Source organism: Paenibacillus mellifer (assembly GCF_023195895.1).
Lineage (GTDB): Bacteria > Bacillota > Bacilli > Paenibacillales > Paenibacillaceae > Fontibacillus > Fontibacillus mellifer.
Genome location: NZ_JALPRK010000008.1, coordinates 1 through 115,343 on the forward strand (window position 1 = coordinate 1; position 115,343 = coordinate 115,343).

Genomic DNA, 115,343 nt, shown 5'->3' on the forward strand with positions numbered 1-115,343 from the left:
CGCGGCCGGCGTGCCCGCCGGCGCGGTCGCGCGCAGCGCCTGCTGCTCGTGCTCCGCACCGAGCAGCTTCAGCACGCGCCCCACCCACGGCTCCGCCGCGGGGGTGGGGCGCGTGCCCGCAGGCGAAGGCCCAACGGGCCCTTCGCCTTGCGGCGGTACCGCCGCCGGGGCCGTGCCTCCGGCGGCGGTGCTGGCGCCTCCCGTCAAGCTCGCAGCGACGGGAGACCCTCCTGCCGGGCCGCTAGCCCCCCGGCCCGACTCGGCCCCGCCGTCCATGCCCTCCTGGAGCATGGACGACTGCAGCTCCGCCAGCACGGCCTGCAGCTTCGCAACCAGCGCTCCGCCAGTTCCGCTGGCGGCTTGCCCTTGCTGGCCCGGCTGAACCGTCTGCGGCCCACCTCCGGTGTCCGCAAATGCTCCCTGCCGGGCCAGTTGGACCAATCCGGCCGCTTGGTTCGGCTGAGCCCCTCCGCCGGCGGGAGCAGCTCCGGCTTGAGCCGCAGCCCCTTCGGCCCCTGCGGGATTCCCCCCTGAGGCCAGCGGAGCCGCACCGCCCATAGGTATTGTCGACGTTGTCTGCCCCGAAGGCGCAGCGGTCGCTTCCTGCCCTGCTTGGCGGAAGAATCCAGCCATTTGCTCCTCCAGAGAGGATAACAAAACGTGCAGCGGTGGCCCGAAAACCGCTTGATGCAGCCCAGCAACCGATTCACCTGTAACCGGTAACCCTCGGCCGAAGGCAATTCCTGCCGCCTGGATCCATTCCGACAGCGGTACCCCGGCCGGCTTCTGCCCATTCACCTGCTGCAAGAGCGCTAAATTGTGTTTCGTTAACGGGATCCCGCTATTTTGCATGAGCTGCAATAAATCCCGATTCGAAGCCGTATTCTCGAGTCCGAGCGATTCAAGCGCCTTAGCCAGGGAAGCGGCGGACAACACGGCACCTGGAGCCGATTGAACCGGCTTCAAAACGGCCAGGCCATCCTTGGAATCCGGCTGCACTTGCAACAACGTCGTTTCTCCTCGACGGAGCGGCGTTTCCAATGCCGCGTGGAGTTTGACGCCTTGTACTTGAATGACGGCTTCTTGCCCATCTTCAGAAACGGACAATACCGTACCGCGGACCACCTGCCCCGTCTTGAGTTCCAGCGACTTTGGTTCTCCGGAACGAACGTCCCCCATCATGCTGCGCAGCAGCGGTCCGATATTCATAAGCTCCCCCCTTCACTTCGTTCACGATATGGAAAACCCGCCTCTAACGAGAGCGGGTAAGGAATGCCGGTTAAAACAACGTTTGTTCTTCTACGAACAAATTGCGCATAAAGCTCTTTCGATGCATCGGCGTTGGCCCCAGCGCTTGAATCTGTTCGCGGTGCAGTTTCGTCGCATACCCCTTATGTACGGCGATTCCGTATTCAGGATAACGCGCATCCCATTCGCCTTGGCATAAACGGTCTCGCGTTACCTTGGCGACGATCGACGCGGCAGCGATCGACTGGCTGGTGGCATCCCCCTTAATCACCGAGAGTTGGGGAATCGAAATATCCACTTTCTCCGCGTCGATTAACAGGAAATCCGGCCGTACCTGAAGCTTCTCGACCGCCTGTTTCATCGCCCGCCGGGTCGCCTGCTTAATATTAATCTGATCAATCGTCGCGGCGTCCACAAATCCGATCCCTACCGCAATCGCCCGTTCCATGATGATATCAAACAGCTTATCGCGTTTCTTGGCGCTAAGTTTCTTCGAATCATCGACATCCTCTAGGATGAGATCCTGCGGCAAAATCACCGCGGCGGCCACCACATCTCCAAACAGGCAACCCCTTCCGACCTCGTCGATCCCCGCGATGTGCGAATAACCCGATTGCCAGTAATCACGCTCATATTTCAATAAATCGTCCATAGTGCCTCCTTGTCCTTCGCGAACCTTCCCCCGGTGCTAGCTGTTCTATGATGATCTCATTTCCAGCCCTGGAAATGAGGGTTCCACGCCAGGAGTGCATCCTTCACTCTATCATCTTGATCTATGAAACTATTCTTCCCTTATATTATCGGCTTTCCTTCCTCGATTCTACAGCCTTTCTCCCAAAAAACAAGCCGCCGGCAAACCGCCGACGGCTTCATTTCTCTAATAAGGCGCTTCCAAGGAGTATCGTCCCAGCTTGCCGGCTCGCAGCTCGCGAAGTAGAATGCCCGAAGCTTTCTCCAAATCCACGCGTCCACCGCTGATGAGACAACCTCGCTTCCGCCCGACAGCCTCCATGACGGCGACGATTTCGTCCGCATCCTCGTAGTCACGTGGCGCCTGGTCCAGCTCAAATCGCTCTCCAAACGGCTCCCAATAATACCGGACCAAATATTTGACGGCAAAAAAAGCGATGTCTTCCACGTTTAGAATCTCTTCGCGGATTGCTCCCGTCACAGCCAGCCGGTAACCGACGTTTTGGTCCTCAAACTTCGGCCACAAGATTCCCGGCGTGTCCAGGAGCTCCATCTCCGTACCGACCTTTATCCATTGCTGACCTTTGGTTACTCCGGGACGATCGCCGGTTGCGGCGATTTTACGACCAGCTAACCCATTGATCAGCGTTGATTTGCCGACATTCGGAATGCCGACAATGAGAGCCCGAACCGCGCGAGGGTTAATCCCTTTAGCGATTTGCTTCTCAATCTTCTCTTTCATGAGTTCCTTAGCCAGCAGCGGGATTTCCTTCAAGCCTTGCCCGCTGGCCGCGTCCGCCTCAACAGCCAAGTACCCTTCCTGCTTAAAAAAGGCGATCCATTGCCGCGTGACCGAAGGATCGGCCAAATCGGATTTATTCAATACGATCAGGCGTGGTTTACCCTGCAAAATCTCATCAATCATCGGATTGCGACTGGACAAGGGCAACCGCGCATCAAGAAGCTCAATCACTACGTCAATCAGCTTAAGCTTCTCTTGAATCTGCCGGCGTGCCTTGGTCATATGGCCGGGAAACCATTGAATTGTCATCTTCCTTCACCTCATCTATCCCAAGAACGCGCCTTTACCTAGGCGTATGCCTATCCGCAAGCCATCGTCTAATGACGAATGAACTGGAGATCCGAGAGCGGCCAGAACACCAGGTCCGCCCGACCTACGATATCTCCGTAAGGCACATAGCCGATCCGTCTGCTGTCCGTACTGTTCGAACGGTTATCCCCCAATACGAAGACATACCCTTCCGGAACGGTTCCGTCCGGGACCAGCTCATTCGGAAAATTCGCTTCCGTATTGTATAGCTCATTATTATTATGCTTCTCAATTACAGCATCTTTAATGTAAGTTTCATCCACGACCTGTCCGTTGACCGTAATCGTATCCCCTTCGACTTGAACCGTATCTCCCGGAACACCGATAACGCGTTTAATGAAATCGCGTCCCTCGGATGGAACGTGAAAGACGACAACTTCCCCGTGTTTGGGATCGCGGATATCGTAAATGATTTTGTTCACGATGATACGTTCTCCGGTATGGAAGTTCGGCTGCATCGACGGGCCGTCTACGATAAACGGAGCAAAGAAAAGCCAACGAATCAGGAGAACCAGCACAACGGCGATCGCAATAGCCTTTAGCCATTCCAGTGCCTCGCTTTTTTCCTTCTTACCCGCAGGCGGCACCTGCACCGTATCCGGCCCATCTGGTTGTTGCTCCACCCGTTCAGAAGACGGCGAAACTTCCGGATAATCCTGTTGTGCTTGCTTCTCCATGGAACGTGACCTCTCCTTATCTCAAAATATGTACTTCAGAAAAAAGTAAAGGGGCTTGATTGGATACAAGCCCCCTGTTCGTTAACAGATCATTAACGACGTACTTCTTTAATTCTCGCTGCTTTACCGCGAAGTTCGCGAAGATAATACAACTTCGCACGACGCACTTTACCACGGCGAGCCACTTCGATTTTATCGAGTTTTGGGGAATGAAGCGGGAAAGTTCTTTCCACGCCTACACCGTTGGAAATTTTACGAACTGTAAAAGTTTCGCTGATTCCGCCGCCACGACGCTTGATCACAACACCTTCAAACAATTGGACACGTTCACGAGATCCCTCGATAACCTTAACGAACACTTTCAAAGTGTCCCCAGGACGAAAGCTCGGAATATCCTTGCGAAGCTGTTCTTGCGTAATCGCTTGTACGATATTCATCTAGGACTCCCTCCTTCCACTCAGGTGTTCATGCCTCTTCCGGAGAAACCCTTGTTCTCCTTCATCATCCGCAGCGGACCACCAAATTCACAACAAATTGAATTTTACCATAATACCATAGGCATAGCAAGGAAAATATACAAAGAAACAAGCTAACCGTCCATAACCTCAGCCTATTTTTATCCTATCCCGATCCTCACAAAAAAATGCCTCCAATCCCTTGGAGGCTTAGGTTCGATCCTCAAATTAAAGCGATCGCCAGAAGCGTAAATAAACTGAGCGTTAAGATCTCTTCATTAGCGCCATAAGGCCCGTAGCCGTAACCGTATGGCGGAATAAACGCCGAGGTTTGTGCCCGACCCTTTGCCGATCTTTTCAAATAAACGTTATCCCGGTCAACCTTGACGACCGTGCCTTCATAGACTCCGCCATCCCGGGTTAATATGCGAACCTTCTTGTTCATACAATGCAGGCAATTATAATAGGCCTCTACCATTCCCCTTGTTCCCCTTCCTTTGCAAGCTACTGCATAGTATGAGAACGATGGACGAACGGTATGGGCGACTAGCGGTTAAATGAGGCAACAAACTCGCTTTCTTTCGCGGTCATCTCGACCCAAGCCGGCCGAAATCCGCTCTTCAATGCATTCCGCACTGATTTCAGGTTAGACCAGGCTGCACAGTAGAAAGGAACCTTCCCACGCTCAAGGATCTCAACGGCCAGGCGGCTTGTCAAGGCTGCGGCAATTCCCCTTCGGCGATAAAGGGGTAAGACGTCGACGCCGATTTGCCACATCGATTCGCCATCCGCGGAGCATCCAGCCAATCCGATCAGCTTGTTCCCATCGTAAGCCCCGACCGCCAAGACATCAAGATGTTTACGTTTCTCGCATAAGGCATTGCTCCACTCAGCAGTATACAAATCGGTATAATCACCGGGTTCCAATACTCGCGTCGCGAAGTCACATTCCCTTGCCTTTAACACCTGAACATCCGGAAGGAAATACTCGGCCATAAAGCAAATTCGCCGATTTCTTCGCTGTAGTTCATCGTTGAGCACATGTAAATTGGGAGTCTCAAAGCAATGCTCTATAGGGTAGTAGTTAATGTAGGACTCTACGACCTCTCGGATCTCCGGATGAACGGAAGCAACAATGTTATTTCCGTAAGAAATCAAATTGCAGTAGAAGGGTAAGGTCAAATATTCCCTGGCCTTTGGATGCTCCGTGGATAACACAACCTTGTTTTCCTGTTGATAGAAGTCTTCTTTGCGGCAGTTCGCATCGATGGCGGATTGCTGCATGGCAATATCCAAGATCTCTTGATTCGTCATAGACAGAAACCCTCGATTCGTTCTTTGGTTCTTTGATTATACTTGCTCCGCACAAAAAAGAAACAGACAAAATTCACTCCGGAATTTGTCTGTTTCTTGGTTTACTCCGATCGGAGTAGCGGGATTCGAACCCACGGCCTCACCCACCCCAAGGGTGCGCGCTACCTGACTGCGCCATACCCCGATATATAAAGGTGTTTCCATTATAAGCCATAAGCGCGCACCCTAGCAAGAGTTAGACACGCGCCGAAGCCCCAATGATTTTAGCGATTACCCCTAGTCCTTTCGTCTCATCGGCACCCATCCAAAATAACCCATGAAACCTATGTCATGGGATAAACTTCTGGGTAATATTTTTTAAAGACGATAAGTGATTGGAGGAATTCTTATGAAAAAACTAATTCTCGCAGTTGCGGTTTGCTCCTTATTAGGATCCGCATCGGTAGCGGCTGCCGCACCTGTAGTCAAGTCAATCAAAGCAACCATCAAATATTTCAACTTCGTGGTCAATGGCCAAACCAAACTTACCGCGGATGCGTTGGTTTTTAATGGGGCCACCTATGTCCCCATCCGTGACGCCGCCAGCTTGTTCAATTACGAAACGAAATACGATGCCGCGACGAAGTCGATCTCGTTTAGTTCCAAGAGAGACTGGATCACGCTGTCCGAACTGATCGCTGCTAACACACGCCTCTCTGCTTCGCAATCTGAAGATACCCCTAATGTGTACGTCATCCGAGCGGGAAACGAGATCGCATTTAGTCTGAACGCATCAGCACTCAAAGATGGAGAGACCACTTCCGTGGTTACGAATCGTTCTCACTTGATCAGTGTAATAAAAGAGCTGGGATCAGTTGTCTTAAGCAAAAAAGACGTCATCGCAGCTGGATATCTCGTCGATTAATTGCAACAACAAAACCCTCGGTAAGAATACCGGGGGTTGTTGGCTTGATCTATTCCTTCTCCCGCTTGACTACAGCTTCCTCCTGCAACACCTTCAGCCAGCGCTTGTCCTTCTCGGTCAGCTCCAGACCCTCCAGCAAATCCGGACGCCGCTGCCAGGTCCGGCGGAGCGCCTCTTGCCGCCGCCATTCGTCAACATTGGCATGATGCCCGCTCAGCAGGATCTCCGGCACCTTCCAGCCGCGAAATTCAACCGGGCGCGTATAATGCGGATACTCCAGCAAACCGGTACTAAACGAATCCGTTACCGCGCTAGTTTCATTGCCCAATACACCGGGCAGGAGGCGCGTGACGCTGTCGATGACGACCATGGCCGGTAGTTCTCCGCCGGTCAGCACGTAATCCCCGATGGACAACTCATCGGTGACTAAATGCTCGCGAATTCGTTCGTCATAACCTTCATAATGTCCGCAAATAAAGACAAGATGGTCCTCCTGGGCCAATTCCTCCGCTTTCTTCTGCGTAAACGTCTCCCCTTGCGGACACATCAGAATGATTCGTGGCGCACGAACAGGCGCCTTTTCTCCTGATGGTTCGAGAGTCTCTTCGCCTGTTGGCTGTCCAAGCAAATCCTCTACCGCGCGGAAGATGGGTTCCGGCTTGAGCACCATCCCCCCGCCGCCGCCATAAGGGGTGTCGTCCACGCTGCCGTGTTTATTACCCGCGTAATCTCGGAAGTTGATGGCATTTAATGAAACGATGCCTTTTTCCCGGGCTTTTCCAAGAATGCTGCTGCCGAATACGCCGGCGAACATTTCCGGGAACAGGGTCAGCACATCCACCCGCATGCTACAACAGCCCTTCCATGACGTGCACTTTGATGATCTTCTCCTTCACGTTGACGTCCAATACGACGTCATCGATCACCGGGAGCAGCAGCTGTTTGCCGCTTGTCAGCTTAGTCACCCAAACATCGTTCGCACCTGGCCGCAAGATCTCCACAATTTGGCCCAGATCCTCACCCTCATCGCTAACAACCTGACAGCCGATGATTTCATGGAAATAATATTCGTTCTCCGGCAACTCTACGGATTCCGTCTTCGGTACCTTCAGCTCACGGCCCTTGAACGGTTCTACCTCATTAATATGAGAAAATTCAGCGAATTTCACGATATACATCTGTTTGTAGGGCCGGGCCGTTTGAACGGTGACCTCGAACCTCTCCCCGGTTTCCGGATGAATGATCAGAAGCCGATTTTTCGGAGCAAAACGCACCTCCGGAAAGTCCGTCTGCAGCAGCACTCGAAGCTCCCCGCGAATCCCGTGCGTATTCACGATTTTGCCTACCGACAATAATGAATCCGACATAATAACCTCCCAATAGATTTATCCGTCATTCTTGCAGCTGAACCATCCGTCCGAAGGATCCTTCTGCTTCAGCATGTACGAAAAAGGGCTAGGACAAACATCCTAACCCGCTTTCGTCTACCATTATGAAGTTACCGATCAAGACATGATATCCACGGTGACCCGCTTATCCATCTTGACCGCTGCCGATGCTACGACCGTGCGGAGCGCCTTGGCGATTCTCCCCTGCTTGCCGATGACCTTCCCTACATCGTCGGGATGTACGGAAAGTTCATAAACGATCAGGTGATCCTTCTCCACGACCTCCACGCGCACGTCGTCCGGATGATCAACAAGAGCCTTCGCGATAACGCCGACTAATTGTTCCATACACGACCCTCCGAATCAGCAATTATTTCTGCTGTCTAAGCTCATGGAATTTCTTCATAACGCCTGCTTTGCTCAGCAGATTGCGAACGGTATCAGATGCTTGCGCACCATCTTGGAGCCATTTCAATGCTTTTTCTTCATCGATGTTGACTACTGCCGGTTGTGCAACCGGATTATAGTAACCAATCTCCTCGATAAAACGGCCGTCACGCGGGGAACGAGAATTCGATACCACGATACGGTAGAAAGGAGCTTTATGAGCACCAATACGTTTCAAACGAATACGAACTGCCACGAAATTCACCTCCTTCAAAGAATGAACGTTATAAAATTATCGGAAAGGAAAACGCATCCCTTTGCCGGCTTTGCCTAACTGCTTCATCATCTTGTTGCCTTTGCCTTTCGGCCCCATCATATCAGAGAACTGCTTCATCACGCGGCGCATTTCATCAAACTGCTTGATCAAGCGATTGACATCGGCCAGCGTGGTCCCGCTGCCTGCAGCAATCCGCTTGCGCCGGCTATGATTGATCATATCGGGATGTTGCTTCTCTTCTTTGGTCATCGAATGCACAATAGCTTCCACTCGGCCCATTTGCTTCTCGTCAACCTTAACGTTCTGCATCTGCTTCATCTTGCCCATACCTGGAATCATATCCATGAGCTGATCCAGCGGCCCAAGCTTCTTGACCTGATCCATTTGCTCCAGGAAATCATCGAACGTAAACTCCGCATTGCGCATTTTCCGTTCCATTTCCTTCGCTTTTTCCGTGTCGATGTTGGCCTGGGCTTTCTCGATCAGCGACAGCATGTCGCCCATGCCGAGAATCCGGGAGGCCATCCGCTCTGGATGGAATGGCTCCAGCGCATCGATCTTCTCGCCTAGCGCGGCGAATTTGATTGGACAACCGGTAACGGCCTTAACCGACAACGCCGCACCGCCGCGGGTATCCCCATCGAGCTTGGTCAGTACGACCCCGGTCAACGTCAACTGCTGGTTGAAGCTCTCCGCCACGTTCACCGCATCCTGACCGGTCATGGCGTCCACGACCAGCAGCACTTCATCCGGCTTCGTCACCTCATGGATTTGCCGCAGCTCTTCCATCAGCTCTTCGTCAACGTGTAGCCGGCCTGCGGTATCGATCAACAGATAGTCGTTGCCGTTATCCTTGGCATGCTGCAGCGCCTGACGGGCGATTTCTACTGGGCTGTTGCCCTCCGGCAGCGTAAAGACCGGCACCTTGATCTGTTCGCCGAGTACCTGCAGCTGCTTGATCGCCGCGGGACGGTATATGTCACCCGCGACGAGCAGCGGTCGATGATTCTCCTTCAGCAGCAGCTTGGCCAGCTTGGCCGAGGTCGTCGTCTTACCGGCGCCCTGCAGGCCTGCCATCATGACGACGGTCGGCGGCCGATTACTTCGGGCCAGCTTGGCTTGGCTTCCGCCCATGAGCTCGGTCAGCTCTTTGTTGACGATATCGATGATGACCATGCCCGGCGTAAAGCTGTCCATGACCTCTTTGCCGACCGCCTTCTCCTTCACCTTGGCGATGAATTCCTTGACGACTTTAAAGTTGACGTCCGCTTCCAGCAAAGCAAGCCGAACCTCGCGCATCGCTTCGTTAACATCGTCCTCCGATACCTTGCCTTTGCCCCGCAGTTTGCTGAACACGTTCTGCAAGCGGCTTGTCAATCCTTCAAATGCCATATGACCGTCACCCCCATTCATTAAGGTAGTTCAGAATGCTGACTTTTTGTACATTAATTTAGATCTATATCGTCATCTTACAATTGCTCCGCCTCGCGAAGCAAATTTCTTGCCGTTTCTTTATGTAACGGGGACAAGGTACTGTCTTCAAGCAATAGCTCCAGCCGGGACAACACGCCGCTCCGCGCTTCGTGTTTCTTTAACAACCCCAGCTTCTCTTCATACGTTTCCAGCATGCCTTCAGCCCGTTTAATATGCTCATATACCGCCTGGCGGCTAATCTCGAACTCGGCGGCGATTTCACCTAACGAGAAATCATCGAGGAAATAATATTTCAAGAAGGTCTGCTGTTTCTCCGTGAGCAGCGCTTCATAGAAGTCAAACAAAAGGTTGATCCGGTTCGTCTTCTCAAGCCTATTCTCCTGACTCATCTGGGCACTCCCTCCGTCAAGGAAAAACACTTTACAGCGCATCAACTTTTCCTATGATACCGAATGCCGTAATGGATGTCAAGCATTTTTCCTTAACATCAATTTATGAGCCAAAAACCTCCTTTTATCAGCCAAAAGCCGCCTTCCGAATCATCGGAAAGCGGCTTGATTGTCGGTATCCATCTCTCAATGATGAGGCAGCAGATACAGCAAAATCGCAAAGAAGTGCGTCACGCTGCCGCCGAGCACGAACAAATGCCAGATGGCGTGATGGTAGGGGAACCCCCGCCATACGTAGAAAATTGTGCCCAGCGTATACGCCAGCCCGCCCGCCACCAACAGGACAATTCCTTGATGCGGCATGGCCACGGTCAACGGCCCCCAGGCGATGACGATCAACCAACCCATGATTAAGTAGAAGATCGTCGACATGAACAGGAACCTTTTGACGAAGAACGCTTTGAACACGACCCCCAGTAACGCAATCCCCCAAACAGTTCCGAACAGGCTCCAGCCGAGCGGCCCTCGAACGGCCACCAGCATAAACGGCGTGTACGTCCCCGCAATGTAAATGTAAATGGAGGAATGGTCGAAAAACTCGAACAAGTCTTTCAATTTGCCTTCCTTGAAGCTGTGTACGAGGGTAGAGCACAGGTACAGCAGCAGCATGCTCGCCCCGTATATGGTAAAACTGACGACATGCCAAGCCGTGCCCTTCATGCTGGAAAAAACGATCAGCAATACTAATCCCGCCAAGCTAAGCAAGGCGCCGATGCCATGAGTGATCGCATTGGCGATTTCCTCGCGACGGTCGTAAGTATGCGTATTGGCCATCCTGTCACCTCCTAAAAAATCTCTAAGTAGTATGTCTTACCGGGCATTCGCCTATGATCATCATACGACGAAACCCCGCTACATGTTACAACCGACTGCCGGGTTAAGCCTCTTCCGCCTCTTCCGCCTCCGCAATCAGGCCGGCGAACAAGCCATGCACGAACTGCTCGGAATCGAAGGGTTGGAGATCGTCCATCTTTTCGCCAAGTCCAACGAATTTTACCGGGAGGCTCAACTCCTGGCGGATCGCGATGACAATCCCACCTTTGGCGGTGCCGTCCAGCTTCGTAAGCACCAGGCCGGTCACGCCGCTCTTCTCGCCGAACAACTTCGCTTGGCTCAGCGCATTTTGTCCGGTGGTTGCGTCGAGCACCATCAGCACCTCATGCGGAGCGCCCGGAATTTCCCGCTGAATAACACGGTAAATCTTGTTCAGCTCCTCCATCAGGTTGGACTTATTCTGCAGCCGTCCTGCCGTATCGCACAGAAGAATGTCTGCCCCGCGTTGCTTGGCCGCTTGAACCGCATCGAACATGACCGCCGCCGGATCAGAACCAGCCTGCTGCTTGATGACGTCCACCTGAGCCCGCTTGCCCCATACCTCCAACTGCTCGATTGCGCCTGCGCGGAACGTGTCCCCGGCGGCCAGAATGACCTTCTTGCCCTGCTGTTTATAGTAATGAGCCAGCTTACCAATCGTTGTCGTTTTGCCGACGCCGTTGACACCAACGAACAAAATGACGCTGATCCCGTCCGGATTCAAATGCATTTCGCTGTCTTCATCCCCGCGCAGCAGCCCGGTCAGCTTCTCCGACAGCAGCGGCTGCAGTTCAGAAGCGTCCTCGATCCGGCGCTGCTTCACTTCCGTCCGCAGATCGTCGATGAGCTTCAATACGGTGTTTACGCCGACATCGGCTCCGATCAAAATTTCCTCCAGCTCTTCGAAAAATTCCTCATCGATCTTTTTGCGCCGAGTGACGAGCTCTGTAACTTTCTCAACAAAGCCCTTACGGCTTTTTTCTAGCCCATCCCGGAATTGTTTGGTTACGGACTCCGTTTTAGATGCAATGCTTTCTTTCAGTTTCTTAAAGAAACTCATAGGGATTATTTCCTCCTTCATCACTTCGAACTCATTATCGCATACCGCGAAGGTCCAAGCAATTTCCTTCAACCGCGGTACGAAAATAAAAACGTGGCAGGAGAGCCAAGCCGTCACCTTGACTCTCAAGCCACCGTAATTTGAATTTGACCTTTCGCCTTGCTTAAGCGATTTCGACCGTCTCTTCGTCCTCCAGCTTCACGGAGACGAGCTTGGACACGCCGCCTTCCTCCATGGTCACGCCGTACAGCACGTCGGCTTCCTCCATCGTCCCTTTGCGGTGGGTAACCACAATAAACTGGGTCTGTTCCGAGAATTCGCGCAAGTACTGAGCGAAGCGAGCCACGTTGGCCTCATCCAGCGCTGCTTCGACTTCGTCGAGCACGCAGAACGGTACGGGCTTCACCTGCAAAATAGCGAACAGCAGGGCCATCGCCGTCAAAGCTCGCTCCCCCCCGGAGAGCAGCTGTAAGTTCTGCAGCTTCTTGCCTGGCGGTTGGGCGACCACATCGATCCCCGTATCGAGCAGATTGTCCGGATCAACTAGAATCAGGTCCGCTCGTCCGCCGCCAAACAGCTTCGAGAAGACGATCACAAATTCGCGGCGGATGGCATCAAACGTCGTTTTGAAGCGTTTGGACATCTCTTCGTCCATCTCGCGGATGACCTGGTACAACGTGGTTTTCGCTTCGACGAGATCATCCTTCTGCTCGCTGAGGAACTGGTAACGCTCGGACACGCGGTTATATTCCTCAATCGCGCCGAGATTCACATCCCCGAGCAGAGTAATTTGCCGCTTCAGCTCCTTGACGTCCGCTTGGGTTTGCGGCACATCCTCCGGCACGGCATAACGCTGCTTGGCCAATTCATAGCTGAGCTCGTAATCCTCAGACAGCTTGCGCAGGATATTGTCCAGCTCCACGTCCAGACGGTTCGCCTGGATTTCCGTCTGGCGCAGTTGCTCCTCCACGGCCTTCAGCCCTAGCCGCTGCTCCTTCGTCTCGCCTTCGCCTTCCTCCAGCTTCTTCACGAACACGGCACGCGAAGCTCTCTCCAGTTCCAGCTGCTCGCTAGCGCGTTCCTTCTTCAGCTTGAAATCGTTGAGCTCCTCCCGTTGCTTGACGGTCTGCTCCTCATTTTGCTGCAAATCGACTTCGATCGATTGCAAAATCGTACGATTTTGCCCCAGTTCGCGCTCCTGAACCTTGAACTCGTTCTCCGCGCGGCGCAGCTGCTCGCGCAGCGACTGGCACTCCTGATCCAACTTGCCTTCCCGAACCTTCAGGTCGGTCAGTAAATCCTGGAGCTCCTCCTTCGCCGACTCGCTGGCTTTCCGCGCGAATTCGGCCGCCCGGATCGATTGCTGGACGGTTTGTTCTTCCTTCTCCAGCTCTACAAGTCGCTCTTCCGCGGCTTTCTTCGTCGCCTCAAGCTCCTCGAGCTCTTTGAGATAGTGGCCCTTCTCCTGACCATACAACTCAAATTGCTCGGAGACATGACGCCACTCGTGATCGACCTGCTTCAGGTCACCCGCGCAGGATTGCTCCTCGACCCGCTTGGCATCGCCGGCTTCGCGTAACCGCGTCAGCTCGCTTTCCGCCTTTGCCAATTGGCTGCGAACGTCGGTGATTCCTTTGCGCAGCTTATCCAGCATCTCTTCGCTCTCGCGAATGTCGCTGGCAAGCTGGTCGAGCTGGCGTTTGCGCCCCAGCAGATTGCTGTTCTTGCGATGCTGAGAGCCCCCGGTCATCGAACCGCCGGCATTCACAACGTCGCCTTCCAGCGTTACGATCCGGAAGCGATATTGCAGCCTTGCCGCCATCTTGTTCGCCCGTTCCAGATCACTGGCAAAAACAACGTTGCCCAGCAGGCTGCCAACGATATCCGCATACCGCGGTTCATAGCCGACCAGCTCTGCGCCGATTCCGACGAATCCGTCCGCCTCTTCCAACTGACGTTTGTCCGCCGCAGAAATCTGACGTGGACGAATGACGTCCAGCGGCAGGAAGGTTGCACGACCCAATTGCCGTTGCTTCAGGAAAGCGATCGCCTGGCGCGATACGGCTTCGTTCTCCATGACGATATGCTGCATAGCGGCGCCCAGCGCCGTTTCCACAGCCAGCTCAAGCTTCTCCGGAACCCGGATCAATTCGGCAACTGCGCCATGAACTCCGGACAACGTCGATTTTTTTGACGCCTTCAGGACTTCCTTAACGCCAAGGACAAACCCGTCGTAGTCGTCCTCCATCTCCTTCATCGTGTCGCGCCGGGAAACCAACGCCTCGCGCTTTTGTTCCCATTTGCGAATATTGCTTTGGCTCTCTTCAACGAGCTTCTGCAGCGAATTCACGCGTTCGCTTTCTTGAATGTACTGTCCCCGTACTTCGGCAATTTCCTTACCCAGCTTGTCCAGCACCTTCTCCAGCTCGGCCTTGCTGCCCTTAAGTCTTTCCAGTTCATCCGTCCATTTGACGCCTTCCTCTTCGGCGCGTTCCATGCGGCGTTTGACGCTTTCCTTCTGCTGTTCGGCATAATGGATTTCGTTGCGGGATTGCGCCATCCGGTTCATGATGTCGAGCAGTTGGCCTTTCAGACCTTCCTCCTGCACTTGGCTAATGCCGCCGGTCACGCCGATCAGCTTTGCCTCTTCGGCCGCTAGTTCGTTGCGCAGCTCGCTAAGCTGTTGCTCCACTGCGGCGAACTTGGCTGCCATCTGCTCCATTTCTTGCTGCCGCTGAGCAAACCGCTCTTCGCTAACCTCCAGCGACTGGCGAAGCTGCTCGCGATTTTGGGTCAAGTTCTTGGCGCGTTCCTTCAAAACCTCGCCATACCCTTCGCTTTTCTCATAGCTTTCGCTATATTCAAGCAACTGTCCTTGCAGCCCCTCAATTTGGTCCTCGACCTGACGGAGGGCCAGCCGATCGCTCTCCAGTTTGGCATCGTGCGCGGAGACGACGGTGGACAACGCCAACTGCTCCTCCTGGAGTTTCGCTAGCTTGGCGTTGGCTTCGCTCCACGAAGCGTGGATTTGCTCAATCTGATACACGTATAACGAAATCTCTTTATTTTTCAATTGCTCGCGCAATTCCTTGTATTTGATCGCTTTCTCCGACTGCTCCTTCAGCGGTTCGATCTGATCCTCCAGCTCGACCACCAGGTCGTTGATGCGCAGCAGGTTCTGTTCGGTCTCGTCCAGCTTGCGGCGGGCGTCGCGCTTACGACTTTTGTATTTCACGATCCCCGAAGCCTCTTCGAAAATGCCGCGGCGATCCTCCGAACGCGTACTCAGAATCTCCTCGATCCGACCCTGCCCGATGATAGAGTAAGCTTCCTTCCCGATCCCCGTATCCATGAACAGCTCGGTGATATCCTTGAGCCGGCAGCCTTGCTTGTTAATAAAATATTCGCTGTCCCCGCTGCGATGGACCCGCCGGGTCACCGTCACTTCGCTGAAATCCAGCGGCAACGCCTGATCCGTGTTGTCCAGGGTCAGCGACACCTCGCTGAAATTCACCGCTTTGCGCGCGTCACTGCCGGCAAAGATGATATCTTCCATCTTCCCGCCACGTAGTGATTTGGCGCTTTGCTCCCCGAGTACCCAGCGGATGCCGTCAGAGATGTTACTCTTGCCGCTGCCGTTGGGTCCAACTACAGCCGTAATGCCGCGGACAAATTCCATCTCCGTCTTATCGGCGAACGATTTGAAGCCCGCTAACTCTATCCTTTTCAAAAACATACGTTCACTATCACCTCTACCGACTATTGTAACATACCCAAAGCTCCCGAGAACAGGCATTCCGTCTCGTGCGAAAGCCCGGGATGACGCTGCCAGGGCTTGCTTGAAATCTAATTTTCTTTTTGCTAGTGTGATAGAAAATCCAATCTTTTATATCGGTAAAAGGAGCGTCCTTGATGAGCACGAAGAAACATTCTCTCCTGACCGGCTTGCTGTTGGCGGTTGGCCTTGGAGCCGCTTCCCTGCTCGCGCCAGGTCTGTCGATGGCCGCTGCCCAGCAGACACAGGCGGTGACCTCCGCGAATGTAACGATCGGAGGACAAGTGATCGCTTGGGCCACTTCGCCGCAGATCTATCGCGGCGTAACCTATGTACCGCTGCGCGAAGCAGCCGAGCGCCTGGGAGCGGAAGTGAAGTGGAACTCCGCCAAACGCGCTGCCGAACTGCGAGTACACGGCGATACGATCCTGCACCGCACCGGGACGGACCTGTTCAGCGTTAACGGCGATCCGCTCCGGACGGGCGGGAGCTCGTTTGATCGCGGCGGCGTCACGCTGGTGCCTCTGCGGGCTTTGGCCGAGGTATTGCAGGCAGATGTCGGGGCCGTTGCATCCGGCGGGACGGTCAATGTCAGCTTGATGTCGGACGGGGTGACGATTCGTTCTTCCGAAACGGAGTTGGCGGATCGATATCTGATCGCTCAACAGTACTCCGGCATCACTTTGATCGCCAAGGGTGACCAAATCCTGCTCCGCAAAGGCTATGGATATGACGGAGAGAATCGCCTTGTCCGCGCAGACCGCAAATCGCGCCTTGGTTCTCTGACCAAGTCGTTTACGGCGGCGGCCGTGATGAAGCTGGCGGAAGAAGGCAAACTGAGGTTGGACGAACCGCTGGAATCGTATTTTCCCGGGTTTCCTGGTGGAGAGCGGATCACCGTTCACCTGCTGTTGTCCCACCTGTCGGGCATCAACCCCAACTTTCCGCGCGAAGCGAACTATTCCTTGCTGGATACGATCGAGGCCATCCGATCCAAACCGCTGCTGGTTGAACCGGGCAGCAAGTTCATCTACAGCAACAGCGGATATGTCGTGCTGGCGGGAATCATCGAGAAAGCGTCAGGGATGAGTTACGGGGAATATCTGAAGCAGAGCTTTTGGGAACCGCTGGGTTTATCCGGCACCGGGGAAGCAAAGCCCTCCGTACCGGTTATCCAGGGTTACGTCAGCGCCGGAGATCAGCTATGGGCACCGGCCGGCCCTTATATCTCCCAATCCGGCACCGGAACTTTGTATTCTACCGTCAACGATATGCTGACATGGATCGCCTCATTCGAAACGGAACGGGTGTTACGCAGTTCATCCATCACCCAAATGTTCACCTCCTATTCGGAGAAAAACTACGGTTACGGCTGGATGATCCGGCAAGAGAATGGAGGGACACGTGTCTTTCACAATGGAAGCGGCACCGGCTACGCCACCGGGATGTCCCGGGAGCTTGGCGGAGGGTACACCCTCATCCTGCTGGGCAATCACTCCGGGATGGACACGCTGACGTTGATGACGGAGCTTCGCAAACGGCTGCCTTAGTCGAAGAACCCGAGGGTGCCTAATGATAGAATGGTTGCAATGATTTTGTGCTAACGCTTGTCAGGAAGCTTATGGGGTCCAAAAACACGGAATTCCGGGGCTAACGCTGACCTCCGAGCTTATGGACATCCCCCCCCTTTGGTGTTCAAAGATCAGCGTTAGTGCTCCGCAGGAATACACTCATTCAAAAAAAAGGTCGTCCCACAGGGTCTGCAAGACCTTGGGGACGACCTACTTTTTGTTGAACTATCATTCAATATTAATTATCTGGCTGAGCGTCCTTAAGCAGCTCCAAGGCCACGGCCGCCGCCTGCTGCTCAGCTTCCTTCTTGGATCTGCCTGTTCCCTGACCGAGCGAACGCCCTTCCATGCAGACCTCCGCAACGAATTCGCGTTCATGCGCCGGCCCCCGTTCTTCGACGATCCGGTATTCCAACGCCCCCATGCCGTGATGCTGCGTAAGCTCCTGCAACTCCGTCTTGAAGTCACTGGTCGCCAGCTTACCGTTCAGGGTCAATTTAGGGAATACGTGGCGATGAAGGAACGCAGTGACGGCTTCCAGTCCCTGATCCAGATATAAAGCGCCGATAAAGGATTCGAATACGTCCGCAAGCAACGCCGGACGAGTTCGTCCTCCCGTCAGCTCCTCGCCTTTGCCCAGCAGGACGTAGTGTCCGAATTCCAGGCTTTCGGCGAATTTCACGAGCGACGGTTCGCAAACAATAGCCGCGCGCAGCTTGGTTAACTCGCCCTCAGGACGATCTGGAAATAACCGATATAAATGCTCCGAAACGGTCAACTCGAGTACGGCGTCGCCCAAAAATTCCAGGCGTTCGTTATCCTCATATTGACTGAAGCGATGCTCGTTCACGTATGACGCGTGGGTGAAGGCTTGTTTCAGAAGCTGCCGATTTTGGAATGCCAGTTCAAGTTTTTGCTGTAACTGCTTCAGATCTCCATTCACCAGACTTAACCCCTTACGCTTCGTATTTCTTCATAATGATCGTGGCGTTATGTCCGCCGAATCCAAATGAATTGGACATCGTAACGCGCACATCCGCACGTCTGGCTTCGTTCGGAACGTAGTCCAGATCGCATTCCGGATCCGGATGCTCCAGGTTGATCGTTGGCGGAATGACGCCATGCTGCAGTGTAAGTCCGCAAATAACGCCTTCTACCCCGCCAGCAGCTCCAAGTAAATGACCGGTCATCGATTTCGTCGAGCTGACGGCCACTTTATAGGCATGATCGCCAAGCGCACGCTTGATGGCAATCGTCTCCGAGCGGTCCCCGACCGGTGTCGAGGTGCCATGGGCGTTGATGTAATCCACTTCCTCCGGCGCGATGCCGGCATCGCGAATCGCCATCTTCATGCAGCGCTCCGGACCGTTCGGGTCCGGTTCTGTCATGTGATGGGCGTCCCCGCTCAAGCCGTAGCCAATAATTTCGCCGTAGATTTTGGCGCCGCGTTTCAACGCATGCTCCAGCGATTCCAGGATCAGAACGCCAGCGCCTTCGCCCATGACGAAGCCGTCGCGTTCCAGATCAAACGGCCGGCTGGCTTTTTCCGGTTCGTCGTTGCGAGTCGACATCGCCCGCATGGAACAGAACCCCGCCATACCGGTCGGACGGATCGTTGCTTCCGCGCCGCCGCAAATCATCACATCGGCATCACCCCGCTGGATGAGCTTGTACGAATCGCCAATGGAATGAGTTCCGGTCGCGCACGCAGTCACCGCCGTCGTGTTCGGACCCTTTGCCCCGAACAGGATGGATACATGGCCTGAGGCCATATTGGCAATCATCATAGGAATAAAAAATGGGCTGACACGTTTCGGACCTTTCTCCAGCAAAATGTTATGCTGGTCTTCCCAAGTTCCGAGACCGCCGATCCCCGAACCGATCATCACGCCTACCCGCTCCGGGTCGGCCTGCTCGGCAATATTAAGTCCGCTGTCATTCATTGCGTTAACCGCGGCAGCGGTTGCAAACTGCACGAAACGGTCCATTTTCCGCGCTTCCTTGCGATCGACATAATCCTCAGGATTAAAATCTTTCACGGAAGCCGCAATTTGCGTCGGGTATTCGCTGACGTCGAAAGCTTCGACTCTCGAAACACCGGATTTCCCCTGAATCAGGTTATTCCACAGCGTATCGAGGTCATGGCCCAGCGCCGTCACGAGCCCCATTCCCGTTACTACTACTCTATGTTTCAAACACACTCACCTCGTATGGACTTCATGTGTACTTATCATTCCTGGTTTAAAGCACGAATGCTTGTAGAGGGTAAAGATGAGGAGAAGTCCCGCCTGCTTAGTAGGAGGTACGGGACTTTGGGATGACAATTAGGTATGAGATTGTATGTAGTTTACAACTTCACCTACAGTCGTAATCTTCTCTGCATCTTCGTCGGAAATTTCCAGATCGAATTCATCTTCCAATTCCATAACCAATTCAACTACGTCAAGCGAATCCGCACCCAAGTCGTCTTTAAAAGACGCTTCTAGTGTCACTTCGGCTTCATCAGCGCCGAGGCGATCGACTACAATGCGTTTTACGCGATCCAATACATCGGACATCCGGTTCACCTCCTCTTTGGTATTATAAGAGATTTGAAGTTAAAATGCCATAGAAGCGAAAGGCGCGATTTACATATACATTCCGCCGTCCACGTGCAGCGTCTGTCCGGTCATATAGGCCGCGCTGTCCGAAGCGAGGAACAGAACCACGCTTGCGATTTCCTCCGGCTGTCCCAAACGGGCCAACGGGATATCCCCGAGCAGTTTCTGGCGATATTCCTCCGGAAGCTCGCCCGTCATGTCGGTATCGATAAACCCGGGAGCAACGCAGTTTACGGTGATCCCGCGCGAAGCCAGTTCACGGGCCGATGACTTCGTTAAGCCAATGACCCCGGCCTTCGCGGCGACATAGTTTGCCTGCCCCGCGTTGCCGAGTACACCAACTACGGAAGAGATGTTGATAATTCGTCCCGAGCGCTGCTTCATCATTGGACGAGTTACGGCTTTGATCCCGTTGAATACGCCCTTCAGGTTCGTCTCGATGACTTGGTCAAATTCTTCTTCCTTCATACGCATAATTAAATTATCTCTTGTAATTCCTGCGTTATTCACCAGAATATCAATCCGACCCCAAGCTTCGAGCACGGACTTCACCATTTCCTCGAACTGCTCGCTGCTGCCAACATGCGCTTTGGCGGCGTAAGCTTTCACACCAAGCGCCTCGATTTCGGAAACGACGCGGGCGGCAGCTTCCTCATTCCCCGCATAGTTGACGACAACGTCGGCTCCTGCCTCGGCCAATGCAAGCGCGATGCTGCGGCCGATTCCGCGGGAAGCCCCGGTCACCAAAGCGGTTTTACCTTGAAGAGGTTTGCTCAAACGGTTCAACTCCTTTCGCCTTATTTATGAAACACATTCAAATCAAACTCTGTCTTGCTTTAACATAATCTCATCGCCATTCCTTGAGCCATACGGCACCTTTGCGGCGAAGGTCTATCTTCGGCCTTCTCGGCCGGTTAAATTAAGGCTGCAGCCGTCTGTTCCAGGCTGTCCAGGCTGCTGACATTCAAGAGCCGCACGGATTTATCGATCTTCTTGATCAATCCGGTCAGCACGCTGCCGGGCCCGATCTCCACGAAAGTATCCACTCCCTGCGAGAGGAGCCAACCCACGCTATCCTCCCAAAGAACAGGGGAATAAACCTGGCGTACCAGCAAATCCTTGATCTCCGCTCCATGTTGCACCGGACGAGCCGTTACATTCGCCACAACCGGAATCTCAGCGTCGCGGAACGAGGCGGCGGACAACCGTTCGCCCAGCCGCTCAGCCGCCGTCTTCATGAGAGAGGAATGGAACGGTCCGCTCACCTCGAGCGGGATCGCCCGTTTGGCGCCGATCTCCTTCACCCGCTCAACAACAAGGGTAACCCCTTCTTGGTTTCCCGAAACTACGATCTGTCCCGGACAATTCACATTAGCCAGCTCAACCAGCGCACCGCCGGCAGTAATATCCGCACATAGCTGCGCAAGTGCTTCGCGTTCACCGCCGAGCACCGCAGCCATCGCGCCTTGTCCGCCGGGCACCGCCTGCTCCATGTATTCGCCGCGTGCTCGTACGAGCTTCACGGCATCCTCAAATCCCAAGACGCCAGCGGCTGTCAGTGCGCTGTACTCGCCTAAGCTATGGCCGGCGACGTAGTCCGGCTTGAAGCCTTTCGCCGCAAACGCCTCGTACAACGCTACGCTTGTCGTCAACAGCGCCGGCTGCGTATTGGCTGTTTGCTTCAGCTCGGTGTCCGGTCCTTCGAAGATCAAGCCGCTGAGCGAAAAGCCAAGCTGTTCATCGGCCGTTTCGAAACGCGCTCGCGCTGCCGGCAACGCATCATATATATCCTTGCCCATTCCTACGCTTTGGGAACCCTGTCCCGGAAAAACAAACGCGATTTTGCCCATCCTGTGCACTCCCTATCGTAAAAAATCAGGTTGATCGCCCTACACACGGCAGCGGGTGGCTCCCTCGAAAGCGCATCTTACCACACCAGCACAGACGCCCCCCAGGTTAATCCACCCCCGAAGCCGACCAGCAGGATGGTGTCGCCTTCCTTCATCCGGCCATCCTCCGCCGCTTCCACCAGTGCCAGCGGGATAGAAGCTGCCGATGTATTCGCGTATTTATCCACGTTGATGACGCATTTGTCCTCCGGCAAGTCCAAGCGCTGCATGGCCGATTGGATGATACGGATGTTCGCCTGATGAGGGACGAATAAATCAATGTCTTCTTTGCTCTTCCCGGCTTTGCGGAGCACTTCCTCAGTTGCCGAGCCCATCACGCGGACGGCAAATTTGAATACCTCGCGCCCGTTCATGTAGATATAATGCTTGCGGTCCGCTACAGTAGCTTCCGAAGCCGGTAACCGTGAACCGCCTGCCTCCAGCTTCAGCAATTCGCCGCCGGCACCTTCCGCGCCGAGATCAAAGGACAAGAATCCACGACCTTCCGGTACCTCTCCAATGATGACGGCCCCTGCTCCGTCCCCAAACAACACGCAGGTGTTCCGGTCCGAATAATCCGTGATTCGGGACAACGTGTCCGCCCCAATCACCAGCGCGTTCCGGTACATCCCCGTTTGGATAAACCCATTCGCCGTCGCCATTCCATACACGAACCCCGAGCAGGCGGCGGACAAATCGAAAGCCGCAGCTTTTTTCGCGCCTAGCTTATCCTGCAAGATGCAAGCCGTCGACGGAAATGCCGAATCCGGCGTTACGGTGGCTACGATAATCAGATCCAGCTCATCCGCCGTAAGACCAGCAGACTTTAAGGCACGAACAGCCGCTTCATAAGCCAGATCGGAGGTTGCTTGCTCCGGAGCGGCGATATGCCGTTCTTTGATCCCCGTACGAGAAACGATCCACTCGTCGTTCGTATCCACCATTTTTTCCAAATCGGCATTCGTCAACACTTTTTCCGGCACGTATTTCCCGGTACCGATAATCCCTACCGAACGTAAATTATTCACTCTCGTCACTCACTTCCCGCTGATTTCCCGTGCTATGCTCTCCGTCAGTTGGCTTTGGAGCGCCGTCCGCGCTTGGCGAACGGCATTCTTGATCGCGCCGCCGTCCGAGGACCCGTGCCCTTTTACGACCAGACCGCTAAGGCCTAGAAGGGGGGCGCCGCCATGTTCTTTATAATCCAGCGTCTTCTTCAAACCGCGCAGCGACGGCATCAGTACAGCCGCGGCCAGCTTGTTCTTCAGAGATTTGGAGAATTCCTTCTTCAGAATCGAAAACATCGTGCCCGCCGTGCCTTCCAGCGATTTCAGCAAAATGTTACCGGCAAAGCCGTCGCACACGAGTACATCGCAGGCACCGGTCAGAATATCCCGGGCCTCCACGTTTCCGACGAAATGAATCGGCAGTGTCTCGAGCAGTGGATAAGCCGCTTTAGTCAACTCATTCCCCTTCATCGCTTCCGTGCCGACATTCAACAATCCGACTCGCGGTTTCGCGATCCCGTGCACCTTTTCCCGGTAAATGCTGCCCATAAGCGCATATTGCGCCAGATGCTCCGGCTTGGCATCCATATTAGCGCCGAGATCGAGCGCAAGTACCCCGCGATCGTCGACCGTCGGGATCATCGGTGCCAACGCCGGCCGTTCGATCCCTTCCATCCGTCCGACTACCAGCAGTCCCGTTGTCATCAATGCTCCGGTGTTGCCGGCGGAGATCATCGCCTCGGCTTCTCCTTCGCGAACAAGACGGCCGGCCACGACCATGGATGCGTCCTTTTTGCGGCGTACAGCCTTAACCGGTTCATCCTCCGCATCAATCACCTCGGATGCGTGTTGAATCCGTAAATTCGCCGGAGCGCCTTGCAGCATCGGCGCAAGCACCTGCTCGTCGCCGACCAGAATGATTTCGGTGTCGCCCCATTCCTTGGCTGCGGCCAACGCGCCTTCGACCGTGCTTTGCGGCGCGTGGTCCCCGCCCATGGCATCAATGGCGATTCTCATGCTGACTTCCTCCTTCTGGATTGTCGTCTCCGGTGGACCGGTAGATGACGAAATTCCCCTGGAATACCATTTCTTCGCCTACGTAGGTAAACACCTCGACCTTAGCTTTACCTTTCTGGCCGGAGCTTGGCCTTACGTAAGCTTTCGCAATACACTTCTCCCCTAGATGAACCGATCGGACAAACCGGATATCCGCGGAGAACGTCAAAGCGATTTCATCGTTGATTACGGCCACGGCCAAGGAGTTGGCCTGTGCAAACACGTGATGTCCACGGGCGATCCCCGTTCGGGAGAACACGTGCTCCTCGCGGATTTCAAAAATGGAGATCCCACTCTTGTCCAATTGCAAATCGACGATTTCCCCAATGACCTCATGCAGCGGCAAGGAACGAACCTGGTCGTAGGATCGTTCGGCCATCAGCTTCATCCGTTCCCGAAGCTCGGGGATGCCCAGCTCCATCCGGTCAAGCCGGATCGTCTGAATACTGACCTTCAGCTGACGAGTCAGCTCCTGGTCCGTAATAAACGGATTGGCTTCTATCATTTGGACGAGTTGCTGCTGCCTCGCCCGCTTCGGCAATCGTTCGATGGGTATCCCCCCCTGAAGATTAAACAAACCATGACGTACTATCTATAGATCAACGATTCTTTATATGTAAATTTAGCGAAGTTCTTTAGAACCTGGTACTAAAAAGTAGTATAAAGCATCCTGCCCCAAAAGAAAAGCGAAATCACCATAAACCTTTAGTGAAGCTAGGCCGAAGAAGGCAAAAAAAATAGCACCTCATCGAAATGAAGTACTACTTTGAGTTGGGCGCCTAAAGCTTATTGGCCGATAATTTCTCTCGATTTGTATGTTCCGCAAACTTTGCATACGTGGTGAGCAAGCTTCAATTCTCCGCATTGTTCACATTTTACCATGCCCGGCACAGCCAATTTGAAATGCGTGCGGCGTTTGTCGCGGCGCGTTTTGGACGTTCTCCGTTGAGGTACTGCCATGGTTCCCACCTCCTTATCAAGTCAACCCTAACCGTGGCTTATTCCTTGTTTACTTGCTTATTTTTTGAAAAAATCGCCGAGCGCTGCGAGCCGCGGGTCGATTACTTCCCTGTTGCAGCCGCATTCCTGTTCGTTCAGATCAGCCCCGCAATTCGGGCAAAGCCCTTTACAGGATTCCTGACACAGAGCGGCATACGGAAGGTGAAGCAACAGCGTTTCTTCCACATACGGCACCAAATCGACTTTGTCGTCGGCGACATATTGCAAGTCATCGTCTTCGTCCTGCGTCTGCATGTCCGTCTCGGGAGCCTCGCCTTGTTTGAAGCTTTCTGCAAATTCCGCTTGTACGACCTGTTTCAAAGGCTTCAAACACCGAGAACAGGTCATATCGAGCTCCGCCGTCAGCTTGCCCTTGACTTCGACTACGTCTCCGCCAACAGCTTCCGCCTGCAAATCAACTTGCAGTGGACCCATTGCGAGAATGTCCTTGCGACCTTTAACAACACGGCTCACGTCCAAGCTCTGATAAATCTTCACCGGAGCTTCAGACGAGGTCACCTGACGCAAATTGATATACATCAGCATCACTCCAAACAAACAAAAATTATTATACCGATTTTAAGTAAGTTTTGTCAACAATAAAGCTATTCTTTCAGTGAAAACACCGCTGCCGGCTCCATCCTTGTAGCTCCGCTATCATTTCATGGTATATTCATAGGTGAAGAATCCACCCCAATCCCTGGAAAACAAGGAGTAGAACCCTTTGAATATCGTTGGTATTATTGTCGAATATAATCCGCTGCATAACGGTCACGCTCATCATTTCGCCGAAGCCAAACGGCTAGCCGGCGCCGATGCGGTAGTCGCTGTCATGAGCGGCGATTTCCTGCAGCGCGGCGAGCCGGCACTCGTCGACAAGTGGGCGCGGGCGGAGATGGCTCTCCGCCTCGGAGTTGACGTCGTGCTGGAGCTGCCGGTCGCTTACGCGGTCCAGCCGGCGGAGTGGTTCGCCTACGGCGCCGTGGCCTTGCTGGATGCGACGGGGGTCACGACGCATCTGTGCTTCGGCAGTGAAGCCGGCGCGCTTACGGCGCTGCTGCCGCTGGCCGAGCGGCTGGCCGCCGAACCGCAGGCGCTGCGGGCGGCCCTCGCGGAGGAGCTCGCCACCGGGGCGAGCTACCCCGCGGCCTACGCCGCCGCAGCCGCACGCACGCTCGGCGGCGACGCCGCCGCAGCGCGATCGCTATTGGAGCAGCCCAACAACAGTTTGGGGCTGCACTACCTGATCGCGCTGCGGCGGCTTCGCAGCGGCATCGCGCCGGCCACCGTCCAGCGCCGGGCCGCAGGTCACGGCGATGTAGCGCCGAAGGATGCAAGCATCGCCAGCGCCACCGCCGTGCGGCGGCTGATCGCCGGCGGCGGCCGCGCCGCAGCCGCGCCGTATCTCCCGCCGTACACGGCGGAGATCCTCACCCGCGAGTTCGCGGCGGGCCGCGGGCCCGTGACGTGGGAGAGCTTGGCCGCGCCGCTCTTCCATCAGCTGCTCCTGGCCGCGCCGGAGCAGCTCGCCGCCCTTCACGAGGTGACGGAAGGACTGGAACACCGGATCAAAAAAACGCTGCCCCGCCTATCCCAACCTACGGTTACCGAGCTATTGGGACAACTCAAAACTAAACGCTATACCCATACGAAGCTGCAACGTATGCTTCTGCATATTCTCCTGCAACACCCCCGCGAGTTGTTGACACCCGAGGCGTTGGCTCAGGGCCCGGGTTATCTGCGGGTGCTTGGCTTCAGCGAAGCCGGACAGCAGCTGCTAAAGAAGATGAAGCAAACGGCACGGCTGCCGATCATCACAAGGGCCGCTGAGCTCGATCATCCGCAACTGGCCCTCGATATTCGGGCTGCAGCCGCTTATGCCAACGCGATGCCTCAGCGCCAAACGGAGGAGTTGCTGCGCGAATACCGTCAGGCGCCTCTACGTATAGAAGACGACCGCCCTAGATCATGATGCTTTCGGCTCCAGCGTAGCCAAATAGTCCAGGGCGTCGTCCAGCTTTTTCACCGGTACCAGCTTCATTTTCGAACCGATTTCCTCCGCTTTCGCTTTGGCGTCTTTATAGTTTGCCTCCGGCACGAAAAATATTTCCGCCTTCTCCCGGTCCGAAGCCACAATCTTAAACTGGACCCCGCCGATCGCCCCAACCGTCCTATCCTCCGCAATCGTGCCGGTACCGGCCACTCGGTAGCCATGACTCAGATCGCCCGGAGTCAGCTGATTGTAGATCTCGAGCGTAAACATGAGGCCGGCTGAAGGGCCGCCAATACGCGTGTCTACAAACTGCACTTCCTTGGCTTTATCGGCCGCTTGTACCTTACGGAGTTCGCCCACCGTCACGCCCAAGCCTGCTTTACGTCCTCCGTCGGCCGTTTTAATCTCCACGAGTTCCACCTCTTGGTCCACGGCTTTGCCGTTACGCTCCAGTTGGAGTTTCACTCGATCCCCCGGTTGATTGTCTTGAAGCAGGACGCCAAGATCCTCAAATTGCTTCACCGGCTGACCGTTCACTTTCCGAATGATATCCCCGGGATGGAAATCCCCTTTCGGCTGGCTTTCCTTGGATAAGCCGACGATAAATACGTACTCCGAGACGACGTCGTATTTAACGCCCGCCTTGTTATACGCGGCCAAGATTGCATTCGACTGAGAGCTGCTCATATAATAGCGCTGCTGAGTTTCGTATTCCTCATCATTTCGGTCCGGTTCCTTGCGGACGATTTCGGCATGTTTGTTGAAACGCGCAGTCGCCAGCATCCAAACGTTGGCATAACTAACCGAAACCGTTGTCAACATAAACGTTCCTTTTTCCTCCGAATCCCCTGACTTAATCGAGACCATTGGTTTGATTTCCTCCGCCGTCCCCGGTTGATTGATCATGTACGGGGTTGACATGTAGACAACGACATAAACAATCACCGCGAGGGTCAGGACGTACAGCCCCGATTTGATCGCTTTGGCTCTGGATTGCCGCATCCGGTTCTCCTCCCTTCCTGTACAGCGGCGTAAGAACCCTCGTCTTCCGTCCGCATTCGTCTTAATGCGATGCTTCGCTCCATGAAACCGGTAGTCTGTCCTTAGCGCCTGATGCATAGCATGTATTATGCGCTGAATTGCTATCGGTCTTTATCTAATGACAAAGAAGGTGGATCTATACATATGAATTTCCGACGTTTGGCCGACAGCCCGTTGTCCACGTTGTTGACCGGTTTATTAGCCGTTTTGGTCGTCATCTGTGTCGTTTATGCCCCGGGCGAAGCTTTTAAAGCCTCCGGCGAGGGCCTAGCCATCTGGTGGCGGATCGTCTTCCCGGCTCTGCTCCCGTTCGTCGTCCTGTCGCAAATGCTGCTGGCCGCCGGGTTCGCCCACGGATTAGGCACGCTGCTTGACCCCTTCACCCGCCGTGTCCTGGGATTGCCCGGCTCCTTCGGGTGGGTACTGCCGCTGGGGATGACCGCCGGCTTTCCTGCTGCGGCCGAAGCGGCGGCCACACTATATAAGCAAGGCAAAGTAACCGCAAGAGAGGCCGAGCGGCTCGCGTCTGCAGCCCATTTCTGCAGCCCGATGCTGCTCGTCGTAGTGATCGGCTCAGGCTTCGTGGGACGACCCGAGTTCGGCCTGCTCCTGTTGGCCGTGCACTGGGCTGCAGGTTTGGCTGCCGGCCTCACACTGCATTTCGTATTCCCTGACCGTTCTGCTTCCAGTACGCCTGCGGCAGCGAGATCTACAACCAGGCCGCATATTCCCTTGCTGCGTCTCGCCGTACGTAACATGGAAGAAGCTCGCCGTGAGGACGGCCGAAGCTTTGGCAAACTGCTTGGCGACTCGGTGGCCTCTGGTGTCCAAACTCTGATGATCACTGGGGGATATATGCTTATTTTTGCGGTCGTCATTCACGTTATTCTGCTGGCCCTCCCCGACCAGGCTTTTGCGGTTGCCGTAAAAAGCGCAATGGAGATCCATTTGGGCTCCTATGCGATTTCCGGATTGGCACCCTCTCTTCCACCGGCACTTACCGCATCTCTGCTCGGAGCGGCGCTGGGGTGGAGCGGCTTGTGCGCTTATCTGCAGGTGCGAGCTATCCTCGGCCCAGCCGGTATCGGCGAACGGTCGTTTCTGCTCAACCGCCTGCTGCATGCCGCCTACGCTTATGTTCTCACCTTGATGTTATGGAAACCGTTCACCCGCTGGATTCCAGGTGTGCTTCCGGCCTTTGGCGGCGACGGATCGCCCCCTTTAGGAAACGACACCCCGGCCGCCACGCTGCCTAACTGGCAGCAGGCGTTCGGGGTGATGGAATGGCAGCTTTGGATGTTGACCCTGCTGATGTTCGGCTTGTTGTCCATCGCGCTTCTATGGCGGCGCCAAGACGAGCACTAAGCTTCGGTTCCTAGTTTGGCCCCAGCTTCTCCTTGAACTTCTCACGCATCGCCCTCTCTACCTCTGGCGGAACGAGATCGCTGACATCCCCATGGAAGCTGGCGATCTCCTTAACGACGCTAGAACTCAAATAAGAATATTTCGGGTGCGTCATCATGAAGATCGTCTCCACTTCGCTGTTCAGCTTGTGATTAGTAGAAGCCAGCTGCAGTTCATATTCGAAATCGGTCACGGAGCGTATGCCCCGGACGATGACATCGGCTTGTTTATAATCCATGTAATTGACCAAGAGATCCCGGAAGCTGTCAATTTCGACGTTCGGCAAATGACCGGTGACCTGTGTGAGCAGCTCCTTTCGCTCGTCGACCGTAAATAACGGCTTCTTGCTCAAATTATTCAGCACCGCCACGATCAGTCGATCAAATTGACGTGAGGCTCGCTGGATGATGTCCATATGTCCTTTCGTTACGGGATCAAAGCTGCCCGGATAAACCGCTACCCGCAGTTTCCGCTGTTCGTTCATGTTGTTCCTCCTCCTTGATCGTCGGTTTGAACCGCGTTCGGCTCGGAATCATAGGCATAAATCGAAACGGCGGTTTCCCCGTATTCCGCTTTGCGCAATTGCCGGAAAGGCCCAAATCGCTCAGGATAAGCATACGAGGATTCGTATTCGAGCACGACCGTCGCTTGCGGTGTCAACAGCCGCAGCTCGTCCATTTGCTCCATCAGCGCATCTCCATTCTTCATGCGGTAAGGCGGATCCAAGAACACGAGCTCGAATACCGCATCTCGTTTCGCAAGAGCTTTAAGTGCCCGCTCGGCATCATTCTTGTAGACCTCAGCCACAGCTTCAAATCCGGTTGCCTTCAAGTTCTGACGAACCGTCTCAATGCTCTTAAATTCCTTATCGATAAATACAGCCTTGTCCATGCCGCGGCTAAGCGCCTCGATCCCGAGACCTCCGGTGCCCGCAAACAAGTCCAGCGCGGCACCTCCGTCAAAGTACGGACCGATCATGCTGAATATCGCTTCTTTTACTTTGTCCGTCGTAGGCCTTGTCCCCATACCGGGAACGGCTTTGAGCGATCTGCCCCGGGCGCTGCCCGAAATGACTCTCATCGATTTGTTCACACACCTTTAATATGCCTGGAAAATTCCTGTCGATATCGTACCATAATCCGCCTTGGAATGAAAAACGAAAAAAATCATACAAAATTTTGCGGACCCGAGGTATAAAACCCCCTTGCCCGGACAAACTTAGATTATCGACATCACAAATGTCGTAGACAACCGCGGAGAAGACTTACGTTTCCCCATAAGCTCTTCGTCCGGTTTCTCCTCTCCCATGATGGGCGTCCCGCAAGGGATGCCCGGACAAAAGCCCTTGTAGCGTTTTACTACGAGGGCTTTTGTCCTTTTTTTATTTGAACCCTTGCTTGGCCAAGTAACTATCTTTCAGCTCCTGCCGCAGGCTGTTCGATTCTTCTCTGGAAGAGGCCGGTGTAACCAGCCAAACTTCCGCTTCGGGGAACTGCTGATTCCTAAGCTCGGGAGGAAGGTCCGACTGGGGAAAGGACCACGCCAAGCGCTCCAAATCCCTATCAAAATATATTTGCCCGTGATGATTGATTTCCTTACCCACAAACTGAGTCGAAGAATATCCGTTATCCAAAATCATATCCGAATAGGCTTGCCCGTTAACCTCCACCGTACCTCTAAATTGATCGTCTCCCTGATCGTAGTAGCCGTCCAGAGAAATTCGAACCGGCGGGCTGTACGTCGGATCTTCCTCCAACCAAGCCACTCCCTCAAGGGTTTTCGTCATTTTAACCGGAGATACGTTCTCGATATACCACCACGTATATATCGCCGCCAGCAGGATGAGCCCGACCGCTGCGGTAAACCCTAAGCTCTTGCGAATCGAAATCCCTCCTCGCGGAAGTACCTTTATCTTCCAACCCATCGTACCACCGGAAAAACTTGAATACAACCAAATGGTGATGCCCATTTTGTCCCAGACCCTACGACTTCTCCTTCTTATCAAACAACCCTCGCCGGTGCATCACAGTGATGATCCGGTAGAAGTCAACGCTGCCCTGCTCCGGGTTTTGCAGCAAAGGCTTATCCTTGCTGTAATTCACGGCCGCATTTACCGCTTCCTTAGCCCAATCAGGAATACCTGGCCGAGTCCATTTCTCCAGATCGGCGATCTGTTTCGCCTGGGCAAGAACCGTTTCCTGAAGCGCTTCGAATTGCTTCCTTTCCTCCGTCGTCATCGGTTTGTCCCCCTTCGCTTCATCATATTGAGTCAAGTTATAGGTATCCATCAAACGGATCAACTTGTTCGCATATTGCGGGTCTGAAGCGTATCCTGCTGCGGCAACTGCCCGAGCCGCTTCAGCCCCTGTCTGTCGAAGCACCCCGGTATAGCGTTTCGCCGATAATAATCGGGCATGGTCCGCAATGGAATCCGCCCAGGATGGGTACTTGCGGAAAGCCGCGTTTACCGTTACCGCTCTTCCACCCCGGTATTCAGTTGTAGGCAAAATCAAACTCCCCGACGGACCGCTGCCTTTGAGCCCAAATAGATTATTGCCTTCGGCGGCCAAACGACTAGCTCCCCAGTTCGATTCCAAAGCGGCTTGGGCAATCGTCAGCGAGGCCGGAACGCCGCTTTCCTCCGCGCTAGCGACGGCAAGTGGAGCGATTTTCTCTATAAACTCGTTTTTATCCATTCGCTTATCACCTCCACCTATAGTTTATGAACCCGTTCGGATGAGGGATTGGACCTTTACCTTCTCATCATCCGAAAGATGCATAGCCGAAAGTCCGGAGGGTACCCTAACAATGGTTTCACAACCTAACCTATCTTGAGGAGGATTTACATCTTATGTACAACAATGTCAGTCAACAAGTCCGTGAAATTGAACAAACGATGCGCCAATTGGAACAACAAACCCGCCAAGCTACAATGATGTACCAACAAATGCTGCAGCAGGAGCAGCAAAACGCGATGCAGCTGGAGGAACTCGCTCAACGCGAGCGCAGAGCCGTTCAAACGATTCAAACTGCCCTGCACGGCCATCAAACCGCAATGCAGCAGTTCCAACGGGTAGCTCAAATCGCCGGACAACTGGAACATAGTATGAACTCGATGTCCGGGATCGGGACCAGTTATACTCAACCCAACGTGGGTCAAACCTCCTATAGCACGCAAGGCATTGGCCAGAGCGGATTCAGCGGAGGCAGTATCGGAAACTTCGGATCGGCCATGAACAGCCACATCCCAAGCTCACCAAGCTCAAGTTCGTTTAGCCCCATCGGCTCCAGCTCTACAACTACTATGAGCTCGATGAACTCCCAAGGCGCTAGTTCTCTAGGATCTGCCAGTTCAATGCGCAGCTTCCAATAATATTCGTTTTCCACAGCCGCCTTACAGGCGGTTGTTCTCTTTTTCCCTCGTCCTCCTTACATTGTGATATAATTGGAAATTATGATGTCATGGGTGGAGGATTTAAATGAGTAAGGTATTCTTGTTTCTATTCTTATCTTGGCTGCTTGGCAATCCTTTTCTCGCCATTATTGTCCTGCTCCTCATCGTTTACTTCATCGATCGGCGTTATGTTGGATTATTCCCGAGCCTGAGCAAGCCATTGAAGCGCGGCCGCAGCATTTCTCGGTTTCGCCAGCAACTGGCCGCCAGTCCTTTCGACGTTTCCGCCAAACGCGAGCTTGCTCGCTTGCTGCTGGAACGCAAGAAGTATGCAGAGGCTCATCGGCTACTGGAGGAGGCCAAGGATGCCTCCGAGACGTCTGCGGAGTTTTGGGACGATCTGGGAACGGCTTGTATGGGACTCGGAAGAACCGAGGAAGGCGAGGCGCATATTTTGCATGCTCTAAGCTTGAATGAACGCGTCAAGTACGGACAACCTTATTTGCGGCTAGCTTCTGCCTTCCGTGAGCACGATCCCCAGAAAGCTCTGCAATACGCCGCCCGTTTCGGCGAGATCCAATCCTCTTCCAGCGAAGCTTATTATTTGCTAGGCAGCCTTTATCAATCGCTGGGCAGTAAAGAGGAAGCCAAGCGTGCATTTGACGAATCCATCGCCATCTATCGCTCCTTACCGAAATATAAGAAACGGCAAGAGCGGAGATGGGCGCTGCGCAGTTTCCTTAAGCGCGGGACGTTGGGTTAAGAGTTTGGTCCAAGCTGTTAAACACAAAGAACGCCGGCTTATCTCCTGTTGGAGAAGAAGCCGGCGTTCTTTTGAAATACGATTTTACAAATTTACGCTATTTCCTTGTTCGGTGTCTTTGCCGATACGGCGATGGAACGGCCACCAGTTGCCTTGCCCGAACATCTTCACCATAACCGGGATCAGGAACGGCAGGACGATTACCGAATACAACGCAAGACCGGAAAGCACCAGCGTGGCAATTTGCAGCATGGACATAACGCCGGACGGATACATCGACGCCATCGTGCCGCCGAGAATGATTGCCGCGGACAAAATAACCGTCCCCATGTTGCGCATCGAATGCAGGATGGCATCTCCAACGTTCCAGTCCTTATTCTCGTTGAAGCGGTCCATCAGGAAGATACTATAGTCAACGCCCAGCGCTACTAGCATAACGAAGCCGAAGAATGGCGTCGCCCAGCTCACACCGGAGTAACCGAAGATATCGACGAAGACCCATTCCGTAAACCCGATCGAGGCGTAGAACGTCAACACCAACGACAAGATCAGATACACCGGCATGACCAATGAACGAAGCAACAACACCAGGATAATAAAGATCCCCGCCAGCATCAGGATAACTGTACGTGTATAGTCATTGCCCGAGATCGTTTTGAGGTCGTTAAACGTACTGGATACGCCGCCGATCGCAACCTTGGCGTTCTCCAGCTGCGTTCCTTTGACTGCGGTTTGTACGGCGGATTCCACTGCACCGATCCGGTCGATAGCTTCCCGACCGTAAGGATTACTGGAGAAAACCACTTCCAGTTTCATGACTTTGCGGTCTTCGGACAGATACGTATCGAATACCTGAGTAATTTGTTCGTTCTCAAGCGCTTGCTGCGGAACGTACCAACCATCGAGTCCATTATCAGAGCTGCCGACTTCCGTCAAGTAATCCTTTGCGGTGTTCAAGCCGCCGGACACCTGCTCCAGGCCGTTTACACTCTGATCCAAGCCATCGGTCAATTGCGTGATTTGACCAGAGAACTGGCTGAACCCGGTTTGAATCTGTTCTTGGCCATTTTGAATTTGCGCCAGACCGGATTCAACTTCAGGCAGTTGACTGACAATCTTCCCTTGCCCGTCGGCTGCCTGTACGAGGCCCGATTGCAGCTTCGCCAAACCGGCGACGATCTGGTTCAGACCCCCGGCCAACTGTTTACCGCCTGCCGCCGCTTGAGCGTAACCTTGGTTGGCTTGATTCAAGCCTGTAGCTACTTGCCCCAGCTGTTGTTCCGCTTGCTGCAGTCCGGCCGTCAATTGACCTAAGCCTTTGCCGGTCTCCGTAACCGTACCGCGAATCGTTAAATAATCTTGATCCGCGGCCAATTCAGGGAACTTACCCTCCAGACTTGCGAACCGCGCGGTTAGTGCAGTTAACCCCTGAGAAGCCGTCCCCAATGGTTCACGAATTTGCGTGAGACCACCGCTCAGACCGGAGACGCCCTGAGCCAATTGCTGATACGATCCCAGCAATTGCTCATGAGCGTTCGCCAGGTCCTCAGCGCTTTTTTGCGCCTGTTGCAGCCCTTGCTTCAGCTCACCTGCGCCAACAGAACCCTCACGGATCCCTTTCTCGATCGCGGTTAGACCCCCGGACAGCTGAGTAATGCCGTCCTTCAGCTTGGCGGTACCGTCCACCAGCTTGCCAGTGCTATCCGCGGCTTCTTTAAGTTTCGGTGCGTTTTCGGACAACGCTTGGCTGGCTTCGGACAATCCGTTTTGGATTTTCCCCAGGCCTTCTCCGCCTTCGCCTAGCCCTTCACCCACGGTTTTCACCTGGTTACTCAGAGCGAAATCCTTGAGGACCTCGCCCGTTGGACGGCTCATGCCGCGAATGCTCGCTACTCCGTCCGTTTTCTCAACCTCCCGGCTGATCTTTTCGGATAACGCCATAAACTCCGCATTATCCATACGTTCGTCATTCTTGATGACGATCGTGGACGGAAGCGATTCGCCGGGTTCGAAACTCTCCGAAATGATGTTATAAGCCTTTACCGATTCGTATTCGTCGCCGATCTCCTCCATGCTGTTAAAGGAAACATTGCCGCTATAGGAGATCAGAAACGGAACCGTCACCGCGGCAACAATCAACAGCGCCGCCCATGGACGCTTCAAGGAGAAGGAACCAATCGCGCCCCAGAACCGGTTCTCCTTATGCTCCAGCGAACCGCGAACCGGCCAGAACAGCTTGGTTCCCAGCACGGCCATAAAGAACGGTACGATCGTAACCAAAGCCAAGAGCATGACCGCAATACCGACAGCAACTGCTACCGCCGAGCGGTATAACATAAATTGCGACAAGCCGATCGTCGAGAAGCCGACCAGGACCGCCAATCCGGAGAAGAACACCGTTTTCCCCGCCTTGCGGTACGTCTGGATAATCGCTTCCCATTTATCGTCCGTATGCTGCAGTTCCTCCTTAAATCGGCTGATCAGCAGTATACAATAGTCGGTCCCAATCCCGAACATGACCGCGACCATAAAGATCTGCGTATACGTCGAAATCGGGAAATGAACCGAATCCACCAGAAACGCAACGATGGATTGGGACACCAGATAACTAAGTCCGACGGTCAACAGCGGAATGAAAGGTGCTACCATCGAGCGGAAGACCACGAACAGGATCAAGAGAATAAAGATAACCGTAAAATATTCCGATTTCTTTAAGCCCTGCTCCGAGCTGACCACCATATCCTCATTGATCTGCTTTTGCCCGGTCAAATAATGCTCCACCTTGACCGAATCCAGGTTCTGGTGAATATCCTGTTCGATCTCCTTGAGCGGACGCTGCTCGTCGAACACGGACAAGGAGGTCAACACCGTCTTGCCGTCCTTCGAAATCAGCTTATCCTTCGCTTCCGGCGTACCGAACGGATCGGTTATCGAGGCGATGCCGATCTCTTCCATATGATCGCGAAGCGTGGTAATTCCTTGCTTAATCTCTTTCTGGTCGGCATCGTCGATGCCTTGCTTGTCATGAAAGACGAGGGCAATTTGTGTCTCTTTCGCTCCGCCTTTCATATCGGCTACTTCCTTCAAAATAGCGGAAGCTTCGGAGGAGGAGTACCCGTCCGGAACGGTAATTTCCCCATTTTCCCGTACCAAATCCGCCATCGAAGGCGCCGTTAACATCAATGTGGCCGCTAAAGCGATCCACAGCAGCAAGATCCACCATCTTGCCTTCAGTATGAATCTCATTTCCCTATACTCCCTTCGCCGATCAGTCTGGCTAATTTCTCAAAAGCGCTGATAAACCCTTCCACCTCGTCCGCATCGAAATGCACTAAATACGTCGAGACGGTACTCATGATTTGCCCCTGGACAACGTCGTAATTGTGTCTTCCCTGCTCCGTCATGGTCAAGTAAACGACACGGCGATCCTCTTCATCCCGGGTTCGGTGCAAGAACCCTTTATCGACCATCCGCGTGATCATGGCAGTGATGGAGCTTTTGCCTACTGCGAAAGTATCAGCCAGTTCCGTTGAGGTGCACCTGCCGCGGGGGGCGATATACTTCAAAATTTGAAATTGCTCCATGGTGATATCCTCTTGAATGATATCGCGGATTTGCCCGTTCAGTCGTTTGGTAACCTCGAAATAAGCGGCCATATAACGCTCGATCAGCTGCTTTGACTCCAGATTCACCTCCCGAATCCCCCCTGTCTTGAACATGAAACTCGTCCTGTTAGTTCTATAGTAAAATAGTTCGACAATGAAACTATAGGCGATTGCCCATCGAAAGTCAATTCTCTTTTTGATGAAATGATCCCAATAATGAAGAAAGGCCGCAGGGTATCCCCGCAGCCTTTCGACTCTTCCTAATCCTCGTCGTTCTCAACTTCGTAGATACAGCGAAAACGTTCTTCCCCGGAAGCTTCATCCTGAAAGCCGGTAATCTGAAACCCTATACTGCGGAAGAAATCCGCCCCCTCCTCATCGGTGAGGGCTTCCACCCGCTCCGGCCCGGCTTCCGTTAGGGCCAGCAGTACCAAGGCGCGCCCGAATCCTTTCATCCGCTGTTCCGGATGGACGGCAAGATGCTCGATTTCGAGCGTATCCGAAGTATTCACGCGAAAGCCGATGATGCCGGCGATCCCGCCTTCTTCCTCATAACCGTAAAGCTTATAGGTATCCTCTTCTCGATATAAACAGGCCGCCGTCTCCAGCGCATCGGGATCGAACAGGACCGCGCATTCCAGTAACTCCCGAATAGCCGGCTCGTTCACCCGCTTGTTTATTGGTTTGAACATGGAGCCTCCTTGATTTCCGTACGTCCGTCTTCATAACCGATCACGACCGTTTGCGCGATTCCGACAAACAAACCATGCTCGACAACGCCGGTCATCGCTTTCAACTCCTCGCTCAAGCGAGCGGGGTCTGTGATTTGGCCGAAGGCCGCATCCACGATATAATTCCCGTTATCGGTGACGTACAACTGATCCCCTTGCATCCGCAATTCAAACGGAATGTCGTAACGACTCTTCAGCTCTCGCAGCGTCCATTCGTAGCAGAAAGGAACCAGCTCAATCGGAAGCTTAAAGCGTCCTAGGCTGGAAACCATCTTCCCCTGGTCAGCAATAACGATAAACCGGTCGCTGTTGATGGCTACCAGCTTCTCACGCAGTAAAGCGCCGCCGCCGCCTTTGATCAAGGCCATTTGCGGATCAACCTCATCGGCTCCGTCGATGGCGAGATCCAGCTTGTCCACTTCCCCTGCCTGAATCAGAGGGATCTGATACTTCACGGCAAGCTCCTCCGAGGCGTTGGAGGTGGCAATTGCCCGGATGCGCAGTCCGTCTCTCACCATCTCTCCGATTTTCTCAATGGCATAATAAGCTGTCGATCCCGTACCGAGTCCTACCGTCATTCCGTCCTTGACCCATTCTGCTGCGCGGTAACCCGCCGCCTGTTTGGCATTCATGTCTACCCCTCCAAAATCATGACGATTCGTTCCATCGCTCGCTGTTCTCATCTGTCCAGCGGCACTCAGCTCCTATCATACCAAAAAAGCCCGGACAATAGAACAGCAGCGTGCCCCCAAGGGGAAGCGCTGCTGCGAAGAGACGCGATTTGACTTATCCTTGATGCAAAGGTCTGGCCACCTTCTGACGTTTTTGGGGTTCCTTTGGCTTGACGGCTCCGCCGCGCCCGGATTCCGGCTTGACCAAGGTCAGGAGCAGGATGACAGCCACCAGTGACACTCCCGCGATGACGAAGAACATCGTCATATGACCGGCCTTCATCAGCAGGGACATGACCGGCGGTCCCGCCGATACGCCGATAAACCGCATGCTGCTGTATAACGAAGTAATCGTCCCGCGCATTTCCTTGTCGATTCCTTCCGTGATCAAGGCATCGGAGCTGGGCAGAACAATGCCGATGCCGGACCCGCAGACAATCAGACAAGCGATAACAAAATAGATATTGCTAAAAAAACCGATTCCAAATAAAGCCGCAGTGGACAAAATCAACCCGGCAACGCCGGACCATTTCATCAGCTTTTTGTCTTTTCCGATTTTTTTTCCGGTAATATAAGAGGCCAGACATAAAGCAGCCAACGGTATCGCCAGCACCAGCCCCTTGATCACCCCATTCAGACCGTGCTTTGTCTCTAATTGCTCGGAGAGATAAAACAACACGCCGAACAGCAGAAACATGGAGATGCAGCCGATCGAAAATATGGCGTACAACCAACGCCCTTTCTGCTTCAACACGTCACCGACGGCGGAAACAAATTCCCGCAGCGGCTTGGCTTTCTCCCGCTCCTTAGGTTCATGCACCAGAAAAAGCACCAACAGCACAGAAATGAGACAGAGCGCCGGAATGGACAAAAGCGGCGCATACCAAATCCAAGCGCCAAGCAGCGCGCCTAAAATGGGACTTAACACTTTGCCAAATGTATTAGAGGTTTCAATTACGCCCAGATTGTGGCTGACCTCCTCATCGCTTTCAAACAGATCGCCAACCAGCGGCAGCACGATCGGAAAGGCACCGGCCGCACCGATCCCCTGCAGGAAACGCCCACCCAGAATGATCCAATATACCGCCAGCCCGTCCGCAAACCAATCCGCAATCCCCGATACGCAGCCTCCGATCCCGGCAATAATCAAACTGGGCACAATGATCGCCTTACGGCCGAATTTATCGGAGAGATAGCCGGCAATCGGAATCAGCAAAATAGCCACAACGGCATATACGGTGATTAGCATACTTACCTGAAAAGAGGTAACGTGGAGCTCGCGGGCAATTTGGGGCAAAATCGGAATCAGCATGGAATTGCCCAGCGTCATGATAAGCGGTATGGATGCCAAAGCAATCAAATCGCCTCGTTTGCCGACCATCTAACCATCAGGCCACCCTTCACGAAAAGAAGTTTAAAACAGACCCGGTTAGTGTGATTCATTTTGCCGAAATTATACTGCCCTTTAAGGAAGCAGAGTATAGGTCGATTTTGCCGCTTCCCGAATAAATCGGCTCGGCTCACCAATTGAATAGACACGCAGCAAATGCATCGCTCTCGTACAAGCGGTGTAGAACAACTTCCGTTCAGCATCCCTCGTATATCTCCGGTCGGAGCCGTCATAGATCAATACCGCATCAAATTCTACGCCTTTCGCCAAATAAGCCGGAATGACATGGACGCCCTTCTCGAAGGATAACGTCGTTTTCTTGATCAGCTTGGCCGGCAGTTTGGCGCTCAGCCGCTCATAAGCTTCCAGGCTTTCCTCCGCCGTTTTGCAGATCACTGCGATCGACTCATAACCGTCCGCGCGCAGTTGACCAATGGTTCTCTCCAGCGAGGCATGGAGCTCGTTTATATCCTCTACTAGTTGAACCTCAGGCATTTCACCCTCCCGATTGAACGGCACGATCGCTTCCCCGCCGGGAATCATTTCACGAGTGAATTCGACGATTTGACGCGTAGAACGATAGCTTTGCTCCAACGTAATCAGCTCGCTCTCCTCCGCTCCATACAAGTCGCTAAACACAGAGGACTGCTGAAGCACCGAGGCATGCGCATAAATCGCCTGGTTCAAGTCGCCAAGCGCCGTCATTTTGGCACGCGGGAACAGCCGCTTCAGGAAGAACAGCTGGAACGGCGAATAATCCTGCGCTTCGTCGATGATGACGTGACGGATCGAGGTGTTCGATCGGAACCCAAGCAGCAGCTCTTTTAAATAGAGAAAAGGTGTAATATCTTCATAGAACAGCTCGCTGTCCGCTATTTTCCGCAGCGTCTGTTCGCAGATTTCTTCCCAATGCTCAGGCAGCCCTTCGGGATTGACCTCGCGGATCATAAACAAGTCGCTGAACAACTGCGTATACAGTCGCGTTACGTCTACGAAGCGCAGCGACTTGACCCATTTGCGGAGTGGCTTAAGTCGTTCGCTAACCACCATTCTGGCCAAGATAGTCTTCTCATCCTCATAGTCGCTGAACGAGGTCCCTTTGCCTTGCTGCTTGCGCCGCATACGCTGGTAAGCCCGCTGATAATCCTCCGTATCCAGCAGCTGAATTTGTTCTTCAACCCAAGGCTGTTCTAACTCGGATTTGCCAAAAGCGGCGATTTCCTTGAGCAGCCACTCCTTCAGCAGCTCGCAGCGGTTCGCCAGCCGGATCGCCGGATCAAAGGCATAAAATTGCCGGGCGATTTCCTCCGCGCCAACAATCTCCCTTCCTTGAAAACGCAGCGGTTTGAAGATCATTCCTTTTTGTTCCAGCAGCTCCTTATACCGCGTGATCGCGAGCAGGAACTGCACCGACGATTTAAAGCGAATTCCACTGATCCGGGCTTGATAGTCCTCATCCTCCGGAGCGGAAAGCACGTATTCAATCTGTACAAACGGATCCTCAAGCTGGAATTCCCGCCCTAACCGGTGTTCCAGATACTCTTGGAACGTCGTTTGCTGCATGTTTTCTTCGCCTAGTTCAGGTAATACCGTTGAAACGTAACTGTTGAACATTGGATTGGGCGAGAACAGAATCATCTGGTCGGCTTGCAGCACCTCGCGGTGCTTGTAGAGCAAATAGGCGACACGCTGCAGGGCGGCCGACGTCTTGCCGCTACCGGCGGCCCCTTGTACGATCAGCATCCGGCTGCGATCGTTGCGAATGATCTTGTTCTGCTCGCGCTGGATCGTTGCCACAATGCTCTTCATCTGCGCATCGGAACTGCGGCTTAGTACCTGCTGCAGCAGTTCGTCCCCGATCGTGACGCCGGTGTCGAACATCAGCTTGATGTTGCGACCGTGAATCACGAACTGACGTTTCAGCGACATCGCCCCGGTGATCGTACCGGATGGCGTCTCATAGGAGGCCGGCCCAGGGACACTGTCATAATAGAGGTTGGAGATCGGCGCACGCCAATCATAAACGAGGAACGTTTCATCTCCATCTTCAAGCAGCGAAGCGATCCCAAGGTAAATGGCTTCCGCCGGTTCCCCCGCTTCGGCGAAATCGATCCGGCCGAAATAAGGCGATTGCTTTAACCTTTTCATCTTCCCGAGCGCAATGGACGCATGCTGATGGCTCTTCTCCCGCTCCGCGAGCACCTGGGATTGCTGCCGCAGACTGGTGGACGTTTCGCCGACATCATCAGCTTCGCTAAAATTCACCGTCACTTCGTCCCAGAAGTCTTTCCGCATCTCGACAACGTCTCCGCGAACGCTGCCGACCTCTCGTTCTAGTTTGCGGATTCTGGCGTCGATTTGATCGGCCACGTACTCCACGCGGCGTTGTTCTTCCTGCCAAGCCTGATCTGTATGATCCAATTGAATCGCTCCCTTGAATGGCTTCTAAATCACCCACAACCGATCTATTGACATTAATTTAAAAATGTGATAAAATTGACTCAGGTTGATTGCGACTAACCACTATTAGTTTGCAGTCTATTTTTTATTTTATCAAGAAGAACCTTACTTATCAATCTATGTTTGCTCGATTACTGACATGAAAGTCCTGCCCCTAAGGCAGGACTTTTTTCATGTTCTAAAATGGATTAGTCTCCGGCTCCCGCTGCGGAATGGTCGGCTAACCGATTAAGGCGTTCCAATTGATGCCCATATTCATACATCTCGGCCGACACGATGGATAATCGCAGGACGCCTGTCCGCTCGGCCGCATACCGATCCAGCATCCGTCGCAGGAACTCATCATTTTCGTTTTCAAACTTCAGCGTTTCGCTATAACCCGGCTTTAGCTTGTCGTCGAATTTCAACATGATATGCTCATGGAACTTGGTCAACTTCTCCAGATGCTCATCGAATTCCCGATTTAACTCCGGCGTACGGGACGCCTGGAAATAATGTTGTTCCACGGCGTCCAGCACTTCAAACCCTTTGCGCAGCGTACGCAGCATTTGCTTGTACACGACTAACTGACGATGGTCGCTAAACTTCGGCGCCTTTATTTTCTTCTGATCCTCTTCCATCAGCTTATACTTATCGGTCAGTTGTGCGATCGTATCCTCGAGCTCCCGTTTGTCGGCCCGAAAAACCGATTCTTTGATTTCATCGGAGACGGCCGTGCGGAGCAACAGTGAGAGTCGGTCGAAAGTTTGCCTAACCTGCTGCTCAAATTGGACCTTTGGCTTGGGCGGAAATAGGGCGATATTAATGATAAAAGCGGAAAAAATACCGATCAAGCTCAACAAAAACCGATTCAACGCGAAGTCCCATTGGCCCGAGGCCTCCATAACGGAAACCACCGTGACCAGGGTTATGCCAATGGTATCCCCCATTTTAAGCTGCAGGCAAATCATGATAACCAAAATACATACCAGACCCACGGCAATCGGTTCGTTTGAGAACACCATGCCCCCAAGCATAGCCAGGATAGCCCCCAATGTATTCGTCTGCAATTGATCGATCAAGTAACGCCAGGAACGATAAATTGTCGGCTGCATGGCAAATATCGCGGCGATCCCCGCGATAACCGGCGAAGATAATCCCAGCAAAGCGCCGGCATATAAAGCCAGGGTGACCGCAACCCCCGTTTTCAGCATTCTCGCGCCAAATGTCACTTCCATTCCCCCTACGCTTCACGACACATTCCATTTATTTTAAGCGAAAATTTAAGAAATATTAAGGTTCATTTCAGATATCCTGCGTTTTTTTGGTCAAGACTGATGAAGGCAAGGACCAAATTATTCTAAACGAAGAGGTGAAAAATGTCCATGTTTATGGAGAACTTGAAACCGACGGCCGGCAAACTGACCCTTGCACTCCTGCTCGCTGCAGGTTCAGCCGCTACGGCGGACACCGTGTATGCGGAAACGGGCACACCGACCGATCAACCGCAACAGGTCCAACCGAATCCGTCCCAGACGGATACGAAGCATCATCACCCGCACGGTCATCACTTCCGCGGCGGTCATATCCTCACAGATACGGCCGAACTGCTTGGAATTGAACCGAAAGCGCTGGTAGTGCAACTCAAGCAGGGTAAGACGCTGCTGCAAATTGTGCAGGCCCAGAAGGGCTGGAGCGAAGATGAATACCTGAAGAAGCTGACCGAATCGGCAAACCGTAATATCGACCAAGCGCTTGCAGAGGGCAAAATCGACAAGGAGAAGGCGGACAAAATCAAGTCCAAACTCCCGGAAAAGCTAAAGAAGGTCATTAACCGCTCCTGGAAGGACCGCGAACCGGGACAACCTACGGCGGATTACCAGAACAATCAGGTTAACTGGAGCCACCTGCCGCATTAAGAGAACGTATAAACTTCGGTTGATCTCTACAAAAAAACCGCTGGGCTACCTATACGGTTAGCTCAGCGGCTTTACGTCTATCCAATCATTTGAACTTCGCAGTTTAATTCTCTGCCGGCGGTTCCGTTTCCGCCGCAATTTTTACCACAGCAGGCGGATGAATTCCCACAGGCACCTCGACGATATCCAGCATAAAGATAAAGATCGGAACGCCAACAATCAATCCCCAGATCCCAAGGAAGTGCTCGGAGACCAGCAGGATAAGAAAGGTAAAGAAAATCGGCAAATGGGTTTTGTTGGACATGAATTTCGGATTCAGGAAATACGTTTCGACGGCATGTACAACAGCGATCATAACCAGCACATAAACGATTTTAATTAATCCACCGATTTTAAAGGCGATCGCGCAGAGCGGGATCAATGAAATGATGACGCCCATGACCGGGACCAGCCCCAACAGGAAGATCATGATCGCCAAGGCAATCAGGTTTGGAAATCCTAATATCCATAAGAAGATCGTCGATAGAGAAGCATTGACTAGGGCAATTAAGAATTGCACCTCAATCACTTTGCCGAAGGACTGGACAAACTTACGTCCAAAGTACTCCAGCTCCTTGAACAGCCCGCCGATCCGACTTTCGCGGAACAGGACTGTAAAATTGGTCACCTTCTCTTTCTCCAGCAGGAAGAACAAACTGAGCACGATGGCGATAAACAAATTCAAACTCCATTCACCGATGTCGGTCAGCGTACTGAGCAAGAAGTCAAAACCGTTGTTGATATAAGCCGATAGATCGATATCTTTCAAATATTCAACAATGTAGTTCAAGATCGGGTTATCCGGCAGTACCGGAGGATTAGCGTAAAAGGATATCACTTGGTTAACCAAATCGGTTAGTTCGGTGAGCAGCACCGGCATATAATAGTAAATGGCGTAGCCGAGCAAAGTAATCAACACGACATAGATAAACAAGACGGTTACGGTTCGGTTGACGCGAATCACCTTAGCCACATTCCGGCTGATGAAGTTGTGCAGCCGATTAATTAAATACGTCAGAATGAAAGTAATCAGCAGCATGTTCAGCATACTTCGGGCGAAGTACAGAACGATAACGACAAACAGCAGGGCTAACACCCTGCGGAATCCCGCCATTTGAAACAATTCCTTAAAAAACGTCATGAGTCACAACCGGCTCCTTCATGTTTACTGGAGAAAAATCCCCTGGGTTAATCTTAAGCGAGCCTCTTCTACATTGCAAATGAATCCTTTTAGAACCAAACCGGCTTCACGCATACCGGCTTGGATACAGATACGGTCCGGCCGGTAAACGTCATTCGTCCGCTCTCCGGCTCAACCGAAAAGACCGCTAACGCACTGTTATCGCGGTTTGCAGCAATGAGAAACAATCCGTCCGGCGTAAGTGCAAAATGCCGCGGATGCCCGCCTTCGCTGGAGACATGTTCAACGAGCGTAAGCCGTCCGCCCACCGGGTCGATCGTGAAATGCACCAAGCTGTCATGGCCTCGGTTGGAGCCATAGAGATGATGGCCGTCCGCTGAAATAGCTACCTCCGCCGTCGTATTTTCCCCTGTATATTCAGTCGGCAAGGTCGGCACCGTGTCCTGCAGTGTCAATTCACCGGTCGCCGCATCGTAATTGAAATGGGAGATGGACGAATTCACTTCATTGATGGAATATAACCACTCTCCGTTTGGATGAAAGACCAGATGGCGTGGACCCGCCCCCGGCGGGGTAGAAACTTCGCTATGGTATACCAGCCGTCCGACTTCCGGTTCAAACGAATACACCACAATGCGATCCAATCCCAGATCAGCAACCAATGCAAATCGATTGTCCGGGCTAAATGTCACGGAGTGGGGATGCGGACGATCCTGACGCACCGGGTCGGCGCCTTGGCCTTCATGCTGACGTTCGTCGACCAATCGTCCCACTGATCCGTCTGCCTGAAGCTGCACAAGGCCGACATTCCCCCCATGATATCCTGACACGACGGCAAAGCGACTGCTTCGGTCGAGCTGAATATGCGAAGAGGAAGGGCGGATCGTAACCTCACGATTCAATTCGCGCAGCTTGCTCTCGGTGTCGACATCAAATGCAATGACCTCGCCGATTCGCTCCCCTTCCATGGACGTTTCGGAAATGGCGTAAACCTTGCGGTGCTCTGCATCCACGCCAAGGAAGGTTGGGTTCTTCATCCCGGCAGCTTGATCCAGGAGACGAATTTCTCCGTTGGCTGAATCCATTTCATATACATAAACTCCAGGATCGTTCGCTTCGGCGTAGGATCCTACAAATAACAGCAATCGAGGTTGTGAAGCTGACAAGTCAATTTCCTCCTTCAGGATAGCTCGTTTGGAATAACATCCTCTATATTTTTTCGTAAATAAGTGTAAAAGTCCAGTCTCAGCCGAAAAAAGTTAAAATTTTTAACATGAACCGGTCACCTACCCAAATTGGATAAAATATGATATACTGTAAGCGCTTCCGAAAGCATCTTCTAAAGGGGGATTTGGAATGATGAACGTCGGACTCGAAGAAAGGGGTGTCTATGAGGACCTCAATCCTTACGAGACGTATTTCTTCAAGATCGGAGCTCACGGACTGGTTTGCTTCCATGGACGGAATTACAGTATTAAACAGAGATTATCCGCCGAACAGACCTCGAAGCTGATCTCAGACCCTCGCTTTTACCGCATCAGCACGAACTGCTACGTCAACCTGTCCCAAGTCTCCGAAATTCGCGACAACGTCGTATGGTTCCGGGATGAACGGCACGGCATCAAGACGATTCATGTGCCCAGACGTAATTTGGAGCAAATGAAGCGGCTGATCCCGTCGCAACGTGGCACGGTAACTGCCGGGGTGAATTAACTCTCCGCCAATGGGATCAGGCCTAACGGCCAAAGAAAAAGCAGCCTGACTCACGTCGTCTCAGACGGCCGGTCGGCTGCTTTTTTCATTTAATATTGTTATTTCACATACAGACGGGAGCGTTCTTCCCAAATCTCACCCGGAAGCAAGCTGAACAATCCAATTTCTTCCGCCGGCAAATCCGACTTCGGCGCATTCACCAGATTGATTTGCGGCTCAGGGCAGAAGAAGCCTTCCGTTGCGCCGTTATTCCAAATCATCCATTGCTTGTAGGAGGTTCCCACGTCGTATACGAGGGTCTTTCCGAGTCTCGTGTCGGTCAGCTCCATCCGATTTCTACCGTTCTGCGGCACGGCCGTATAGTGATTATCCATAGATGCGAAGAATGGGAAAACGCCTTCCCCCTGCATCTGCAGCTCTTCGGCCGTCAGAGGTTGATAGGATCCGGTCGGGAGCATCCGATCGCTCATTTGCCAACGTTGTCCGATCGTCAGCTTCACCCGATAATCCTTCGCTGTACTCTCTGGCGCAAACGGTGCATTCACCGCCGTATGGAAAGCCAATAGGCACGGCATCTCCTTGTCGCCATCATTGAGGATGAACACCTGCTGAGCCAAGCCATCATCGCTTAAAGTGTACTTTAAACGGGCGGTAAACTTGAATGGCAGGTAACGGTACACCTCATGGTTCTCGTCAACAGCCACCTTAACCGTGACATAACTTTCAAACGGCGTTTGGCCGAAATCCTCGACCTCCCAGGCCGTCGTATGTAGAAATCCGTGCAGATGGTTATGGGTTGCCGCCTCGTTGACCGGGAACTCAAGAACCTCGCCTTTCCACGGGAACCGTCCGTCCTCGTAGCGGTTTGGAGGAAACAGCACCGGAATGCCGTGAACTCCCGGGTTGCTCTTGAAAGCTTCCATCTCGCTTTCACCAGGTTCGCGCAAGAATCGGTAACCGCTTTCGACATCACGGAAAGCGATCAAATTACCGCCGATTTCCGGCAGCAGGATCGCTTCGTACCGTCCGGATTTGAGCCATACTGCTTTTTCACCTTGATAGGTACCTTCGTAAGCCGTTCTTTGTGCCATGAATGATAATCTCCCTTCATTGCTTAGCTGCTCAACTTGTAATATACCTTAAAGCGCCTCCAAAAGTCACCCCTGTCCGTCACAACCATGAGCTTGAATCCCCGCCATCAAACATCACGCAAAATTCGCCGACCCAAACTCGCGGCCAACACAAACATCGCCGTCCCGACCACCAGTTGCATACCGAATACTTGTGTCCAGATCGGCCACGCTTCGATCCATTCCAGTACCTGGCCGCCCAACAACGGGCCAAAGAAGGAGGCGACGCCCGTAATGGCTGAGTACATCGCCATGTACATCGGACGTTCCGACTTGGGGGTGTCACCGATCATAAAGTTAAAGGCCAATTGGTTAAAGCCGCCGACCCCCACCCCAAATATCATGTGAGCCAGGAAGAGCACGGGCAGCATCGGCATGAAGGACAGGCCGCCCCAGCAGAGAATCGCAAGCGCAATGATCGGTAACGTCCAAAACAGTAGGCGTCGATTGCTGTAACGCGCGTTTAGATTCCCCCAAACGTAAAAGCTCGCCATCATAAATACCGTCTGCGTCACATTCAGAAGCGAGATGGTCTGGTAATTGATGTGCAGCAACTCCAGCATCACATACGAATAAAGCGGAACCACGAGGTTCTGCAGGAGCAGGAAGCCTGCCAGGAACAACGTTGCCTTCATAAAAGCTCCATCGCGGAGCGGTTTGCGAAGCATCGGGATAAACTTGCTTTCGGCCGATCGCTCAAACGCCATGTCGGGATAAAACGTAAACACGATAATGTTGGCTATAGCGCTGATCCAGATCACGATATACAAATAGAAGAATCCCTGTGCCGCAGAATAATGATCCAGTACCATCCCGCCTAAAAACATCATTATTGTGCTCAGCGCATTGAGGAACGTATTCCGGATCCCGAAATACCTGCCTCTAACGCGTGCCGGCACAATATCGCTTATCAACGAGTTCCACAGCATCGCGCCAACTGTATTGAAGATAAATGCGACGATATACAGACCGATAAATCCAGCGACCCAATAACGGTGCGGAAATACAAACGGGACGAGACCCGTAGCCCCCCAAAGAATGCGGTGCATCCCAACGAACAACACCAACGCCCATTTACGGCTGGTCAATCGTTGGATCAAGAAGGCGACAGCAATTTGGGCAATATTGACAAAGGTCGTAATCGCGAGGACGAAGCCAATCTGTGCGGAGTTCGCCCCCAAATACAGCAAAAATCCAGTCAGGAACTGACCGCCGAGCAAGGTTTGAAAGATCGTGGAAGGGACACCCTCCCAGGTTGCGATCGACAGGTTGCGGCGCTGGCGTGTCGGCTTGCGCTGTACTTGCGTTTTTTGCATGATGTTGCTCTTCATGATGATGGTTGCTCCTTTAGCTCCTGCCCGAATAGTTCTATCTCTTTTTTTACATACTTCAATTGATTCGCTAATCTGAATGAAATGGAGTGCTTCTCACCCTATGCGCAATACCTTGAAGTTTGGGATGTTCCTTGTTTGTATGGCCCTGCCGCTTGTGCTTGCCACCTCATGCAGCCAGCCGGACCGGCTCCGCTCGAATTCCGTCCCTCCTGCCCGTAACTCACCGGTAAGAACGGAAGCGGTTACGGATGCGGGCGGCACGAGTTGGGTTCCGCTGCCCCAAGTAGCTCAAAGTCTGGGCTTACGACTCCAAGAGACGGGCGACACCGCCAATCTCGGCTTTACCGATGTCATGTTTACTGTTCAACCCAGTCAAAGACATGCCATCTCCTTTGGACGGCCCATTTCCCTGCCCCAAGCTCCGGTTCGCGAGAACGGCCAATTGTATATGACGATGGATGCCGTATCGGCCTTGCTGCAAACGAAGGCCCGGATCGATTCCCGCACGGGAGATTTGGCGTTTGATCGCATTTCCCCCGCAGGTGGCCCCATTTCTCCGCAGACGGGAACAAGCCAATACGGGATTCTTGGGGTTGACGATCATCGTGATGAGATGGTCTCCTACGCCAAGCAATATTTGGGCGTTCCTTATGAATTTGGCGCTGCCCCTTACGAGCAGTCTAAAACGTTTGATTGTTCGTCCTTTACCCGCCATGTCTTCAAAAAGTTCGGTCAAGATCTGCCGCGGCTGGCCCGGGATCAAGCCCAAGAAGGCGTTACGGTGACCCGAAACGAGCTTCAAGTCGGAGACTTGATCTTCTTCACCGTCCCCGGTCGGTTTAAATCCGACAATATCGCCGGTCATGTCGGTATCTATATCGGCGATGGCAAATTCATCCACACCTGGGGTGAACCCGGCGTTCAAATCAGCCCGCTGGATAGCGGCTATTGGAGTGACGTGATCATTTCCATGCGCCGGATTCGTTAACTTAGGCCTGGATCTATCTGGATCTATCCGTCAAAGGCCGGGGAACCGCGGGGTTCACCCGGCTTTTGATTTTGTCGACAGGTCATTTCCCTTCATTACAAATACAAAGTATAATAAATGTATGCATCACTTTCCATATAATATTTATACATCAAAACCCGATGGATTCAGAGGAGAAAGACAATGGACAACGACAATTTGAAACAGGATTATGAACTGCTGGGGTTACCCGAAAACGCTTCCCGCGAAGAATTGGAAAAAGTATTTGATATTTTGCTCCGTAAATCCCGCTCACGCCATCCGAGTCCTGGCGAAGCCGAGGACATCGAACGAAAAATCCAGGCTTATAAGCGGATCGTGGAGACGGAGGAACAACGGAAGATCGCGGAATTAAACCAGAAACGCTATGCGAAGTGGGGCAAGCTCGCCGGATCTGCCGAGAAGGTCGACGATTTTTTTCGACTTTACCGAGCTCACGTAATTATTGGACTTATCGCTGTTGTAGCCATTATCTTCGGTACGAACGCTTATCTAGACCACCGCGAGGAACAGAAACGGTTAGCCGCCCTGCCCCCCATCGACCTGTCGATCATGATGGTTGGCAATTTTATGACCGACGACCAAAATGGCGGTGTCGACGCCCTAGAGCAAGCGATGACGGCACAGATCCCCGGCTTCAAGCGGGTGGAAATTGAGAATGTGTATTTACCGCCTCAAGGAGAAGCTGGCATGAGTACCGCGGATATAGCCTACCAGCAAAAAGCGATGGCCGTTATTGCTAGCACAAGTCCGGATATTTATATTACCGATACCCCAACTTTTGATTGGCTGTCGAACGGCGGCGCTTTTCTCAGCCTTGATGACGTAGCAAGCGGCGAGCTTAAAGATCTCCTGACCGATGAAACCATCGTCACGGATGTATCCGACGAAGACAATACCGAGCACGTGTATGGGATCAAAATCACCGACAGCACGCTCGTCAAGGACCTGCCGCTCGGCATGACGGACATGATTGTCTCCCTCCGTGGCGACACGAAGAATAAAGACAAAGCGGTTCAAATGATGAAAGAGTACTTGGAGAATATCCCGAAGGCGGCGGAGTAGCCGCCTTTTTTTCGTGCATTTTTCGGAATTGATTAATTTCAGGGGATGCTATAAAATAACCCTATAAACGCGCGTTTACGAAAGTGGGGACCAACCTTATGCGCAGCGAAGACATAGCTAAACTGGCCGGGGTGTCCCGCAGCACCGTCTCACGGGTGATTAACAATTATCCGAATGTTCCAGAAGCCACACGGGCCAAGGTACTCCGCGTCATCGAACAACACCACTACGAGCCCAACAGCTTTGCCCGGGCGCTTGCCGGGAAACGGACCGATACGATTGGCTTGTTCGCCATCAGCATGACCGAGAAGGAAGACACCAGCCGCATCTATCAGAACAGCTACTTTGCCCCGATCGTCGACATGGTCGTCGATACGGCCAACGCCCGCGGTTTCTATGTACTCATTCATACCGTATATTCGCCGGGGGATTTCCAGAAGGTCAAGCAAGCCTTCCAGCAGAAGCGGATCGACGGCGGGATTCTGGTCGGCACGCAAAAGGATATCGAGCTGGTTCGAGAAATGGTGGACCAGGAGGCGCCGCTGGTGCTCGTCGATTACGACATCGCGGAAATCATGGCGGAGCGGCTGAACAAGAACCACCTGGCGGTCATTAATTCCAATGACTATGAGGGTACAGTCCAGGCGATCGAATACTTGATTGAGCTGGGACACCGGGACATCGGTATCTTGAAAGGCAGCATGAATACGTATTCGGGACGTGAGCGATACTTAGCTTATGAGCACACGCTGCAGAAGCACGGATTGCCGCTGCCGGAGGCCTTTGTTCTTGAAGGTGAGTTCCTGAAGGAGAGCGCTTATCGCGAAACCCGCAGGCTCATCGAACAAGGGAACCTGCCTACGGCATTGTTCTGCGCTAACGATGACATGGCCTTCGCTGCCATGGAAGCGTTCGCAGAAGGCGGGATTAACGTGCCTGAGCAGTTATCCGTCATCGGCTTTGACGATGTCCAGCTCGCTTCCCGGATCACGCCCAAGCTAACCACCGTCCGGTTGCCTGTTGACGAGATGGCCAAAGCTGCCGTATTGAAAGTGATCGAGCTTTGCGAAGCGGAGCAGCCAACGTTCAGCACAGTCAGCTTTCCCACCCGCCTGGTGATCCGGGATTCCTGCCAATCCCCGGCGGAATAAGCCGGCGCATTCTCCTCCGTATACGATCCACGATCGCTGGGAGGAATCTTTTTTCAATATAATAAACGCGCGTTCACAAACGAAGGGAGAGTTCCTATTCATGAAATTCGGAGCATTTGACGATCAGCGCAAAGAGTATGTCATCAACACGCCGCAAACCCCTTACCCTTGGATCAATTACCTCGGAAATGAGCAATTTTTCGGATTGATCTCCAATACGGCGGGCGGCTACACGTTCTACCGGGATGCACGCCTGCGTCGGTTGACTCGGTACCGCTACAACAACATTCCGCTCGACACCGGTGGACGTTATTACTATCTCCGCGACCATGACAACGATGATTTCTGGACACCGGGCTGGATGCCGGTGAAACGCGAGCTTGATTTCTACGAATGCCGGCACGGTTTGGGGTATACCTCGATTACCGGAGAACGCGGCGGGATTTCGGTAACGCAATTGGCGTTTATCCCGCTGGGCTATAACGGCGAAGTGCATCGTCTGACGGTGAAAAATACGAGCAACGAGACGAAGAAGGTCTCCCTCTTCTCTTTTGCCGAGTTCTGCCTATGGAATGCGCAAGACGACATGACCAACTTCCAGCGCAACCTGAGCACGGGCGAAGTGGAAGTGCTGGATTCGGTCATTTACCACAAAACCGAATACCGCGAACGCCGGAACCATTATGCGTTCTATTCCGTTAACCGTGATATCGACGGCTTTGACACGGATCGCGAATCCTTTGTCGGTCTGTATAACGGCTTACATGAGCCGCAAGTCGTTGTGGCCGGCAGAGCTTCTAACTCTGTAGCCAGCGGCTGGTCGCCGATCGGCTCGCACGAGGTGACGTTGAAGCTTGCTCCGGGCGAGGAACAAAGCCTGATCTTCGTTCTCGGTTACGTTGAGTTGCCGGAAGAAGACAAATGGGAAGCCCCAAGCGTGATCAACAAAAAACCAGCCCTCGAGATGATCGCCAAATTCGCCACGGACGCCGACGTCGACCGTGCCTTGGCCGAGCTGGCTTCGTATTGGGACGGCCTGCTGTCCAAATACCAAATCCAAAGCGGCGACGATAAATTAAACCGCATGGTCAACATCTGGAATCCGTATCAATGTATGGTGACGTTTAACATGTCGCGTTCCGCTTCCTATTTCGAGTCCGGTATCGGCCGCGGTATGGGCTTCCGCGACTCCAACCAGGATTTGCTTGGCTTCGTGCATCAAATTCCAGAACGCGCCAGAGAGCGGATTCTCGACATCGCCGCGACCCAATTTGAAGACGGCAGCGCGTATCATCAATATCAACCGCTGACCAAAAAAGGCAACAACGAGGTCGGCAGCGGCTTCAACGATGATCCGTTGTGGCTTGTATCTGGAACCGCCGCTTACATCAAAGAAACCGGCGATCTCAGCATTCTCGACGAGCAAGTGCCATTTGACAGCAACCCGGATAACACGGCAACGTTGTTTGAGCATTTGAGACGTTCCTTCTACCATGTCGTACACAATCTGGGACCCCATGGCTTGCCGCTGATTGGCCGCGCGGACTGGAACGACTGCCTGAACCTGAACTGCTTCTCCAAGGAGCCCGGCGAATCGTTCCAAACGACTGCGAACATCGAAGGCCGCGTCGCCGAATCCGTATTTATTGCCGGTTTGTTCGTCTTCGTAGGCCCGGATTTCGCAGAAATCTGCCGCATGCGCGGATTGGACACTGAAGCAACGGATGCCCTCGACTGGATCGAAAAAATGCGCAAGACAACGCTGGAGCACGGCTTCGACGGCGACTGGTTCCTGCGCGCTTACGATCATTACGGCGAAAAAATCGGCAGTAAAGAAAATGCGGAGGGACAAATCTTCATCGAGCCGCAAGGCATGTGCGTCATGGCCGGCATCGGCGTTGAAGAAGGTTTGGCAGCCAAAGCGCTTACTTCCGTTGAGGAGCGTCTTGATACGAAATACGGTATCGTGTTGCAGCAGCCGCCGTATTCGAAATATTATCTGAACCTGGGCGAAATCTCCAGTTACCCGCCAGGGTATAAAGAGAACGCCGGGATCTTCTGCCACAACAACCCGTGGATTATGATCGCTGAAACGGTATTAGGACACGGCAACCGGGCGTTTGAAGTGTATGCGAAGATCGCGCCGGCTTACCTCGAAGAGATCAGCGAAGTCCATCGGATGGAGCCTTACGTCTATTCGCAAATGATCGCCGGTAAAGATGCGGTACGTCACGGCGAAGCGAAGAACTCCTGGCTCACCGGTACGGCAGCCTGGAACTACGTAGCAATCACCCAAGCGATCCTCGGTGTTCAAGCGGACTTCGCCGGCCTGAAGGTAGCTCCTTGTATCCCATCCGCATGGGACGGATACGAAATCACCCGCGTCTTCCGTGGCGACACGTACGTGATTCGCGTGAGCAATCCGAACCACGTAGAAAAAGGCGTGGCCCGTATCTCCGTCGACGGCAAGGCAATCCAGGGCAACGTCATCGCCCCGGTTGGCGACGGCGGCGTGCATCAAGTTGAAGTTGTTCTCGGATAAGAGATGAACAAAGCCCTTTCGCTTTCCGCCAGAAAGCTGAAAGGGCTTTGCCCATATCGGCCCACCTATAGAATGTTGTAATGATTACAGCATATCCGAAAAAAAGGTACAACCGCTCAAGGATTTCTGAGAGGTTGTACCTTTTAATATTTAGGGAAGGAATTAAGCCTTGGCAGGCTTCATGCCGTTTTCCTCTTTGTTTGGGTCCTGGCCTTCTTTATTCACCTGCACTTTGCGGATAAAGAACGCCAAGACGAAGGCCACCAACGTAATTCCCGTCGCTACGACGAAAGCAAAGTCGATCCCGTTGATCGTCGCATCACGAGTAATCAAGGCCACTTGCTGTGCATTTGCCGGATCCTTAGGATTGATCCCAGCTGATATAATCATCTCCGTCGCCTTCTCTTTGGCGCGCGAGGACATGATCGTAACGAGAAGTGCGGTACCCAGCGCGCCAGCGATCGTGCGCAGCGTATTGGACATCGCGGTACCGTGGGCATTCAGCCGCGCCGGCAGCTGATTGAGGCCGGCTGTCTGAATCGGCATCATCAGCATGGACATCCCAAACATCCGCGCCGTGTACATCAAGATGAGATGCGAATACGTCGTGCTGTCGGTCAGATTGCTGAATTCCCAAGTCGTCACCGCCGTGATGGCCAAGCCGATCACCGCCAGCCAGCGTGCGCCGATCCGGTCGAAGATCATCCCGGTAATCGGCGACATGATCCCCATCAGAATCGCCCCCGGCATCAACAGCAGCCCGGACTCGAGCGGGGAGAAGCCGCGGATTTTCTGCAGGTAAATCGGCAGCAGAATCATCGCCGCATACATCGCCATTGTAATTACGACATTGATGATCGTCGTCAAAGAAAACATGTCGTACTTGAACACGCGGAATTCCAGCAACGGTTTATCTGATCTCATTTGACGCCATAGGAACACTCCCAGGGCGACAACGCCGACAATCAGGCTGACGACGACTTCCGTCTCGCCCCAGCTTGTGCTGCCGGCTTCGCTAAACCCATACAACACGCCGCCGAATCCGATCGTCGACAAGACGATCGAAAGGACGTCCAGCTTCGGCCGTCCGACCTGGGTTACATTCTTCATGAAGATAAAACCCAGAAAGATCGACAAAATCGCAAACGGCAAAATGATCCAAAACAAGACGTTCCAGGGATGATGCTCAATCACCCAGCCGGAAAGCGTCGGACCTACCGCAGGTGCGAAAATCATGGCGATCCCCATCATCCCCATCGCCTGACCGCGTTTCTCAATTGGAAAAATCGTCAGGAATACAACGGTCATCAGCGGCATCAGTACGCCGGCTCCGGCAGCCTGGACCAACCGTCCGGCGAGCACAAGCTCGAAGCTGGAGCCGATTCCGCAAATAAACGTGCCGGCCGAGAACAAAATCATCGCGGAGATAAACAGCATCCGCGTCGTGAAACGTTCCATCAAAAAGGCGCTGATTGGAATCAAGACGCCGTTCACCAGCATAAATCCGGTCGACAGCCATTGGATGGTAGTTGCTCCCACACCCAAGTCGTCCATCATCTGCGGTAGGGCAACGTTCATTAAGGTTTGGTTCAAAATCGAAACAAACGCCCCGATCAAGAGCGCCATGACGATGGGCCATCTCTTGAAATTCACGTCCTGTACAGCCGCTTCATGGTTCATTGGTTTCTTCTCTCACTTTCTCTAATGACTCAATAATTTTGTGATGCGTTTGCAGCATATGGTCGATGTCTCTCCCGGATGTCTCCAGAACGGTTGTAATCGCCTTCGTATATTCAAGGTCCGTCAGCTGATAAACCTCCATCCCTTTGTCCGTAATCTGCAAGGCAACCGATCTTCGGTCGCTATCCAAACGTGCGCGCACCACCAGTCCTGCTTTCACCAACCGATCGATCACTCCGCTGACCGTACTGTTCCCCATCCGCATTTGATCGGCAAGCTCGGTGACGCCGATTTGCGGGTTGTTCTGAATCCTTTTCAACACCATGAATTGGATACCGGTGATGCCGAAGGGCTCGGCCTGTTTGGATAACAGTTGGTAAAAAGCCCTCTTGACCTCGCGAAAGGATTCCACGATCTCATGCATGCGTTGCTTTTGATCCAAGCAGCTCTCATCCTTTAAATTTTTGTTTTATGATTTAATATTTCGTATACGAAATAATCCATGACTTTATTTAACAAAGGTTCAAGTTTAATGTCAATAAGAAAATTACAAGCCCCGAGGTTCGGCAAAAACAGAACTTTTTCAACTTTGGGTTAGCATTTCTCGGAATATTTCGTCCTATACCCCTGGCATCATGGATGATATAATTATGGTAGAATTCACCTATTACTTAAGGAGGACATGAATCTCATGACATGGTTCAACAGACTTCCCTTATCCGGAAAGATCTCCGCCGCGTGTTACCTCGTGGCTGCGCTCTTTGCCGTCCCCTCGCTGATTGTCTTCATCGTGCTGGGACACATTGTCATCGGGATCTTAATGATCGCCGTATTGGCAGCGCTTACCTTACCTCTTTCACGTTATCTCCAGAAAGCGCTTACGGGGTCCTTCGATGATATCACCAGCGCTTCCGCAAAAATCGCCAAAGGCGACTTTACCAGTCGAATCATGGAGTCCGGAGGCATGGACGATCTTAGCCGCTCCTTCAACAGCATGGTGGACAAGCTCCGTAAAATTCTGCAGGAGACCTCGGATATCACTCGTAAGGTGATGGATTCCAGCCGGAGTATTTCCGATCGCAACCAAGAGCTAATCGAAGTCATGACCCAAGTCACCCACTCCTCCAGCGAGCTGGCGTTGGGCGCGAATGCCATCTCCGAAGACGTCAGCGGCATGAAAGACGCGATCGGCGAAATTGAACAAAAGGTCAGCAATTACACCGATTCTACTCGTGAAATGAATCAACGGTCCGACGAAATGATTCAGCTGGTAGAACGCGGACGCGACTCCGTCTCGCGGCAGGCGGACGGCATGCGCAAGAACATCGAAGCGACTGAAAAAGTTGCCGATTCCATCGAGGCATTAGCCAAGAACGCGCAAGGCATAACTAAAATTACCGCGACCATTTCGGAAATTGCCGAACAGACCAACCTGTTGTCGCTGAACGCCTCTATTGAAGCTGCACGGGCAGGTGAGCACGGAGCTGGGTTTGCTGTAGTTGCGCACGAAGTACGCAAGCTGGCCGAAGAATCAACCGCATCAACCAAAGAGGTATTCAATTTGGTTCGGAGCATCGAACTGGATGTGAAGCAAGCGGGGCAGAACATCAAAATCAATGAAGAAGTCGTTCGACAACAAAGCGAAATGATCCGCGAAGCGGAGCAAATCTTCCAAGATATCGTCCAAAGCGTTCAGTACATCAGCGGGGAAATCGCCGCGTTCTCCAGGGAAAGTGAAGCGATGCTGGAAAGTGCGCAGAACATTTCTTCCTCGATTCAGAACATTTCTGCGATCACTGAGGAGTCCGCTGCGGGCACTGAACAAGTATCGGCTTCCATGAACGAGCAAATCACCTCGATCCGGGCCATGGCCGAGGAATCCGAAGCGATGAAAAATGCCGTGTTCCAGCTGCAAAAGACGATACATATCTTCAAGTTTTGATCGACGCTGCAAAGGCCCAGCCCTCCTCTCGAATAGGGGCTGGGTTTTTTTCGTTTTTTCGGTAAGATAAGAGAGACCTCGAAACGGCTCCCGCTCCTCCTGACGAAAAGACCGTAGCGAGATGGACCGCTGCTCAATTTGATTCGGGAGGATGCTGTACTCATCTCCGACGGAGGGGGAAAAGTCCGGGCAGCCATCCACCTCATTCTGTCGACGGAGCGCGTTGTTGCATTTTGGCAAGGCATTCAGGCCAAAGACTCCTTGCAAGGCGAGCTAATTCCGATGCGGATCAACGGAGAGATCGGACTGGTCCATTACCGCGATGGACATGTGATTCACGTTATTCTGTTTGAGAGGGATTCACAAGGCCGAATCCGACGTTTCTCCCCTTGTCTTACCTATGTAAGCAAATCGTCTACTGGCGAGCAAAAAGACCTGAAGGAATGTAGCCTGCTTCAGGTCTTTTCGTATCTTATCGCTTCGCTTTCAATCGAACCATCTTGCTGCTGAAGTCGCCGCGCACCGAGGCCATGGATAAGCCGGCGCTCATCAAGCGATCCCCGCCATACACTTCGCCGCTTCCAGCCACCTCATAATCTTTAGCCGGGTCAAGCCCTTGCAGTTTGACGCTGCGCAATGGGCCGTTAGGTTCTGCGAGCACCCGAAAATAGAACAATATTGCGTCCTCCTGGTCCGGGCTAACAAACATCCAAGCCGTCTCATTGCCTTCGAACGGGCTTTGCAGACGATACAGGTCGCCTTGCTGAACCAATCCGCGAATTTCTTTGTACATCGCAATCTGGCGTTTGGCCGTTTCCTTCTCCTCGTCCGTAAACCGAGTGAGATCCAATTCGTAGCCGAAATTGCCGGACATCGCCACGTCCCCCCGGAACGTCAACGGTGTCGTCCGCTCCACTTGATGGTTCGGTACGGCGGAGATATGCGCGCCCATTGTCGAAACGGGATAGACGATGCTGGTGCCGTATTGGATTTTCAAGCGTTCCGCTGCATCTGTATCATCGCTCGTCCACGTTTGCGGCATGTAATACAACATGCCCGGGTCAAACCGCCCGCCGCCGCCGGAGCAGCTTTCGAACAAAATATGTGGAAATCCGCTTGTCAAACGCTCCAAGAGTTCGTACAACCCCAGCATGTAACGGTGGGCGACTTCTCCCTGCCGCTCGGCTTGAATCGCCGCCGATCCGATCTCCGTCATGTTCCGGTTCATATCCCATTTGACGTATGTGATCGGCACTGTGGAGAAGATATCGTTCAAGCGCTCATACAAGTACTGGCGCACATCGCTGCGCGACATATCCAACACCAGCTGGTCGCGGGCTTCCGTACGTCGCCGTCCCGGGACATGAAGGCACCAGTCGGGATGGGCCCGGTACAAATCGCTGTCCGGGGAGACCATTTCCGGCTCGAACCAAAGGCCAAACTGCAGTCCGTTCTCCTTCACACGATGGGCTAAGTCCGCCAACCCGTCGGGCAGCTTGCGGCGGTCTTCGAACCAGTCGCCAAGCGAGCTGTTATCGCGGTCGCGCCGACCAAACCAGCCGTCATCCAACACAAACAGCTCAATACCCAGCTTGCTGCCCTCTTTGGCGATGGCTTCTATTTTGTCCGCATTGAAATCGAAATACGTTGCTTCCCAGTTGTTGACGAGAATTGGCCGCTCCTGATCGCGGAATTGCCCGCGGCATAACCGGGTCCGGTACAGTCGGTGATAGGTGCGGGACATCCCACCCAGCCCTTCAGCCGAATATACAAGCACCGCCTCCGGCGTTTGAAAACTCTCCCCCGGTGCCAGCTTCCAATTGAAATCAAACGGGTTGATTCCGATTGAGACACGGGTGGTCCCGAATTGCTCGACTTCAGCTTCAGCGGTGAAGTTCCCGCTGTAGACCAAGCTGAACCCGTAAACCTCGCCTCGCTGCTCCGTCGCATCTGGCCGCAGTAACGCCAGGAACGGATTCTGCTGGTGGGAGCTAGAACCGCGGCGGCTGCTGATCCCGGTAACTCCCGGAGCCAGCCGTCTACGCTGCACATGGCGTTCGCGTGCCCAGGCACCGGACAGGTATAATGCATCATAAGAAACGTCCGGGAAATCAACCGAGGCGCTAAGTGCGCGCTCCAGTTGGATCGGTTCGCCGCTCTCGTTCCGAAGCTGAGCTGATCTGGCGATAGCGTCGAAATCGGTAAACACGGTGTAGCTTAATACAATGGACAACCCGGAGACGCGATCCTCCAGCTCCAGCTCCAACGTTTCCGCTTCACGGTCCTGCTCGGTGTAAACGGATGGCAGCCCCTCGAGTACCGGCTTACCCGGAAGGATCCGGTGGGAACGGTATGTCAGCTCCGTCGCCCGAGTTCCGTTAGCAAGCCGCACTTGATAAGCCGGGCTCCGAAAGTCGCTTGTCCCGTATTGTGGGTATTCCTGCGGGAGGGAGTCCAGCGAGATCGATTTGTCCTCCGGGATCGGGTTCGGGCTGAACGATGCTCGCTCCTGGAAGGTTAGCAAGCCTTCGAGATTACTGTCGTGACGCAGTTTGGCGCCGAAATACGCATGCGCGGGATATCCATGTACCAATTGAATCAGATAACTCGTATTGCGAGATTGCAAATGGAAAAGGCCTTTCGCTTCATCGAAAAAGATAGGCATTTGGCGATCCTCCTGGTAGGTTCTCTTCTGATTATACTTACATTCATCTTCCTTCATTCTACTATCATACCCAGGAGGAGTAACGAGAATAAAGTGATCTTCTATATGGACTTTTGTGATTTAATCACGCTTAACGAAATGAAGGCGATCGCGCATAACAGGCTTAGCAGCACGTTGAGTTTGGCGATCATAATAACGGTATGACAGCAGAATGCCGATATGCAACAACGCTAAGACGAAATAGATATTGGCAAACACAGCGGAGTCCTCAAATGGATTCAGGGGATTCCAATGCGCTGTCGAACCGTAGTCTACCGCCTTTCCGTAGAGGCTGGTCGAAACCGCACCGGACAAAAAGCCCAGCATGGACAACAACCCCATGCCTACCCCGGTCTGCTCCTTGGGCAGGGTGCGGGAAATCGTGTTGGACAACGCCAGCTGCATGAACATTTGCCCCACGTTGCCCAAGATCAGAATGGCCGCAATCCAGCCCGCCGCCGCCCCGGACACCACCGAAATCAGGGCAAAGCAGCTGATCAGCAGTAGGGACGCTATATAAACGACGAAGGAATTGCCCTTGGCATCCGCGAGCTTCCCCCCTTTACGGCCGAGAATCGCCGACGCGACGGCCCCGGGCACCATGGCGAACCCGATCCAACCGGCAGGAAGTCCGTTCACTTCTGCCAGCAGCTGGGGCGACAGGAACGGCAGCGCATAACCGATTCCCATTACCAGTACCGACAGCACTAGACCATACGAGTAGCTTTTATTCTGAAATAATCTCGGATTCACGAAAGGCTGTGAGGCCCATCGGATTCGCCAAAGGAATAAGAGAAACAAGAGCAAACTGCCTAAGTACAACTCCCACCGCCCATAGGTAACACCAAGCAATAGCAGCGTAACTGTGCAGCCCAGCAGCCCCCCGCCTAGCCAATCGATCCGAACGGCCTGAATCGGCTCATCACTGAGGTATTTACGATAGAACGGCAAAGTGATCAGCATCAGCATCGGAATGCAGAACAACCACCGCCAATCCACCAGACTGACTAGCAGCGCAGACACAACCGGACCCATTGCGCCGCCGATCGCGAGCCCCGTGGCTGTAATCCCCAGCGCATATCCGCGTCGCTCAGCCGGGAAATACCGCACCGGAATAATCATCGCGGCCGCGGGAACCACGGACGCTCCGGCTGACTGCAGCACGCGTCCCAGCAAGACCATCCAATACGCCTGAGCCAACAGTCCGGTTAACGAACCCACACAAAACAGGATTAACCCAAACGTCAGCAGCTTCCTCAATTGAAAGGCATCCGCCAACTTCCCGTAAATCACAGCACCGATGGCATAGACCAAAGCGTATGCTGTCGAAACCCAGCTGACCTGAGTAACGGATAAGCCGAATTCGCCTTTGATTTCAGGAAGTACGATATTAAACATCGTCGCCCCCATGGAGGACAAGATCATGGTAAAAGCCAAAATGCGGATCAACTTCTCACTCGCCTCGGATGAAACGGTATGGTTCATCATCATCGCCCCCCTATTGTGTTCCTCACAAGTTATTGTATGATTGAATATTAATAATGAAAAATATATATTAATTTATACATTCATAACCTCAAGGATATCAATCGGTCGAATTTCAATAAAGAGGAGTTGTCCTAATCATGGAATTATTGCAATTGGAGTACTTCCGAACGGTCGCTCATATGGAGCATATGACCCGAGCCGCCCAAGAGCTGCATATCGCCCAGCCGGCGCTCAGTAAGACGATTGCCAGGCTCGAGGAAGACCTGGGAGTCCCGCTGTTTGATCGGCAAAATCGTCAGATTCGGTTAAACGCCTTCGGCAAAGCTTTTTTGAGAAAGGTGGAGACCGCGCTGGACGTCCTTGAAGAGGGGCGGCAGGAGGTGGCGGATCTGGCGGGGATGGAGCGCGGCAGCATCCATTTGGCCACCAATACGCTGGGACGTATCACGGCTGCGCTTGGGGCCTTTCGGGAAGCTTATCCGGAGGTGAATTTCCGCATCCTCCAGACATCACCGGCTTCCGTTGAAGAAATGATCGAGTTGCTGGAGAAGGGCGAGGTGGATCTCTGCTTCACCGCTTCCTCGCTGGATCATCCGGGGGTGCGCGAACAGCCGGTGTTGGATGCCGAGGTGTTCCTTGCCGTCCCGCCCGGCCACCGGCTGGAGGCAATAGAAAACATCCGCCTCGAAGACGTGGCGGACGAACCTTTTATCGAATATAAAGCAGGCCACCCGTTTCGCAAGATCAACGAATCGTTTTGCCTGGCCGCAGGCATTCGCCCTCGCATCGTCTGCGAGGTGGACGAACCAAACGCGCTTGGCAGCCTCGTCCAAGCCGGATTAGGCGTTGCCTTCGTGCCGGCATGCCGGAAGGACGAACGTCCTCCTTACTCGATGCTGCGGATTGAAAGCCCGGAGTGCCGGCGCGTCTTCTCCGTCGCTTGGCTGGAGCGCCGATATTTATCCGAAGCTGCGCGTCAGTTCAGACAGTTTCTCAGCGAATATTATAGCGAGGCTTAGTTATCTTCCAGATCTACGGCGTTCTTGTTTTCTCTGCCTTTTCGAAGCGACGTCCGTCTCTCTCAACATGATGGCATGCCCGGTGCGGCTGATTTTTTCGTAGAAGAGCAGTGGCTCCTTTCGGAAGAAACGTTTGGCGACATGGATGAAGAAGCCCAAGTTCACGGCGAGAACGACTAACGCTAGTAGCACCCGGAACAAGCTTGGCATATCGTCTGGCGGAAAAACTAACAGGCGGTTGAGGCCAAGCACTCCCCAATAGAGCAGCCCATAGCGAACGATCAGGGTGAGCAGTCCCACGGTTAGCCGTTCGCCCTTCGCGGCGGACAAATATCGAAGTACAGCAGCGGCCAGGCTGCCTTCTGGTTTCCGGTCCCCCTCGTCCGTAGGAAGTCCAACCAGCTGTATCCGCACCATCCACTTGCCAGGCGTCTTCCCGCCGGTCAAGTAGGGAATCAACATGAAATACAATCCCGTGGACACGAAGTATGCTTCCGTAATCCCTAAGCGGTAAATTACAGTCATCAAGATACCCCAGAGGAGATAGTCGAAAAACAAGGCCAACCCGCGCCGGGTATAGGTCACCCGTTTTGTCGCCAGGTCCACCCCTCGGTCCAGATGCTCTATCCGCGGCAGATACCGGGACAACCACACAGCTAGCAGGAAACCGATCATGCCCCCGAGCGTATTGCTCATCAAGTCGTCGACGTCAAAGAGGCGGTACGGATGATCATATATTCCGAAGATTCCGGTCAGCTGTGTCACCTCAATCAACAAAGATAGCAGGAACGACAGGATCAAGCTCGTGATCGGGCCTGAGCGAAAATAATACCGAATCAGCATTCCGAAGGGCACGGTCAAGGCTACGTTAAAGATCACCTGCAGGAAAGCCCGCTCCTTGAGCACCCGCCAATAGGTTGACGGCTCTCCCTGAACGATCGCGGTTTCTTTGACAATGTCCTGAATAAAATGAAAAGGAATCAGCTGCAGCGCTCCGTCGCTTAGCGGCAAGTTATGCCGGCTGGCGGGCAACGGCAGCATTACGAGGAATAAGGCGTTCATTAAGTACAGCAGGAACAAGTACAACACGAACGCCCGCACCTTGTTGACATAACCGTGCCGCCGGTATTGCACGACCAGGAAAGGCAGAGTGAACAGTAACGCCACAATCGGAAACGCACCGAAAGCATACGTAATGGGAAATAAATAATTGGCTAACATCAAAAGTCAACCCTTTCAATCTGGGTAGTTTGGCTCATTCATCTTAACATAGAACGGAATCCATCCCGTTTAAGTTTAGTTTAAAATTAGGGAATGTTTATCCATATTTCTTTACACGAAAAAAAGCAAGCCCCAAGGGCATTCCCTTGGGCTTGCTTTTACATTCAGCCTGAACCTAATTTTCTTCCGTTGTGTCCCCACTCTCTTCCTCCGTGTCCGGCTTCGTCGGCGTCACGGAACCGGCCATCGGTCCTGCCGCCTGGCCCGCCTGAAGCTGTGCACGGCGTCGTTCCCGCTCCGCTCGGTTCTTCCGGCGCGCCATCCAGATCGGGATCACGATCAAGGCTGCGATGATGAGCAACGGCAACGCACCGGCTGCAAATACGACCAGCCACTGGAAGAAGAGTGACAAAACGTCGATGCTGCCTGTCAAAGCCTTTTTCATCCGCTCCAGCAACGGCGTGTCACCGCTTGACGCGGCCGCCAGCTTCGAAACATCCGGCTGATAGACGCGGATCTCAATCGTCGAGAAAGACACGTTGCTGTCGATATACCGCATTCTCCCTTTGATCTGCTCGATCTCCGTTTGAATTCGCTCCAGCTCATTCACGAATTCAACCAGTTGCTTGGTTTGGGTCGCTTGCTCGACGAATTTTAAGTACCGTGCTTCCATTGCCTGCTTGACTTTTAAGCGGGATTCCAGATCAACGTACTCCTCGGAGACGTCCTGTCCTTGAATACTCCGCTGCAACGACTCAGGCTTAAGTCCCTCCAGACGATCCAGGAACGAGGAGAACCCCGCCGCCGGAACCTTCAGCACAAAGTTGCCGCCTTGTTCATGCTGCGTTTGGTTCTCGGAAAATTCAACGATATACCCGCCCGCCAGCATCACCAGATTGCGGATCTCCGATTGCGTTTTGGCGTAATCCTTCACTTCCATGACAACACTCGCCCGGTAAATGAGTTTACTGCTAATCCCCGCGTCCGAAGAAACTGGCTGAAATCCTGGCGCGGGATTCACCGCCGCATCGCCGCTCCCGCTGCCACCGTCCGTCTTCAGATCCTGTGCGGCGGGCGCCTCTGCCGTATCGGCTGCGACCGCCGCGGTACTCCCCCCATCCATTTCACTTTCAGCCGAGCTGGTTGCCTTATTCGCCGCCCCGCTATAGGCTAACGAATTCGAGTTCGAGGCTGCATCATTGCTAGCGCTTCCACAACCGCCGAGCAACAGCAGAAACACCACGACGATACTCCAAACGGCAACCTGTTTTCCTCTTTGCCCCATAGGTATGACCCCCTACTGTTTCAGGTTTCAAGACTCCCGCACGATGCCGGCTTTGTCGGTTCGCTTTATCTGTTCACCGTACACAGTCGTCTCTTACCTATCCAAACGCAACCCGAGTTCCGAATGTTGCCCGTCCTGTAGAATAAATTACCGTCCCGGAAGACGGGACGGTTCGATTCGATTTATTCCTGATATTTGCGCAGCACGATCACCGCATTATGTCCGCCGAACCCAAACGAGTTGGATAACCCGATTTCAAGATCAGCCCGGCGTGCCTCCTGCGGCACGTAGTCCAGATCGCATTCCGGGTCGGGGTTCTTCAGGTTGATCGTTGGCGGGATGATCCCTTCCTTCAGCGATTGAACCAGGGCGATTGCTTCCGCGCCGCCGGCCGCGCCGAACATATGGCCAATCATCGATTTGTTGGCTGTAACCGGAATTCGATAGGCGTGCTCGCCAAACGCCTTCTTGATCCCCTTCGTCTCCCCAAGGTCGCCGACCTGGGTGCTTGTCGCATGGGCGCTGATCACGTCCACCTGCTCCGGCGTAATCCCCGCCGAAGCAAGCGCCCGCTTCATCGCTTGGTAAGCTCCGACGCCTTCGGGATGCGATGCGACAACATGGTACGCATCGGAGCTGGCGCCGTAGCCGATCACTTCGCCGTGGATACGCGCTCCCCGCCGCAACGCATGCGTCAGCGACTCCAGCACGACGATCCCCGCGCCCTCGCCCATCACGAAACCGTCGCGATCGGCGTCAAACGGCCGGCTGGCCTGCTCAGGGGTATCATTCCGCTTCGAGAGTGCGGTCGCATTCCCGAAGCTGGCCAGCGCGAGCGGATGCACCGCCGCTTCAGTTCCGCCGGCGATCATCACGTCGGCTTCGCCGCTGCGGATTAGCCGGAACGCTTCGCCGATCGACGAATTGCCGATCGAGCAGGCGGTGACCGGCGACAGCGTTTCGCCCAATGCACCGAAGCGGATGCTGATCTGTGCGGCGGCCATGTTGGAGATCATCATTGGCACCAGACTGGGACTGACTCGGTTCGGTCCGCGTTCATCCAGGACTCTAACATTGTCCGCCAGTGTTTCAATCCCGCCGATGCCCGAACCAACGTATACGCCAAACCGCTCGCGATCCAGTAATTCCGGTTGAAGGCCTGCGTCCTGAACGGCTTGTTCGGCAGCATATAGAGCGTATTGGCAGAAGAGATCCATTTTGCGAGCTTCCTTTCGCCCGAACACCGTTTCGCCGTCAAATCCACGGACTTGCCCCGCAATCTTGGTACCAAACGCCGTGACATCAAAACGATCGATCGGCGAAATTCCGGACCGTCCCTCTTTCAACCCTTGCCAAAATGTATCTACATCATTGCCCAGCGGGGATAAAATCCCCATGCCAGTAATTACGACCCGTTCCATCGTCATCCTCCTTCAGATATTGCACTTGTTGTTATCCATTGTAGCCCCAAAATATCCTATTACAAGTTTTTAGTTATCCTAGTATAATGGATAATACATTATGGATATGACCAGGAGGAGGACACAAGCTGATGAGCACGGAGCCAAGATTAGAAGCCTTATCCGAATTTTTGAAAACACAACGCGCCAAGCTCCATCCCCATACGGTAGGTCTGCCGGCAGGGTCGCGTCGACGTACGTCGGGCTTGCGCCGCGAGGAAGTCGCCCAGCTTGCGGGGATAAGTACGACATGGTATACCTGGCTGGAGCAAGGCCGGGATATCAAGGTATCCCCTTCTGTCCTGGATGCGATTGCCGGGGCGCTTCGACTGAATATCGACGAGCGGAAGTACCTGTTTGACCTGGCATCCGACAGCGGTTTTCACCCGGATTGGGTGGAAGAGAAGGAACCGGTGATCAACCCGTCGCTCCATAAAATTTTGCAAGAGCTGAAATATTGCCCCACGATCATCTCCGACCGCCACTGTCATATTGTCGGATGGAATCCCGCTGCGGCCCACGTATTCGTGGACTTCGAACAGATCCCGGAAGAGGAGCGCAACCTGATCTCCCTCCCCTTCGCCAAGAAAGAACTGCGCAGCCTGGCTGTCAATTGGCCGCATTTTGTTAAAGGCTTCCTGGCCATCTTTCGCGCTTACTATGGACAATACGTCGCCGATCCCTGGTATTCACAGTTCATCGAATCGATGTCCCAGCGGTACCCGGATTTCCAAGAGTTATGGAACCAGAGCGAAGTGAGCGCCGCTCCGGAAGTGATGATCGAATTCCGTCACGCCAAAGCCGGCAAAATGTTGTTCAATTTGACCTCCCTTCAAGTCCAAGGCGATGCCGATTTACGCTGCAGCATTTATACCCCGATCGAAGGAACGGCGACCGAAGCCAAACTCAAGAAATTGCTTGAGGGAACCTAATAGGATTAGTATTGACAAACCACGAAGAAATTCGTATTGTGATTCATAGTGATACTGATAATCATTATCATATTAATCAGTGACAAGGAGAATCACGTATGAAGAAGCTGTTTATTCCCGTTATTTTAGCCTTCACCCTACTAGCCGGAGCCTGCGGCAACGAATCGGCACGGCAGGACCCTGAGGCCAATACCCAGAGCAATGCCGCAGCTGCAAACACCTCAGCTGAGGGCGCCGCAAATGGCACGAGTGGAAGCAACTCCCCGGGGACGGAGACGGCTTCCGGTACGGTTACCTATCAATCAGAGAATGGTCCCATTGAAATTCCCGCGAATCCGAAGCGGATCGTGGCTTTGACGAACGCTCCAAACATTGTGGCATTAGGCGGATCGCTGGTTGGTGTCGATACCTGGACGATGAACAACCCCCTCTTCACCGATAAATTGAAGGATATCGCCGTCGTATCGGAAGAGAACCCGGAGCAAATCTTCGCGTTGGAACCTGATCTCATTATTGCCGGGTCGCATATGAAAAATCTTGATAAGCTGAGCGAAATCGCGCCAACGATCATCTATACCTGGGGAAAACTAGACTATTTATCGCAGCAGGTGGAAATCGGGAAGGTGCTGAACAAAGAAGCGGAAGCCACCGCCTGGGTTGAGGATTTCACAACCCGAGCCAAAGCTGTAGGCGAAGAGATCAAAGCCATAATCGGCAAGGACGCCACCGTCTCCGTTCTCGAATATGACACGAAGAACTTCTATGTCTTCGGGAACAATTGGGCCCGCGGTACGGAACTGTTATATCAAATGATGGAGCTTAACATGCCAGAAAAAGCGAAAAAGGATGCCTTGGGCCCCGGCTACTACACGTTGTCGAACGAAATCCTTCCCGAGTATGCCGGAGATTACATCGTGCTGAGCCAGAATAAAGAAGCCCAAAACAACTTCCTGCAATCCAATACGTGGAAGAATATCCCGGCTGTGAAGAACGGCCGTGTCATCGAGATCGACACCGCCGCTTCCTCGTACAGTGATCCCATTACCCTCGAATATTTGCTGAAGATCTTTAAGGACGGATTTCTCTCATTACCATAAAGCATAACAACTTTTCCTAATCAAAAGGGATGAGCCCTCACTTCCAAATGGAAGGGCTCATCCCTTTTTTTGATTTAGGACATAAACTCGATCCAGCCGATCTCTAGCCCCGGCTTGATATAATCAAACTTCAACTCGTAATCGCCTTCTGCAAGCTCGATACGGAGCTGCTTCTGCGTGACCCATTTGCCAAAAGTGCCATTTGTCTGTACGGTGGTCAACAGCTCGCCATTCAGCAGTAAATTGCAGGCCGATTGCGACAGGTTCATCGCTTCGTAACGGATATGCGCTGCCACCGTATACACTCCGGCTTCCCGCACCTTCACAACTGCGGTTTGTGCATTTGCCAGAACTTTGGTGCTTTCCGTACGGAACAACGTATAAACCTCTGTGCCTTCCCCCACAACGAGCTTATCGTCTTGTACAGCCTGGATCGAACGGATTTCGTCAGCCGATTTCGGTTCCCGGGCAAATACTGGCGCGTTCATCAAGAACCGGCAAATATTAATGGCGCACCGCTGCAATTCGCCCACAGTCAAAGTACCGTTCGCCAAGGCCTCCAGCGTATTGTCCCCCAGCGAATTAATCTCCGCACCATTGTTATTCACGACCATATACAAGTCGTTTTGGGCGCGGACCATAAAGGATGTGTTCTTCGCATCAGCCGGCCCGCCTTCCACACAGTCGTTCATCACGGCCCACCAATCCGTCATGACGATGCCTTCATACCCCCACTCCTTGCGAAGAATGGTCGTATTGAGATCATAATTGGAAGCCGCCCAATGCCCGTTGACCGGGTTATAGGAGGTCATGATCGAAGTGGCCTCCCCTTCCTTCACCGTCATTTCAAAGCCTTTCAGGTAGATCTCGCGCAATGCCCGTTCGGAGACGACCGCATCGACTTTCGAACGCGCCTGCTCCTGGTTATTGCCGGCAAAATGCTTCACGGTGGCGGAAGAGCCGCCTTTCTTAATTCCACGCGTCATAGCTGCCGCAAAACATCCGGTCAAATACGGGTCTTCGGAAAAATATTCGAAATTCCGTCCATTTAACGGATGTCGATGGATGTTGATTCCCGGCCCCAACAGCGTGTCAATTTCATTCTGCAGCAGCTCTTGTCCCTCCAGCACGTATAACGACTCCACGAGAACGACATCCCAACTGGAGGCGAGCAGCGTCCCGATTGGCAACTGAGTTGCCTTCAGACCGCTGTCCATACGAATGCCGGAAGGGCCGTCGGCAGCACTTGCCACCGGGATCCCATACTCCAGCAGGTTATCCCCCACCCCGCCGAAAGCGGACGCCGTGCCCGGCGTGACTTTCGGACTGCTCATGCCTTCGCCGCGCACGATCGTAGCCAAGTCCGCATCGCTCAACTGGGCGACAAATTCCTCCAAGCTGGCTTTCCCCGCTTGAACGTCCTTCAGCACGAGGCCGCGATTTCCGGTTTGCGGATACGCTTCCGGCAATCGGCTTTCGATGCGCTCTTTCAATGAAATCGTGCGCCGCGGCGTTTCCTCGCGCACGATGGTATACGTTCCATCCGGCTTCCGATTCCCTGGTTTCAACCGTGAGAAATGTTCCGTAGGAGCCGCTGCTTCCTCCAGCCGTTCAACAACTGCCAGTTCTGCAAGCTGGAACGCCGCTTTTCCGTTCACGGCAACCCGCTCCGTGGATCGGATGCTGTTGCCGACATGAAGCTCGTAATCGCCGGCTTCCAGCACATAACAGGATTTATTCCCTGTAAAGCCGCCGTCGTCATAGGAAGCCATCCGCCGCACCGGTAATTGCAGCGACAACACCTCGGTTTCGCCAGGCTGGAGCAGCTTCGTTTTCGCGAAGGCTCCGAGTGCACGGACCGGTTTGCCCAATTGACCTTGCGGCGCTTCATAATACAGCTGAATGACTTCTTTCCCGGCAAACTCCGTTCCGGTATTCGTCACCGCCACTTCGACCTCAAGCCGGGCCGCCGGGCCGGTGCCTTCGAGCTTCACACCCTGCACGTTCCAGGCGAAGGAGGTATAGGAAAGGCCATAACCGAACGGAAAGAGGACCTTGTCCGGGCAAAACGTTTCGAAATAGCGGTAACCTATATAAATATCTTCCTCATAGAGGTTCCTCACTTCGCTGCCAAAGTTGGCCGTCGACGGGTAATCCTCAATGTGATACGCGACCGTATCCGGCAACTTGCCGCTTGGCGTGACATCCCCCGACAGCAGGTCGGCCACCGCATGACCGCCGATCATCCCGCCTTGCCACACGAACATAACCGCCCGGATCCGGCCTTGATGGACCGGATCGTTGATCCAGCTCATGTCGATGACATTGGCGACGTTCATCAGGACGGCGACTTGTTCGAAATGCCGGGTGACCGTTTCGAGATTCAGCCGTTCCTGCTCCGTTAACCGATAACTGCCTTCGGTATCGGCATTATCCTTATCTTCGCCGGCCGTCCGACCGATGATGATCACCGCTTTGTTCGTTACCTTCTTGGCTTCAGCTACGATCTCGTCCGTCAGCGGCATTTCCTGCTGGCACCAAGGCTCGGCAGCCCAACCGCCGCCGCCGTTATCAAACGGGTTCTCGGCAATCCATTGCTCATATTGCCCGGCCAGCTGCGCATTGACCTGGATGCGTGGATTGGCCCGCAGCCCGTCCAAAATGCTGACGACATAAGGGACGTTCACGGCGCCGCCAGACCCCGTTCCGCTTCGGTAAGTATCGATTTGACTTCTTCCGAAAACGGATACAATTTCATCTTTTCGAATCGGAAGCATAGCGTTTTCATTTTTCAACAGAACGCCGCCTTCGGCTGCCGCGATTCGGCTGTACTCGGCGAAACCTTCCAAAGGAACGCCCAACATCGATTTGCTCATCTCTTTGCTCTCTCCTATCCGATAGTAGATCCCAATACGGGATGCTCATAAGTAGTAGACCTAGCAATAACTATACCAAAATCAGCATGAAGTTGGATAGAATAACCTGCTTCTTTTATGGGGGAAATCAAGCGAAGATATTGGCGTAGATGATGATGCCGACATAAGGAACCACCCATAACAAGGGCAGCAGATTCCACCAAACCGCTTGTTTATATTTCCCCTTAGCGAAGTAGGTCCATCCTAGAATCAGGCCTAGCAGCAGCCCCCCGGGATAAGCCTGGAGGTAGGCGAACAACGCTCGGATCCCTGGATTCACCTCGCTGGAATCTCGAAATAAATAGGCGGAGATCCCCAGCACCACCAGCCACGCGATGGAAAACATCAAATAAACGAGCTGCGACAGGATCAGGAAAATCAAAGTTTTGCGTTTGAATGACATGGGATTGACCTGCCTTCCTTCATCGGGAATGGTGTGCCTAATCAAGCCATACTTCGGTTCCGTGACGCAGGTCGAATAAGCGTTCAATTTGCTTCGACGTATTTCTCCCTACGGACAACGGCGGTAATTCGTATCGGCCGAAAAATCCGACTTCCAGCGTCTCCATTCCAGCTTCCGCTTGCCCCCCTGTGATCTCGCACAAAATAAACATTTTGTAGATATGGAAAGCTTCGGGAGGATGCTCATGGAATTTCTTGTCCAACACGGCCAACAATCGCACGGGGACGACGGCGAGGCCGGCTTCTTCCTTCACTTCCTTGACGACGACTTCCTTCGGCGAAAGACCGATGTCCGCCCAACCGCCGGGAAGGGCCCAAGCCCCATCAATGCGTTCTTTGACGAGTAAAATCCGGTCATCCTGAAATACCGCGCCGCGAACATCAACCTTCGGGGTGGCATACCCGCTTTCTCCGGCAAACAGGGACTTTATTTTCTCCGTCTCTACTTCCGTGTAACGGGCCAGAATGTCCACGCTGAGTTCGCGGAGCATCTCAAAACGCTCAAGGTCATACATATCTTTGGAATAGGCTAACCCGGCCTGGCTAATCGCCTGAATCTGCTTGGCCCATTCCAGCCATAACCGTTGCGGAACCGAGTCCGACATCGCATCTCAACCTTTCCTATAGAAGTGATCTAGATCCATTGCACCGCCATGGCGATCAAATGGGCTGCCGGCAGGATAATCGCTTGTGCCGCTAGCGTCCCCAGAAATCTCGCGCCCATCAATAAAATATAGATCCTCCCGAGCTGCTGCCGGGATTCCTCCTGATGCAGCGCGCGTTCGGTGATCAACCCGAGCTGCGGATCGATGAAGATCGTCAACAGGATGGTTGCCACGCCGTTAATGATGCCGGACGCTTGCGAAGCGGTCGTACTCAGCGCCGGCACCAGATAAGCGGCGAACAACGAAGCCAACACGCCAACCGTATAAAAGGCGGTCACCGCGATATTCAACAAGACGAAGCGTTTAGGCACCCCAAGCAGACGAAAGGAACGGAGGTGCAGGCTGGGTTTGCGAAAATAATGCCTTGCGTTTTTGAGCTGCGTGACCGATACGCTCGTGACCAGCTTGGGCAGGGATCCCGCCGCCTCCAGCTTGGCGATCACGCGTTCAAAGAGATTCACGCAGGTGGGAAACAGAAACATCGCCAACAGCGTTCCGGCAGAACCGGCCAACAGGATGATCCGCAGCGTATCCATCACCTGAAAATCGGGATGCTTCCTGGCATAATCGATAAACGTGGCCGTCATCGGTGCCTGAAGCATATTCGCCGTTCTGGATACAAGCACGACGATCCCGGTCAGAGACAACGCAACCACGATTTTGTTCAATTTCACGCCGGCATAACGGATCGAATACGATAGGGTCTCAGCTGCATGAATAATCATGGTTTGGATACATACAATTACCAGATTGGTGGTCAATTTATTCCCATCTCCACTTAGCTTCCCTCGGTTTCAGGTTTCATTGCCGTACTTCAATGCGCTTCACAAATTTAACCATCATCGTTCGGTAATCGAACAATACTTCTTCCTTGTCCTCGGTATACACAAACCCATTCGATTTATAAAAGAGCGTGCCGATGCCGTTCTCGCGCTCGCACCAGGCGTAAATTTCTTTGATCAAGGGGTTCTGGCGAATCAGCTCGTTCAGCAAATGCTTGCCGATGCTCTTGCGCTGATGCTCCTCTAAGATATAGAGTCGGGTCAGTTCGCTGACTCCTTCATCCGGCTCCGACAATTGACCGAAACCGACGATCTCCCCTTCCCATTCCGCAACCAAAAACTTGCGAGACGATTGCGCCTCATCCAAGGTAATACTTTGCTCCAGACTGCTTTTGGCATAGGCATGGGTCAAGTACGTTGCGATGAAATGCTCCGGATAAATCGTTTCGTACGTGCTGTTCCAGGTTTCCACGGCCACCTCGCGAATGCCTTCGATGTCGTTCAGCCTTGCCGGACGGATCAGCAGTGAATCCATCAGCTTCAATCCTTTCTCTTCCTGAAATAACTGGACCCAGCTTTGGATATGGACGATCTCCAGCCGGGTCGGATGTCGAAAAGTTATATTCATGCCGTTTTACAAATCTATGATACACTGTACTCGGCGGGGAAAGCTACCCCCAATCATGAAATCGCTTTCTTTCTAACAATGTAATCGACGAAGCCTTGTCTGATGCGTTCTCCTTCAAAAATTCTTTCTAGCACCCTGTCCTCTTTGTACAGGATCTCCATATCGCTCAGAAGCGCATCCGGTTCCCCCGGCTCGTAATAGGAATGAATGACCGGCTGATCATCGTCAAATTGTTCGTGCTCGTGGTTGCCTACATCGGGTCCTTGCCCGCAGCGGAAGTCGTTCGTCGTCAAAAAATTAACGAACATCAGGCCGCCCGGCATCAAGACGCGTTTTAACTCTTCGACCGATTGTTGGACCTCTTTTTTACGCATATGAAATATCGAATTGTACGAGTAGGCGAATCCCATCGATTGATCCGGAAAGTCCAATTGGCGCATATCCCCTTGGCGGATATTCAGGGTTTGGCCCTTTCGTCGGCCATAGTCGTTAGCCAATTCACATTGCCCCGGATCCGCATCGATGCCGTAAGTGGTAAAACCGTATGCGCTAAACAAGCTCAAGGGAGGCATGTCCCCGCCTGCCCCGCAATCCAGAATACGCCTCGGGCTGTTCGTTTCCAGGCAATAAGCCAGAAACCGGTACAACGGAACTTGCTTGAATATTTCTTGCACGGCCATCACGCTCCAATAAATATGTAATTTCGTTCACAAACATTATATTAAAGAATCGGCGATAGATATAGGAAAAACCCTTTAATTGAGGTTAATACAGCGATAAACAACATGTGCTAGGCTGGGGAGAGAAAATGAAACCGAAGGAGGCTTTCAACATGCTGGAGAATAACGTCAATTGGCGGGAGCTGGCCTTTCATCATATCCCGCGCATGCTGATCGACGAACGCGAGCCATTCCGTCCCGTCCGAGTCGGCGTCACGGTGCTGACCGAGACCGGACCGTCTCCTTCATTCAAGCGGATGCTGGAGGTGGACGGCGAACGTGTCGGGGCTGTGATCGAATATGCGGTTTATTGGGATTACGATATTACCCATCTCTACGATCTGGAACACATGTGGATCTTCCTGTCCCCGCAAGGTACCGTTGTGGATTGTGAAGCCAGCTTCCACGGGACGTACCTGAAAGGCATCGCTCCCGGGAAAACGAATGTAGGGTCTAGTGGACGAATCAGCTTGTATTGCCAACCGGGAAAACATGCCTATTCTGCGCTCCGTGAGTTGTTCGACCTGCTCCCGAGCTTGCATCAAGCAACCGGGGAGCATGCGGGCAAAGACGGCGTTCTGGAGCCTGACATGCTGCGCGGCACGTACAAGACGCTGCCCGATGCCGACGAGCTGGCGGCTGAGCATCTCCGCGGCTTCCGGTTCGACATCGCCGGCACCTATATCCCGTTTGAATGGACTCCCGATCTGCTGGTATGCTGGGAGGAACTGAAGCGGGAAATTCCTGCCCGCATGAAGGACCTGCTGAACCGGCTGCGCGAGCAGAAGCACTCCGGCGCCTCAAGCCGATAATCCGTCACATGAACCCAAAAAGCCTTCCGGACGCGGATCGCCGCGTCTGGAAGGCTTGACTTTTATTGACGATCAGCGGTAAGGGTTACGGAGATAATTCAGGGCAAATTCGCCGAGATTGCCGAAGTAAATCGATACTAGCTTGGCCGGATCGGTTGCCAGTTCTCCGCCGAGCAGGTTGCCGCCGTCATTCTGGTCGTCCCAGCCCCAGGGGGCATTGGCGCCGCCCGTGCCGTTGTTACCGTTAAAGGCTCCCCAGCTTAAGAAGGTTTGCGGGTCATTGCGATGATCCCAGAAGCCGCCCGCGGCGAAGGTGTCCACCAGCTGGTACTTCACATCCCGGTCGTTTCCGTTTTCCGGCACCTCGCCGGCACCGCGGCTCGGATAGTAGTATACGACGTCTGTATTGGCATAGTTCGTCCCGTCCCATGCTTTGATCCCATGCGCTTTCGCTTCCTGGAACGTCACCGGATGATCCGCTCCGTCATAGCTTTGGAACCGGACGGCGCCGTCGATCGTCTCCTGGCCGTTCGTATAGGAACCGCCGCCCGGTTTAAAGGAGTAGAAGTCTTTATGGGACGTCGTGACCATCGCTTCCAGTTGGCCATATTCCGATCCATCCTTGCGGACGACCGTCAGCAAGCCTTCCATATCGTTCTCATGCTCGTCAAGCCCGAGAAACGGGAAATCCGTCCAATCCCGCGGGTGATAGAAGCTGTATAAAATGAACCAGTGCGTCGGCGTTTCCACGATGGAATAATAAGCCGTGCCCTTGAGCCGGTTCACGTCTACGGCCTGGTTTTCCCAGTTGTTCGACGTATTCCAGTCCCCGTCGAAATCGATGGCGGATAAATAATCGGCATCGTAATCCGTGCTGTCCGTGTCTTGGATATGCACAGGCGCCCAACGGTAAGCCAAATCAACGTCGCTGGCCGCCTTCGTCGTTCCGGCTGGGATGATCGCGCCGCTCAAGGCAAGCGCCAGCATCAGCACGGCAGGAATCGCTTTCTTGGTCCATTTTGTCCGTATGGATTTCACGTAGGTCCAGTCCTCCTCTTCATCTCATCCTTGATTTGTAAGACGATTGACTCCTCTGCGTTATTCTCCGGTGACTGTAGCTATCTCTTTCATATCTGAAGCTTCTCCCCTCTTGGCCTCACCTCCTTAGAAATGGATCCTATACTGCCGCTCGGCTTCGGCATTAAGCCGTTCCGCCAACTCCAACAGCTCCAGCGGCTCGTTGATGACATAATCCGGGTGTTCGCTGTCGTCGGCTGGCGTACGCGGGTATCGCGGTGTCCATGCCAGGTGCACCGAAGTAATCCCCAGTGCATTCGCCCCCTTCACGTCACGGCTCAAATTGTTGCCGACCATCGCAATCCGGCCGTAATCGGCTTCTGTTAAGTCGAGCGCGCCTACGGCCGCTTTAAACATGCGCCGATCCGGTTTGCTCGCCTTGATCGTTTCCGAGTAAATCATTGTATCGAACAATTCGTAAATGCCGTTTTGCATCAATATATTTTTGAACGACTGGGCTAACCCGTCGGCGACTAAGGCCAGCGTGTACCCTCGATCAGCCAGCCTCTTTACCGTCTCGCCCGCGCCGGGGATCAGCTCCGCCGACAACACGACATCGTGTTCGTCTCTGATTTCGGTTCCTTCGTCGATCAACGTGTCGCCACAATCCAAAAACAAAATCAAGGTCTTTCGATTTTCCTTCATAATAGAACCTCCTCCTTTCGTTCGAGTGCCTCGAGGGGAGCGCCTTTCAAATCGAGTTCCGCAGCGTAGTGGCACGCGGCCAAACGGCCCTTCGAGATTTCGCGCAGCGCCGGAACCTCGGCGGCACAGCGCTCCGTTCGGAAACGGCAGCGCGGATGGAAGGGACAGCCGGACGGCGGATGGGCCGGATTCGGTACCTCTCCTTCGAGCAGGATGCGCTCGCGTCTACCGTCCGGATCGGGAATTGGCACTGCCGAGAGCAACGACTCCGTGTACGGATGCAAAGGGCGCACGAACAACGCCTCTTTCGGCGCGAGCTCCACGATCCGGCCGAGATACATCACGGCGACCCGATCGGAAATATGCTCAACGACGGACAAGTCGTGGGAGATGAAAATATACGTCATCCCGAGCTGCTGTTGCAAATCCTTCAACAAATTGATGATTTGCGCCTGAATCGATACGTCGAGCGCGGACACTGCTTCATCGCAGATGACCAGCTTCGGTTCAGTGACCAGCGCGCGGGCGATGCCGATCCGTTGACGCTGGCCGCCGGAGAATGCGTGGGGATAACGGCGAAGATACGCCGGATTCAAGCCGGTTTTTTCGGCGACGTCCGTCACCCGTTCCTCCAGTTCGCGGCGGGTGAGCTTGAAGTTGGCGCGCAGCGGCTCGCTGATGATATCGAAGACGGTCATTCGCGGATTCAATGAAGAATACGGGTCCTGAAAAATGAGCTGAATATCCTTGCGAATCCGTCTGAACGCTGTGTTATCCGCCGAAAGAAAATCTATCGTTTCGCCGCCTTCGGCCGTGTACAGCACCCGGCCTGAGCTGGCCGAAAGCCCGCGGGCGATGCAGCGGCCAAGCGTCGTCTTCCCGCAGCCCGACTCGCCGACCAGGCTGAATACCTCCCCGCGGTTCACTTGAAACGATACGTCCGATACGGCATGAATGGGCGATGACTTGCGTGCCCCGGGATACTGTTTAGATAGCTGGTCAACTTGCAGCAGTATGTCAGCCATGACGGAGCCCCTCCTCCCGAACTTCTTCCTCGCCTATGCCGTCTGCTCCGCCATAGAGAAAGCAGCGAACCTGATGGCCTTCGGTCACTGTCGTCACCGGTACGTAGCGCCGATTGCAGATGCCTTCGATTCGTTCAGGGCAGCGGTCGTAGAAGCCGCACATCGGCGGCAAGCTTAGCGGCAGCGGCACCGTGCCTTCGATGGAGGCAAGACGCGTTTTCGCGTTGCCGATCCGCGGCACGGAGCGCAGCAGTCCCCGCGTATAGGGATGTTTCGGATTCCTGAACAGCTCCTTCACCGGAGCTCGCTCGACGATGCGGCCCAGATACATGACGGCCACCTCGTCGGCCGTCTCCGCAACGACGCCGAGGTCGTGCGTGATAAACAGAATCGCCATGCCGAACTCCCGCTGTAACTGCTTCATGAGCTCCAATACCTGCGCCTGGATCGTCACGTCCAGCGCCGTTGTCGGCTCATCAGCGATCAGCAGTGAGGGGCGGCACGACAGCGCCATGGCGATCATGACGCGTTGCCGCATCCCCCCCGAGAACTCGTGGGGGTATTGGCGAAGCCGCTGCCTGGCGTTGCCGATGCCCACCCGATCCATCATGTCGAGGGTGATTTCCTCCGCTTCCTTGCGGCTTCGGGTGCGGTGCAGCAGCACGTTCTCCATGATCTGATCGCCGACCGTATGCAGCGGCGATAATGCGGTCATCGGCTCCTGGAAGATCATCGAGACGATGCCGCCGCGAACGGCGCGCAACTCCTTGCTGCCCGGCTTCAGCCGCAGCAGGTCAAAGCGGCTGCCGCGAATGCCGCCGGGAGCGCCAGATGACCCCGCGACGCCAGTCGGCGCCAGCCAAATTTCGCCGCCGATTTCGGCATGCTTCGGCGTCAACGCCAACAATGCCCGGCCAGTGACGCTTTTACCGCAACCGGACTCTCCGACGAGCGCCAGCGTTCGGCCGCGGCCAAGCGCCAGGCTGACGCCGTCAACGGCCTGCACGACGCCGGCCGGAGTACGAAAACCAACGCGCAGGTCCCTAACCTCCAGCATCGGCGGCTCCTGCGTTTCCCTATCATGTAACCTCTCCGCTCCTTGACGTTGCAGGGTTACATCGACATCCGTTTGCCCTTGCTCCGGTTGAACCATCTCTGCTTCTCCTTTCGATTGGCCGATTTCAATCCGCTCTCGTGGCTATACGGGTCCGCCGCATCACGCAAGCCGTCCCCGAAGAAGTTGAAAGCCAAGACAACAATAATGACGAAGATCAAGGGAATCAGCTTCCAAGGATATAACGCCACGTTCTCAATCTGCTGAGCTTCCTGCATCAGAACGCCCCAACTCGTTGCAGGCGACCGGATGCCAAGCCCAAGGAAGCTCATCGCCGTTTCGCCGATGATCATGCCGGGGATGGCCAGCGTTGCGGCCACGACCAAGTAACTGATGAAGCCCGGAACCAAATGCACAAAGATGATCTTCAAATCGCCGACTCCGGCAATCTTGGCGGCAGTGACATAATCCTCGGCCCGCAAGGCGATGAATTTGCTGCGTACGACCCGTGCCAGACCGGTCCACTCTATGAACGCCATAATGATCGTAATGTAGAAGAACATCTCAACCACGCCAACCCTCGGCGGAATCGCTGCGGCCAGGGCCATCCAGAGCGGCAGCGTCGGGAAGGAGCGAACGATATCAATGAACCGCTGGATGACCGCATCGACCCTTCCGCCAGCATATCCCGAGATACCGCCAATCAAGAGTCCCAGTACGAAGCTGATCGACACGCCGATGAGCGGGACGGTCAATGATACCTGGCTGCCCAGCACGACCCGCGAGAACAGATCGCGCCCCATGCCGTCGGTACCGAATAGGAATATCCGTCCCGGTTCGTCAACGCCGAATAAATGTACATTCGTTTGGAATACGCCAAGGAACGTATACTCTTCACCACGCACAAACAACTTGATCGGGAACAGCTTTGACGGATCTTCTACAAACCGCTTGCGCAGCGTTTCCGGATCACGTTCGGATTTGAGGCCGTATACGAACGGCTGCAGGTGAAAATTCCCTTCCGCGTCGACGAAGCGGACCACGGTGGGTTTGCTGTTCATGTATTCGCTGCTATAGTTTTCTAACCCCTGCGGTGCGATAAAGGGTGCGAATAAGGCTAAGGTGTACATCATCGCCAAGACTACCGAGCTGATGCGCGCCAGCTTGTGCCGCTTCAATTCGCGGTACATGAGGCGCCAGTGGGATGCCGATTGGTCGGGCCTTGCCGCCGCTCGGACGGAGCGGGCATTCCGAAACCGGCGAATCAGCGCTTTCGCTTGCGTCACCATGCATTAGGCCCCCTTCCGTTCCAGCCGGATCCGCGGATCTAGCAAAGCCAACAAAATGTCCGAAATCAATGTTCCGAGCAGCGTGAATACCGCCATTAACAGCAACCAGCTACCGGCCAAGTACATGTCTTGGCTCAGCAGCGCCTTGTGCATTACCGGCCCTTGGGTCGGCAGGTTCAGCACGATCGCGGTGATCGTCGATCCGGTGAATATCGTTGTCAGCGACCAGCCGATGGTACTGATCACCGGGTTGATCGCCGCGCGGATCGAGTACTTCACCAGAATACGCCATTCCGGCAATCCCTTGGCTCGGGCTGTAACAATATGAGGTTTCGTCATTTCATCGAGCATCTGACCGCGCATAACACGAATCAGCTCGCATGTATTGGAAGTTCCGATCACGATGACCGGAATGATCATATGCTTTAGCAAATCCAGCCACTTGGCATAGGTCCACGGTGCTTCTGCGAACTCCGGGGAGAACAGGCCAAGCATCGGGTCGCCCCACCAACGAAACGACAGGAACATCAAAAGGATGGCGAACAGGAAATTCGGCGTCGCCATGCCGAGAAAGCCAATCCCGGTTGACAAATAATCGAACCAGGAGTATTGCTTGACCGCGCTTAGCACACCAATCGGAATCGCAATGATGTACGTAAACAGCATCGTAAAGATGGAAACTAGCAGCGTAATGCCCATATACTGCCCGATAATGTCGGCAACCGGTCGGTTATAACTAAGGGAGTAACCGAAGTCGCCTTCGGTGAGAATGCCCGTGATCCAGGTAAAATACTGGGCGTACCAAGGTTGGTCCAGGCCGTAAGCTTCGCGCAGCTGAGCCAGTGCCTGGGCGTCCATAATCTCCCCGCTGGTGGACATCTTGGCGGCATACCCGCTGATGAAGTCACCTGGCGGAAGTTGAATGATGAAAAACACGATCATGGAGACGACGAGCGCCACAGGGATCATCACCAGCGTTCGGCGTGTTATGTATCGTACCATTAAGCATTGGCTCCTTTCGGTCAATCGCTGTAAATACCCATAAGGAGAGCCCGGCTAAGGGCGAGTGTTTCATCAGGCTCCAAATGCCGGGCCCCTCCGGGCATTGAACAAATGCTTGTCGGTTACTCGAGGAAGAATTGCGCCGGATGCGCGTGTCCCAAACCGCGGAATTCGTCGGAGAACACTAGCTGCGGCACATTTTTCAGATTGTTTTTTGCCACCACCAACACAGGCGTTGGCGCCGTATAACCGATGACCCACTGATTCTTCTGATGAAGCTTGATGATCTCGTCCGTCCACTTCTGCACTTCTTCCTTGGTCTTGGACGCTTTGACTTTATCCCAAAATTCCAAGATCCTGGCGACGTCTCCCTCCGGCTTTACGCCTTCCTTGCCTTGCGACGATGTATACAGGCCGTAATGTCCGAACCAAGGCGTAATGACCCGCAGCGGCACGAGTTCGTCCGGACGGTAAGCGACGTTTACAACCGTAACCGTTTTAACCGTCACCGGAATTTCGTTTGCGTATTTCAAGTCGAAGAAGCTTCCTTGATCAACGATCTTGACGTCGGTTTTCAGGCCAATCGCCTCGTAATATTTGCGGACCAGCTCGATGAATTTCTCGTTATCCGCCGTATCTTCTTGATAGATGGTTAACGTGAGATCGGAGCCATCCTCAAAGGTGCGGAATTTCTTCTGCGCATCCCATTTCAAGCCGATTTCGTCGAGCAGTCCTGCGGCGCGGTTGGTGTCATACTCCGTCCACTGCTGCGACCAGCCCGGCTGCTCGTTTGGCAAGCCTGCCGGTACTGAAGCCTGACTTGGCTCGCCGAGGCCGTTCGTGATGATTTCGGACACTTCCTTACGATCCACGGCAACCGACAGCGCTTCACGGAACCGGATATCCTGGAACAGCTTGCGAAGTTTCGGATCCTTCGTCGTTTGGTTGAGCTGCACGCCCGTGCTCGACCAGCTTGGCGTCGTCCAAGGTATGACGCGGTAGCCACCCTTTTGTTCATTTTCCTTCAACACCGTAAAGTCAGTAAAATCAAAGGTCGAAGCCTCGACGTTACCGGACATCGTCTCTAACAGCTTATGGCTCTTGTCCTGCATCTTGGTCAATACAATGCGGTCGATGTAAGGCAGTTGGTTGCCCTCGGTATCCGTTTTGAAATAATACGGGTTGCGCTCCATAATAAATCGATCGCTGTTCATGTCATTCGTGGCGACCCATGGGCGCAGCGTCGGGCGTTGCGGGTAAAGCCAATAGTAATAACCGGTCCAGACCCCGAAGTTTTTCAAGTCCTCGAAGCCGTATTCCTTTGCCTTTTCCAGCGCCTTCTCCTCACCGATGAATTCGGGAAGGATCGTCTTGTAATAGTGCGCCGGCGCAAAAAACCACTTATTATCGATGGCCAGGCGTTCCAGGAACATTACGTTCGGATGCTTGAATGTGACTTTGACCGTGTAGTCGTCCACTTTGGTGACTTCTGCGCGGGCTTTTTCCCCCGTCGCCGGATCTACGGAATAGTAGCAGTCGTACAACGCTTTCCCAAAGGTTTCAGGAATCAGCATATGCTCCCAATAGAACACCACGTCGTCCGCCGTAAACGGTACACTGTCCGACCATTTCATCCCCTTGCGGAGATAAATGGTGTATTCGGTGGCTTCGGCGTTCACGTCGTAGCCTTTCGCCACGTTCGGCTCCACGCCGGACCCGTCCGCTTTAAAACGGAACATCGCTTCCTCGGTGACCATACCGATCCCCCACTTATCGTCAGGACCATTCCAGGGGTAATGCCACTCGCCTCCGTATTTGCCGATTTCCTCCGCTACCGGTTCAACCATGACGTCATCCTTCTCCGGCAATCGTTCGCCTACCGGCTTTAGCTTCCCCGCATCCACCAGTTCCGCCAGCATCGGCGCTTCTTTGAAACCGGTCGCTCCGGCCGACACGGCCGTCGTGCTCGTCGTTTGGGCGGCTGCCTCCTCCGATTGTTTTTCCGCTTCGCCGTTACTGTTCTGTGCCCCGCCGCCGAAGCAGCCGGACAACAAAGTCGCGAGAAGCACCAGCGCCATCCCTAGAACTGAAATCTTTTGCCGCAAACCAATCTCCCTCCACTCTCTTGATCGATCTTTTATGTATTTTCACGCTGCTCCCCGGTTAATGCGAAGGGACCAGGCGGGAAAACCGTCGTTGCTTCCTCCGAACCTAGCGGAGAACCGGGGCGCAGGAGGCCCGTTCCGCCAATCGGCTCTGAATAATCACCTGCTTTACCAGCGGCTCCTTGGCCTGCAGTTGTTCGATTAACAGCTTAGCCGCTTCCTGGCCCAGGACTTCCCCGTTCAGTTCGATGCAGGTGAGAGGCGGGTTGAATTCATTCGGATACACCGTATTGTTGTTGAACGCGATGACCGACAGGTCTTCGGGTACCGTCAGCCCAAGCTCGGCCGCTGCGCGGTACACGCCCAGCGCGATCTGGTCGGTGTCGGCTATTACGGCGGTAAGCGTCGGATCGGCCTGCAAATATTTTTTAGCGGTAACGTATCCATACTCCACCGAAGGAACGGACTCATCACGAAACACCGTAAGCCGTCCGTCCGGCTCCCATCCTCTTTTGGCGAATGCCTGAAGATATCCGGCTTTGCGGTCCTGGCTGACCGTGTGCTTCCTCACCGCGTTCAGGAACAGGATATTCCGGTGGCCCAGCGACAGCAGATAGTCGGCAGCCGTCTCCGCCGCCTGAATGTTATCGTTGTTGACGTAACACAGCTTCGTTTCGAAAGGGGCAGGCGGTTTGCCGATAATCGTCATCAACCTTCGGTTTGCCATTCTTTCCTTGATTCTTGTGTCCACCGCCATCGGGTCGAGGATAATCTCCCCGTCCACCGGCTCCGAGGTCATTTGCGTCACCTGCCGGCGATAATCGTCGGCCAACGTGTCGATCAACAGACGATACCCCTGACGGTTGCATTCCTTCAACACCCCGTTGATGAACGAAATGTTGTATTGGCTGAATTTCACTTTTTCGCTGTCCATCACTATGCCGATAATCCGCGTCTCTTTGGTCACCATGCTGCGGGCAAAATAGTTAGGCCGATAGTTCATCTGCTCGGCCGATATCAATACTTTTCGCCGGACCGCTTCGCTTATCGCCCGTTTCCCGCTAAACACATTCGACACCGTGCTTTTGGACACTCCTGCAGCTTTCGCCACGTCATTCATATTGGTCATTGCTTGTTCCTCCACTTCCATTCCAAATGTTAAACTAGTTTTGTAATTGGGATATTTCCCCAATGTTTATTTTTGCGTTTTTTTCGTAAGAAAGGTTACGGAGAGTCTCAGGTTGTGTAAACTAGTTTTATCGCTTCGGCAGGCAACAAAAAAACCCGCCTATATGGCGGGGAAGATAACAGGTATGCAAGAAGTTCACAGAGACGATTGCCGCTAAGATTTCACCCAACGTTTGCCCAGTTCGTGGCCGACCAGCACCAACGGTACGACAAGCAGACCAACCGGAATGCTCAGCAGGATCTCTCCCCAGGTAACCAGGTTTTCATAGAGTAACCGGTGAAACAGCAAAAGCGAATAAGGAAGCACGATCAAGACCGCGGTGACGACGCCCGGCGTGTACATTTTCAGATATACCGACTGGGCCACGTGGGTGAACACATGCAAGAAGAATAACGTGTTAAACGATAGAAAAATAAAGAACCTTCCCTGCTCCGCCGCCATCAGCGTAAACGGAACAAAGACGATAAATTCCAGCAGCACGGCCACGGCAAATTGACTGCTGGTGATGTTAAGCATCTGCGTCAACGAACGCTTCATGCGCGGCGGGACTGCAACCGCGACCTTATGCCGATTCCGCTTCGCCCAAGGCCCCACCCAGATAATCTCCTCCATGTCATGGATGACGAACGACACGAGAAACAGCCAAACCAGGGATGTAACGCTTAAGTTGTCCATCCATTAAACCTCCTCAATGTCCCGTTCAACCGCCTGCTCGATCCTTATCACGCCAATCCCCCTTATCGCGAACGATTAGCAAACCACATTATGTATAAAAAATCGTATAAACCACGGGGATGCTGGATCGCCCGACCGAATCACGGTCGTGCCTACCCCGTCACGACCCCGAGGATCGTCCAGAGTCCGGAGCCGAGGATCAGCCACAGGGCGATTCGCTTAAACCGCTGCTCGTCGAGTTTCTTAAGCGCACGAATGCCGACGAACACGCCGACCAGCATGCTCGGGACGAACCATGCCGTATAATGGAGCGTCTCCCGGGTTAGCAAACCGCCGTAAAGGTAGGTCAAGATCGTCACGATGTTAAGGAAGATCCCGTACACCGAAATATTTGCCCGAAACGTCTCCTTGCCTACGCCCTGGTTCGACAGGAACAAGGCAACCGGCGGCCCGCTCATCGAGATGCTTCCGTTCAGCAGCCCGCTTAACGCGCCGATCGGCAGGTAAGCCAGCTTATCCCGCTTGACCGGAAACGATTTGCCCGCCAACTGGAGCGTTGCGACGATGATAATGAGGACGCCTGTTACCAGCTTCAAGGTGTCCCCGCTCAGAAACAGCAAGAGATACGTTCCAAGCGGAGCCGCCAGCAGACTGGAGAGGATCAGAAGCCAAATCTTACGAATGTCGGCGTGCCTGTAGCAGCCGGCGAATACAATCCCATTGGTGCATAAACTCAAAATCACGACGATGGGCACGGTCTGCTGCAGCGGGATGATTTGCCCCAGGATCGGCGTCGCGATCAGCGCAAAACCAAAACTCGTCAGCCCTTGGGTAAATCCGGCGGCTAATATGACGACGACTCCAAGCAAGATAAGTACGGGCAACTCCATGATTACGGGCTCCTTCTGGGGAGAAAATTCCTGAAGACATGCTCCGTCTACTTTACCACCATCGGCCGGTTCCTTCCATGCCCAATCTCCCGAACCGGCCGAAGAATCTGAAGAACCTCGTTACGTCGCCGGCTGCAAATAACGTTTAAACCACGCCGAAATCTCCTTCAGCCGGCGAATCCGGTGCGCCGGTTTGCCCGAGCGGGACAACTCGTGGTTTTCGCCTTTAAACAGGCATAACCGCGACTCCACGCCGTGCATTTTCAAAGCGGTAAACATTTGCAGCGCCTCCGCCTGCCAGCACCGGAAATCTTCGTCGGAATGGAGAAACAAGGTTGGGGTCTGCACGCGGTCTGCATACTTCAGCGGAGACTGTTCCCACATGCGCTCCACTCCGTCCCATGGCGTCGAAGCGGTTTGATCCATGGCGAAATAATAGCCGATATCGGTGGTACAGCACATCGAGATCCAATTGGAGATGGAGCGCTGCGAGACGGCGGCGGCAAACCGCTGCGTATGACCGATGATCCAGTTCGTCATGAACCCGCCGTAGCTGCCGCCGGTAACGCCCAGCCGCTGCGGGTCGATCGCGGGGTAAGCCGCCAAAGCCCGATCGGTGAATTCCATCAGGTCATCGTAATCGATCGTGCCGTAACGGCCGCGAATATCAGCAAAATCGTCCCCGCGTCCATCCCCGCCCCGCGGATTGCTGTATAACACGAAGTATCCTTCACTCGCCCATAGCTGCATTTCATGGAAAAACACGGTTCCGTATGCGGTTTTCGGTCCGCCGTGAATGTTCAGGATCGCCGGATAGGTTCGCCCCGCCTCATAATCCTTCGGCAACAATGCCCAGCCGTCAATCTCCACGCCGTCCTTGTTCACGAAGTTGAGCGGCTGCGGAACTGCAACGTATTTACCATGCAGGATCGGATCATTGAATTGTCTCTCTGGATTGCTGGTTTTCACACCATATGCGGCATAGCTCCCGTTCGGCGAGAGTTGTACGGCCGACAGGAAACGATACCCGGTAAAGTCGTCAGGCTGCAGCGCTTCCGCTTCTGATCCACTCCTTTCCGGCATTTTATCCCATTCTACTATGCAGGGGTCCGGAACAAAAGAAGCGATGCTGAAATCAATAAAAAAGACCTTCCCCGACAAAGATCGGTGTAGGTCATTCGAAATTGGAAGGGTACTTATGTCCGATTTACTATTTGGGCTTGGCGGTCGAGTCCGGCGTTTCGCCAACATCCTCCCGTGCTTCGCGACTCCCCGTAATCTCCTCCGCCGCTTCCATTAGCGGCGCGGCGATCCGTGGTTGCGCGGACCGCACCGTTCCTCGGGCCCATCTCTCTTTCACCCAGTAGATCCCGGCGAGCAGCGCAACCAGACTGAACCCGACCACCAGTCCCGTTCCCTGTCCGGAAATGAAGGGCATGCTCACGATGATTCCGACCATACCGATGAGACCGGCCCAAGACGTATAAGGATAACCCGGAAGCTGACAGGCCGCTTCAGGAGAGCAAGGCGTCGTACGCCGCCAGCGATAGTGGGAGGCCAGGATGATAAAGTAGGAGAACAACAGCGAAAAACCGCCGCAGCTGACCAGGAAGAGGTAAACCTGCTGAGGAAGCAAGTAACCCATGGCCAGGCCGAACAGCATCGCGGCGCCGGAGAACAGGATGCCCTTGTACGGGATATCCTGCCGATCTTTCATCCATGCGGGAGCGTGGCCTTCCGCCGCCAGCGAACGCAGCATCCGGGCAAGACCAAACGTCGAGGCCAGCATGGTGGACAGAATCGCCGTGATCATCACGATATTGATCAACATCCCGGCCCATCCCATCCCCCAACGGGTCAGGGCCAATACCAGCGGGCTTTGGTCCGCGATCATCCCCTGCGTCGGATACAACATGAGAATCACGGCGATGGCGGCGATATAAAGAGCCACCAAGCTGACCAAGGTCATATTAATGGCCCGGGGAATCGTCTTCTTCGGGTTCTCGACCTCGGAAGCGGCCAAACCGATCACCTCAAATCCGGCGTAGGTGAAAATTACGATCAGCATACTTCCGGCAATCCCCGCAAATCCGCCGGGAAACCATGCTACGCCTCGCAGTTCACCCGCGCTTGCGGCCGGAGTCCCGGGAACCCAGCCTGCGATCAGAGCCAGTCCGATCACGATAAACCCGACGATCGCCAGCAACTTGACCGCCGCCAGACCGCTTTCAAGCTTGCTCAGGTAGTCGGCGCCAAGCAAATTAAGCAGCGTGATCCCCACAATAATGAGCATGCCCATGGCAATCTCCGGGAAGTTCGGAAACCACTCCCGAAGAAAGGTCGACGCAGCAATCGATTCGCTGGACATCGCCAGAATCAAGCCGACCCAATACACCCAGCCGGTGATAAATCCGACGCCCCGGCCAAAGCTGCGTTCGGCATAAGTGCGGAACGAACCGGGCACCGGATCGGCTGCCGTCATCTCCGATAAGGCATAGAGAATCACGTAGACCAGCAAACCACCCAGGATGTACGAAAACAAGATACTGGGACCGGCGGCTTTGATCGCCACGCCCGATCCGAGAAAAAACGAACCGCCGACCACGGTCCCCAGTGCCAGCATCGTTAAATGAAACGTCGAGATCCCTTTTTCGCCCGCCTTGCCCACATGCACGCCTCCCTGATAAATATAGAAACTATAGGGAGTATTGGCTATTTCAAGCTAAAATATGTCATTCTCACATAGTCCCGTTGCGCACGCTCCGCTTGATTTTCCGCATGACCCAGCCGAGATAAATTGCGAAGCCCCAACCCAAAGCGGCCCCAACCGCATATGGAATCGTTTGGCCTTTATCCCACGCGTGAGAGACGATCCAACCCGTCAAAAGGGTGGCCACGATAGCAACGACGATCAACGAGAACGAGATTGCCCAAACGAATCGCTGATTTCTGGCCCGCAAGTTTTCCGCGTCGCTGAACGACTCAGGTCGCTCATCCGCATAAGGTTTGCGCCACACATATAGGTTAGACATGCGGCCGACGTATTCCCAGCCAAACTCCTCGTAGATCTGCTTATAACCTTTCTGAGGGACTGCCTGCAAATCAACGACGTAACGGTATCTTTCCGGGGTTCCCTTGACGAAGCGCATGGCCATGGAACTCCATTGCCCCACCTTAATTGGATGCCAACCCTCAGCTGCCAATCCCTCGAACCACTGCTCATACTGAGCCGGAACCACATAACGAAATGCAGATAATAATTCGACCCTGTTTTCGCTCATATCAATCCCTCCACATTATGATGAAGCTCTTGGATTCGCCTAGCTTCTTCCATCAAGATCTGTTTGCCCAGCTCCGTGCTTGCATAAAATTTCTTCCGGTCCGCCTCCCGGGTCGGCACGATTAGTCCGTCCTTTTCAAGCTTGCCAAGGCTTTGATAAATCGTACCCGCACCAAGAACGATGCGATCGTTCGTGATCTCCTTGACATGCTGCATGATGCCGTACCCGTGCCGCTCTTGCTGGAGAGATAGCAGGATGTAAAACATCGTTTCGCTCATCGGAACGAACCGCTTTTTCGCGCTCTCGAAATTCATGTTCCTTCCTCCATATATCGCGCCGTTTTATATCACGTTGTGATATAAATATACATCACGTTGCGCTACACGTCAAACCTCCCAATGTTTTACGAAAAAAGCCGTATCGCCAAAGCGATACGGCAGCGCCGTGATCTATCCTCATTCGGCTCATTTCCCATTTCAGAGGGCGGCTTCACGCCATCGCTCCGCTTGTTCCTGAACCATCGTGACGAATTGATCCAAAGCGGGGGAGCGCCATTTCTTGCGGTGCAAGGCCAACTGCGTCGCGACTCGCTGGGATGCGTCGTTCCAGTTCAGCTTCACCAGTTTGCCTTCCGCAAGTTCGCTGCGGACGGTGATCAGCGGCAAGAAGGAAATTCCCAACCCGGACATCACACACTGTTTGATCGCTTCGATGCTCCAGAACTCCAAGTTCGGATCGGGAAAAACGCCGTGGCTGTTCAAGTAATGCTCAAACAAGGTTCGATAAGAGCAGCCGCTTTCGGTATGCAGGATCGTCTGATCCTTCAGTTGGGCCGGAACGACCTCCGGCTCCCCGCTTAACGGATGATCGGCCGGAGCAACCAGAGCCATCGGCTCATGGATGAGCGTTTCGATGTGCAAATCCCGGTCCTCCACCTCCGGCTGCAGCAAGAAGGCCACATCCAGCTCTCCCGAACGCACGAAATCCCGTAATTCCCAGCATTGACCCGGCTTTAGCACGATCTGTACCTGGGGATAACGCTGCCTGTATTGACGGATGACCTCCGGCAACCGGAACGCGGCCAGCGATTCCGGTGCGCCGATCTTCAGAGAGCCGGCCATTTCGGCTTCCGGGTGCAGCGCGTTTTTGGCCATCTCGTGGATCTTGGCGATTTCTTGGGCGTAGGGCAGCAACCGCCGCCCCGCGTCAGTCAAAACGATCCTCCTGCCGATTCGATCGAACAACGGCAAGCCGATTTCCGCTTCCAGCGCCTGAATTTGCGCCGTGACGCTGGATTGCGCATAATCAAGCTGTTGCGCGGCCCGGGTAAAGCTGCCGGCTTCGACCACCACCAAAAACGTAAACAAATGACGGGACTCCATAAGTACACCTTTCTTCCATCGGAAATTCAAATGGATAAAATTCGATAATTCTGTTTTTCCTATGGATCTATTATCTGATACGCTAGAAAAAAACACAATGAAAGCAGGAATCGCTCCATGAAGGAAACAAGCAGCAAACTCCAAAAAGGGATTGGCCTGCCGCAGGCCATCGCATTATACATCGGCGCCGTACTGGGCTCCGGCGTCTTGATCGTGCCGGGGCTGGCGGCGGAGATGGCCGGACCGGCCTCCTTGCTCGCGTGGGGGTTCATGACGATGCTGATCTTGCCTATGGCGTTGTCGATGGGACTCCTGTCGGCCAAATATCCGAATGCCGGGGGCGTATCCCATTTCGTAACCTTGGCTTATGGAGAGAAGGCCGGGACGCTCGTCGGCTGGTTCTTCCTGATGTCGGTGCCGATCGGCGCGCCGGTCGCCGCATTAACCGGCGCCGGATATTTGACCGCAGCGCTCGGTTGGGGCGAAGGGGCCAAGCTGGGCGTGGCCGCCGCGATGCTGGCCGCCGGGCTGTTGACGAACTGGATCGGCATGCAGCTTGCCGGCAAAATCCAGATCGCCGTCGTCATCGCGATCGCCTCCGTTCTGATCTTCGCTTTCGGGGCCGCGCTGCCGCGGATGGAAAGCGTCCATTTCACCCCGTTTATGCCGCACGGCTGGCTCAGCGTCGGTCAAGCAGCTTCCATGCTGTTCTGGTGTTTCATCGGCTGGGAGGCGGTATCGCACATGTCCGAGGAGTTTAAGGATCCGCAAAAGGCGGCGATCAAAGGAGTGACCGCCGCCGCGATTATCGTAGGAATCTTATATTTTCTGACGGCGTTAGCCACGGTCGGCACGCAAAGTTACTTGAAGGGCGGATCGGACTCCTCCATGGTCTGGATTATCAGCCAGCCGTTGGGTTCCTGGGGGGGCATCGTCGCCGGGGTTACCGGGCTGTTCATTTGCATGGCTGCGATCATCGCCTATACCGGTGCTGCTGCCCGGGTCGCTTACGCCATGTCCCGCGAGGGAAATGCACCAAAATGGTGGAACGGGTTATCCCCGCGGTTTCATACGCCAACCGGGTCGCTCTTGTTCCTCATGTTCTGCTTTGCCGCGGTCATGCTGCTATACGGAATCGGGGCCGTATCCCTAAGCACGTTGATCCAGTTCCCGAACGCGACCTTTATTCTGACGTACATGGGCGGCTGCGCAGCCGGGATCCGGCTCTTGAAAGGCAGCCGTGCCGGCGTCGTCCTCAGTTGGATCTCGTTTGCGGCCACGGCCGCCGTATTTCCGTTCACGGGTTGGGCCATGCTCTACCCGCTGCTGGTCACGCTATTGTTTCTCGTGATCCGGCTGCGCTTCAGCCGGCGGAAGGCCGCATCGCTGGATGCCTAGCTAGAGACTGGCGGGTCGAGGCTACGATGGGCCGGCAAACTGTCCATCGTAGCCTTGCTCATATCCGCCCCTCGTCGAAGTACGTGACCTCCGCACCTTTGGCCACGATAGAGCTAATCCCTTCCGGGTAGTACGGCATGAGCGCATCAGCGCGATTCAATTCCACCCAAGCGATGTTTAAAATCTCGTCCGGACGGGTGATCTCCAGCTCGCCTCCGGCAATTTCCGCCCGGAAGGTAAGCAATATCACATGCTCCTCTTTCTCCCTATGTACGAACTCATTAACAGCCACGATCCCGTGCACCTTGACCTCCAGTCCCGTCTCCTTAAGGGTTAGGCTGGGAAAATTTTGCCCATATAATATTCATCGACGTATTTCCCATCCATTCGGATGGAATTTCGTTTGACGCCTTCCACTTCAAAACCCATTTTCTTATAAAGTGCAACGGCCCGTTCGTTCGGGACCATCACCGTCAATTCGAACTTCGTGAGTCCGGTTTGCGAACGCCACGCCTCGGCCGCCTCGAACAAGGAAGTCCCAAGGCCCTTTCCGGTATGGGCTTCAACGATGCCGACGACGAGGTAACCGACATGCTTCGTTTTGTTGGCGTTCCCGCCGAAAACGGCCAAATAACCTACGAACTCTCCCTGATCCTCCGCCACCAGAATCGTGGATCGGCCTTCGGTCAGGATCGATTGAATCCGGTCCCGCTGCGCCTCTACCGTCGTGGTCCGTTCCCCGGGTTCATAAAGCATAAATTTCGTTTCCTGATCCAACCGCAAGCAAAGACGCAAAAAACGCTCGGCGTCGTCCTCCCTGATTTCTCTAATTTCAATCATCCGGTTCTCTCCACCTTGAAATGATAAATATGTTGCATTCCCATTGGTCCCATTCGGGTTAAGCCGCGGTCTTCAAATCCGATTTGAAGGTATAGCCGTTGCGCGGCAAAGTTCCGTGCGTTTACGGCCAGCACGATTTCATCGACTTCCGGGAAATACTCCCCCACGAAGGCGGGAAGCTGCAGCATTGCCGCTTTGGCGTACCCTTTTCCCTGTTGCCTGAAGTCGACCGATAAAGCCCGTAAGATAATGGCCCGAGGATTGTCGACCAACGACGTGATTTCCGCGTTCAGGTGCAGTACGAAGAATCCGACCGCTTCCCCTTCCACCGACAGGATGACCACCGGATATCGGTTTGGATCCTGGGCCGCCGCTTCCAAAGCCTCGTCCGGCAGCGCCGTAAACACGACCTGCTCGGAAGGGAGCTCAAATCGTTGGAGCGCTTCGAAATCCTCCTCGGCATAAAAACGAAGATGCGATCGGCTACTCATTCTCTTTCCCGCGCTCCTTCGCCGCCCACTTGTCGGCAACCTGGCCCTCGCCCTTGAAATAATCCACTTGGCTGGAGCTTTCGTAAATTTCCTGATAAGGCAAAACATTAATTTTCCCCGAGTCCGGATACTCGCAGACATCCAGTCCCATATTCGTACGAATATCCAGGTACTTGCACGGTTGTTCCGTATGATTAAACAGCTGGTGTGCCCCTGAGGGTCCCATTTCGAAGAATGCGATGTCCCCGGCCAGTAATTCCTGATGCCCTTCCGGTGTTCGAAGCAACGCGCTCCCCTCCAGAATGACGAAGATTTCCTCGGCATTGCGGTGAAAATGATAAGGATAGGAGTACTTCCCCGGATCCAACGATCGGATATCGAACGTCAAGTGCTTGGAGCCGGTCAGCTCCGCCAAACGTTCGCTGGTGTGCCAAGCAAACTCCGGAATGGGCGATTGCTTCAGGTGATACGTAACGCGGTCCGCATGAAAAAGATGTGCCATGTTTCTCCCCCTAGATAAAAAATGCCTTACAACGAAAAGGTTTGTGCCAGAACGTCGTGGAGACCGGGCAGCCCCTCGATTTCCACGCTTTCGATCGACTCGACGAATGGAATACCGTGCTGCCGGTAAATCTTCTTCCAGAATGCAACGGCAACGGCGTTATTCTGCAACTGCTCCACCCGGATCCGGCCCGAAAGGCGCCGCAAGATTTCGGATACGGCCGTTTCCGCCGTTTTTCGCCCGCGATATTTATGCAGCACGAACATCTCCTGCACCGTAAAATCGATATCCTCGGGCACAAACGGCGGTGCGCAAACCAGAATGAATCCGGCTACCTTTCCCGAACAATAAATAAAATAAGGATGCAGTTCTTCCCGCTCCAGATAAAGGTACGTGTTCGCCAGATCGAATCTCCCGTCCTCGCCCGGCTCCTCGCCGGTGAAAGCCGACAAATCATGCAAGTACAAATTAAACAAATGAAAGAACAGCGACTTTTGAGACGGTAAAATTTCCGCGAGATGAACGTCCACGCTGAACCCCTCCTTGGTTTCGCGAATTACCTTCCTCATGTGTCCCGGAGATAAATATCCAGGGCTATGATACCCCTGCGGGACAAATATGCGGAGCCGCTTATCCTTCTATCGTGCGGGCAGGCTCCTTCTAGATAAAAAAATGCCCGGCCTCCGATCGTTTCTTCCTGGGGCCGGGTCATGCGTTGGTTTTTCTATTATACCTCATCTTTGCACGTTTGGGTCATCGAAGTCCGCCGAATCCCTGGATCCTCACTTCGATCTTCACTTTGAATGTCAGACGGGGATATAGCTCTTCCCACTGCCGCCAATCGTCTGAATTTGAATGGGTTCCGCGATAGATCAGCCCGAAACCGACGGGGTCGGCTCCACGGGCTTGCAGCTTGGATAGCAAAGCTTCCGCCTTTTTCATGTACCTCTTCTCCGCTTCTTCCTTTAACTGCTTCGTATCAGCCGGGTCAATATCCTCTGACGATTCCTCGATCGTCCCAACCAATTTGATATTCACTTCGGCATATGGCTCGGAATCCCGCGGAATTTTGATTTTATATTTGGTCTTCGCTTTGTTTATTGATATATAGAACTTTTGGGTTCCGGTCGTCTTCACTTCAAGATCCGCTTTTTCCGTACGATTGGTGATGAGGTTCAACAATTTTGTTTCCTCCGGGTTCAGCAAGCCCAAGCTCTTGTCCTTGTTCATGAAGACGGACTTATCGATCTGTAATAATTCGTTGTCTTCGGCTTCGATAATAGGGAGCACCGGGTCCAGTCCTCTTTCAGTCAAACGCTTGCGAAAGCTAAACAAATAATCGGAAACAATGAAGGCAGACTCCGTTCCAGATTGGCCGAATGATAAAAACAAGGCATTGGAAGGCAGCCGTTCCGATTTCGGCTTGAGCTGCAGCACTTTCTCCGCATTGGGCCTGGCCACGCCAACCCATGCTATTTTCTGGATATCCCGCCTACGCATAAACCAATCAAGCAAACGGTTCACGTCTCCTTCTTTGACGACGTCCTCCCCGAATAGGATTACCTTTGTATGGCTGAAATCCAGCTCTTTATCCACTTTCGCTTTGATTTTGCGGACGGCATTCGTGATCGAATCGGACTTTTCTCCAAGGAGAATAAATTCCTCCTGACCTGCTTTGACATCGGCTTGAGGGATAGCCAATTTAAGCAGCACGTTATAACGGGGCGAGTCTTCTTCCGCCTCGGCGTTATGATCGATACCCATACTGACCACAAAAAAGCGTTTGTCGATATCTTTATAACCGCAAGAACTTAACGTTACAACTAAACCGACGAGGAGGCAAGCGAACATCCATTGTCGACAGATGCGGGTCATTCGGTTCTCCTCCTTGCCAAAATCAATAGGACGGCTACAAGCAAAATTTCTGCGGGCAGACGCAGATTCAGCCAGGCTTCGCCAAACTTCAAGATGTCCAACTCTTGCATCCAGTTTTCGGTCAGCCATACTGCAACGCCAAAAGCCAATAAGACTCCCCACCGAAACACGTTCCGGATCCCGACTCTCCGCGGCCTCCAAGATACCGATCCCCGCAGTAATTCAATAGAGATATGCCAATGAACAATAATCGAAACGACGGATAAGATGATGTAATTAATCAGCGCAATCGTCGTTACCCTTTCGATCGGTGCCAGTTCCATTCGCAGCGAATCCACGGTCGTGACCCAGGGAAATGTCAAATCCCCAACGCCGTCCGTTCCGTGAAAGGCGATAGGTATGAAAAAAACCGTTAGTAACACGGTACAACCCATCAAAGGTACGGGCCATAAGCCGCTAAGGCGTATTTTTTCGGGAAACACCCGCTGAAAGATCGCCATGTTGGCGTAGCCCGCAAAAACGTATGAGCCGGCCGACAAGTCGCTCCAACTTGGAATATTCCCGGCACGGGACGCAACCTCAAATATCGAATACCAACTGATGTTATCGCCTGTATAGGCCAAGTATAGGACGATGAGCAAGACCGGGATATTGAGGATCAGAATGATCTCCAGCAAATACAACACCTTATGGGTGTTCAGGTAAGCGACGGATAGGATAATCACCGTGCAAAAAAGGGCGATCAACCGGGGTTCGGACATTTCCGGATTTATGTACCGCTGGGCAATGTCATTGATCCCCAGCAGTGTCATGGCCCCGGCTAAAAACCAAATCCCGCCAAACGCGGACAAGAAAGCAAATTTGAGCCAGCCCGGAAATCGCTTCAACAACTCTGGTAGTCCTTTGTTGGGATGGTTCTTCAGAGCAAAGGTGAATACCGCCATCATAATAGAACCTAATAGAGTAGCCAGCAAAATACCCATTACCGCGCCATCGAAACGGTCCCGTATCAGTATCGAGGGCACGTACACCAGAGAATTGACCAGCATGTTCAATAGCACAAGAGATATGAAGTGTCGGTTCACATCAATCTCCCCCTTTGGGCTTTCTAGGGATCTCTTCCGGTGTCGGCGCATAATACATTTTGAAATACGGCTCTCCAAAACTATCCAAGTGAACCAGATAAATAATCAGCCCTGTCATTCCCAGAATCATCCCTATCACACCGAATGCTACGGTACAGGCAAATATCCCGTACTTGACGAATCTCATGGCAAAACCCATGGCCGTAATAGGAATGACGAAGTTGGCGATCGCCACCGCCGCCACGATAATAATCATGATGTTGGATACAAGACCCGCTTCCGTCGCCGCTTGCCCCAGTATCAGACCGCCGACCGTCGCCGCTGTGGATCCGATTGTTTTGGGAAGCCTAACGCTGGCTTCCGTAAGTAATTCCATCATCAAGAGCATAAACAGCACCTCCACAAAGGCAGGAAAAGGAACACCGATGCGGCTTCCTGCGATCGAAAGGGCCAGTTGCACCCGGAATACCTCCGGATTGTAGGCCGTTAACGCAACATACATAGAAGGAAGCAGGACACTGATGAACAAGCCGAGATAGCGGATGACAATCAGACTTTTCTTGATCCAATACGACTGATATATGTCCTCCATCGAGGAGAAGAAATCATAGAATGTGGAGGGAGCGATCAGAGCAAAAGGCGTTCCTTGAATGAGCATAACGACCTTTCCCTGTGATAGATTGAATGCGACCCGGTCCGGGCGTTCCGTAATCATCATAATGGGAAACAGCGATCTTTTTTTCTTCGTCAAGTGCTTTTGCAGCTGTCCTGCCCCCTGCAATACTTCGACCTTCACCCCCTGAATCGCTTTTTTAACGTTTTCCAGCACTTGGGGGTTAACCAAATTCTCATCATACAACATGCCGATTCCGGTTTGCGACAGCTTTCCGGCGGTTTCCTGCTCGAAACGCAGAGATACCTGGCGGTAACGCGCGCGGATCAAACCGACATTGATTGCTATATCCTCGCTGAGAGCGTTTTGCGGCCCTTGAATTACGGTTTCGATCGTAGCTTTATGGATTGTTTTATTCTGAACGTGATGGACGTCCAGCAAAAAGAGCTCATCGCTGCCCAACATTAGAAAGGCGAATCCGAATAGGATGCCGTTCATTATGGTTTGCCGATCATCCGACAGAGGTCGAGAAACGGGAAGAAATCGAACGTAGCCGCGGTAAGCCTGCTCATCTCCCAATGCGTAAAGCGGTTGAATGATCTTTTCATGGATGGATTTTTCGTCGATTAAGCTATTCAAGTAAAGAATTCGGACCTGAGTTTCCCCGTGCTTCACTTCCCGGTACACCATATCCGAGTGCTTTCTTAACTTTTCCTGCAACCAATCCAGGATTTTATCCGATTGCTTGCCCCCCATATCCATTTGAACCCTCCTCCGTTCGGAACGGAGCTATTATTTCCCAAGTAATTGTCTTCCATGCATCATGCTCCCCACGCTTTTATGCAGCCCCGAAAACCGCTTAAAGCCGGTTCCGTGCATAAAAAAACGCGGCAACAAAGGGGATATGCCCTTGCAGCTCGCGCTTTGGATTTCCTAATACTTCACCGTTATCGATCATTACGGACAACCTATCGCGATTCTCCGTTCCTAACACCGGTCAGCTCCTTTACTTCCTCCAATCGGTGAATCTCATATGTCGTTTGCAGGTCCAGCGTATTTGGGCGGCGAAACGGGTTAAACCAGCAGGTGTCGATGCCGTAATTGAAGCCGCCTTTCATGTCGGAGGTCAGCGAATCTCCCACGATTAACACCCGGCTTTTGTCCGTTGAACGAAGTCCCAATATATCAAAAGCATAGTCGAAAATCCCCGGATGCGGCTTCTGATACCCCGTGTCCTCGGACACGATGACGGCTTCGAACATCTCCGCCAATTCAGAGCCGGCAATTCGGCTCGTCTGCACCTTCTTGATGCCGTTCGTGAGGATCGCAAGGTGAACACCGGCTTCGTTCAAATCGCGGCAGAGCTCATAAGCGCCGTCGATCAAAAAAATGCCTTGCCCGAGTTGTCCCAAATAACGCTCGCTGATCTCCTCCACCTGGAAGCAGGGAGTTAAGCCGAGCTCTTGAAACAGCCTGGAGAATCGTTCCGTCCGCAGAGCGGCCTGCGTTACAAGGCCCTGCTCAAGATCGCGCCACAACTGCTGATTAATCGCCTGATAGGCCCTCATCACCTCGCCGGTGCAGGCGATGCCTGCCTCCGTGAGCGTCCGGTTCAAGGCATGGTTTTCCGCCTTAGGGTAATCGTATAACGTATCGTCTGCGTCGAATAAAATATGTGTGTAAATCATGGGTTCCTCCTGTTGCGTTCTCTGCTATCGAAGAATGTCACCTAACACTGACACACCATCAGCACATTCCCGTCGGGGTCCTTGAAATTAAACCAGTGATCATGCTCGATCCCCGTAATCAATTCCACGTTCTGCTCCTTCATGAAAGCATAGGCTTCCGCAATGTTCCCAGCGTTGAAATGAAATGCCGGAACGCGAAACGTGGTTTCTTTGGCATAGATTTTGCTGTCCAGAACCAGGCTTGTTCCCTGCATCGGCAGCACGTACAAATGTCCGTGCAGAATTTCTCCATCGGCAGCCAGACCGAACAAGCCGCAGTACCAGTCACGGGCCCGCTCTATGTCGCTGACCGGGAGAAACACCGTCCCGATTTGATTGCTGATTGGATTCAAGAAACCCTCCCCTTTCACGTCCTTGTTCTGATCGGAATGTATAAATCCACCTTGGCCTTCCCTTGCGGATCCTGCGCCGGATCGTTCATGCTGAACTCCAGGCAGTACCGGTCGTCCGGGTCATAAGCGCTGTCCGGCAGCCAGTTTCCGAATATGCTCTGGTACAGAAGCGCAAGTTTATCCGGCGTATCGTAAAAATAAAACTTGGCATATAGTCCTCCGGGTAGCGTCTGGAACCGGATCTCCTGCGGGGCATCCGCTCGGCTTAGCGTATTCGGTACGGTTACGCAGGCATCGTACCGGCATTCCTCCTCCTCGGTCACCGCCGGATCGTCCAAAGAAATGCCGATAAAGGATTGCTCCGGCGGAAACAACCGATGCTGGGCGGCCCACTTCCCTAACTGCGCCCAAGCCCGATAGGTTTCCAGATAACTGCCGACATGCCTCACGTACGCTACTTCCAACAAAGGAAGCTCTTCAATGGTTGCTTGCATTTGCCAAACCCTCCTCAAGAAACTGTGTTTTACAGTTTGATCATAAAGGGTTGGCGTTTGACCGGCTTCCCCGGGATTGCGGTCCGATAACGAAATATTGCGGTCCTGCCGTGTTTGCTCGCGCATTCCGGTTGGTGTTTGGCCAAAATGCTTCTTGAATGCCGCATTGAAGTTCGAGGCGGACTCGAAGCCGCATAACAAGGCTATTTCCAGTACGGATTTGTCGGTTTCCAGCAAACAACCGGCCGCTCGGGCTAACCGCTGCTTGGTGATATACGCAAAAGGCGTATCCCCCGTCACCGAGGCAAAAATTCGCGAGAAATGATACTTGGAGAAGTGGGACAACTCGGCTAATTGATCCAAGCTGAGCTTGTGATCCAAGTGCGCATCGATAAACTTGCAGACCTCGCCCACTCTTTCCCGATAATCGTTCATCAAGCCTCTTTCCTCCCCGAAGCCCCTTCCCAATGGGAGGGCCGCTTGAGGAGAGGAGGCAGCTTGGTGGCGGCGTCCCCTTTGGCGGCGTTGACCTGAGCCTGAGTCAAGAACAGGCTCTGTGACAGATCGGCCCCCCTTAAATCGGCATCCCGCAAATCCGCGCCGATCACGTCGGCCCCGCGGAGGTCCGCTCCCCGCAAATCGGCGGCGATCAGATAGGCGCCTCTTAAGAGGGCGCCTCGCAAATCGGCACCCCGGAGCTTGGCGCCAATCAAGTCTTCGCCCCGTCCAAAGTTGCTGCGGCGTCCAGGCGCAGAACGGGCCTGCCGGAGCGCTTCGGTGCGGACGCGATCGCTCACCTCCAGCAGCAGCTCGTTGACTTTCGCGCGATGAGCGGCCGGGTCGCAGCCGATCAAGCCGTCCACATCCGCGTAAGTCAGCCGTTCCGTCTCGTCATAGGCGATTCGCAGTCGATCATGCAAATCGTTCACCTGGGGTAAACTTAACGCTTCGTCCAGGTACCAGAGCATTTCGTGCAGTTGCCACATCACCGGGAAGATTTCGAACATCGGCTTAGCAGATCCCGGTGCTTGACGCCAACTCACCCCGGCGAAAGTCACCTGTGAAACCTGTTGCCCTGCGCCAAAGCAATCGTAAACGGTACACCCTCGGTATCCTCCCTCCCGCAGACGGCTGTGCATTCCGCAGCGGAAATCCTCCCGCAGATGTCCGCAGGGTTGTCCTGCCGCTTTGTCCGCGGCGAAGTCCACCGATGCGGCGAAGGGCAGAGCGGCACAGCACAAGCCAAAGCAATTGTCGCAGTCGGCCCGCAGCGATAACCGGCGTTGCCCGTAAGCTGTTTCCCCGTTCGTTAAGTTATCAGGCATCACGAAATTCCTCTCTTTTCTTCTTCATGGTTGTGTAACTAATATAAACAAGGAGACGAGAAAATCATAGGGATATTCCTAGTTTATTCCCTTAACGAATTTCGCGGATTTGTCCGAGATGATGCTCCGCATGCCGGACGTAATCTTCAAGCAATTCGTCGAGCGTTAGCGAGGTACCGTCGCTGAGGAAGCACCGTTTCGCCCAATCCGATGCGACAGCACTCCGCAATACGTTTAGAATCATTCCGTTAAGTTGATTCCATAACAAGTGCAGCTCCTCCCGGCTATAATGATGCTGATAGCCGTGACGCTTCACCCATTCATCCTGCACGTATCCCTCAACAGTGATCGGCTCATCCGTCGTCAGGATCCGCGTAAACCGCACATGGTTATTGGCTGCCGAATCACACAAGTGTCCGAGGATCTCCAGCTTCGACCACTTCTGCGGCGATGGCTTATTGACAAACTGTGCCTCGTCCATACCGCTGACCGTGCTTGAAAGCTCCGCCAGCAACCGTTCTAATTCTTCAATCCATCTGCTCATCCCGCTCTCCCTCCTTGATTTGGCGCTGTAAATACGCTTCGTTTAACCCGTTTTGGACAAAGGGAAATTTCTCCCTGGTTGCCGCTTGCACTCGATCGATGATTTGTCTCAGATGATTCCCGGTATGTTCGGTCACATGCAAAACGATGCCTCCGACCGAATATACCTCCATATTAGGCCAGAACAGAGATGGAAGTAAATGCCGATTTACGTTTACTTTCGTAAATCGAAAGAAGCCTGTCGAAGCAGGATATATTCCTGCTCCGACAGACCTCCCAAGATTCCATCATTGGGTATTCTTTTTCATACCTTCGTGCTTTTATCTCTTATTTCAACTTCGCAACACTGGCGGCGACCTTCTCCAGCTCCGCCTGACTTGTTTTGCCATCCGGCGAGCTCAGCGTAACGAAACGGTCATCCTGTTTGAAAGACAACATCGGCGTATCGGATGGCGTGTACCATTTGGCTTGAACCCCGTTCGACAACGTGATCGTTTTACCTTCGTATTCATAAGCATAATCCCGAGGGGACACCGTGACCGTCATATGATTAAAGATCAGATTAACGCCGTCATCCGAAGCGCCCACCATCTTAAAAGCGTCTCCTTTGGCCATTTGCTGCGGTGCATAAGGCGCTTCAAAGGTCTCGAATTTGGCGAACGCTTTGGCGACATCCTCCAGTTGAGCTTTCGTATAGTTCACTTCGGTTAACACCACATTACTTTTAGAGATATCCGCCGTCTTGCTACCGATTTGCACCAATTGGCGGTCACCATCATAATTGACCGGCACCTTCAACACCTCCGCCAATGCCCGTACAGGCAAATACGTCGTACCGTTGTAGCTGATCGGTGCCAAAGGCTGCCCTTTCCCGTCAACCGGAGCATAGGTTTTGCCATCGACTTGAATGCTAATTTGATGGTTCAGATAGGCGTTGATCTTCTGCATTTGGGTTCCGGCATAAACTCCGGCTGCCCCGGTAAGCGTCATACCTACTACTGCGAAAGCTAAGATTGATTTTTTCATATTGTTTTTCATAACGTTGATATCTCTCCTCTTAATTAAATATAAAATCGATAACCTGAGTGACGAGTTGCGAGTTCGAATCATCCACCGTAATCCCCAACCGATGGCCTGACGGACTCCAGCTTAGTGGGAAAGTCGGATGCGGTAGCGGCTCAGTGGGCGCATAATAAGGTGCGAGCGGCGAGACTTGACCCGATTGGGTATCGAAAAGATAAACCCCGTTCATACCCGGTTGTTTTTCGGTGTACACATCAAACGCCAGCTTGTCGGAGTCGGGGGACCAAGTTACGTAAGAGATCAAGTCGCCTTTGCCGATGAGCGTGCCCTGAAGAGTGCCGGCGGAGTCGTAGATCAGCAATTCGCTGCCCTGAAATGCTCCCGATTGAGTAACCGTGGATACCGAGATATATTGGCTGTTCGGCGAAAGCTGGAAATTCCATACGTCGCGAATTAAACTGACCGGCTTCGTTTGTCCGGGATCCAACACCTTCAACACCTGATGGTTGTCGGTATAATAGATTCTGCCGTGACTAACGCCAAACTGCGTGAATACATCCACATCGGGGTCCTCCAGCGGAAGTGTCGTCACTTTCCCATCCGCCGCAGAGATTTTCCGGATCTCTCCACGCCCATTCATCGAACCGGCAGCTAAAACAAACGTATCCGCGTTGAGCCAGCCGCCGAGCTCCAGGTAATTATCCCCGAGGATTTGAGTCATTTCCCCCGTCCTGTGATCCTTCACGTAATTGTCGGCTGTGTATTTGTCTTTCCACTTCTGAATAAAACTGTACTCCCCGTCAGGAGACTTGGTCTCTTTCACGAACATATAGCCGTCCATCTGCTGTCCCTCCTCTCCCGTGGGTTCGCGTATTTGACCGTTCAGCAGGTTCATGATCGAGGTCGTGTACTCATATTGAGGTTCCTCTGTCTCCGTCCCGGCTTTGACGAGCCGAATCGTTTCGATTTGGACCTCATCCTCTGAAAGCCAGGATTGAATTCTCGCGGATTCAATCTTATGGGTCCCAGCGACGTCGACCTGCCGGCCAGCTTGCTCCGTCGGCATTCGCACGACGGTCAACTGCCTTTTGCCGTCAGCTCCATCCGCTCCATCTCGTACAGGCTGCTGTTGCCCGGTTCGGTGAGTGTCACCAGGGTCCACGACCGTCAGCCGGTCTCCCGGCTGCGATTGACACGCCGACACCGTGATGGACAAGAGGGCTGCCGCCAGCAGCTTGAACCCGTATTTCCCAGTATGGTGATTCATCACAGGTACCTCCCGCGTTAGTGCCACAGGAGCTCCGAAGCCTTTCGGTTTCCCCTGTTGACCTAAGTATAGAAAAGAGTTATCACGTAAAAATATCCGACTTGTAACGTTCCTGTAACGGCGTCGCTAAATGTAAAAGTGCAGATGACCTGCACCGACGACATGCCAAAAAGCCTGGACTTAGTTCAAGTCTGGGCTGAAACCGGCTGAATTAGCCGCCGTCTTGAGGATCAGGACGCTCGAGTGGCAATTCGAGTACAAACGTCGACCCCTCGGGTCCAGACGCTGTCAGGTTCACCGAGCCACGCTGCTTCTCCGCAAGGCTTCGAACCAACGACAAGCCTAAGCCTGTCCCGCCATGGGCTCTGGATCTGTCGCTGCTGACGGTATAAAACGGATCAAAGAGCTGGGGCCACGCCTCCCGAGGGATGCCGATTCCGGTATCCCTCACCGTGATCTGCATCCGGCCAGGACCGCCCGGTTCAAGGATCGCTTCGTTGGATAGAAACACTTTGCCGCCCGGTTTATTGTATTTCACCCCGTTATCCAAGAGATTCATCACCATATGCATCACGTTATCTGAATCGGCCCAGACCTTACCGTCCTGCAGGGTGGTCATTAGCTCGATGCCTTGCTTTTCCGCTTTGGCTTGCAGGCGTGCCGCCGCTTCCTCCAGCAATGGCTTCAGGTCAACGGAGGAGGCATGTGTCTCAAACTCGTAGACGTCCATCGAAGAAAGCTTTAACGATTTCTCCACAAGCGCGTATAATCGCTCCGCTTCCATACCAATATGTGTGGCCGCCTCCTCCAGGAGCGCCGGATCATCTCGATACATGTCCAACAAATCGGCGTAGGCGAGGATCGAGGTTAACGGTGTTTTCAGTTCGTGGCTGATGTTCCCGATGAACAGCTTCTGCTGTTGCTCCAGCTCCTGTAAACGGGTAACCGCCTCGAGCAGTTTGCTTTTCTCATCGGTCAGCTGGGCATGGGTCGTGGCTATTTTTCCACTCATCTCATAAATCCCTTGCGCCAGCTCCCCAAGCTCATCCTTCCGATGGACAGTTGGCTCGCGAAGGTAATCTCCTTCCCCAATCCGCGTTGCGGCGCGGTTTAGCCGCGTGATCACGTGTGCTTGGCGCCATACGTAGAGATAGCCTAGCAGAAATCCCCCAACCAGCACCGCCACGCCAACGAGCCAGAACAAACGCTGGATTCTTTCGTAGAAAGCGTGTTGTTCGGTGAGGGACACATGAAATTGAACGGTTCCCACCGGCTGCTGATCAGCCATATACAACGGCGCAAGATACAGCAGTTGGTCTCCTACCGTGATATAAACCGACTGTCCTTGTGCTGTATAAGCCAGCGCATCCTGGACATCCGCCTTGGGCTGAAAGGGAAGCGAGGTCCCCGCAAGCGACCCGTCTGCTTGATACAACGTTACAGGAAGCCCGCTTTCCGCACTTAAATCGACGGCAAGTCCTTGGCCGCTTTGTTCCATGAATGCATCCGGAGCGAGCAAACCGCTCGTCAGTGCCTCCTGACGGACGCGGAGATTCGCGGCCTCTGCCTCCGCAGCCAGCGTTTGTTCCAGACGCTGGCGTTGATCCTCCCGGATACCGGCCAACACCAGGACACTAAGAACAGCGATGACGGCCGCAAGCAGAATGGCGAGAAGCGCCGCCGCCTTCCCTTTGAGGCCAAATCGCCAAGTCCGCCGCTTCATGGCTGTTGCTCCGCGCCTTTGTAGCCAATGCCGTACACGGTTTGTATCACATCGCTCCACTGACCCAGCTTCTTGCGCAGTCGCTGCACATGCATATCGACCGTTCGCGTGCCGCCGGCGAAGTCCATGTCCCACACTTGCTCCAACAGCGCTTCCCGAGAATACACCCGCCCAGGATGTTCGGCCAGGAGGGCCAGCAAATCGAATTCTTTCGGCGTCAGGTCAATCCACGCATCGCCGGCGTGAACGGTTCGGTTGAGCAGGTTAATCGTTAATCCCCCTAGGCGGACGGGTTCCCGCTCTTCGCCGGTAATTTCCGGGCTAGTTCGTAGGCCGCGCCGCGACAACGCTTTGACCCGGGCGACAAGCTCCCGCATGTCAAACGGCTTGGTCATGTAGTCGTCCGCCCCAAGCTCCAGGCCCAGTACTTTGTCGACGATGTCGTTCTTGACCGTCAACAACAAAATCGCCGGCCGCTGCGGCCGGACTTCCAGTCTGCGGCATACCTCGTATCCGCTTAGCTTGGGCATCATGACATCAAGCACCATGACCTCCGGTCGGAACGAATCGACCCGGCCCAACGCCTCTTCCCCATCCGCCGCCGTTTCTACCGTGTACCCTTCCCGTCGCAATGCGTAGGACACCGCCCCGGAGATGCTCGCTTCATCATCTACTACAAGCACTTTGGTCATGCGACAACTCCTTCTCGGACTATAAGCTTAAAAAGTAATGGTAAAACTCCGTATCCCGCTCGTATCCATTTTGTTCATACAATCGCTGGGCCCGCGCATTGTTCATGGCCGTTGACAATTCTAGGCCTTTGGCATTCGTCCGCAGGGCATGCGATTTCGCGGCTTCCAGCATCAGCTTAGCCGCGCCTTGGTTCCGATATTCCTCCTGAACGTATAAATCGTTTAAAATCCAAACTCGTTTCATTGAAATGGAGGAAAAGGAGGGATACAGCTGCGTAAACCCAACTGCCTTCCCGTTGAGCGGATCGACTGCCAAGAAAACGACGGATTCGCGCCGGCTCAACCGTTCCTCCAAAAACTGCCGGGCTCCATCCAGATCCGAGGCTTGTTCATAAAATAAGCGATATTCGTCAAAGAGCCGGGCTGATTGCTCCAGATGTCCGAGCTCCGCTTCATATACGAGGATAGGTGTATGATTCATTGGTGTATCTCCTTTTATCATGAAATTCGATGATCAAGCAGCCGGCGGAGCTGCCACTGCCGTTCCATCTCTGTCTTCGCCTTGGCCGCGTCCGCGTCGCCTGCAGCGCGGGCCATCGCCTTGGCGGCGTAGGTGGCGCTGTGCGCCGCATGCTCCGCCACATGCGCGGTCGCCGCCGCATGGCCGGCGGCTCGGGCTGCCGCGCTGGCGGCCTCATGGCCGGCTTCGCGCGCCGCGTTATGCGCCGCAAACGCCGCTGCGCGTGCAGCGGCCATGCTGACGTCGCCGCGCACCCAGGCGCGTGCCGCTTCAATCGCCTTCCGCGGCCGCTGATCTCCCGGCCGCTCCGCCTCGAAGCAGGCCAGCACGCGTTCGGCGCAATCCGCCGCCCATAACGCCAATATCCGCTGATCCGTCTGCTCCGCATGATCCGCGATGGATCGTTTGATTTTCGCGTCGACAAACTTCCTGGATTCCAAAGTGGATTTCCCCCTTTCCCCAGACCGAAGCTAGCTAAACAATCCCCAATAGAAAATAAAAACGAGCAGACTTTTTTCCTTATTCAACAATATCACGTCCTTCGCTTATATTGGCTTGCTTAGCATCCTGTCATATAGTTTATATATGCCGAAGCCCAGCAGAAAACCCGTCGTATTGAGAATCATATCGTCGACATCGAAGCTGCCTCTCTTCAGTACCAGCTGCAAGATTTCCAGGATCACGACTCCCGACAGAAAAAGAAAAATCTCTCTCCGCAGCTTCCCTCCGAACACCATGGGCATCAGGAGACCAAAAGGGATAAATACGCCGATGTTCCCAATCATATTTACGAGCCATCGGGCTGACATAAAATCACCTGCCCGAAGAAATTGGCAGATTGTTAAGAAAGGCTTCAAGTTGTACATATATGTATCATGCGGTGCTCGGCCGAAACCAAACAACATCCAGTAAATCAGCAGCAAGGAATATCCGACCAGCGCGATGGCAGCCCACCGCCTATCCTGAGGTTTCACCATTCGTTACCTCTTTCCGATCTGGTCAAATAACAATTGATAGTACTCGTCCGAATTGGGCGTAAAATCCGTTAGACGCCATGTGGCCTCTTCTTCGATCAAGGTCCCGCTGGCCTCATCCACGTAAACTCCGGTCGACGACAATTGGTCGCGATCCCCGCGGCGCAACTCCTGAAACTCTCGCAGGCTAACCCAATAAAGCCCCGTCAGCTCCTCAATCTGGATGCGGTAATCGACCAAAGGCTGTTCGCTTTCGTAGAGAAATACATGGTTAAACTCACGATCGATCAAATGGGGTAAAAGTAGATGCTCTTGGGTTACCTTTCCGATATAAGTCAGATCCTCAACCCGTACCGCTAGTCCGAGCTCCTCCTCCAGTTCACGAATCCCGTCCCTTGCGTCTTCTCCAGCTTGCAGATGCCCTGCGCAGGAAGTATCCAGCAGCGAAGGGAAAACATCTTTGTTCGCATGGCGCCGTTGAAACAAGAGATCGACTTCGCCCATTACGTTCCGTTTCATAATCCAGCAATGAAAGGTTTGATTGCACAGACCTTTTGTATGTACCTCTTGTCTAGAGGCGGTGCCGAGCTTCCTCATCTCTATGGTGTAGATGTCAAAAATTTCAGTTTCGCTCATCATGTTGTCCTCCAAGCAGATTCGTTCTCATGCCCCTGTTGTCACGGCCGAAGCTCCGCCTCGCGAAGCACATCCTTGTAGATCACGGTGAGCTCGCGCAAAATCTCCAGGCTTTCCTCCGCCCGCTCCGTCTCCAGGCCATGATTGGCACCGGGAATGGCCACAACCTGAAGCCGGTTTGAAACCTTTAGGCGGCTTGCCAATTCAGTTGGAAACAGGTCGTCCTTCGTGCCGTAAACCACAACCGCTCGAGTTTCATGGATATACGGCAGCGAATCAGGAATCGGTGTCAAGTAAATATGCCGGATTGCCGCTCCAGCGCCTAGCTTGCGATGGACTTCCCCGGCCACGACCGTGCCCAGGCTTTTGCTGATGAACACGATCTCTTCATAATTGCCGATCAGTTGCCGCACCGCCTGTTCACAATCCTCGATGACCTTCGGAATCTCCCGATATTCCAGATCCGCTCGGGCGGCCTGATAACCGTACTCCAGTGCCAGGATATCGTATCCGCACTCCCGGGCAGCAAGACCGGCATAGTGCAGCGTCGGCTTCTCGCAAGAGTAATTCTTCCCGGGGAACAAGACGACCAGCTTCCGATTGGTATCTGCGACCTGAACGTATCTAACGTTGATCTCTATGTTCCAATGAGAGGAAAATGTCAGAATGGTTGCTTTCATGCTTGCCACTCCTTTTTCGGTTTTAGGGTAACTCCAAAGCAACTATAGCTGAAACCGCTTCTGGATCATTTGCGCCACCTCGTCCGGGGAAGAGGCGGTATTGTTGATTTTGATGTAATTAGCTTCTTGTATCTCGCCGTCCAAGGAGTTCAATCGATGTTTCTCCAGGGTTTGAAGTAGCTCCTTTTCGGAGCGCGCCAGATTTCTTTTACTCGCCTTATGCAGCAGACGATGCGGATCACGGTTGCGGATGAGCCGCTCCTCCAGATCAGCCTCCAATTCGACATAGTACACTTCACCGCCCCGGGATTCAAAAATTCGGCGGATATGTTCAACATATTCCCGGTCAGACGGGAGGTCAAACGCCCAGACATAGGTAAAAATCAACCCAGGCAAGTCACTTTTTGCTACCTCTTCAAAGATTTCCTCCCGAAACAAACCTACCAACCGTTTACCGGCGGGAGAACCATAGTCAAAAAAATGCGAAACCAGCTCTATCGTCATATGATTATGAAACAGCTTCAGTCCGGTAAGCTTCTCCAGTTCCTGGCCCACCGTCATCTTTCCTACCGCCTGCGGGCCAAAAATAATTACAAGCTTCATCTGCACCATCTCCCCCTCCGTATAGAGTTCGACCCGGCTCGTCGCACACAGGAAGGCCGGGTCGTCTTGAAGTTCTATTGGATGTTAGTTGCGGCGGGGCAGCTTGGCATCCAGATAGGTGGTCTTGCAATCGCTCCGCAGCATTTCCATATAAATCTCATCGAAGTACGTATCATTCATATAATAGCTTTGCGATCGGCGGCCGAAACCGCGGAACCCCGCTTTTTCATAACACCGGATGGCCGGCTGGTTGAATTCGAACACGCGCAGCATGATATTGTTGAGATTCAAGATTTTGAACCCATATTCGCAAATGAGTTGCAACGCCTCGGTTCCGTAACCCTGCCCCCGCTGTTCCTCATCTCCCAAGAAGATCCCGACCTCCGCTACTCTGCGAATCGGGTCCATCGCAAACAAGGAACAATTCCCTAGCAGCTGGTCCTCGTTCATCCGAACAATGGCAAAATTTTGGCCCTCTTTGACCATGTCTTCCAGCAAGCCCTGTTCCCGTTGCAACCCAAACACTTCTCTGGAACTCCCCAGTCTGACGGACACCGAAAGATCATTGATCCACCGGGTATAGGTCTCTACGTCCTCGGGATTCACGGGGGACAGATACAACCTGGATCCCTCCAGCTTCTTGAAATACCTCATCAGTTATCTCTCCTTCTCTCCGCTCTATCGATCACTTTCAACAGGATACCGTTACAGGTTTTATACAAGATACGCTTTACGTTCTTCGATTTGACTCCGATGATGCTGATCATGCCAAATAAAATCGCGTAGATAGGATTCTATCGTAAATTCTCCATAGGTTTGATTAAGCTTCGCCTCATCCATGCCCTCAATCGCCTCGAGGATCAAGCGGCGATAATACACGGCAAGCTCGATTAATTCCGATTTTGATTTCGAATGCCCGAACTCCACGGCCTCACGGTTAAATTCGTCAAAATCCAGCTCCTGCAACGAAAGGGGCTGATCCTGCGAGATGGGCTGGATAGCCCTCTCCCAGAAATATTTGTCCCACATCATCAAATGGCTGACCAACCCGTGGACAGACCACTTCCCTTCGTTAAGGGGCTTCGTCCAATCCAATGACTCGAGATCTCGGACATAACTTGTCCATTCGCGAAATTGGTTCAATAGTTCATTCTTAGCAGCTTGCGTTGTCATTCCCGATCTCCTCCTACTCAAACTCTCTTGATAGAATCGAATACTGATACGAATCCCGCCATTTCGCGTTATGCCAACGATGTTCCCGAAAATGCCCTTCGTATCGCATCCCAAGCTTTAGCATCACTTTAGCGGAGCCCCTATTATCCGGACGACAAGTCGCATAAATTCGGTGCAAGCCTAAATCTTGAAAACCCATGCGCACCAGGGCCTTCGCTGCTTCCGTCGCGTAACCTCGCCCCCAATATATACGATTGAAGCAATACCCGAGCTCGGCTTGTCTATACCCCTCCAAGAACAAGCCGCAACCCCCGATCAATTGACCGGTCTCACGGATGACGACAGCCAGATCATACGCTGTGCGTGGCACTTGTTCTTGCTTCTGGATCACTTGTCTCAAATAATCCTGCGTCTCTTCCTCCGTATTCGGTCCCCAGAGCATATGCTCCACCACCAAGGAATCAGAGGCATAAGCATGAACCTCCTTCTCGTCCTCCCACGTATAATCCCTGAGGTGCAGTCGTTCCGTGATCATTTCCATCTTCCGTCCCCCGTTTAGTTCAGTTTTAACGCCATGTAATCCTCGTCATAATACTTGCCGTCCCATTTCAAGGCTCTTCGCTCGGTTCCGTAGGTCCGAAACCCCATCGATTCGTAGAGTTTGAGAGCCATCCCGTTTGTAGTTACGACCGCTAGATTGAGCTGTTCCAGCCCATCCAGCTGCTTAGCTCTCGATAGGAGCTCCTGCATCAGCACCTGACCTATTCCTTGGCCTCGCATCCGGGGCGTGACGTACAACCCGAATACAGTTCCTTTATGCCGTGCTTTGGGGGAGCTTTCCCGAACAAAGGTAACGATGCCCGTTAATGTCCCATCTTCGTCGAACGCGCCCAGCACGAACCGGTCTTCGTTTGGTTTGATGCGATCCGCCACCGTCTCAGCCGAGAAAGCTGCTTCTCTCTCGTAAGTTGATCCGAACGCCTCCGGATGATCCTGCAAACCTCTCAAACGAAGGGTCTGATAGATCACAGCATCTGACGCCTCCACTATCCGCAGCTCCATACGATTCCTCCCGTTCTATCATTCGTTGATACAAGAATATCAGAACCGAGTTCATTTGAAAAACCTTCCAAAAAAACAGTTGTAAATCTAACCTTTAAATGGTAATCTATGTAATGATAGCGCTATCATTTTAATCGAAACCGGTTTAGTATGAACCTCGCACGTGGCAGTTAGCCCAAACCATTCAATTTTTGAAAGGAGCGAATTCATGATGCTAAAACGCGGTAAACCGATTCTCCTCTTTCTGCTGTTCACCCTCTTGGTTGTCTTTGTGCCTGCACCCAGCACCACAAGCGCGGCTCCAAACTGGAAGCTAGTCTGGAGCGACGAATTTAACGGTTCCTCGCTGAATCGTACTTACTGGACTCCTGAAATAGGAACCGGTACGGACGGCTGGGGAAACAAAGAACTCCAGTACTACACGGATCGGCCGCAAAACCTGCAAGTCACCGGCGGCAATCTGGTGATCACGGCCCAGAAGGAAAATTACGAAGGTAGAAACTACACCTCGGCGCGCATCAAAACCCAAGGCTTAAAGAGTTTCACTTACGGTAAAATCGAAGCCCGAATCAAGCTTCCGACCGGACAAGGCCTCTGGCCGGCATTCTGGATGCTGGGCGAGAACATCACTTCGATTCGCTGGCCTTATTGCGGCGAAATCGACATTATGGAACGCGTAAATCAGAACGCGGTTGTCAACGGCACTGTACATTGGGACGCGAA

The 115,343-nt window shown here is 53.5% G+C and carries 117 protein-coding genes and 1 tRNA gene (1 of these 118 running past the window's edge); 19 read left to right on the top strand and 99 right to left on the bottom strand.

Going from position 1 to position 115,343, the window contains the following annotated elements:
• The 8 genes from M0651_RS10445 to M0651_RS10480 all read right to left on the bottom strand — a co-directional run.
• Positions 1–1,209 (bottom strand): TP0910 N-terminal domain-containing protein (locus M0651_RS10445; RefSeq protein WP_504928346.1); only part of this gene is annotated, 1,209 nt, incomplete at its 3' end.
• A gap of 70 nt (positions 1,210–1,279) precedes the next feature.
• Positions 1,280–1,900, bottom strand: coding sequence for a ribonuclease HII (gene rnhB, locus M0651_RS10450; RefSeq protein ID WP_248551695.1), 621 nt, complete (start codon positions 1,898–1,900; stop codon positions 1,280–1,282).
• Positions 1,901–2,125: 225 nt separating this feature from the next.
• Positions 2,126–2,989: a ribosome biogenesis GTPase YlqF gene (gene ylqF / locus M0651_RS10455; RefSeq protein WP_248551696.1), complete on the bottom strand. Its 864-nt coding sequence runs from the start codon at positions 2,987–2,989 to the stop codon at positions 2,126–2,128.
• Positions 2,990–3,057: 68 nt separating this feature from the next.
• Entirely contained in the window at positions 3,058–3,726 is a 669-nt protein-coding gene (gene lepB, locus M0651_RS10460; RefSeq protein WP_248551697.1) for a signal peptidase I, read from the bottom strand.
• A gap of 92 nt (positions 3,727–3,818) precedes the next feature.
• The gene (rplS, locus tag M0651_RS10465; RefSeq protein ID WP_155607337.1) at positions 3,819–4,163 is read right to left on the bottom strand and encodes a 50S ribosomal protein L19; all 345 of its coding nucleotides are present in this window, start codon (positions 4,161–4,163) and stop codon (positions 3,819–3,821) included.
• Positions 4,164–4,404: 241 nt separating this feature from the next.
• On the bottom strand, positions 4,405–4,659 hold the full coding sequence (locus M0651_RS10470; protein WP_155607338.1) for a hypothetical protein: 255 nt from the start codon (positions 4,657–4,659) through the stop codon (positions 4,405–4,407).
• A gap of 68 nt (positions 4,660–4,727) precedes the next feature.
• Positions 4,728–5,495, bottom strand: coding sequence for a GNAT family N-acetyltransferase (locus M0651_RS10475; RefSeq protein WP_248551698.1), 768 nt, complete (start codon positions 5,493–5,495; stop codon positions 4,728–4,730).
• Positions 5,496–5,605: 110 nt separating this feature from the next.
• A tRNA-Pro gene (locus tag M0651_RS10480) sits at positions 5,606–5,679 on the bottom strand.
• A 204-nt stretch (positions 5,680–5,883) separates the two neighbouring features.
• Here M0651_RS10480 and M0651_RS10485 point away from each other — a divergent pair.
• Positions 5,884–6,399 (top strand): stalk domain-containing protein, encoded by a 516-nt coding sequence (locus M0651_RS10485; protein WP_248551699.1) that lies wholly within the window; start codon positions 5,884–5,886, stop codon positions 6,397–6,399.
• Between the two features lie 49 nt (positions 6,400–6,448).
• On the opposite strand, the gene trmD is transcribed toward M0651_RS10485, so the two are convergent.
• From trmD to smc, 9 genes are all read right to left on the bottom strand, one after another.
• Positions 6,449–7,246 (bottom strand): tRNA (guanosine(37)-N1)-methyltransferase TrmD, encoded by a 798-nt coding sequence (gene trmD / locus M0651_RS10490; RefSeq protein WP_248551700.1) that lies wholly within the window; start codon positions 7,244–7,246, stop codon positions 6,449–6,451.
• Position 7,247: 1 nt separating this feature from the next.
• On the bottom strand, positions 7,248–7,766 hold the full coding sequence (gene rimM / locus M0651_RS10495) for a ribosome maturation factor RimM (protein WP_248551701.1): 519 nt from the start codon (positions 7,764–7,766) through the stop codon (positions 7,248–7,250).
• A gap of 138 nt (positions 7,767–7,904) precedes the next feature.
• Complete coding sequence (locus tag M0651_RS10500) at positions 7,905–8,135, bottom strand: KH domain-containing protein (protein ID WP_059045410.1); 231 nt, start codon at positions 8,133–8,135, stop codon at positions 7,905–7,907.
• 22 nt (positions 8,136–8,157) lie between these two features.
• Positions 8,158–8,430 (bottom strand): 30S ribosomal protein S16, encoded by a 273-nt coding sequence (gene rpsP, locus M0651_RS10505; RefSeq protein WP_059045412.1) that lies wholly within the window; start codon positions 8,428–8,430, stop codon positions 8,158–8,160.
• A 36-nt stretch (positions 8,431–8,466) separates the two neighbouring features.
• Positions 8,467–9,843, bottom strand: coding sequence for a signal recognition particle protein (gene ffh, locus M0651_RS10510; RefSeq protein ID WP_248551702.1), 1,377 nt, complete (start codon positions 9,841–9,843; stop codon positions 8,467–8,469).
• A 77-nt stretch (positions 9,844–9,920) separates the two neighbouring features.
• Positions 9,921–10,274, bottom strand: a complete 354-nt coding sequence (locus M0651_RS10515) for a putative DNA-binding protein (RefSeq protein ID WP_248551703.1) — start codon at positions 10,272–10,274, stop codon at positions 9,921–9,923.
• Between the two features lie 186 nt (positions 10,275–10,460).
• Positions 10,461–11,108: a PAQR family membrane homeostasis protein TrhA gene (gene trhA / locus M0651_RS10520; RefSeq protein ID WP_248551704.1), complete on the bottom strand. Its 648-nt coding sequence runs from the start codon at positions 11,106–11,108 to the stop codon at positions 10,461–10,463.
• Between the two features lie 103 nt (positions 11,109–11,211).
• Positions 11,212–12,207 carry a signal recognition particle-docking protein FtsY gene (gene ftsY / locus M0651_RS10525; protein ID WP_248551705.1) on the bottom strand — a complete coding sequence of 332 codons (996 nt, stop codon included), beginning with the start codon at positions 12,205–12,207 and terminating at the stop codon, positions 11,212–11,214.
• 163 nt (positions 12,208–12,370) lie between these two features.
• Positions 12,371–15,943 (bottom strand): chromosome segregation protein SMC, encoded by a 3,573-nt coding sequence (gene smc / locus M0651_RS10530; protein WP_248551706.1) that lies wholly within the window; start codon positions 15,941–15,943, stop codon positions 12,371–12,373.
• A 176-nt stretch (positions 15,944–16,119) separates the two neighbouring features.
• On the opposite strand from smc, the gene M0651_RS10535 reads away from it, so the two are divergent.
• Positions 16,120–17,532: a serine hydrolase domain-containing protein gene (locus M0651_RS10535; protein WP_248551707.1), complete on the top strand. Its 1,413-nt coding sequence runs from the start codon at positions 16,120–16,122 to the stop codon at positions 17,530–17,532.
• A 259-nt stretch (positions 17,533–17,791) separates the two neighbouring features.
• Here M0651_RS10535 and rnc read toward each other — a convergent pair whose 3' ends face one another.
• The 10 genes from rnc to M0651_RS10585 all read right to left on the bottom strand — a co-directional run bounded on the left by rnc (position 17,792) and on the right by M0651_RS10585 (position 25,644).
• Complete coding sequence (gene rnc, locus M0651_RS10540) at positions 17,792–18,496, bottom strand: ribonuclease III (protein ID WP_248551708.1); 705 nt, start codon at positions 18,494–18,496, stop codon at positions 17,792–17,794.
• Positions 18,497–18,509: 13 nt separating this feature from the next.
• Complete coding sequence (fabF, locus tag M0651_RS10545) at positions 18,510–19,748, bottom strand: beta-ketoacyl-ACP synthase II (protein ID WP_248551709.1); 1,239 nt, start codon at positions 19,746–19,748, stop codon at positions 18,510–18,512.
• Positions 19,749–19,877: 129 nt separating this feature from the next.
• Complete coding sequence (gene acpP / locus M0651_RS10550) at positions 19,878–20,111, bottom strand: acyl carrier protein (protein ID WP_018750834.1); 234 nt, start codon at positions 20,109–20,111, stop codon at positions 19,878–19,880.
• Between the two features lie 69 nt (positions 20,112–20,180).
• Positions 20,181–20,930 (bottom strand): 3-oxoacyl-[acyl-carrier-protein] reductase, encoded by a 750-nt coding sequence (gene fabG / locus M0651_RS10555; RefSeq protein ID WP_248551710.1) that lies wholly within the window; start codon positions 20,928–20,930, stop codon positions 20,181–20,183.
• Positions 20,931–21,067: 137 nt separating this feature from the next.
• Positions 21,068–22,003, bottom strand: coding sequence for an ACP S-malonyltransferase (fabD, locus tag M0651_RS10560; RefSeq protein ID WP_248551711.1), 936 nt, complete (start codon positions 22,001–22,003; stop codon positions 21,068–21,070).
• Positions 22,004–22,080: 77 nt separating this feature from the next.
• Positions 22,081–23,070, bottom strand: a complete 990-nt coding sequence (locus M0651_RS10565; protein ID WP_248551712.1) for a beta-ketoacyl-ACP synthase III — start codon at positions 23,068–23,070, stop codon at positions 22,081–22,083.
• Positions 23,071–23,079: 9 nt separating this feature from the next.
• On the bottom strand, positions 23,080–24,066 hold the full coding sequence (gene plsX / locus M0651_RS10570) for a phosphate acyltransferase PlsX (protein ID WP_248551713.1): 987 nt from the start codon (positions 24,064–24,066) through the stop codon (positions 23,080–23,082).
• The gene (gene fapR, locus M0651_RS10575) at positions 24,050–24,646 is read right to left on the bottom strand and encodes a transcription factor FapR (RefSeq protein WP_248551714.1); all 597 of its coding nucleotides are present in this window, start codon (positions 24,644–24,646) and stop codon (positions 24,050–24,052) included. The genes plsX and fapR overlap by 17 nt, the downstream gene beginning before the upstream one ends.
• A gap of 245 nt (positions 24,647–24,891) precedes the next feature.
• A complete protein-coding gene (rpmF, locus tag M0651_RS10580; protein ID WP_009222962.1) occupies positions 24,892–25,065 on the bottom strand; it encodes a 50S ribosomal protein L32 in 174 nt (57 codons plus the stop codon).
• Between the two features lie 57 nt (positions 25,066–25,122).
• Entirely contained in the window at positions 25,123–25,644 is a 522-nt protein-coding gene (locus tag M0651_RS10585) for a YceD family protein (protein ID WP_248551715.1), read from the bottom strand.
• Positions 25,645–25,828: 184 nt separating this feature from the next.
• Here M0651_RS10585 and M0651_RS10590 point away from each other — a divergent pair, with 184 nt between their 5' ends.
• Complete coding sequence (locus tag M0651_RS10590; RefSeq protein WP_248551716.1) at positions 25,829–27,076, top strand: nucleotidyltransferase; 1,248 nt, start codon at positions 25,829–25,831, stop codon at positions 27,074–27,076.
• Here the strand turns inward: M0651_RS10590 and M0651_RS10595 are convergent.
• Positions 27,071–28,099: a SepM family pheromone-processing serine protease gene (locus M0651_RS10595; protein ID WP_248551717.1), complete on the bottom strand. Its 1,029-nt coding sequence runs from the start codon at positions 28,097–28,099 to the stop codon at positions 27,071–27,073. The two genes, M0651_RS10590 and M0651_RS10595, sit on opposite strands and share 6 nt — an antisense overlap.
• A gap of 183 nt (positions 28,100–28,282) precedes the next feature.
• Between M0651_RS10595 and M0651_RS10600 the strand changes: the two genes are divergently transcribed.
• Entirely contained in the window at positions 28,283–29,503 is a 1,221-nt protein-coding gene (locus M0651_RS10600; RefSeq protein WP_248551718.1) for a nucleoside recognition domain-containing protein, read from the top strand.
• Positions 29,504–29,513: 10 nt separating this feature from the next.
• Here M0651_RS10600 and coaD read toward each other — a convergent pair whose 3' ends face one another.
• From coaD to M0651_RS10620, 4 genes are all read right to left on the bottom strand, one after another.
• Entirely contained in the window at positions 29,514–30,026 is a 513-nt protein-coding gene (gene coaD / locus M0651_RS10605; protein WP_248551719.1) for a pantetheine-phosphate adenylyltransferase, read from the bottom strand.
• Positions 30,023–30,622 carry a 16S rRNA (guanine(966)-N(2))-methyltransferase RsmD gene (gene rsmD / locus M0651_RS10610; protein ID WP_248551720.1) on the bottom strand — a complete coding sequence of 200 codons (600 nt, stop codon included), beginning with the start codon at positions 30,620–30,622 and terminating at the stop codon, positions 30,023–30,025. Before rsmD ends, coaD begins: the two co-directional genes overlap by 4 nt.
• Positions 30,623–30,923: 301 nt before the next feature.
• Positions 30,924–31,466, bottom strand: a complete 543-nt coding sequence (locus tag M0651_RS10615; RefSeq protein ID WP_248551721.1) for a hypothetical protein — start codon at positions 31,464–31,466, stop codon at positions 30,924–30,926.
• Positions 31,467–31,524: 58 nt separating this feature from the next.
• Complete coding sequence (locus M0651_RS10620) at positions 31,525–32,238, bottom strand: glycoside hydrolase family 73 protein (protein ID WP_248551722.1); 714 nt, start codon at positions 32,236–32,238, stop codon at positions 31,525–31,527.
• Between the two features lie 155 nt (positions 32,239–32,393).
• On the opposite strand from M0651_RS10620, the gene M0651_RS10625 reads away from it, so the two are divergent.
• Complete coding sequence (locus tag M0651_RS10625) at positions 32,394–32,915, top strand: hypothetical protein (protein WP_248551723.1); 522 nt, start codon at positions 32,394–32,396, stop codon at positions 32,913–32,915.
• Between the two features lie 106 nt (positions 32,916–33,021).
• A complete protein-coding gene (locus tag M0651_RS10630) occupies positions 33,022–33,699 on the top strand; it encodes a tetratricopeptide repeat protein (protein WP_248551724.1) in 678 nt (225 codons plus the stop codon).
• Positions 33,700–33,783: 84 nt separating this feature from the next.
• On the opposite strand, the gene M0651_RS10635 is transcribed toward M0651_RS10630, so the two are convergent.
• The 7 genes from M0651_RS10635 to M0651_RS10665 form a co-directional block, all read right to left on the bottom strand.
• Entirely contained in the window at positions 33,784–36,945 is a 3,162-nt protein-coding gene (locus tag M0651_RS10635; protein ID WP_248551725.1) for an MMPL family transporter, read from the bottom strand.
• Positions 36,942–37,418 (bottom strand): MarR family winged helix-turn-helix transcriptional regulator, encoded by a 477-nt coding sequence (locus M0651_RS10640; RefSeq protein WP_248551726.1) that lies wholly within the window; start codon positions 37,416–37,418, stop codon positions 36,942–36,944. The genes M0651_RS10635 and M0651_RS10640 overlap by 4 nt, the downstream gene beginning before the upstream one ends.
• Before the next feature lie 146 nt (positions 37,419–37,564).
• A complete protein-coding gene (locus M0651_RS10645) occupies positions 37,565–37,996 on the bottom strand; it encodes a GNAT family N-acetyltransferase (protein WP_248551727.1) in 432 nt (143 codons plus the stop codon).
• Positions 37,981–38,667 (bottom strand): ribose-5-phosphate isomerase RpiA, encoded by a 687-nt coding sequence (gene rpiA, locus M0651_RS10650; RefSeq protein ID WP_248551728.1) that lies wholly within the window; start codon positions 38,665–38,667, stop codon positions 37,981–37,983. The genes M0651_RS10645 and rpiA overlap by 16 nt, the downstream gene beginning before the upstream one ends.
• A gap of 154 nt (positions 38,668–38,821) precedes the next feature.
• Positions 38,822–40,087: a bacillibactin exporter BcbE gene (gene bcbE, locus M0651_RS10655; RefSeq protein ID WP_248551729.1), complete on the bottom strand. Its 1,266-nt coding sequence runs from the start codon at positions 40,085–40,087 to the stop codon at positions 38,822–38,824.
• An 84-nt stretch (positions 40,088–40,171) separates the two neighbouring features.
• Positions 40,172–42,517, bottom strand: coding sequence for an RNA polymerase recycling motor HelD (helD, locus tag M0651_RS10660; protein WP_248551730.1), 2,346 nt, complete (start codon positions 42,515–42,517; stop codon positions 40,172–40,174).
• A gap of 227 nt (positions 42,518–42,744) precedes the next feature.
• Complete coding sequence (locus tag M0651_RS10665) at positions 42,745–43,767, bottom strand: FUSC family protein (RefSeq protein WP_248551866.1); 1,023 nt, start codon at positions 43,765–43,767, stop codon at positions 42,745–42,747.
• A gap of 147 nt (positions 43,768–43,914) precedes the next feature.
• Between M0651_RS10665 and M0651_RS10670 the strand changes: the two genes are divergently transcribed.
• Positions 43,915–44,454 carry a hypothetical protein gene (locus tag M0651_RS10670; protein ID WP_248551731.1) on the top strand — a complete coding sequence of 180 codons (540 nt, stop codon included), beginning with the start codon at positions 43,915–43,917 and terminating at the stop codon, positions 44,452–44,454.
• 103 nt (positions 44,455–44,557) lie between these two features.
• Here M0651_RS10670 and M0651_RS10675 read toward each other — a convergent pair whose 3' ends face one another.
• Together M0651_RS10675 and M0651_RS10680 are read right to left on the bottom strand one after the other, a co-directional pair.
• Positions 44,558–45,634, bottom strand: coding sequence for an AI-2E family transporter (locus tag M0651_RS10675; RefSeq protein WP_248551732.1), 1,077 nt, complete (start codon positions 45,632–45,634; stop codon positions 44,558–44,560).
• An 89-nt stretch (positions 45,635–45,723) separates the two neighbouring features.
• Positions 45,724–46,800: a lactonase family protein gene (locus M0651_RS10680; RefSeq protein ID WP_248551733.1), complete on the bottom strand. Its 1,077-nt coding sequence runs from the start codon at positions 46,798–46,800 to the stop codon at positions 45,724–45,726.
• Positions 46,801–46,990: 190 nt separating this feature from the next.
• Between M0651_RS10680 and M0651_RS10685 the strand changes: the two genes are divergently transcribed.
• Entirely contained in the window at positions 46,991–47,347 is a 357-nt protein-coding gene (locus tag M0651_RS10685) for a LytTR family transcriptional regulator DNA-binding domain-containing protein (protein ID WP_248551734.1), read from the top strand.
• Positions 47,348–47,445: 98 nt separating this feature from the next.
• On the opposite strand, the gene M0651_RS10690 is transcribed toward M0651_RS10685, so the two are convergent.
• The gene (locus M0651_RS10690) at positions 47,446–48,438 is read right to left on the bottom strand and encodes an aldose 1-epimerase (RefSeq protein ID WP_248551735.1); all 993 of its coding nucleotides are present in this window, start codon (positions 48,436–48,438) and stop codon (positions 47,446–47,448) included.
• 107 nt (positions 48,439–48,545) lie between these two features.
• Positions 48,546–49,808, bottom strand: a complete 1,263-nt coding sequence (locus M0651_RS10695) for an MFS transporter (protein WP_248551736.1) — start codon at positions 49,806–49,808, stop codon at positions 48,546–48,548.
• Between the two features lie 103 nt (positions 49,809–49,911).
• Here M0651_RS10695 and M0651_RS10700 point away from each other — a divergent pair, with 103 nt between their 5' ends.
• The 4 genes from M0651_RS10700 to M0651_RS10715 all read left to right on the top strand — a co-directional run bounded on the left by M0651_RS10700 (position 49,912) and on the right by M0651_RS10715 (position 55,596).
• Positions 49,912–50,799, top strand: coding sequence for a C40 family peptidase (locus M0651_RS10700; protein WP_248551737.1), 888 nt, complete (start codon positions 49,912–49,914; stop codon positions 50,797–50,799).
• Positions 50,800–50,982: 183 nt separating this feature from the next.
• Complete coding sequence (locus tag M0651_RS10705; RefSeq protein ID WP_248551738.1) at positions 50,983–51,903, top strand: type 2 periplasmic-binding domain-containing protein; 921 nt, start codon at positions 50,983–50,985, stop codon at positions 51,901–51,903.
• Positions 51,904–52,001: 98 nt separating this feature from the next.
• Positions 52,002–53,054: a LacI family DNA-binding transcriptional regulator gene (locus tag M0651_RS10710; protein WP_248551739.1), complete on the top strand. Its 1,053-nt coding sequence runs from the start codon at positions 52,002–52,004 to the stop codon at positions 53,052–53,054.
• A gap of 100 nt (positions 53,055–53,154) precedes the next feature.
• Positions 53,155–55,596: a glycoside hydrolase family 94 protein gene (locus tag M0651_RS10715; protein WP_248551740.1), complete on the top strand. Its 2,442-nt coding sequence runs from the start codon at positions 53,155–53,157 to the stop codon at positions 55,594–55,596.
• A 162-nt stretch (positions 55,597–55,758) separates the two neighbouring features.
• Here M0651_RS10715 and M0651_RS10720 read toward each other — a convergent pair whose 3' ends face one another.
• Positions 55,759–57,276, bottom strand: a complete 1,518-nt coding sequence (locus M0651_RS10720; RefSeq protein WP_248551741.1) for a DHA2 family efflux MFS transporter permease subunit — start codon at positions 57,274–57,276, stop codon at positions 55,759–55,761.
• Positions 57,266–57,718 carry a MarR family winged helix-turn-helix transcriptional regulator gene (locus M0651_RS10725; RefSeq protein WP_248551742.1) on the bottom strand — a complete coding sequence of 151 codons (453 nt, stop codon included), beginning with the start codon at positions 57,716–57,718 and terminating at the stop codon, positions 57,266–57,268. The genes M0651_RS10720 and M0651_RS10725 overlap by 11 nt, the downstream gene beginning before the upstream one ends.
• Positions 57,719–57,967: 249 nt before the next feature.
• Between M0651_RS10725 and M0651_RS10730 the strand changes: the two genes are divergently transcribed.
• On the top strand, positions 57,968–59,218 hold the full coding sequence (locus M0651_RS10730; RefSeq protein ID WP_248551743.1) for a methyl-accepting chemotaxis protein: 1,251 nt from the start codon (positions 57,968–57,970) through the stop codon (positions 59,216–59,218).
• A 472-nt stretch (positions 59,219–59,690) separates the two neighbouring features.
• Here the strand turns inward: M0651_RS10730 and M0651_RS10735 are convergent, their stop codons facing one another.
• Together M0651_RS10735 and M0651_RS10740 are read right to left on the bottom strand one after the other, a co-directional pair.
• The gene (locus M0651_RS10735; RefSeq protein WP_248551744.1) at positions 59,691–61,883 is read right to left on the bottom strand and encodes an alpha-galactosidase; all 2,193 of its coding nucleotides are present in this window, start codon (positions 61,881–61,883) and stop codon (positions 59,691–59,693) included.
• Between the two features lie 120 nt (positions 61,884–62,003).
• Positions 62,004–63,407 carry an MFS transporter gene (locus M0651_RS10740; RefSeq protein ID WP_248551745.1) on the bottom strand — a complete coding sequence of 468 codons (1,404 nt, stop codon included), beginning with the start codon at positions 63,405–63,407 and terminating at the stop codon, positions 62,004–62,006.
• Between the two features lie 140 nt (positions 63,408–63,547).
• On the opposite strand from M0651_RS10740, the gene M0651_RS10745 reads away from it, so the two are divergent.
• The gene (locus M0651_RS10745) at positions 63,548–64,429 is read left to right on the top strand and encodes a LysR family transcriptional regulator (protein ID WP_248551746.1); all 882 of its coding nucleotides are present in this window, start codon (positions 63,548–63,550) and stop codon (positions 64,427–64,429) included.
• Here the strand turns inward: M0651_RS10745 and M0651_RS10750 are convergent, their stop codons facing one another.
• From M0651_RS10750 to fabF (M0651_RS10760), 3 genes are all read right to left on the bottom strand, one after another.
• Complete coding sequence (locus tag M0651_RS10750; protein ID WP_248551747.1) at positions 64,430–65,650, bottom strand: VanZ family protein; 1,221 nt, start codon at positions 65,648–65,650, stop codon at positions 64,430–64,432. It abuts the gene before it with no gap.
• A 175-nt stretch (positions 65,651–65,825) separates the two neighbouring features.
• A complete protein-coding gene (locus tag M0651_RS10755; RefSeq protein ID WP_248551748.1) occupies positions 65,826–66,935 on the bottom strand; it encodes a DUF4349 domain-containing protein in 1,110 nt (369 codons plus the stop codon).
• A gap of 182 nt (positions 66,936–67,117) precedes the next feature.
• Complete coding sequence (gene fabF / locus M0651_RS10760; RefSeq protein ID WP_248551749.1) at positions 67,118–68,356, bottom strand: beta-ketoacyl-ACP synthase II; 1,239 nt, start codon at positions 68,354–68,356, stop codon at positions 67,118–67,120.
• Between the two features lie 131 nt (positions 68,357–68,487).
• Between fabF (M0651_RS10760) and M0651_RS10765 the strand changes: the two genes are divergently transcribed.
• Both M0651_RS10765 and M0651_RS10770 read left to right on the top strand, forming a co-directional pair.
• Positions 68,488–69,327, top strand: a complete 840-nt coding sequence (locus M0651_RS10765) for a helix-turn-helix transcriptional regulator (protein ID WP_248551750.1) — start codon at positions 68,488–68,490, stop codon at positions 69,325–69,327.
• 98 nt (positions 69,328–69,425) lie between these two features.
• Positions 69,426–70,424, top strand: coding sequence for an iron-hydroxamate ABC transporter substrate-binding protein (locus M0651_RS10770; protein WP_248551751.1), 999 nt, complete (start codon positions 69,426–69,428; stop codon positions 70,422–70,424).
• Between the two features lie 74 nt (positions 70,425–70,498).
• Here the strand turns inward: M0651_RS10770 and M0651_RS10775 are convergent, their stop codons facing one another.
• The 6 genes from M0651_RS10775 to M0651_RS10800 form a co-directional block, all read right to left on the bottom strand.
• Positions 70,499–73,300 carry a glycoside hydrolase family 3 C-terminal domain-containing protein gene (locus M0651_RS10775; RefSeq protein ID WP_248551752.1) on the bottom strand — a complete coding sequence of 934 codons (2,802 nt, stop codon included), beginning with the start codon at positions 73,298–73,300 and terminating at the stop codon, positions 70,499–70,501.
• Positions 73,301–73,427: 127 nt separating this feature from the next.
• Entirely contained in the window at positions 73,428–73,742 is a 315-nt protein-coding gene (locus tag M0651_RS10780) for a hypothetical protein (RefSeq protein ID WP_248551753.1), read from the bottom strand.
• Positions 73,743–73,779: 37 nt separating this feature from the next.
• Entirely contained in the window at positions 73,780–74,406 is a 627-nt protein-coding gene (locus M0651_RS10785) for an NUDIX hydrolase (protein WP_248551754.1), read from the bottom strand.
• A gap of 29 nt (positions 74,407–74,435) precedes the next feature.
• Positions 74,436–75,227: a lipid II flippase Amj family protein gene (locus M0651_RS10790; protein ID WP_248551755.1), complete on the bottom strand. Its 792-nt coding sequence runs from the start codon at positions 75,225–75,227 to the stop codon at positions 74,436–74,438.
• Positions 75,228–75,267: 40 nt separating this feature from the next.
• Positions 75,268–75,876, bottom strand: a complete 609-nt coding sequence (locus M0651_RS10795; RefSeq protein ID WP_248551756.1) for a GNAT family N-acetyltransferase — start codon at positions 75,874–75,876, stop codon at positions 75,268–75,270.
• 53 nt (positions 75,877–75,929) lie between these two features.
• Entirely contained in the window at positions 75,930–76,550 is a 621-nt protein-coding gene (locus M0651_RS10800) for a class I SAM-dependent methyltransferase (protein WP_248551757.1), read from the bottom strand.
• Positions 76,551–76,708: 158 nt separating this feature from the next.
• Here M0651_RS10800 and M0651_RS10805 point away from each other — a divergent pair, with 158 nt between their 5' ends.
• Positions 76,709–77,407, top strand: coding sequence for a hypothetical protein (locus M0651_RS10805; protein WP_248551758.1), 699 nt, complete (start codon positions 76,709–76,711; stop codon positions 77,405–77,407).
• Between the two features lie 72 nt (positions 77,408–77,479).
• Here M0651_RS10805 and M0651_RS10810 read toward each other — a convergent pair whose 3' ends face one another.
• The 15 genes from M0651_RS10810 to M0651_RS10880 form a co-directional block, all read right to left on the bottom strand.
• Positions 77,480–78,445 (bottom strand): hypothetical protein, encoded by a 966-nt coding sequence (locus M0651_RS10810; protein WP_248551759.1) that lies wholly within the window; start codon positions 78,443–78,445, stop codon positions 77,480–77,482.
• 126 nt (positions 78,446–78,571) lie between these two features.
• Positions 78,572–79,129, bottom strand: coding sequence for an HAD family hydrolase (locus tag M0651_RS10815; protein WP_248551760.1), 558 nt, complete (start codon positions 79,127–79,129; stop codon positions 78,572–78,574).
• The gene (locus M0651_RS10820) at positions 79,126–80,154 is read right to left on the bottom strand and encodes an ABC transporter ATP-binding protein (protein ID WP_248551761.1); all 1,029 of its coding nucleotides are present in this window, start codon (positions 80,152–80,154) and stop codon (positions 79,126–79,128) included. The genes M0651_RS10815 and M0651_RS10820 overlap by 4 nt, the downstream gene beginning before the upstream one ends.
• A complete protein-coding gene (locus tag M0651_RS10825; protein WP_308195495.1) occupies positions 80,147–81,307 on the bottom strand; it encodes an ABC transporter ATP-binding protein in 1,161 nt (386 codons plus the stop codon). Before M0651_RS10825 ends, M0651_RS10820 begins: the two co-directional genes overlap by 8 nt.
• Complete coding sequence (locus M0651_RS10830; protein WP_248551762.1) at positions 81,268–82,497, bottom strand: ABC transporter permease; 1,230 nt, start codon at positions 82,495–82,497, stop codon at positions 81,268–81,270. The genes M0651_RS10825 and M0651_RS10830 overlap by 40 nt, the downstream gene beginning before the upstream one ends.
• A 3-nt stretch (positions 82,498–82,500) precedes the next feature.
• The gene (locus M0651_RS10835; RefSeq protein WP_248551763.1) at positions 82,501–83,499 is read right to left on the bottom strand and encodes an ABC transporter permease; all 999 of its coding nucleotides are present in this window, start codon (positions 83,497–83,499) and stop codon (positions 82,501–82,503) included.
• Between the two features lie 122 nt (positions 83,500–83,621).
• Complete coding sequence (locus M0651_RS10840; protein WP_248551764.1) at positions 83,622–85,604, bottom strand: ABC transporter substrate-binding protein; 1,983 nt, start codon at positions 85,602–85,604, stop codon at positions 83,622–83,624.
• A gap of 106 nt (positions 85,605–85,710) precedes the next feature.
• On the bottom strand, positions 85,711–86,733 hold the full coding sequence (locus M0651_RS10845) for a LacI family DNA-binding transcriptional regulator (RefSeq protein WP_248551765.1): 1,023 nt from the start codon (positions 86,731–86,733) through the stop codon (positions 85,711–85,713).
• A gap of 213 nt (positions 86,734–86,946) precedes the next feature.
• Positions 86,947–87,468, bottom strand: coding sequence for an HXXEE domain-containing protein (locus M0651_RS10850; RefSeq protein ID WP_248551766.1), 522 nt, complete (start codon positions 87,466–87,468; stop codon positions 86,947–86,949).
• 152 nt (positions 87,469–87,620) lie between these two features.
• Positions 87,621–88,358, bottom strand: coding sequence for a sulfite exporter TauE/SafE family protein (locus M0651_RS10855; RefSeq protein WP_248551767.1), 738 nt, complete (start codon positions 88,356–88,358; stop codon positions 87,621–87,623).
• Between the two features lie 120 nt (positions 88,359–88,478).
• Entirely contained in the window at positions 88,479–89,441 is a 963-nt protein-coding gene (locus M0651_RS10860) for an alpha/beta hydrolase family protein (RefSeq protein ID WP_248551768.1), read from the bottom strand.
• Positions 89,442–89,568: 127 nt separating this feature from the next.
• Positions 89,569–91,026, bottom strand: a complete 1,458-nt coding sequence (locus M0651_RS10865) for an amino acid permease (protein ID WP_248551769.1) — start codon at positions 91,024–91,026, stop codon at positions 89,569–89,571.
• A 70-nt stretch (positions 91,027–91,096) separates the two neighbouring features.
• A complete protein-coding gene (locus tag M0651_RS10870; protein ID WP_248551770.1) occupies positions 91,097–91,639 on the bottom strand; it encodes a DUF2812 domain-containing protein in 543 nt (180 codons plus the stop codon).
• Complete coding sequence (locus M0651_RS10875; protein WP_248551771.1) at positions 91,636–91,953, bottom strand: PadR family transcriptional regulator; 318 nt, start codon at positions 91,951–91,953, stop codon at positions 91,636–91,638. Before M0651_RS10875 ends, M0651_RS10870 begins: the two co-directional genes overlap by 4 nt.
• Before the next feature lie 162 nt (positions 91,954–92,115).
• Entirely contained in the window at positions 92,116–93,021 is a 906-nt protein-coding gene (locus M0651_RS10880) for a LysR family transcriptional regulator (RefSeq protein ID WP_248551772.1), read from the bottom strand.
• Between the two features lie 117 nt (positions 93,022–93,138).
• On the opposite strand from M0651_RS10880, the gene M0651_RS10885 reads away from it, so the two are divergent.
• On the top strand, positions 93,139–94,419 hold the full coding sequence (locus tag M0651_RS10885; protein ID WP_248551773.1) for an amino acid permease: 1,281 nt from the start codon (positions 93,139–93,141) through the stop codon (positions 94,417–94,419).
• A 58-nt stretch (positions 94,420–94,477) separates the two neighbouring features.
• Here M0651_RS10885 and M0651_RS10890 read toward each other — a convergent pair whose 3' ends face one another.
• The 28 genes from M0651_RS10890 to M0651_RS11025 all read right to left on the bottom strand — a co-directional run bounded on the left by M0651_RS10890 (position 94,478) and on the right by M0651_RS11025 (position 114,620).
• Positions 94,478–94,711, bottom strand: a complete 234-nt coding sequence (locus tag M0651_RS10890; protein ID WP_248551774.1) for a hypothetical protein — start codon at positions 94,709–94,711, stop codon at positions 94,478–94,480.
• A gap of 41 nt (positions 94,712–94,752) precedes the next feature.
• Entirely contained in the window at positions 94,753–95,259 is a 507-nt protein-coding gene (locus M0651_RS10895; RefSeq protein ID WP_248551775.1) for a GNAT family N-acetyltransferase, read from the bottom strand.
• Complete coding sequence (locus M0651_RS10900; RefSeq protein ID WP_248551776.1) at positions 95,256–95,750, bottom strand: GNAT family N-acetyltransferase; 495 nt, start codon at positions 95,748–95,750, stop codon at positions 95,256–95,258. Before M0651_RS10900 ends, M0651_RS10895 begins: the two co-directional genes overlap by 4 nt.
• On the bottom strand, positions 95,743–96,252 hold the full coding sequence (locus tag M0651_RS10905; RefSeq protein ID WP_248551777.1) for a cupin domain-containing protein: 510 nt from the start codon (positions 96,250–96,252) through the stop codon (positions 95,743–95,745). The genes M0651_RS10900 and M0651_RS10905 overlap by 8 nt, the downstream gene beginning before the upstream one ends.
• 26 nt (positions 96,253–96,278) lie before the next feature.
• Entirely contained in the window at positions 96,279–96,782 is a 504-nt protein-coding gene (locus tag M0651_RS10910; RefSeq protein WP_248551778.1) for a GNAT family N-acetyltransferase, read from the bottom strand.
• Between the two features lie 223 nt (positions 96,783–97,005).
• Positions 97,006–98,127 carry a Ger(x)C family spore germination protein gene (locus M0651_RS10915; protein WP_248551779.1) on the bottom strand — a complete coding sequence of 374 codons (1,122 nt, stop codon included), beginning with the start codon at positions 98,125–98,127 and terminating at the stop codon, positions 97,006–97,008.
• Positions 98,124–99,212: a hypothetical protein gene (locus M0651_RS10920; protein WP_248551780.1), complete on the bottom strand. Its 1,089-nt coding sequence runs from the start codon at positions 99,210–99,212 to the stop codon at positions 98,124–98,126. Before M0651_RS10920 ends, M0651_RS10915 begins: the two co-directional genes overlap by 4 nt.
• Before the next feature lies 1 nt (position 99,213).
• Entirely contained in the window at positions 99,214–100,587 is a 1,374-nt protein-coding gene (locus M0651_RS10925; RefSeq protein ID WP_248551781.1) for a spore germination protein, read from the bottom strand.
• Between the two features lie 206 nt (positions 100,588–100,793).
• Positions 100,794–101,513 carry a YjjG family noncanonical pyrimidine nucleotidase gene (locus M0651_RS10930; RefSeq protein WP_248551782.1) on the bottom strand — a complete coding sequence of 240 codons (720 nt, stop codon included), beginning with the start codon at positions 101,511–101,513 and terminating at the stop codon, positions 100,794–100,796.
• A gap of 41 nt (positions 101,514–101,554) precedes the next feature.
• Positions 101,555–101,905 (bottom strand): VOC family protein, encoded by a 351-nt coding sequence (locus M0651_RS10935; protein ID WP_248551783.1) that lies wholly within the window; start codon positions 101,903–101,905, stop codon positions 101,555–101,557.
• Positions 101,906–101,919: 14 nt separating this feature from the next.
• Positions 101,920–102,834: an AraC family transcriptional regulator gene (locus M0651_RS10940; RefSeq protein WP_248551784.1), complete on the bottom strand. Its 915-nt coding sequence runs from the start codon at positions 102,832–102,834 to the stop codon at positions 101,920–101,922.
• Complete coding sequence (locus tag M0651_RS10945) at positions 102,834–103,724, bottom strand: pentapeptide repeat-containing protein (RefSeq protein WP_248551785.1); 891 nt, start codon at positions 103,722–103,724, stop codon at positions 102,834–102,836. Before M0651_RS10945 ends, M0651_RS10940 begins: the two co-directional genes overlap by 1 nt.
• A gap of 91 nt (positions 103,725–103,815) precedes the next feature.
• On the bottom strand, positions 103,816–104,268 hold the full coding sequence (locus M0651_RS10950) for a DinB family protein (RefSeq protein WP_248551786.1): 453 nt from the start codon (positions 104,266–104,268) through the stop codon (positions 103,816–103,818).
• Positions 104,252–104,410: a hypothetical protein gene (locus tag M0651_RS10955; RefSeq protein WP_248551787.1), complete on the bottom strand. Its 159-nt coding sequence runs from the start codon at positions 104,408–104,410 to the stop codon at positions 104,252–104,254. The genes M0651_RS10950 and M0651_RS10955 overlap by 17 nt, the downstream gene beginning before the upstream one ends.
• Positions 104,411–104,594: 184 nt before the next feature.
• Positions 104,595–105,305 (bottom strand): stalk domain-containing protein, encoded by a 711-nt coding sequence (locus M0651_RS10960; protein WP_248551788.1) that lies wholly within the window; start codon positions 105,303–105,305, stop codon positions 104,595–104,597.
• A gap of 19 nt (positions 105,306–105,324) precedes the next feature.
• Entirely contained in the window at positions 105,325–106,557 is a 1,233-nt protein-coding gene (locus tag M0651_RS10965; RefSeq protein ID WP_248551789.1) for a WD40 repeat domain-containing protein, read from the bottom strand.
• A gap of 211 nt (positions 106,558–106,768) precedes the next feature.
• Entirely contained in the window at positions 106,769–108,280 is a 1,512-nt protein-coding gene (locus tag M0651_RS10970) for a sensor histidine kinase (protein WP_248551790.1), read from the bottom strand.
• Complete coding sequence (locus tag M0651_RS10975; protein WP_248551791.1) at positions 108,277–108,972, bottom strand: response regulator transcription factor; 696 nt, start codon at positions 108,970–108,972, stop codon at positions 108,277–108,279. The genes M0651_RS10970 and M0651_RS10975 overlap by 4 nt, the downstream gene beginning before the upstream one ends.
• A 19-nt stretch (positions 108,973–108,991) precedes the next feature.
• Positions 108,992–109,438, bottom strand: coding sequence for a GNAT family N-acetyltransferase (locus M0651_RS10980; RefSeq protein WP_248551868.1), 447 nt, complete (start codon positions 109,436–109,438; stop codon positions 108,992–108,994).
• A 32-nt stretch (positions 109,439–109,470) separates the two neighbouring features.
• Entirely contained in the window at positions 109,471–109,932 is a 462-nt protein-coding gene (locus M0651_RS10985; protein WP_248551792.1) for a putative immunity protein, read from the bottom strand.
• A gap of 105 nt (positions 109,933–110,037) precedes the next feature.
• Positions 110,038–110,469, bottom strand: coding sequence for a VanZ family protein (locus M0651_RS10990; protein WP_248551793.1), 432 nt, complete (start codon positions 110,467–110,469; stop codon positions 110,038–110,040).
• Positions 110,470–110,472: 3 nt separating this feature from the next.
• On the bottom strand, positions 110,473–111,102 hold the full coding sequence (locus M0651_RS10995) for an NUDIX hydrolase (RefSeq protein WP_248551794.1): 630 nt from the start codon (positions 111,100–111,102) through the stop codon (positions 110,473–110,475).
• Positions 111,103–111,143: 41 nt separating this feature from the next.
• On the bottom strand, positions 111,144–111,782 hold the full coding sequence (locus tag M0651_RS11000; RefSeq protein WP_248551795.1) for an alpha/beta hydrolase: 639 nt from the start codon (positions 111,780–111,782) through the stop codon (positions 111,144–111,146).
• 42 nt (positions 111,783–111,824) lie between these two features.
• The gene (locus M0651_RS11005; protein ID WP_248551796.1) at positions 111,825–112,385 is read right to left on the bottom strand and encodes a DEAD/DEAH box helicase family protein; all 561 of its coding nucleotides are present in this window, start codon (positions 112,383–112,385) and stop codon (positions 111,825–111,827) included.
• A gap of 84 nt (positions 112,386–112,469) precedes the next feature.
• Positions 112,470–113,039 carry a GNAT family N-acetyltransferase gene (locus M0651_RS11010; RefSeq protein ID WP_248551797.1) on the bottom strand — a complete coding sequence of 190 codons (570 nt, stop codon included), beginning with the start codon at positions 113,037–113,039 and terminating at the stop codon, positions 112,470–112,472.
• Positions 113,040–113,099: 60 nt separating this feature from the next.
• A complete protein-coding gene (locus tag M0651_RS11015; protein ID WP_248551798.1) occupies positions 113,100–113,558 on the bottom strand; it encodes a DinB family protein in 459 nt (152 codons plus the stop codon).
• A 13-nt stretch (positions 113,559–113,571) separates the two neighbouring features.
• Complete coding sequence (locus M0651_RS11020; protein WP_248551799.1) at positions 113,572–114,099, bottom strand: GNAT family N-acetyltransferase; 528 nt, start codon at positions 114,097–114,099, stop codon at positions 113,572–113,574.
• Positions 114,100–114,113: 14 nt separating this feature from the next.
• Positions 114,114–114,620, bottom strand: coding sequence for a GNAT family N-acetyltransferase (locus tag M0651_RS11025; protein WP_248551800.1), 507 nt, complete (start codon positions 114,618–114,620; stop codon positions 114,114–114,116).
• Between the two features lie 208 nt (positions 114,621–114,828).
• On the opposite strand from M0651_RS11025, the gene M0651_RS11030 reads away from it, so the two are divergent.
• On the top strand, positions 114,829–115,343 hold the beginning of the coding sequence (locus tag M0651_RS11030; RefSeq protein WP_372490938.1) for an RICIN domain-containing protein. It continues 736 nt past the right edge of the window; only the first 515 of its 1,251 coding nucleotides appear in the window; it begins with the start codon at positions 114,829–114,831; its stop codon lies off the right edge, out of view.

Coding starts and splice junctions, on each gene's coding strand:
- M0651_RS10625 (WP_248551723.1), top strand. CDS start 32,394: ATGTACAACAATGTCAGTCAACAAGTCCGTGAAATTGAACAAACGATG.
- M0651_RS10960 (WP_248551788.1), bottom strand. CDS start 105,305: ATGAAAAACAATATGAAAAAATCAATCTTAGCTTTCGCAGTAGTAGGT.
- M0651_RS10975 (WP_248551791.1), bottom strand. CDS start 108,972: ATGACCAAAGTGCTTGTAGTAGATGATGAAGCGAGCATCTCCGGGGCG.
- M0651_RS10845 (WP_248551765.1), bottom strand. CDS start 86,733: ATGACCAATATGAATGACGTGGCGAAAGCTGCAGGAGTGTCCAAAAGC.
- M0651_RS11025 (WP_248551800.1), bottom strand. CDS start 114,620: ATGGAGCTGCGGATAGTGGAGGCGTCAGATGCTGTGATCTATCAGACC.
- M0651_RS10870 (WP_248551770.1), bottom strand. CDS start 91,639: ATGAGCGAAAACAGGGTCGAATTATTATCTGCATTTCGTTATGTGGTT.
- ffh (WP_248551702.1), bottom strand. CDS start 9,843: ATGGCATTTGAAGGATTGACAAGCCGCTTGCAGAACGTGTTCAGCAAA.
- M0651_RS10830 (WP_248551762.1), bottom strand. CDS start 82,497: ATGGTGACGCAAGCGAAAGCGCTGATTCGCCGGTTTCGGAATGCCCGC.
- M0651_RS10690 (WP_248551735.1), bottom strand. CDS start 48,438: ATGGCACAAAGAACGGCTTACGAAGGTACCTATCAAGGTGAAAAAGCA.
- M0651_RS10905 (WP_248551777.1), bottom strand. CDS start 96,252: ATGGCACATCTTTTTCATGCGGACCGCGTTACGTATCACCTGAAGCAA.
- M0651_RS10880 (WP_248551772.1), bottom strand. CDS start 93,021: ATGGAGTCCCGTCATTTGTTTACGTTTTTGGTGGTGGTCGAAGCCGGC.
- M0651_RS10765 (WP_248551750.1), top strand. CDS start 68,488: ATGAGCACGGAGCCAAGATTAGAAGCCTTATCCGAATTTTTGAAAACA.
- M0651_RS10635 (WP_248551725.1), bottom strand. CDS start 36,945: ATGAGATTCATACTGAAGGCAAGATGGTGGATCTTGCTGCTGTGGATC.
- M0651_RS11000 (WP_248551795.1), bottom strand. CDS start 111,782: ATGAAAGCAACCATTCTGACATTTTCCTCTCATTGGAACATAGAGATC.
- M0651_RS10940 (WP_248551784.1), bottom strand. CDS start 102,834: ATGAACGATTATCGGGAAAGAGTGGGCGAGGTCTGCAAGTTTATCGAT.
- M0651_RS10885 (WP_248551773.1), top strand. CDS start 93,139: ATGAAGGAAACAAGCAGCAAACTCCAAAAAGGGATTGGCCTGCCGCAG.
- M0651_RS11005 (WP_248551796.1), bottom strand. CDS start 112,385: ATGAAGCTTGTAATTATTTTTGGCCCGCAGGCGGTAGGAAAGATGACG.
- M0651_RS10720 (WP_248551741.1), bottom strand. CDS start 57,276: ATGAACCATGAAGCGGCTGTACAGGACGTGAATTTCAAGAGATGGCCC.
- M0651_RS10965 (WP_248551789.1), bottom strand. CDS start 106,557: ATGAATCACCATACTGGGAAATACGGGTTCAAGCTGCTGGCGGCAGCC.
- M0651_RS10705 (WP_248551738.1), top strand. CDS start 50,983: ATGGACAACGACAATTTGAAACAGGATTATGAACTGCTGGGGTTACCC.
- M0651_RS10715 (WP_248551740.1), top strand. CDS start 53,155: ATGAAATTCGGAGCATTTGACGATCAGCGCAAAGAGTATGTCATCAAC.
- fabF (WP_248551749.1), bottom strand. CDS start 68,356: ATGGAACGGGTCGTAATTACTGGCATGGGGATTTTATCCCCGCTGGGC.
- M0651_RS10900 (WP_248551776.1), bottom strand. CDS start 95,750: ATGAGTAGCCGATCGCATCTTCGTTTTTATGCCGAGGAGGATTTCGAA.
- coaD (WP_248551719.1), bottom strand. CDS start 30,026: ATGAACGAACAGCGGAAACTGCGGGTAGCGGTTTATCCGGGCAGCTTT.
- M0651_RS10990 (WP_248551793.1), bottom strand. CDS start 110,469: ATGGTGAAACCTCAGGATAGGCGGTGGGCTGCCATCGCGCTGGTCGGA.
- M0651_RS10615 (WP_248551721.1), bottom strand. CDS start 31,466: ATGGGTTGGAAGATAAAGGTACTTCCGCGAGGAGGGATTTCGATTCGC.
- M0651_RS10970 (WP_248551790.1), bottom strand. CDS start 108,280: ATGAAGCGGCGGACTTGGCGATTTGGCCTCAAAGGGAAGGCGGCGGCG.
- M0651_RS10470 (WP_155607338.1), bottom strand. CDS start 4,659: ATGGTAGAGGCCTATTATAATTGCCTGCATTGTATGAACAAGAAGGTT.
- M0651_RS10670 (WP_248551731.1), top strand. CDS start 43,915: ATGTCCATGTTTATGGAGAACTTGAAACCGACGGCCGGCAAACTGACC.
- M0651_RS10700 (WP_248551737.1), top strand. CDS start 49,912: ATGCGCAATACCTTGAAGTTTGGGATGTTCCTTGTTTGTATGGCCCTG.
- M0651_RS10820 (WP_248551761.1), bottom strand. CDS start 80,154: ATGGCTGACATACTGCTGCAAGTTGACCAGCTATCTAAACAGTATCCC.
- M0651_RS10600 (WP_248551718.1), top strand. CDS start 28,283: ATGAATTTCCGACGTTTGGCCGACAGCCCGTTGTCCACGTTGTTGACC.
- M0651_RS10745 (WP_248551746.1), top strand. CDS start 63,548: ATGGAATTATTGCAATTGGAGTACTTCCGAACGGTCGCTCATATGGAG.
- M0651_RS10500 (WP_059045410.1), bottom strand. CDS start 8,135: ATGGAACAATTAGTCGGCGTTATCGCGAAGGCTCTTGTTGATCATCCG.
- M0651_RS10825 (WP_308195495.1), bottom strand. CDS start 81,307: ATGGTTCAACCGGAGCAAGGGCAAACGGATGTCGATGTAACCCTGCAA.
- M0651_RS11020 (WP_248551799.1), bottom strand. CDS start 114,099: ATGGAAATGATCACGGAACGACTGCACCTCAGGGATTATACGTGGGAG.
- M0651_RS10630 (WP_248551724.1), top strand. CDS start 33,022: ATGAGTAAGGTATTCTTGTTTCTATTCTTATCTTGGCTGCTTGGCAAT.
- M0651_RS10915 (WP_248551779.1), bottom strand. CDS start 98,127: ATGACCCGCATCTGTCGACAATGGATGTTCGCTTGCCTCCTCGTCGGT.
- M0651_RS10875 (WP_248551771.1), bottom strand. CDS start 91,953: ATGAATTTCGAGAGCGCGAAAAAGCGGTTCGTTCCGATGAGCGAAACG.
- smc (WP_248551706.1), bottom strand. CDS start 15,943: ATGTTTTTGAAAAGGATAGAGTTAGCGGGCTTCAAATCGTTCGCCGAT.
- M0651_RS10645 (WP_248551727.1), bottom strand. CDS start 37,996: ATGTTCAAACCAATAAACAAGCGGGTGAACGAGCCGGCTATTCGGGAG.
- ftsY (WP_248551705.1), bottom strand. CDS start 12,207: ATGAGTTTCTTTAAGAAACTGAAAGAAAGCATTGCATCTAAAACGGAG.
- rpiA (WP_248551728.1), bottom strand. CDS start 38,667: ATGAATGCCAAACAGGCGGCGGGTTACCGCGCAGCAGAATGGGTCAAG.
- M0651_RS10855 (WP_248551767.1), bottom strand. CDS start 88,358: ATGGAGTTGCCCGTACTTATCTTGCTTGGAGTCGTCGTCATATTAGCC.
- rplS (WP_155607337.1), bottom strand. CDS start 4,163: ATGAATATCGTACAAGCGATTACGCAAGAACAGCTTCGCAAGGATATT.
- M0651_RS10620 (WP_248551722.1), bottom strand. CDS start 32,238: ATGGATAAAAACGAGTTTATAGAGAAAATCGCTCCACTTGCCGTCGCT.
- rpmF (WP_009222962.1), bottom strand. CDS start 25,065: ATGGCAGTACCTCAACGGAGAACGTCCAAAACGCGCCGCGACAAACGC.
- M0651_RS10795 (WP_248551756.1), bottom strand. CDS start 75,876: ATGAATATAACTTTTCGACATCCGACCCGGCTGGAGATCGTCCATATC.
- M0651_RS11010 (WP_248551797.1), bottom strand. CDS start 113,039: ATGAGGTATTTCAAGAAGCTGGAGGGATCCAGGTTGTATCTGTCCCCC.
- M0651_RS10950 (WP_248551786.1), bottom strand. CDS start 104,268: ATGAGCAGATGGATTGAAGAATTAGAACGGTTGCTGGCGGAGCTTTCA.
- trhA (WP_248551704.1), bottom strand. CDS start 11,108: ATGGCCAATACGCATACTTACGACCGTCGCGAGGAAATCGCCAATGCG.
- M0651_RS10780 (WP_248551753.1), bottom strand. CDS start 73,742: ATGTCATTCAAACGCAAAACTTTGATTTTCCTGATCCTGTCGCAGCTC.
- fabD (WP_248551711.1), bottom strand. CDS start 22,003: ATGGGCAAAATCGCGTTTGTTTTTCCGGGACAGGGTTCCCAAAGCGTA.
- M0651_RS10535 (WP_248551707.1), top strand. CDS start 16,120: ATGAGCACGAAGAAACATTCTCTCCTGACCGGCTTGCTGTTGGCGGTT.
- M0651_RS10730 (WP_248551743.1), top strand. CDS start 57,968: ATGACATGGTTCAACAGACTTCCCTTATCCGGAAAGATCTCCGCCGCG.
- trmD (WP_248551700.1), bottom strand. CDS start 7,246: ATGCGGGTGGATGTGCTGACCCTGTTCCCGGAAATGTTCGCCGGCGTA.
- rsmD (WP_248551720.1), bottom strand. CDS start 30,622: ATGAGAGTCATTTCGGGCAGCGCCCGGGGCAGATCGCTCAAAGCCGTT.
- acpP (WP_018750834.1), bottom strand. CDS start 20,111: ATGTCCGATGTATTGGATCGCGTAAAACGCATTGTAGTCGATCGCCTC.
- M0651_RS10930 (WP_248551782.1), bottom strand. CDS start 101,513: ATGATTTACACACATATTTTATTCGACGCAGACGATACGTTATACGAT.
- M0651_RS10770 (WP_248551751.1), top strand. CDS start 69,426: ATGAAGAAGCTGTTTATTCCCGTTATTTTAGCCTTCACCCTACTAGCC.
- M0651_RS10785 (WP_248551754.1), bottom strand. CDS start 74,406: ATGTCGGACTCGGTTCCGCAACGGTTATGGCTGGAATGGGCCAAGCAG.
- M0651_RS10945 (WP_248551785.1), bottom strand. CDS start 103,724: ATGCCTGATAACTTAACGAACGGGGAAACAGCTTACGGGCAACGCCGG.
- ylqF (WP_248551696.1), bottom strand. CDS start 2,989: ATGACAATTCAATGGTTTCCCGGCCATATGACCAAGGCACGCCGGCAG.
- M0651_RS10775 (WP_248551752.1), bottom strand. CDS start 73,300: ATGAGCAAATCGATGTTGGGCGTTCCTTTGGAAGGTTTCGCCGAGTAC.
- M0651_RS10750 (WP_248551747.1), bottom strand. CDS start 65,650: ATGTTAGCCAATTATTTATTTCCCATTACGTATGCTTTCGGTGCGTTT.
- M0651_RS10585 (WP_248551715.1), bottom strand. CDS start 25,644: ATGTATATCAATTTGCGTCAGGTGACCTCGTCTGAAGCTCCGGTGAAG.
- M0651_RS10925 (WP_248551781.1), bottom strand. CDS start 100,587: ATGGATATGGGGGGCAAGCAATCGGATAAAATCCTGGATTGGTTGCAG.
- M0651_RS10515 (WP_248551703.1), bottom strand. CDS start 10,274: ATGAGTCAGGAGAATAGGCTTGAGAAGACGAACCGGATCAACCTTTTG.
- M0651_RS10675 (WP_248551732.1), bottom strand. CDS start 45,634: ATGACGTTTTTTAAGGAATTGTTTCAAATGGCGGGATTCCGCAGGGTG.
- M0651_RS10850 (WP_248551766.1), bottom strand. CDS start 87,468: ATGGACAACTTAAGCGTTACATCCCTGGTTTGGCTGTTTCTCGTGTCG.
- M0651_RS10695 (WP_248551736.1), bottom strand. CDS start 49,808: ATGAAGAGCAACATCATGCAAAAAACGCAAGTACAGCGCAAGCCGACA.
- M0651_RS10485 (WP_248551699.1), top strand. CDS start 5,884: ATGAAAAAACTAATTCTCGCAGTTGCGGTTTGCTCCTTATTAGGATCC.
- M0651_RS10860 (WP_248551768.1), bottom strand. CDS start 89,441: ATGCCGGAAAGGAGTGGATCAGAAGCGGAAGCGCTGCAGCCTGACGAC.
- lepB (WP_248551697.1), bottom strand. CDS start 3,726: ATGGAGAAGCAAGCACAACAGGATTATCCGGAAGTTTCGCCGTCTTCT.
- M0651_RS10995 (WP_248551794.1), bottom strand. CDS start 111,102: ATGAGCGAAACTGAAATTTTTGACATCTACACCATAGAGATGAGGAAG.
- M0651_RS10805 (WP_248551758.1), top strand. CDS start 76,709: ATGCTGGAGAATAACGTCAATTGGCGGGAGCTGGCCTTTCATCATATC.
- rimM (WP_248551701.1), bottom strand. CDS start 7,766: ATGTCGGATTCATTATTGTCGGTAGGCAAAATCGTGAATACGCACGGG.
- M0651_RS10755 (WP_248551748.1), bottom strand. CDS start 66,935: ATGGGGCAAAGAGGAAAACAGGTTGCCGTTTGGAGTATCGTCGTGGTG.
- M0651_RS10895 (WP_248551775.1), bottom strand. CDS start 95,259: ATGATTGAAATTAGAGAAATCAGGGAGGACGACGCCGAGCGTTTTTTG.
- M0651_RS10735 (WP_248551744.1), bottom strand. CDS start 61,883: ATGCCTATCTTTTTCGATGAAGCGAAAGGCCTTTTCCATTTGCAATCT.
- M0651_RS10740 (WP_248551745.1), bottom strand. CDS start 63,407: ATGAACCATACCGTTTCATCCGAGGCGAGTGAGAAGTTGATCCGCATT.
- rnhB (WP_248551695.1), bottom strand. CDS start 1,900: ATGGACGATTTATTGAAATATGAGCGTGATTACTGGCAATCGGGTTAT.
- plsX (WP_248551713.1), bottom strand. CDS start 24,066: ATGAGAATCGCCATTGATGCCATGGGCGGGGACCACGCGCCGCAAAGC.
- M0651_RS10640 (WP_248551726.1), bottom strand. CDS start 37,418: ATGTTCAAGACAGGGGGGATTCGGGAGGTGAATCTGGAGTCAAAGCAG.
- M0651_RS11015 (WP_248551798.1), bottom strand. CDS start 113,558: ATGACAACGCAAGCTGCTAAGAATGAACTATTGAACCAATTTCGCGAA.
- M0651_RS10475 (WP_248551698.1), bottom strand. CDS start 5,495: ATGACGAATCAAGAGATCTTGGATATTGCCATGCAGCAATCCGCCATC.
- M0651_RS10595 (WP_248551717.1), bottom strand. CDS start 28,099: ATGCGGCAATCCAGAGCCAAAGCGATCAAATCGGGGCTGTACGTCCTG.
- M0651_RS10815 (WP_248551760.1), bottom strand. CDS start 79,129: ATGAAGGAAAATCGAAAGACCTTGATTTTGTTTTTGGATTGTGGCGAC.
- M0651_RS10835 (WP_248551763.1), bottom strand. CDS start 83,499: ATGGTACGATACATAACACGCCGAACGCTGGTGATGATCCCTGTGGCG.
- M0651_RS10685 (WP_248551734.1), top strand. CDS start 46,991: ATGATGAACGTCGGACTCGAAGAAAGGGGTGTCTATGAGGACCTCAAT.
- M0651_RS10710 (WP_248551739.1), top strand. CDS start 52,002: ATGCGCAGCGAAGACATAGCTAAACTGGCCGGGGTGTCCCGCAGCACC.
- bcbE (WP_248551729.1), bottom strand. CDS start 40,087: ATGGTCGGCAAACGAGGCGATTTGATTGCTTTGGCATCCATACCGCTT.